General features: G+C 62.1%; 107 protein-coding genes and 1 pseudogene. 47 read left to right on the forward strand and 61 right to left on the reverse strand.

Translation table 11 applies throughout. The features are described from left to right. Positions 1-501: 501 nt before the first annotated feature. Complete coding sequence (locus NTD80_RS02205) at positions 502-942, reverse strand: GlcG/HbpS family heme-binding protein (protein ID WP_065901586.1); 441 nt, start codon at positions 940-942, stop codon at positions 502-504. 256 nt (positions 943-1,198) lie between these two features. Here NTD80_RS02205 and gcl point away from each other — a divergent pair, with 256 nt between their 5' ends. The 8 genes from gcl to NTD80_RS02245 all read left to right on the forward strand — a co-directional run bounded on the left by gcl (position 1,199) and on the right by NTD80_RS02245 (position 10,658). After that, on the forward strand, positions 1,199-2,974 hold the full coding sequence (gcl, locus tag NTD80_RS02210; RefSeq protein WP_065901588.1) for a glyoxylate carboligase: 1,776 nt from the start codon (positions 1,199-1,201) through the stop codon (positions 2,972-2,974). A 10-nt stretch (positions 2,975-2,984) separates the two neighbouring features. Then, positions 2,985-3,767 carry a hydroxypyruvate isomerase gene (hyi, locus tag NTD80_RS02215; RefSeq protein WP_262131972.1) on the forward strand — a complete coding sequence of 261 codons (783 nt, stop codon included), beginning with the start codon at positions 2,985-2,987 and terminating at the stop codon, positions 3,765-3,767. Positions 3,768-3,930: 163 nt separating this feature from the next. Then, on the forward strand, positions 3,931-4,821 hold the full coding sequence (locus tag NTD80_RS02220; protein ID WP_262131974.1) for a 2-hydroxy-3-oxopropionate reductase: 891 nt from the start codon (positions 3,931-3,933) through the stop codon (positions 4,819-4,821). A gap of 188 nt (positions 4,822-5,009) precedes the next feature. Then, positions 5,010-6,290 (forward strand): glycerate kinase, encoded by a 1,281-nt coding sequence (locus tag NTD80_RS02225; RefSeq protein WP_262131975.1) that lies wholly within the window; start codon positions 5,010-5,012, stop codon positions 6,288-6,290. Next, positions 6,280-7,695: a pyruvate kinase gene (gene pyk, locus NTD80_RS02230; protein WP_262131976.1), complete on the forward strand. Its 1,416-nt coding sequence runs from the start codon at positions 6,280-6,282 to the stop codon at positions 7,693-7,695. The genes NTD80_RS02225 and pyk overlap by 11 nt, the downstream gene beginning before the upstream one ends. 121 nt (positions 7,696-7,816) lie before the next feature. Continuing rightward, positions 7,817-8,692, forward strand: a complete 876-nt coding sequence (locus NTD80_RS02235; RefSeq protein ID WP_262131977.1) for an urea transporter — start codon at positions 7,817-7,819, stop codon at positions 8,690-8,692. Positions 8,693-8,723: 31 nt separating this feature from the next. After that, positions 8,724-9,548, forward strand: coding sequence for an ion transporter (locus NTD80_RS02240; RefSeq protein WP_065901600.1), 825 nt, complete (start codon positions 8,724-8,726; stop codon positions 9,546-9,548). Positions 9,549-9,653: 105 nt separating this feature from the next. Continuing rightward, complete coding sequence (locus tag NTD80_RS02245; RefSeq protein ID WP_065901602.1) at positions 9,654-10,658, forward strand: sulfate ABC transporter substrate-binding protein; 1,005 nt, start codon at positions 9,654-9,656, stop codon at positions 10,656-10,658. Positions 10,659-10,784: 126 nt separating this feature from the next. Here the strand turns inward: NTD80_RS02245 and NTD80_RS02250 are convergent, their stop codons facing one another. Further along, entirely contained in the window at positions 10,785-11,399 is a 615-nt protein-coding gene (locus tag NTD80_RS02250) for a DUF5666 domain-containing protein (RefSeq protein ID WP_262131979.1), read from the reverse strand. A 178-nt stretch (positions 11,400-11,577) separates the two neighbouring features. On the opposite strand from NTD80_RS02250, the gene NTD80_RS02255 reads away from it, so the two are divergent. After that, positions 11,578-12,774 (forward strand): MFS transporter, encoded by a 1,197-nt coding sequence (locus tag NTD80_RS02255; RefSeq protein WP_106804704.1) that lies wholly within the window; start codon positions 11,578-11,580, stop codon positions 12,772-12,774. A 6-nt stretch (positions 12,775-12,780) separates the two neighbouring features. On the opposite strand, the gene NTD80_RS02260 is transcribed toward NTD80_RS02255, so the two are convergent. After that, positions 12,781-13,185 (reverse strand): type II toxin-antitoxin system HicB family antitoxin, encoded by a 405-nt coding sequence (locus tag NTD80_RS02260; protein ID WP_016978509.1) that lies wholly within the window; start codon positions 13,183-13,185, stop codon positions 12,781-12,783. 11 nt (positions 13,186-13,196) lie between these two features. Beyond that, entirely contained in the window at positions 13,197-13,385 is a 189-nt protein-coding gene (locus NTD80_RS02265; protein ID WP_138816053.1) for a type II toxin-antitoxin system HicA family toxin, read from the reverse strand. 226 nt (positions 13,386-13,611) lie between these two features. Here NTD80_RS02265 and NTD80_RS02270 point away from each other — a divergent pair, with 226 nt between their 5' ends. Beyond that, complete coding sequence (locus NTD80_RS02270; protein WP_262131984.1) at positions 13,612-14,268, forward strand: peroxiredoxin-like family protein; 657 nt, start codon at positions 13,612-13,614, stop codon at positions 14,266-14,268. A 14-nt stretch (positions 14,269-14,282) separates the two neighbouring features. Continuing rightward, entirely contained in the window at positions 14,283-15,164 is an 882-nt protein-coding gene (locus NTD80_RS02275; protein WP_106804706.1) for a LysR family transcriptional regulator, read from the forward strand. On the opposite strand, the gene NTD80_RS02280 is transcribed toward NTD80_RS02275, so the two are convergent. The 24 genes from NTD80_RS02280 to ccmA all read right to left on the reverse strand — a co-directional run bounded on the left by NTD80_RS02280 (position 15,154) and on the right by ccmA (position 35,842). Beyond that, positions 15,154-16,644 carry a M10 family metallopeptidase C-terminal domain-containing protein gene (locus tag NTD80_RS02280; RefSeq protein WP_262131986.1) on the reverse strand — a complete coding sequence of 497 codons (1,491 nt, stop codon included), beginning with the start codon at positions 16,642-16,644 and terminating at the stop codon, positions 15,154-15,156. The genes NTD80_RS02275 and NTD80_RS02280 overlap by 11 nt on opposite strands. A gap of 348 nt (positions 16,645-16,992) precedes the next feature. After that, a complete protein-coding gene (gene phnP, locus NTD80_RS02285; protein WP_262131988.1) occupies positions 16,993-17,742 on the reverse strand; it encodes a phosphonate metabolism protein PhnP in 750 nt (249 codons plus the stop codon). Further along, positions 17,733-18,305: a phosphonate metabolism protein/1,5-bisphosphokinase (PRPP-forming) PhnN gene (phnN, locus tag NTD80_RS02290; protein ID WP_262131989.1), complete on the reverse strand. Its 573-nt coding sequence runs from the start codon at positions 18,303-18,305 to the stop codon at positions 17,733-17,735. Before phnN ends, phnP begins: the two co-directional genes overlap by 10 nt. Next, a complete protein-coding gene (locus tag NTD80_RS02295; protein ID WP_262131990.1) occupies positions 18,305-19,450 on the reverse strand; it encodes an alpha-D-ribose 1-methylphosphonate 5-triphosphate diphosphatase in 1,146 nt (381 codons plus the stop codon). The genes phnN and NTD80_RS02295 overlap by 1 nt, the downstream gene beginning before the upstream one ends. After that, the gene (gene phnL / locus NTD80_RS02300; RefSeq protein ID WP_262131991.1) at positions 19,440-20,162 is read right to left on the reverse strand and encodes a phosphonate C-P lyase system protein PhnL; all 723 of its coding nucleotides are present in this window, start codon (positions 20,160-20,162) and stop codon (positions 19,440-19,442) included. The genes NTD80_RS02295 and phnL overlap by 11 nt, the downstream gene beginning before the upstream one ends. Next, positions 20,159-20,968 carry a phosphonate C-P lyase system protein PhnK gene (gene phnK, locus NTD80_RS02305; protein ID WP_168167060.1) on the reverse strand — a complete coding sequence of 270 codons (810 nt, stop codon included), beginning with the start codon at positions 20,966-20,968 and terminating at the stop codon, positions 20,159-20,161. Before phnK ends, phnL begins: the two co-directional genes overlap by 4 nt. Then, positions 20,929-21,795 carry an alpha-D-ribose 1-methylphosphonate 5-phosphate C-P-lyase PhnJ gene (locus NTD80_RS02310; protein WP_106804712.1) on the reverse strand — a complete coding sequence of 289 codons (867 nt, stop codon included), beginning with the start codon at positions 21,793-21,795 and terminating at the stop codon, positions 20,929-20,931. Before NTD80_RS02310 ends, phnK begins: the two co-directional genes overlap by 40 nt. Further along, positions 21,788-22,864, reverse strand: coding sequence for a carbon-phosphorus lyase complex subunit PhnI (locus NTD80_RS02315; protein ID WP_262131993.1), 1,077 nt, complete (start codon positions 22,862-22,864; stop codon positions 21,788-21,790). Before NTD80_RS02315 ends, NTD80_RS02310 begins: the two co-directional genes overlap by 8 nt. Then, entirely contained in the window at positions 22,864-23,454 is a 591-nt protein-coding gene (phnH, locus tag NTD80_RS02320) for a phosphonate C-P lyase system protein PhnH (RefSeq protein ID WP_262131995.1), read from the reverse strand. The genes NTD80_RS02315 and phnH overlap by 1 nt, the downstream gene beginning before the upstream one ends. After that, positions 23,454-23,891: a phosphonate C-P lyase system protein PhnG gene (gene phnG, locus NTD80_RS02325; RefSeq protein WP_410017402.1), complete on the reverse strand. Its 438-nt coding sequence runs from the start codon at positions 23,889-23,891 to the stop codon at positions 23,454-23,456. The genes phnH and phnG overlap by 1 nt, the downstream gene beginning before the upstream one ends. 11 nt (positions 23,892-23,902) lie before the next feature. Further along, the gene (gene phnF / locus NTD80_RS02330; protein WP_162946071.1) at positions 23,903-24,607 is read right to left on the reverse strand and encodes a phosphonate metabolism transcriptional regulator PhnF; all 705 of its coding nucleotides are present in this window, start codon (positions 24,605-24,607) and stop codon (positions 23,903-23,905) included. Between the two features lie 36 nt (positions 24,608-24,643). Further along, positions 24,644-25,426, reverse strand: coding sequence for a phosphonate ABC transporter, permease protein PhnE (gene phnE / locus NTD80_RS02335; protein WP_262131999.1), 783 nt, complete (start codon positions 25,424-25,426; stop codon positions 24,644-24,646). Positions 25,427-25,574: 148 nt separating this feature from the next. Then, on the reverse strand, positions 25,575-26,576 hold the full coding sequence (gene phnD, locus NTD80_RS02340) for a phosphonate ABC transporter substrate-binding protein (RefSeq protein WP_065901633.1): 1,002 nt from the start codon (positions 26,574-26,576) through the stop codon (positions 25,575-25,577). 32 nt (positions 26,577-26,608) lie between these two features. Continuing rightward, positions 26,609-27,442 carry a phosphonate ABC transporter ATP-binding protein gene (gene phnC / locus NTD80_RS02345; RefSeq protein WP_065901634.1) on the reverse strand — a complete coding sequence of 278 codons (834 nt, stop codon included), beginning with the start codon at positions 27,440-27,442 and terminating at the stop codon, positions 26,609-26,611. A 1,049-nt stretch (positions 27,443-28,491) separates the two neighbouring features. Continuing rightward, on the reverse strand, positions 28,492-28,887 hold the full coding sequence (locus tag NTD80_RS02350) for a hypothetical protein (protein WP_065901637.1): 396 nt from the start codon (positions 28,885-28,887) through the stop codon (positions 28,492-28,494). A 15-nt stretch (positions 28,888-28,902) separates the two neighbouring features. After that, positions 28,903-30,087 (reverse strand): c-type cytochrome biogenesis protein CcmI, encoded by a 1,185-nt coding sequence (gene ccmI, locus NTD80_RS02355; protein ID WP_065901639.1) that lies wholly within the window; start codon positions 30,085-30,087, stop codon positions 28,903-28,905. Continuing rightward, positions 30,080-30,553 (reverse strand): cytochrome c-type biogenesis protein, encoded by a 474-nt coding sequence (locus tag NTD80_RS02360; protein ID WP_012723038.1) that lies wholly within the window; start codon positions 30,551-30,553, stop codon positions 30,080-30,082. Before NTD80_RS02360 ends, ccmI begins: the two co-directional genes overlap by 8 nt. Then, on the reverse strand, positions 30,550-31,086 hold the full coding sequence (locus NTD80_RS02365) for a DsbE family thiol:disulfide interchange protein (RefSeq protein WP_262132003.1): 537 nt from the start codon (positions 31,084-31,086) through the stop codon (positions 30,550-30,552). Before NTD80_RS02365 ends, NTD80_RS02360 begins: the two co-directional genes overlap by 4 nt. After that, positions 31,083-33,071 carry a heme lyase CcmF/NrfE family subunit gene (locus NTD80_RS02370; protein ID WP_262132004.1) on the reverse strand — a complete coding sequence of 663 codons (1,989 nt, stop codon included), beginning with the start codon at positions 33,069-33,071 and terminating at the stop codon, positions 31,083-31,085. The genes NTD80_RS02365 and NTD80_RS02370 overlap by 4 nt, the downstream gene beginning before the upstream one ends. Before the next feature lie 3 nt (positions 33,072-33,074). After that, entirely contained in the window at positions 33,075-33,530 is a 456-nt protein-coding gene (ccmE, locus tag NTD80_RS02375) for a cytochrome c maturation protein CcmE (protein ID WP_065901643.1), read from the reverse strand. After that, positions 33,527-33,703, reverse strand: coding sequence for a heme exporter protein CcmD (gene ccmD / locus NTD80_RS02380; protein ID WP_003172771.1), 177 nt, complete (start codon positions 33,701-33,703; stop codon positions 33,527-33,529). The genes ccmE and ccmD overlap by 4 nt, the downstream gene beginning before the upstream one ends. Further along, positions 33,700-34,455 (reverse strand): heme ABC transporter permease, encoded by a 756-nt coding sequence (locus NTD80_RS02385; RefSeq protein ID WP_106804719.1) that lies wholly within the window; start codon positions 34,453-34,455, stop codon positions 33,700-33,702. The genes ccmD and NTD80_RS02385 overlap by 4 nt, the downstream gene beginning before the upstream one ends. 86 nt (positions 34,456-34,541) lie before the next feature. Continuing rightward, positions 34,542-35,210, reverse strand: a complete 669-nt coding sequence (gene ccmB, locus NTD80_RS02390; protein WP_017734375.1) for a heme exporter protein CcmB — start codon at positions 35,208-35,210, stop codon at positions 34,542-34,544. After that, positions 35,207-35,842, reverse strand: coding sequence for a cytochrome c biogenesis heme-transporting ATPase CcmA (ccmA, locus tag NTD80_RS02395; protein ID WP_065901648.1), 636 nt, complete (start codon positions 35,840-35,842; stop codon positions 35,207-35,209). Before ccmA ends, ccmB begins: the two co-directional genes overlap by 4 nt. A gap of 200 nt (positions 35,843-36,042) precedes the next feature. Here ccmA and NTD80_RS02400 point away from each other — a divergent pair, with 200 nt between their 5' ends. Further along, complete coding sequence (locus NTD80_RS02400) at positions 36,043-37,620, forward strand: flagellar hook-length control protein FliK (RefSeq protein ID WP_262132006.1); 1,578 nt, start codon at positions 36,043-36,045, stop codon at positions 37,618-37,620. Next, a complete protein-coding gene (locus tag NTD80_RS02405) occupies positions 37,617-37,946 on the forward strand; it encodes an EscU/YscU/HrcU family type III secretion system export apparatus switch protein (protein ID WP_106804722.1) in 330 nt (109 codons plus the stop codon). Before NTD80_RS02400 ends, NTD80_RS02405 begins: the two co-directional genes overlap by 4 nt. Before the next feature lie 30 nt (positions 37,947-37,976). Here NTD80_RS02405 and glp read toward each other — a convergent pair whose 3' ends face one another. Continuing rightward, complete coding sequence (gene glp / locus NTD80_RS02410) at positions 37,977-39,203, reverse strand: gephyrin-like molybdotransferase Glp (RefSeq protein WP_262132009.1); 1,227 nt, start codon at positions 39,201-39,203, stop codon at positions 37,977-37,979. After that, positions 39,187-39,726, reverse strand: a complete 540-nt coding sequence (moaB, locus tag NTD80_RS02415; RefSeq protein ID WP_065901653.1) for a molybdenum cofactor biosynthesis protein B — start codon at positions 39,724-39,726, stop codon at positions 39,187-39,189. The genes glp and moaB overlap by 17 nt, the downstream gene beginning before the upstream one ends. Before the next feature lie 76 nt (positions 39,727-39,802). Here moaB and mobA point away from each other — a divergent pair, with 76 nt between their 5' ends. Further along, positions 39,803-40,405, forward strand: a complete 603-nt coding sequence (gene mobA, locus NTD80_RS02420) for a molybdenum cofactor guanylyltransferase MobA (RefSeq protein ID WP_262132010.1) — start codon at positions 39,803-39,805, stop codon at positions 40,403-40,405. A gap of 80 nt (positions 40,406-40,485) precedes the next feature. Next, the gene (locus NTD80_RS02425) at positions 40,486-40,707 is read left to right on the forward strand and encodes a YgdI/YgdR family lipoprotein (protein WP_065901933.1); all 222 of its coding nucleotides are present in this window, start codon (positions 40,486-40,488) and stop codon (positions 40,705-40,707) included. Between the two features lie 57 nt (positions 40,708-40,764). Here NTD80_RS02425 and NTD80_RS02430 read toward each other — a convergent pair whose 3' ends face one another. The 3 genes from NTD80_RS02430 to NTD80_RS02440 form a co-directional block, all read right to left on the reverse strand. Next, a complete protein-coding gene (locus NTD80_RS02430) occupies positions 40,765-41,655 on the reverse strand; it encodes a pseudouridine synthase (RefSeq protein WP_106804725.1) in 891 nt (296 codons plus the stop codon). Between the two features lie 71 nt (positions 41,656-41,726). Next, on the reverse strand, positions 41,727-42,062 hold the full coding sequence (locus tag NTD80_RS02435) for a transcriptional regulator (protein ID WP_065901657.1): 336 nt from the start codon (positions 42,060-42,062) through the stop codon (positions 41,727-41,729). A gap of 74 nt (positions 42,063-42,136) precedes the next feature. After that, positions 42,137-42,373: a glutaredoxin family protein gene (locus tag NTD80_RS02440; RefSeq protein ID WP_065901659.1), complete on the reverse strand. Its 237-nt coding sequence runs from the start codon at positions 42,371-42,373 to the stop codon at positions 42,137-42,139. 360 nt (positions 42,374-42,733) lie between these two features. Between NTD80_RS02440 and NTD80_RS02445 the strand changes: the two genes are divergently transcribed. Beyond that, positions 42,734-44,470 (forward strand): cation:proton antiporter, encoded by a 1,737-nt coding sequence (locus tag NTD80_RS02445; RefSeq protein ID WP_262132015.1) that lies wholly within the window; start codon positions 42,734-42,736, stop codon positions 44,468-44,470. Here NTD80_RS02445 and NTD80_RS02450 read toward each other — a convergent pair. Then, complete coding sequence (locus NTD80_RS02450; protein WP_065901935.1) at positions 44,457-45,665, reverse strand: ammonium transporter; 1,209 nt, start codon at positions 45,663-45,665, stop codon at positions 44,457-44,459. The genes NTD80_RS02445 and NTD80_RS02450 overlap by 14 nt on opposite strands. A 347-nt stretch (positions 45,666-46,012) precedes the next feature. Between NTD80_RS02450 and NTD80_RS02455 the strand changes: the two genes are divergently transcribed. From NTD80_RS02455 to NTD80_RS02490, 8 genes are all read left to right on the forward strand, one after another. Further along, entirely contained in the window at positions 46,013-46,327 is a 315-nt protein-coding gene (locus NTD80_RS02455; protein WP_065901661.1) for a YqjD family protein, read from the forward strand. Between the two features lie 3 nt (positions 46,328-46,330). Next, positions 46,331-46,714, forward strand: coding sequence for a phage holin family protein (locus NTD80_RS02460; protein WP_065901663.1), 384 nt, complete (start codon positions 46,331-46,333; stop codon positions 46,712-46,714). Continuing rightward, complete coding sequence (locus NTD80_RS02465; protein WP_065901665.1) at positions 46,711-47,049, forward strand: hypothetical protein; 339 nt, start codon at positions 46,711-46,713, stop codon at positions 47,047-47,049. The genes NTD80_RS02460 and NTD80_RS02465 overlap by 4 nt, the downstream gene beginning before the upstream one ends. Positions 47,050-47,140: 91 nt before the next feature. Beyond that, entirely contained in the window at positions 47,141-48,304 is a 1,164-nt protein-coding gene (locus NTD80_RS02470; RefSeq protein ID WP_262132018.1) for an EAL domain-containing protein, read from the forward strand. Between the two features lie 71 nt (positions 48,305-48,375). Further along, a complete protein-coding gene (locus NTD80_RS02475; RefSeq protein ID WP_065901669.1) occupies positions 48,376-49,707 on the forward strand; it encodes a deoxyguanosinetriphosphate triphosphohydrolase in 1,332 nt (443 codons plus the stop codon). Positions 49,708-49,879: 172 nt separating this feature from the next. Next, the gene (locus NTD80_RS02480) at positions 49,880-50,281 is read left to right on the forward strand and encodes a response regulator (protein WP_262132019.1); all 402 of its coding nucleotides are present in this window, start codon (positions 49,880-49,882) and stop codon (positions 50,279-50,281) included. Positions 50,282-50,530: 249 nt separating this feature from the next. After that, positions 50,531-51,157: a response regulator transcription factor gene (locus NTD80_RS02485; RefSeq protein ID WP_065901673.1), complete on the forward strand. Its 627-nt coding sequence runs from the start codon at positions 50,531-50,533 to the stop codon at positions 51,155-51,157. A gap of 8 nt (positions 51,158-51,165) precedes the next feature. After that, positions 51,166-54,801 (forward strand): transporter substrate-binding domain-containing protein, encoded by a 3,636-nt coding sequence (locus tag NTD80_RS02490; protein WP_262132021.1) that lies wholly within the window; start codon positions 51,166-51,168, stop codon positions 54,799-54,801. 26 nt (positions 54,802-54,827) lie between these two features. Here NTD80_RS02490 and NTD80_RS02495 read toward each other — a convergent pair whose 3' ends face one another. Together NTD80_RS02495 and NTD80_RS02500 are read right to left on the reverse strand one after the other, a co-directional pair. Next, positions 54,828-55,310, reverse strand: coding sequence for a GAF domain-containing protein (locus NTD80_RS02495; protein WP_106804729.1), 483 nt, complete (start codon positions 55,308-55,310; stop codon positions 54,828-54,830). Then, a complete protein-coding gene (locus NTD80_RS02500; RefSeq protein ID WP_065901679.1) occupies positions 55,307-56,197 on the reverse strand; it encodes an ATP-binding protein in 891 nt (296 codons plus the stop codon). The genes NTD80_RS02495 and NTD80_RS02500 overlap by 4 nt, the downstream gene beginning before the upstream one ends. Positions 56,198-56,359: 162 nt before the next feature. Between NTD80_RS02500 and NTD80_RS02505 the strand changes: the two genes are divergently transcribed. After that, positions 56,360-58,669, forward strand: coding sequence for a response regulator (locus NTD80_RS02505; protein ID WP_262132022.1), 2,310 nt, complete (start codon positions 56,360-56,362; stop codon positions 58,667-58,669). On the opposite strand, the gene NTD80_RS02510 is transcribed toward NTD80_RS02505, so the two are convergent. The 3 genes from NTD80_RS02510 to msrB form a co-directional block, all read right to left on the reverse strand. Next, entirely contained in the window at positions 58,623-59,114 is a 492-nt protein-coding gene (locus tag NTD80_RS02510) for a MarR family winged helix-turn-helix transcriptional regulator (protein WP_262132023.1), read from the reverse strand. The two genes, NTD80_RS02505 and NTD80_RS02510, sit on opposite strands and share 47 nt — an antisense overlap. Next, entirely contained in the window at positions 59,111-59,596 is a 486-nt protein-coding gene (locus NTD80_RS02515; protein WP_262132024.1) for a glutathione peroxidase, read from the reverse strand. The genes NTD80_RS02510 and NTD80_RS02515 overlap by 4 nt, the downstream gene beginning before the upstream one ends. Positions 59,597-59,788: 192 nt before the next feature. After that, the gene (gene msrB, locus NTD80_RS02520) at positions 59,789-60,181 is read right to left on the reverse strand and encodes a peptide-methionine (R)-S-oxide reductase MsrB (protein WP_065901686.1); all 393 of its coding nucleotides are present in this window, start codon (positions 60,179-60,181) and stop codon (positions 59,789-59,791) included. A 203-nt stretch (positions 60,182-60,384) separates the two neighbouring features. Between msrB and NTD80_RS02525 the strand changes: the two genes are divergently transcribed. Next, complete coding sequence (locus NTD80_RS02525; protein WP_016978462.1) at positions 60,385-61,596, forward strand: pyridoxal phosphate-dependent aminotransferase; 1,212 nt, start codon at positions 60,385-60,387, stop codon at positions 61,594-61,596. 304 nt (positions 61,597-61,900) lie between these two features. Beyond that, a complete protein-coding gene (htpX, locus tag NTD80_RS02530; protein WP_034102803.1) occupies positions 61,901-62,788 on the forward strand; it encodes a protease HtpX in 888 nt (295 codons plus the stop codon). Positions 62,789-62,958: 170 nt separating this feature from the next. On the opposite strand, the gene NTD80_RS02535 is transcribed toward htpX, so the two are convergent. Continuing rightward, complete coding sequence (locus NTD80_RS02535; protein WP_262132025.1) at positions 62,959-63,615, reverse strand: thiopurine S-methyltransferase; 657 nt, start codon at positions 63,613-63,615, stop codon at positions 62,959-62,961. 103 nt (positions 63,616-63,718) lie between these two features. Here NTD80_RS02535 and NTD80_RS02540 point away from each other — a divergent pair, with 103 nt between their 5' ends. After that, positions 63,719-64,486, forward strand: coding sequence for a DODA-type extradiol aromatic ring-opening family dioxygenase (locus tag NTD80_RS02540; protein ID WP_262132026.1), 768 nt, complete (start codon positions 63,719-63,721; stop codon positions 64,484-64,486). A 127-nt stretch (positions 64,487-64,613) separates the two neighbouring features. On the opposite strand, the gene NTD80_RS02545 is transcribed toward NTD80_RS02540, so the two are convergent. Next, positions 64,614-66,287 carry a DEAD/DEAH box helicase gene (locus tag NTD80_RS02545; RefSeq protein ID WP_065901692.1) on the reverse strand — a complete coding sequence of 558 codons (1,674 nt, stop codon included), beginning with the start codon at positions 66,285-66,287 and terminating at the stop codon, positions 64,614-64,616. Positions 66,288-66,709: 422 nt separating this feature from the next. On the opposite strand from NTD80_RS02545, the gene NTD80_RS02550 reads away from it, so the two are divergent. After that, a complete protein-coding gene (locus tag NTD80_RS02550; protein WP_262132027.1) occupies positions 66,710-67,501 on the forward strand; it encodes a crotonase/enoyl-CoA hydratase family protein in 792 nt (263 codons plus the stop codon). A 99-nt stretch (positions 67,502-67,600) separates the two neighbouring features. Here the strand turns inward: NTD80_RS02550 and NTD80_RS02555 are convergent, their stop codons facing one another. Beyond that, positions 67,601-68,356: a spermidine synthase gene (locus NTD80_RS02555; RefSeq protein ID WP_065901696.1), complete on the reverse strand. Its 756-nt coding sequence runs from the start codon at positions 68,354-68,356 to the stop codon at positions 67,601-67,603. Positions 68,357-68,480: 124 nt separating this feature from the next. Between NTD80_RS02555 and NTD80_RS02560 the strand changes: the two genes are divergently transcribed. Then, positions 68,481-69,827, forward strand: a complete 1,347-nt coding sequence (locus NTD80_RS02560; protein ID WP_262132029.1) for a class II 3-deoxy-7-phosphoheptulonate synthase — start codon at positions 68,481-68,483, stop codon at positions 69,825-69,827. Between the two features lie 69 nt (positions 69,828-69,896). Here the strand turns inward: NTD80_RS02560 and NTD80_RS02565 are convergent, their stop codons facing one another. Both NTD80_RS02565 and NTD80_RS02570 read right to left on the reverse strand, forming a co-directional pair. Beyond that, entirely contained in the window at positions 69,897-71,126 is a 1,230-nt protein-coding gene (locus NTD80_RS02565) for a winged helix-turn-helix domain-containing protein (protein WP_262132030.1), read from the reverse strand. A 45-nt stretch (positions 71,127-71,171) separates the two neighbouring features. After that, entirely contained in the window at positions 71,172-71,378 is a 207-nt protein-coding gene (locus NTD80_RS02570) for a DUF1127 domain-containing protein (protein ID WP_262132031.1), read from the reverse strand. Between the two features lie 70 nt (positions 71,379-71,448). On the opposite strand from NTD80_RS02570, the gene NTD80_RS02575 reads away from it, so the two are divergent. Further along, entirely contained in the window at positions 71,449-72,330 is an 882-nt protein-coding gene (locus tag NTD80_RS02575; protein WP_262132032.1) for a LysR family transcriptional regulator, read from the forward strand. On the opposite strand, the gene NTD80_RS02580 is transcribed toward NTD80_RS02575, so the two are convergent. Beyond that, positions 72,320-73,069 (reverse strand): sulfite exporter TauE/SafE family protein, encoded by a 750-nt coding sequence (locus tag NTD80_RS02580; RefSeq protein ID WP_065901703.1) that lies wholly within the window; start codon positions 73,067-73,069, stop codon positions 72,320-72,322. The two genes, NTD80_RS02575 and NTD80_RS02580, sit on opposite strands and share 11 nt — an antisense overlap. Positions 73,070-73,176: 107 nt before the next feature. Here NTD80_RS02580 and NTD80_RS02585 point away from each other — a divergent pair, with 107 nt between their 5' ends. From NTD80_RS02585 to NTD80_RS02595, 3 genes are all read left to right on the forward strand, one after another. Further along, on the forward strand, positions 73,177-74,127 hold the full coding sequence (locus NTD80_RS02585) for a LysR family transcriptional regulator (protein WP_120447962.1): 951 nt from the start codon (positions 73,177-73,179) through the stop codon (positions 74,125-74,127). 80 nt (positions 74,128-74,207) lie between these two features. After that, positions 74,208-74,660 carry a MarR family winged helix-turn-helix transcriptional regulator gene (locus NTD80_RS02590; RefSeq protein WP_065901707.1) on the forward strand — a complete coding sequence of 151 codons (453 nt, stop codon included), beginning with the start codon at positions 74,208-74,210 and terminating at the stop codon, positions 74,658-74,660. A gap of 175 nt (positions 74,661-74,835) precedes the next feature. Continuing rightward, entirely contained in the window at positions 74,836-75,255 is a 420-nt protein-coding gene (locus NTD80_RS02595) for an organic hydroperoxide resistance protein (protein ID WP_106804741.1), read from the forward strand. A gap of 60 nt (positions 75,256-75,315) precedes the next feature. Here NTD80_RS02595 and NTD80_RS02600 read toward each other — a convergent pair whose 3' ends face one another. Together NTD80_RS02600 and earP are read right to left on the reverse strand one after the other, a co-directional pair. Further along, entirely contained in the window at positions 75,316-75,888 is a 573-nt protein-coding gene (locus NTD80_RS02600) for an elongation factor P (protein ID WP_003172723.1), read from the reverse strand. A 49-nt stretch (positions 75,889-75,937) separates the two neighbouring features. Further along, positions 75,938-77,071, reverse strand: coding sequence for an elongation factor P maturation arginine rhamnosyltransferase EarP (gene earP / locus NTD80_RS02605; protein WP_262132035.1), 1,134 nt, complete (start codon positions 77,069-77,071; stop codon positions 75,938-75,940). A gap of 132 nt (positions 77,072-77,203) precedes the next feature. On the opposite strand from earP, the gene NTD80_RS02610 reads away from it, so the two are divergent. After that, the gene (locus NTD80_RS02610; RefSeq protein WP_262132036.1) at positions 77,204-77,572 is read left to right on the forward strand and encodes a hypothetical protein; all 369 of its coding nucleotides are present in this window, start codon (positions 77,204-77,206) and stop codon (positions 77,570-77,572) included. Positions 77,573-77,584: 12 nt separating this feature from the next. Next, positions 77,585-78,067 carry a transcription elongation factor GreAB gene (locus tag NTD80_RS02615; RefSeq protein ID WP_262132037.1) on the forward strand — a complete coding sequence of 161 codons (483 nt, stop codon included), beginning with the start codon at positions 77,585-77,587 and terminating at the stop codon, positions 78,065-78,067. Positions 78,068-78,139: 72 nt separating this feature from the next. Here the strand turns inward: NTD80_RS02615 and cysB are convergent, their stop codons facing one another. From cysB to NTD80_RS02640, 5 genes are all read right to left on the reverse strand, one after another. After that, a complete protein-coding gene (gene cysB, locus NTD80_RS02620; protein ID WP_003189876.1) occupies positions 78,140-79,114 on the reverse strand; it encodes an HTH-type transcriptional regulator CysB in 975 nt (324 codons plus the stop codon). 104 nt (positions 79,115-79,218) lie between these two features. Beyond that, positions 79,219-79,719: a universal stress protein gene (locus NTD80_RS02625; RefSeq protein ID WP_262132039.1), complete on the reverse strand. Its 501-nt coding sequence runs from the start codon at positions 79,717-79,719 to the stop codon at positions 79,219-79,221. A gap of 70 nt (positions 79,720-79,789) precedes the next feature. Beyond that, positions 79,790-80,695, reverse strand: a complete 906-nt coding sequence (locus NTD80_RS02630; RefSeq protein ID WP_201143802.1) for a 5'-nucleotidase — start codon at positions 80,693-80,695, stop codon at positions 79,790-79,792. A gap of 15 nt (positions 80,696-80,710) precedes the next feature. Beyond that, on the reverse strand, positions 80,711-81,664 hold the full coding sequence (locus NTD80_RS02635) for a putative 2-dehydropantoate 2-reductase (protein ID WP_065901720.1): 954 nt from the start codon (positions 81,662-81,664) through the stop codon (positions 80,711-80,713). Beyond that, complete coding sequence (locus tag NTD80_RS02640) at positions 81,661-82,047, reverse strand: thioredoxin (protein ID WP_262132041.1); 387 nt, start codon at positions 82,045-82,047, stop codon at positions 81,661-81,663. Before NTD80_RS02640 ends, NTD80_RS02635 begins: the two co-directional genes overlap by 4 nt. Between NTD80_RS02640 and NTD80_RS02645 the strand changes: the two genes are divergently transcribed. Together NTD80_RS02645 and NTD80_RS02650 are read left to right on the forward strand one after the other, a co-directional pair. After that, the gene (locus NTD80_RS02645) at positions 82,046-82,480 is read left to right on the forward strand and encodes a PilZ domain-containing protein (RefSeq protein WP_106804747.1); all 435 of its coding nucleotides are present in this window, start codon (positions 82,046-82,048) and stop codon (positions 82,478-82,480) included. The genes NTD80_RS02640 and NTD80_RS02645 overlap by 2 nt on opposite strands. Positions 82,481-82,611: 131 nt before the next feature. After that, a complete protein-coding gene (locus NTD80_RS02650; RefSeq protein ID WP_016975370.1) occupies positions 82,612-83,688 on the forward strand; it encodes a 3-deoxy-7-phosphoheptulonate synthase in 1,077 nt (358 codons plus the stop codon). Positions 83,689-83,760: 72 nt separating this feature from the next. Here the strand turns inward: NTD80_RS02650 and NTD80_RS02655 are convergent, their stop codons facing one another. Next, the gene (locus NTD80_RS02655; protein ID WP_003189869.1) at positions 83,761-84,042 is read right to left on the reverse strand and encodes a GNAT family N-acetyltransferase; all 282 of its coding nucleotides are present in this window, start codon (positions 84,040-84,042) and stop codon (positions 83,761-83,763) included. Positions 84,043-84,653: 611 nt separating this feature from the next. Here NTD80_RS02655 and oprI point away from each other — a divergent pair. Beyond that, positions 84,654-84,905: an outer membrane lipoprotei OprI gene (gene oprI / locus NTD80_RS02660; protein WP_003172710.1), complete on the forward strand. Its 252-nt coding sequence runs from the start codon at positions 84,654-84,656 to the stop codon at positions 84,903-84,905. A gap of 136 nt (positions 84,906-85,041) precedes the next feature. On the opposite strand, the gene NTD80_RS02665 is transcribed toward oprI, so the two are convergent. From NTD80_RS02665 to NTD80_RS02675, 3 genes are all read right to left on the reverse strand, one after another. Then, positions 85,042-86,010 carry a L,D-transpeptidase family protein gene (locus tag NTD80_RS02665; protein WP_106804748.1) on the reverse strand — a complete coding sequence of 323 codons (969 nt, stop codon included), beginning with the start codon at positions 86,008-86,010 and terminating at the stop codon, positions 85,042-85,044. Between the two features lie 104 nt (positions 86,011-86,114). Beyond that, a complete protein-coding gene (locus tag NTD80_RS02670) occupies positions 86,115-86,408 on the reverse strand; it encodes a hypothetical protein (protein WP_003172705.1) in 294 nt (97 codons plus the stop codon). A 58-nt stretch (positions 86,409-86,466) separates the two neighbouring features. Further along, positions 86,467-87,072: an arylesterase gene (locus tag NTD80_RS02675; protein ID WP_065901725.1), complete on the reverse strand. Its 606-nt coding sequence runs from the start codon at positions 87,070-87,072 to the stop codon at positions 86,467-86,469. A gap of 10 nt (positions 87,073-87,082) precedes the next feature. Between NTD80_RS02675 and NTD80_RS02680 the strand changes: the two genes are divergently transcribed. After that, positions 87,083-87,766 (forward strand): ABC transporter ATP-binding protein, encoded by a 684-nt coding sequence (locus NTD80_RS02680; RefSeq protein WP_065901727.1) that lies wholly within the window; start codon positions 87,083-87,085, stop codon positions 87,764-87,766. Beyond that, on the forward strand, positions 87,766-90,276 hold the full coding sequence (locus NTD80_RS02685; protein WP_262132045.1) for an ABC transporter permease: 2,511 nt from the start codon (positions 87,766-87,768) through the stop codon (positions 90,274-90,276). The genes NTD80_RS02680 and NTD80_RS02685 overlap by 1 nt, the downstream gene beginning before the upstream one ends. Before the next feature lie 45 nt (positions 90,277-90,321). On the opposite strand, the gene greB is transcribed toward NTD80_RS02685, so the two are convergent. Both greB and NTD80_RS02695 read right to left on the reverse strand, forming a co-directional pair. Then, positions 90,322-90,795, reverse strand: coding sequence for a transcription elongation factor GreB (greB, locus tag NTD80_RS02690; protein ID WP_016972352.1), 474 nt, complete (start codon positions 90,793-90,795; stop codon positions 90,322-90,324). Between the two features lie 113 nt (positions 90,796-90,908). Beyond that, positions 90,909-91,895 carry a hypothetical protein gene (locus tag NTD80_RS02695; RefSeq protein WP_262132046.1) on the reverse strand — a complete coding sequence of 329 codons (987 nt, stop codon included), beginning with the start codon at positions 91,893-91,895 and terminating at the stop codon, positions 90,909-90,911. A 222-nt stretch (positions 91,896-92,117) separates the two neighbouring features. Between NTD80_RS02695 and NTD80_RS02700 the strand changes: the two genes are divergently transcribed. Genes NTD80_RS02700 through NTD80_RS02710 form a run of 3 tightly spaced genes read left to right on the forward strand, consistent with a single transcriptional unit; the run spans position 92,118 to position 95,519 of the window. Continuing rightward, positions 92,118-93,038, forward strand: coding sequence for an ABC transporter ATP-binding protein (locus NTD80_RS02700; protein ID WP_262132047.1), 921 nt, complete (start codon positions 92,118-92,120; stop codon positions 93,036-93,038). Next, the gene (locus NTD80_RS02705; protein ID WP_262132048.1) at positions 93,035-93,760 is read left to right on the forward strand and encodes an ABC transporter permease; all 726 of its coding nucleotides are present in this window, start codon (positions 93,035-93,037) and stop codon (positions 93,758-93,760) included. Before NTD80_RS02700 ends, NTD80_RS02705 begins: the two co-directional genes overlap by 4 nt. Positions 93,761-93,773: 13 nt before the next feature. Next, the gene (locus NTD80_RS02710) at positions 93,774-95,519 is read left to right on the forward strand and encodes a Gldg family protein (RefSeq protein WP_262132050.1); all 1,746 of its coding nucleotides are present in this window, start codon (positions 93,774-93,776) and stop codon (positions 95,517-95,519) included. A 3-nt stretch (positions 95,520-95,522) separates the two neighbouring features. Here NTD80_RS02710 and NTD80_RS02715 read toward each other — a convergent pair whose 3' ends face one another. The 3 genes from NTD80_RS02715 to NTD80_RS02725 all read right to left on the reverse strand — a co-directional run bounded on the left by NTD80_RS02715 (position 95,523) and on the right by NTD80_RS02725 (position 98,052). Beyond that, entirely contained in the window at positions 95,523-95,831 is a 309-nt protein-coding gene (locus NTD80_RS02715; RefSeq protein ID WP_065901740.1) for a hypothetical protein, read from the reverse strand. A gap of 261 nt (positions 95,832-96,092) precedes the next feature. Then, the gene (locus NTD80_RS02720) at positions 96,093-96,527 is read right to left on the reverse strand and encodes a DoxX family protein (protein WP_065901747.1); all 435 of its coding nucleotides are present in this window, start codon (positions 96,525-96,527) and stop codon (positions 96,093-96,095) included. Between the two features lie 103 nt (positions 96,528-96,630). After that, a complete protein-coding gene (locus tag NTD80_RS02725; protein ID WP_262132052.1) occupies positions 96,631-98,052 on the reverse strand; it encodes a transglycosylase SLT domain-containing protein in 1,422 nt (473 codons plus the stop codon). A gap of 236 nt (positions 98,053-98,288) precedes the next feature. Between NTD80_RS02725 and NTD80_RS02730 the strand changes: the two genes are divergently transcribed. From NTD80_RS02730 to NTD80_RS02740, 3 genes and pseudogenes are all read left to right on the forward strand, one after another. Continuing rightward, entirely contained in the window at positions 98,289-99,095 is an 807-nt protein-coding gene (locus NTD80_RS02730) for a TatD family hydrolase (RefSeq protein ID WP_120447953.1), read from the forward strand. A gap of 96 nt (positions 99,096-99,191) precedes the next feature. Then, positions 99,192-100,673, forward strand: a complete 1,482-nt coding sequence (locus NTD80_RS02735; protein ID WP_262132054.1) for a methyl-accepting chemotaxis protein — start codon at positions 99,192-99,194, stop codon at positions 100,671-100,673. Positions 100,674-100,871: 198 nt separating this feature from the next. Further along, positions 100,872-102,050 (forward strand): annotated as a pseudogene (locus tag NTD80_RS02740) (type IV secretion protein Rhs); the annotation flags it as partial.

Genomic DNA, 102,050 nt, shown 5'->3' on the forward strand with positions numbered 1-102,050 from the left:
CCATCATAGCGCCCGATTGAGGTGTCCAAAATCATTAGGCCAGTTCAAGCCCGCTCCCACATTTGGACTGCATTCCGAATGTGGGAGCCGGGTTGTTGGGGGGATTGGCGTGATCCGTTGTGGGAGGTGATCTGGGTTTAGTGCCGAGACCGCGTCGCCGCTTTCGCGAGCAAGCCCGCTCCCACATTTGGACCGCATTCCGAATGTGGGAGCCGGGTTGTTGGGGGGATTGGGGTGATCCGTTGTGGGAGGTGATCTGGGTTTAGTGCCGGGACCGCGTCGCCGCCTTCGCGAGCAAGCCCGCTCCCACATTTGGACTGCATTCCGAATGTGGGAGCCGGGTTGTTGGGGGGATTGGGGTGATCCGTTGTGGGAGGTGATCTGGGTTTAGTGCCGAGACCGCGTCGCCGCTTTCGCGAGCAAGCCCGCTCCCACACTTGGAATGCATTCAAAATGTGGGAGCGGGCTTGCTCGCGAAGAGGCCCGCACCGTCACTTCAAATCACGCGGGCACCCCCGCATCCGCCAACAACCCCACGCCCTCGATTGCGGTGATCGCGCATTGCTCGTCGATGTCCGATGTGTCGCCACTGATCCCGATCGCCCCCAGTACCACCCCCTCTCGATCTCGAATCAATACCCCGCCCGGTGCCGGGACCACGCTGCCCTGCCCCAGGCTGTTCAATGCCGCGATAAACGCCGGGCGCTGCTGCGCGTCCAGTGCCAACAAGCGCGAGCCCTTGCCCAGCGCAATCGCGCCCCAGGCCTTGCCGATGGCGATCTGCGGGCGCAGCAGGCTGGCGCCGTCTTCGCGTTGCAGGGTGATCAAGTGGCCGCCACTGTCGAGGACCGCGATGGTCAGCGGCGCCGTCGACAGCGTGCGCCCTGCGTTGAGGGCCTGACTGGCGAGCTGGGTGGCGATTTTCAAGGTTAAAGCGCTCATGGTGCCGTCCTTCTTTTGTTATTGGGAAAGCGGTGGAGGTCTGTCTGATCAGATGCTCGATCAAACAAATAGAACACAATGACAATTAATTTTGTATACAATAATTTCGCACAAACACTCCATACGTCGAAAAAATGCCTTCCGCCGAACGCAAAGGGCCGCGAACAAAATGGATTGACCTGCGCCGCTCGCCGTGAATACACTTTATCCAGACACCACTTGTATACAATTACAAAACGCAAGAGGCACCAAAATCATGAGCAAAATGAGAGCAATCGAAGCCGCCGTCCTGGTGATGCGCCGTGAAGGCGTGGACACCGCCTTCGGTATCCCTGGCGCCGCGATCAACCCGCTGTATTCGGCCTTGCAGAAGGTCGGTGGCATCGATCACGTCCTTGCTCGCCACGTTGAAGGCGCCTCGCACATGGCCGAGGGTTACACCCGCACCAAGGCCGGTAATATCGGCGTGTGCATCGGCACTTCGGGCCCGGCGGGCACCGACATGGTCACCGGCCTCTACAGCGCTTCGGCGGACTCGATCCCGATCCTGTGCATCACCGGCCAAGCCCCGCGTGCACGGATGCACAAGGAAGACTTCCAGGCCGTCGACATCACCAGCATCGTCAAGCCCGTGACCAAGTGGGCGACCACCGTGCTCGAACCTGGCCAGGTGCCCTACGCGTTCCAGAAAGCCTTCTACGAAATGCGCTCCGGCCGCCCAGGCCCAGTGTTGATCGACCTGCCGTTCGACGTGCAGATGGCCGAGATCGAATTCGACATCGACGCCTACCAGCCGCTGCCCCTGGCCAAGCCGCTGGCAACCCGCATCCAGGTAGAAAAGGCCCTGGCCCTGCTCGATGCCGCTGAGCGGCCGTTGCTGGTCAGCGGCGGTGGCGTGATCAATGCCGACGCCAGCGAACTGCTGGTGGAGTTCGCCGAGCTCACTGGTATCCCGGTGATCCCGACCCTGATGGGCTGGGGCACCATCCCCGACGACCACCCGCTGATGGTCGGCATGGTCGGCCTGCAAACGTCCCACCGCTATGGCAACGCGACGATGCTCAAGTCGGACGTGGTGCTCGGCATCGGCAACCGCTGGGCCAACCGCCACACCGGTTCGGTGGAGGTCTACACCGAAGGCCGCAAGTTCATTCACGTCGACATCGAGCCGACGCAGATTGGCCGCGTGTTCACCCCGGACCTGGGCATCGTCTCCGACGCCGGTTCCGCGCTGACCCTGTTCATTGAGGTGGCGCGCGAGTGGAAAGCCGCCGGCAAGCTCAAGGACCGCAGCGCCTGGCTGCATGATTGCCAGCAGCGCAAGGCCACCCTGCAGCGCAAGACCCACTTCGACGCGGTGCCGGTCAAGCCGCAACGGGTGTACGAAGAGATGAACCAGGTGTTCGGCAAAGACACCTGCTACGTCAGCACCATCGGCCTGTCGCAGATTGCCGGCGCGCAATTCCTCCACGTGTACAAGCCGCGCCACTGGATCAACTGCGGCCAGGCCGGCCCGTTGGGCTGGACCATCCCCGCAGCGCTCGGCGTGGTCAAGGCCGACCCGAGCCGCAAGGTGGTGGCGTTGTCCGGCGACTATGACTTCCAGTTCATGATCGAAGAGCTGGCGGTGGGCGCGCAATTCAAGCTGCCGTACATCCACGTGGTGGTGAACAACTCCTACCTGGGGCTGATCCGCCAGGCCCAGCGCGGTTTTGAAATGGACTACTGCGTCCAGCTGTCCTTCGACAACCTCAACGCCCCGGAGCTCAACGGTTATGGCGTCGACCACGTCGCCGTCGCCGAAGGCCTGGGTTGCAAGGCCCTGCGCGTGTTCGAGCCGGGCCAGATCCAGCCGGCCCTGCGCAAGGCGCAGGAGATGATCGAGGAATTCAAGGTGCCGGTGATCGTCGAGATCATCCTGGAGCGCGTGACCAATATTTCCATGGGCACCGAGATCAACGCCGTCAACGAATTCGAAGATCTGGCCCTGGTCGGCAACGATGCGCCGACTGCCATTTCCCTGCTCGATTAAGGAGAACCCTATGCCGCGCTTTGCCGCCAACCTGTCCATGCTGTTTACCGAGCAGGACTTTCTCGCCCGCTTCAAAGCCGCCGCCGAGGCCGGTTTCGAAGGGGTCGAGTACCTGTTCCCGTATGAGTTCAGCTCCGCCGAAATCAAGGCACAACTCGATGCCCATGGCCTGACCCAAGTGCTGTTCAACCTGCCGGCCGGTGATTGGGCCAAGGGCGAGCGCGGCCTGGCGTGCCACCCGGATCGGGTCGAGGAGTTCCGCGCCGGGGTCAACCTGGCCATCGCCTACGCCGAGGTGCTGGGCAATACCCAGATCAACTGCCTGGCGGGGATCCGGCCTGCCGGTATCGATGACGCAACCCTGGAAAAGACGTTCGTCGCCAACCTCAAGTACGCGGCCGACAAGCTGCAAGCGGTGGGCATCAAGCTGGTGATGGAAGCCATCAACACCCGCGACATCCCCGGCTTCTACCTCAACAACACCGCGCAGGCCCTGTCGATTCGCGAGCAAGTGGGCAGCGCCAACCTGTTCCTGCAATACGACATCTATCACATGCAAATCATGGAAGGCGACCTGGCCCGCACAATGGCCGCGCACCTGGGCGAGATCAACCATATCCAGCTGGCGGACAACCCCGGGCGCAATGAGCCGGGTACTGGCGAGATCAACTATCGCTTCCTGTTCGAGCATCTGGACCGCATCGGTTACTCGGGCTGGGTCGGCTGTGAATACAAGCCGCTGACCACCACCGAAGCGGGTTTGGGCTGGCTCAAAACCCACAACGCGATCTGATTGAACAACACAAAACCAATGTGAAAGCAGGGCTTGTGTGGGAGCTGGCTTGCCTGCGATGCAGGCAACTCGGTCTCTCAGTTAAACCGAGGTAATGCCATCGCAGGCAAGCCAGCTCCCACAAAAAGCAGCTCTCACATCGAATAAAGAGAGGATTTTCGTCATGGCTAAAATCGGATTCATCGGCACCGGCATCATGGGCCAACCCATGGCCGCCAACCTGCAAAAAGCAGGCCACCAACTGTTTCTCTCCGAGCATCATGGCAAGGCGCCGGCCGAGCTGATCGGCGCGGGTGCCATCGCGTTGGCCAACCCGCAGCAAGTCGCCCAGGAAGCCGAGTTCATCATCGTCATGGTGCCCGACACCCCGCAGGTCGATGACGTGCTGTTCCGCGCCGACGGTGTCGCCGCCGGCCTGTCACCCAACAAGGTGGTGATCGACATGAGTTCGATCTCCCCCACCGCCACCAAGGCGTTCGCCGCCAAGATCAACCAGACCGGCGCGCAGTACCTGGATGCGCCAGTGTCCGGCGGTGAAGTCGGCGCCAAGGCCGGCACCCTGAGCATCATGGTCGGTGGCGAGCCGCAGACCTTCGAACGCGCCCTGGCCCTGTTCCAGAGCATGGGCAAGAACATCACCCTGGTGGGTGGCAATGGCGATGGCCAGACGGCCAAGGTGGCTAACCAGATCATCGTCGCGCTGAATATCCAGGCGGTGGCCGAAGCGCTGCTGTTCGCCTCGAAGAACGGCGCCGACCCGGCCAAGGTGCGTGAAGCGCTGATGGGCGGCTTTGCCTCCTCGAAGATCCTCGAAGTGCATGGCGAGCGCATGATCAAGGGCACCTTCGATCCGGGCTTCCGCATCAACCTGCACCAGAAGGACCTGAACCTGGCCCTTGCCGGTGCCAAGGAGCTGGGGATCAACCTGCCGAACACCGCTGGCACCCAACAGGTGTTCAGCACCTGCACGGCGATCGGCGGCGGCAACTGGGACCATTCGGCGCTGATCAAGGGGCTGGAGCATATGGCGAATTTTTCGATTCGCGATAAGTAACCCACCCCGCTTCCACCTTTGAGTGCGGTCGAATGTGGGAGCGGGCTTGCTCGCGAAAGCGGTGTATCAGTCAGCATGGATGTTGAATGTCAGAACGCATTCGCGAGCAAGCCCGCTCCCACATTTGATCGCATTCCAGCCTGGAATTGATGCCCCCCTAATAACAAGAATCCCCCGGGAGCCCGCTTATGTCGGTCGATCCGCAACACCTGCTTCGCGCGCTGTTTGCCACAGCCATCGACGCCGCCCACCCCCGGCAAGTCCTCGAACCTTATCTGCCCACCGACCGCAGCGGCCGAGTGATCGTGATCGGCGCCGGCAAAGCCGCCGCCGCCATGGCGCTGGTGGTGGAAAACGCCTGGCAGGGCGAAGTCTCCGGCCTGGTGGTCACGCGCTACGGCCACGGCGCGCCGTGCAAGAAAATCGAAGTGGTCGAGGCCGCCCACCCGGTCCCCGATGCCGCCGGCCTCGCCGTGGCCAAACGCGTGCTGGCATTGATCAGCAACCTGACTGAAGACGACCGCGTGATCTTCCTGCTGTCTGGCGGCGGCTCTGCACTGCTCGCCCTGCCCGCCGAGGGCGTCACCCTGGCCGACAAGCAAGCCATCAACAAAGCCCTGCTCAAATCCGGCGCCACCATTGGCGAGATGAATTGCGTGCGCAAGCACCTCTCGGCGATCAAGGGCGGCCGACTGGCCAAGGCGGCCTGGCCGGCGACGGTCTACACCTATGCGATTTCCGATGTGCCGGGTGACCAGGCCACGGTGATTGCTTCCGGCCCCACCGTTGGCGACCCGAGCACGTCGCAACAGGCGCTGGCGATCCTCAAGCGCTACGGCATCGACGCCCCCGCCTCGGTACGCAGCTGGTTGCAGAACCCGGCCTCGGAAACCGTCAAGCCCGGTGACCCGGCACTCGCGCGCAGCCACTTCCAATTGATCGCGCGCCCGCAGCAATCCCTCGAAGCGGTCGCGGTGAAAGTCCGCCAGGCCGGGTTCAGCCCGCTGATCCTCGGCGACCTTGAAGGCGAAGCGCGGGACGTGGCCAAGGTGCACGCCGGCATCGCCCGACAAATCGTGCAGCATGGCCAGCCACTGGCGGCGCCCTGCGTGATCCTCTCCGGTGGCGAAACCACCGTCACCGTGCGCGGCAATGGCCGTGGCGGGCGCAATGCCGAATTCCTGCTGAGCCTGACCGACAGCCTCAAGGGCTTGCCGGGCGTGTACGCCCTGGCCGGTGACACCGACGGCATCGACGGCTCCGAAGACAACGCCGGCGCCATCATGACCCCCTGCAGCTATGCCCGCGCCGAGGCCTTGGGCCTGTCGGCCAGCGACGAGCTGGATAACAACAACGGCTACGGCTATTTCGCCGCGCTCGAGGGCTTGATCGTCACCGAACCGACGCGCACCAACGTCAATGATTTCCGCGCCATCCTGATCCTTGAGACTGCCAAACATGACGCCTGACAAGAAGGTCAAAATCCTCGCCACCCTGGGCCCGGCCACCGACGGTATCGATGATATCCGCGAGCTGGTGGAGGCCGGCGTGAATATCTTCCGCCTCAACTTCAGCCACGGCGAGCACGCCGATCACGCCCAGCGCTACCAGTGGATTCGCCAGGTCGAGCGCCAGCTGAACTACCCGCTGGGCATCCTCATGGACCTGCAAGGACCGAAGCTGCGGGTCGGGCGCTTTGCCGAAGGCAAGGTGCAATTGGTGCGTGGCCAGGCCCTGCGCCTGGACCTGGACCCCACACCGGGCGACCAGCGTCGTATCAACCTGCCGCACCCGGAAATCATCGCGGCGCTGGAGCCCGGCATGGACCTGTTGCTGGATGACGGCAAATTGCGCCTGCGGGTCATCACCAAGCATGCGGATGCCATCGACACCACGGTGCTGAATGGCGGCGAATTGTCCGACCGCAAAGGTGTGAATGTCCCACAAGCGCTGCTGGAACTCAGCCCGCTCACCGCCAAGGATCGCCGCGACCTGAGCTTCGGCCTGGAGCTGGGTGTGGACTGGGTGGCGCTGTCGTTCGTGCAACGCCCGGAAGACATCCGCGAAGCCCGTGAGTTGATCGGCGACAAAGCGTTCCTGATGGCCAAGATCGAGAAGCCCTCGGCCGTGCAGCGCCTGCAGGAAATCGCCGAGCTGAGCGACGCGATCATGGTGGCCAGGGGCGACCTGGGTGTGGAAGTGCCCGCCGAGAGCGTGCCGCAGATCCAGAAAGACATCATCAGCACCTGCCGCCAGTTGGGTAAGCCGGTGGTGGTGGCCACGCAGATGCTCGAGTCCATGCGTTTCTCCCCGGCACCGACTCGCGCCGAAGTCACCGATGTCGCCAACGCCGTGGCCGAAGGCGCCGATGCGGTGATGCTGTCGGCGGAAACCGCGTCCGGCGAGTACCCCCTGGAAGCCGTGCAGATGATGAGCAAGATCATCCGCCAGGTCGAAAACGGCCCGGACTACCAGACGCAACTGGACGTCAGCCGGCCCAAGGCGGACGCCACGGTGTCGGACGCCATCAGCTGTGCGATCCGGCGGATCAGCAGCATCCTGCCGGTGGCGGTGCTGGTGAACTACAGCGAGTCCGGCAGCTCCAGCCTGCGCGCGGCGCGGGAACGGCCGGTGGCGCCGATCCTCAACCTCACGCCGAACCTCTCCACTGCGCGCCGCTTGAGCGTGGCGTGGGGCGTGCATTCGGTGGTCAATGATCGGCTGCGTCAGGTCGATGAAGTGTGTTCGACCGCACTGGAGATCGCCCAGGCCCAGGGGATGGCGCAGCGCGGGGATACGTTGGTGATTACCGCGGGAGTGCCGTTCGGGCAACCGGGGTCAACCAATTCGCTGCGTATCGAGACGTTGATCTAGCGTCTGTCCAGGCCTCATCGCGGGCAAGCCCGGCGCCCACATTTTGATTGGTGAACCGATTCAAATGTGAAGCTGGCTTGCCGGCGATTGGGGGCAACTCGGTCCCTCAGACTCACCCACCATGCCCAACCAATCCTGCCCCGACTGGGCCGAAGCCTTGCTCAACGGCTTCAGCCAGATCTTCCTGCAGCGCCATCCTCTATGTGGCCTGCTGTGCCTGCTGGCCATCCTGATCGGCGCCCCGGCCCTGCTCGGTGGGGCGTTGCTGGGAGGCGTCGCCGGTTTGCTCACGGCCCAGCGCCGGGGTTATCCCAAGGCCGAACGCCAGGCCGGCCTGTATAGCTACAACGGCGTATTGCTGGGCTTGCTGATCAGCCAGCACTTTGCCTGGTCAGCCGTGCTGCCACCGCTGATCCTCGCGTGCGGCGGCTTGAGCGCGATGCTCACGCGACAATGGCTCAAACACGCAACCCGCCCCGATGACCTGCCCGCCTACACCGCGCCGTTTGTCGGCCTGGGCTGGCTGTTACTGGGCAGCGTGCCGCCGAGCACGTTTGCACTCGGCGAAGCCGACACCCTGGCCATCCTGGCCGCGCCCTTTACCGGGCTCGCGCAAATCATGCTGCTCGACCAGCCCCTGGCCGGTGCGCTGATCGCGCTTGGCCTGTGGCTGGCCAACCGGCGCGCCGCCCTCTGGGCCTTGACCGGCGCCCTCTGCGGAGTGCTGATCGCGCTGCTGCTCGATGAGACCGCCAGCGCCCTGCTCGGCCTGCACAGCTACAACCCCGCGCTGGCGGCCCTGGCCCTGTGCCAGACGCGCCGCCAAGCCTGGCAACCGCTGCTCGGCATCCTGCTGGCAATCGTCCTCACCCCAGGCTTTGCCGCCCTGCACCTGCCGGCGTTGACCGCCCCGTTCATCCTCGCGTGCTGGCTGGTGCGTGCCGGTCGCCGGATGCTGGGTAAACCCCGCATGGACAGCCCCTTCGAATCCCCCTAGGCTTGCTCGATATTCGATTCAGGCGGGCTTTATGGACAGCAACAACGACTGGCGTCAGCGGCTCTACGTCATGGTTTTCCAAAGCGACACAGCGGCCGGCCGGCGCTTCGACAGCACCTTGCTGCTGATCATCCTCGCCAGCCTGGTGATTGTGATCCTCGACAGTATCCAGACCGTCCACGATAACTACGCCGACGTGCTGGCCTACATCGAGTGGGGCTTCACCATCATTTTCGCCATCGAGTACGGCCTGCGCCTGTACTGCTCGCCCAAGCCGCTGCGCTATGCCTTCAGCTTCTATGGGCTGGTGGATTTGCTCGCCATCGTCCCTGGCATCCTCGCGCTGTATTACAGCGACGCCCAGTACCTGCTGATCATCCGCATCATCCGGATGCTGCGGATCTTCCGCGTGCTCAAGCTCAGCCCTTACCTCAAGCAGGCCAATTACCTGATGGCCGCGCTGCGCGGCAGCAAGCAGAAGATCGTGGTGTTCCTGGTCAGCGTGTGCACCCTGGTCACCGTATTCGGCACCTTGATGTACGTGATCGAAGGCCCGGAACACGGGTTTACCAGCATTCCCAAGGGCATCTATTGGGCGATCGTGACCCTGACCACCGTGGGCTTTGGCGATATCGTGCCCAAGACTCCGCTGGGCCAGGTGATTTCGTCACTGGTGATGATCACCGGTTACTCGATCATCGCCGTGCCGACGGGGATTTTTACCGCCGAACTGGCCAGTGCCATGCGCGGTGAGCAACTGCAAACCGACTGCCCGGTGTGCAACAAGAACAGCCACGAGCCCAACGCGGCGTTCTGCTCGCGCTGTGGCAATGCGCTGTTTAAGAAAGTGGAATAAGCAAAGTGCGTTTTAATCTTTAAACGTCTATGCAGGCCCAGCTATAGTCGCTGGCAAAATGCCCTCACTCAATCGATAACCTTCTCGAACAACAAGGAATGAGCAGTGAAAAAACTCGTTAGCGCCTCTCTACTGGCCGCCGGCCTTGCCCTGGCGGGCGCCGTCCAGGCAGCCCCGGTCACTCTGCTCAACGTCTCGTATGACGTGATGCGCGACTTCTACAAGGACTACAACGCCGCCTTCCAGAAACACTGGGACGCCGAGCACCCGAACGACAAGCTGACCCTGCAGATGTCCTTCGGCGGCTCCAGTAAACAAGCGCGCTCGGTGATCGACGGCCTGCCGGCTGACGTGATCACCATGAACATGGCCACCGACATCAACGCCCTGGCCGACAATGGCAAGCTGGTGCCGGACAACTGGGTCACGCGCCTGCCGAACAACAGCGCGCCGTTCACCTCCGCCACGGTGTTTATCGTGCGCAAGGGCAATCCCAAAGCCCTGAAAGACTGGCCGGATCTGTTGAAAGACGGCGTGCAAGTGATCGTGCCCAACCCGAAGACTTCCGGTAACGGCCGCTACACCTACCTGTCGGCCTGGGGCTATGTGCTGAAAAACGGCGGCGACGAGAACAAGGCCAAGGCCTTTGTCGGCAAGCTGTTCAAGCAGGCACCTGTGCTGGACACCGGTGGCCGCGCCGCGACCACCACGTTCATGACCAACCAGATCGGCGACGTGCTGGTGACCTTTGAAAACGAAGCAGAAATGATCGCCCGCGAATTCGGCCGTGATCAGTTCGAAGTGATCTACCCAAGCGTCTCTGCCGAAGCCGAGCCGCCGGTGTCGGTGGTCGACAAAGTGGTCGAGAAGAAAGGCACCCGCGCGGCCGCCGAAGACTACCTGAAGTACCTGTGGTCGCCGGAAGGCCAGGAAATCGCCGCCAACAACTACCTGCGTCCACGCGACGCGAAGGTACTGGCCAAGTACACCGACCGCTTCCCGAAAGTCGAATTCCTCTCGGTAGAGAAGACCTTCGGCGACTGGCGCACCGTGCAGAAAACCCACTTCAATGATGGCGGTGTTTTCGACCAGATCTACAGCGGTCAATAACTGAACAAACGCAGCCCCGTGTGGGAGCTGGCTGGCCTGCGATGCAGACACCTCGACGTATCAGGCATACCGAGGTGATGCTATCGCAGGCCAGCCAGCGCCTGCATTGGGGGATGCGCCTGGCTCTTACATCGGCGGTGTCACGCCATCCTTGCCGGCCGAGATAGCCTGCGCCGTCACTGTCCCGTCCGCGTCCTTCGCCGCAAACATCACCACCTTCACCCCCGGCTTGAGCAAGCTGCGGTCGCCTGGCTCCAGGTTGACGATCGGCACATCATCCGGCACCACGATCTTCTGCTCGCCCCCTTTGTATTTGACGGTCAACGTCCGCCCGTTGCTGACCACCAGGTCGCCGACCGTGCCGTTGGTCATGCTGCTGCCTTCTTTGAGGTCGAACGCCCGGTGCCCGTCGCCCGTGCCGGCCATCGCCGGCGGGAACACATGCACTTCGAGGGCAGTCAGGGTGCCGTCGGCGTTGGGCATGGCGGCCGAGCCGATGTAGCTGCCGGGCTTGATCTCGTCGATCTTCGCCAGCGTTACGGCACGGACCTGGGTGTCTTTTGTCAGGTGCACGGTGACGTCTTCACCACTGTTGACCTTGACGTGCATCGCGTCGCCGTCGATCGCCGTGATGGCGCCACGCACACCCACGCGTGGGGTATCGGCCGCGTTCGCCAGGCCGACAGCCATGGCGGCGGCAAGGGTGGAAGCCAGGAGCATCTTGTTCAACGTGATCTTCATCGCAATGGATTTCCTGTTTCGGCAGTTGTGTCTGAATGTATCATTGCCGTTCGACGCGAAAGTTAACGTTTCAGTCATTAATTCCCGGCATGAGTGTTATCACCACCAGCGGCCTACTCGCCGTCGCACCTTGTCTCTACTCTCGCTCGCCTACTTCCTCCGCTTTTATGAGAACACCATGAACGCTACCTCACACCCTACAACCACCATGACCCGCGCGATGGTGATGCTGTTTGCGTTCTGCTGCGGCGCCATCGTCGCCAACATCTACTACGCGCAGCCGATCATCGAACTGATCGCGCCGGACATCGGCCTCACCCCGGCGATGGCCAGCCTGATCGTGTCCCTGACGCAAATCGGTTATGCCCTCGGCCTGTTTTTCCTGGTACCGCTGGGCGACCTGCTGGAAAACCGCAAGCTGATGATCACCACCACCGTGGTGGCCATTGCGAGCCTGCTGGGCGCGGCCTTCACCGAGCAGCCGAACCTGTTCCTGCTGGTGTCGTTACTGATCGGCTTCAGTTCGGTGTCGGTGCAAATCCTGATCCCGCTGGCCGCCCACCTGGCACCCGCCGAATCCCGTGGCCGGGTGGTGGGCAGCATCATGGGCGGGCTGCTGCTCGGCATTCTGCTGGCGCGGCCGGTGTCCAGCGTGGTCGCGGACCACTTCGGCTGGCGGGCGATGTTCATGGCGGCGGCCGCGTTGATGGCGTTCATCAGCGTGGTGCTGATGCTGACCATCCCCAAGCGCCAGCCTGACCACAGCGCCAGCTATGGCCAATTGCTCGGCTCGCTCGGCACCTTGTTGCGTGAACAACCCCTGCTGCGCCAACGTGCGTTCTACCAGGGCTGCATGTTTGCCACCTTCAGCCTGTTCTGGACCGCCGCACCGCTGGAGCTGGCGCGCAATCATGGCCTGAGCCAAAGTGAGATCGCGTTGTTCGCACTGGTCGGTGCCCTGGGTGCCATCGCTGCGCCCATCGCCGGCCGCCTGGCCGATGCCGGTCACACTCACCGCGCCTCACTGCTGGCCATGCTGTTTGCCGTGCTGAGCTTCCTGCCAGCCTTCGTGCACCCGCTGTATAGCGTGATCGGCCTGGCGGTGACCGGCGTGGTCCTGGACTTCTGCGTGCAGATGAACATGGTCCTCGGCCAACGCGCGATCTATGCCCTCGACGCCAACAGCCGCAGCCGCCTCAACGCGTTGTACATGACCAGCATCTTCATCGGCGGCGCCTTCGGCTCGGCGATTGCCAGCAGCGTCTACGAGCACGGTGGCTGGCTGGGCGTGATGCTGGTGGGCAGTGCGTTCCCGCTGGTGGCGCTGTTGCGCTTCCTGAGCGCTTCGCGCCAGGCCACGGTCGCCACGGCCTGATCGCCCCTAAGAGCGCACCAGCTTCTCCAAGGCCGCGTCCGCCAGGAATGACGAGCGGCTCTTGACCTTGTGCTCGCGCACATAACGGTCGATGCGCTGGATGACATAACCGGGCAAGGTCACGTTGACCTTCTCGGTCTTGCCCAGATAGGGCGAGATGTCCAGCTCGAGCATGCCCCAGCCCATCCCGGCGTAGTCTTCATGGGCGTGATGATTGGCCACCGACGTGGGCATCGGAATCGGCCCACCTTCGGCGGCGATTTCTTGCAGCATGATGTGCGCGACTTCCACGGCGGCGTTGTACGCCTCTTCGAAACTGTCCCCGGCGGTGACCGCGCCTGGAATATCGGGGATCTGAATACCGGTGGCGGTAAAGTCATCGCCCCATTCGATACAGATTGGGTATTGCATGAATGCTCTCCTTAAAACTGAAACAGCCCGGCGCGTTTCCTGATGCTTCTGACGGTGCCCTGCGGCAGGTCCTTCTTGGGGTGCGGCACCGGGATCGTGTACGGGTTATAGCGGTGAGTAAAAATGTGATGACTGCCCGTGACCCGATCCAGCACCCAACCCGCCTCTTGCAGCTCCTTGATCAATAGCCTGCTTTGCACCGCAGCCTCCTTGGCTTGGTCGGAATAAAAGTAACCCTAGAGTTACCTTTACTCAAGCACAGAATCGGGGATCCCGACTGGCGGCTGTTTTACCGAATGTTGGTATTACACGCATTCATTCCTTCGACGCATGAATCCTATGCCCGGCAGCCCGCTTCTACCCGCGCACCGCCGCGCCCATCATCCCCTCCAGCCAAGCCGGCTCATCTCCCGAGGGACTACCGCCATGACACTTCAAGCCACACTTGATGCCTTCCGCGCTGACTTCAAAGCGGGCAAGCCGCCCTATAACGCACCCGCGCATATCCATCCGATCATGGAGCGCGCCACCGCCGAGCTGATCGCCAGCGGTGCAGCACAACGTGCCCTCAAGGTGGGAGACAAAGCGCCCCTGTTCAGCCTCAAGGACGCCGACGGCAACGCGGTGTCCTCGGCCAGGCTGCTGGCCCAGGGGCCGCTGGTGCTGACGTTCTACCGAGGCGTGTGGTGCCCGTACTGCACGATGGAACTGCAGGCGTTGCAGGCGTTTCTGCCGACCCTGAAGGCGGCCGGCGCCCAGTTGCTGGCCCTGTCGCCGCAAACGGCCGCCAACAGCCGCAAATCCACGCGCATTGCCGCGCTGGGGTTCCCGATCCTCAGTGACACCCACAACGACGTCGCCGATGCGTTCGGGCTGCGCTTTCAATTGCCGGATTATTTGATCGAACTCTACAAGGCGCTGGGCAACAACCTGCCGCTGATCAACGACGATCCGGCCTGGACACTGCCCATGCCCGCCCGCTATGTGATCGGCCAGGACAGCGTGATTCGTTACGCCGAGGTCAACCCGGATTACACTCAACGCCCGGAACCCTCGGCGCTGCTCGACGCCCTCACCCGATAACCCAAGGACACCCGATGGACCGTCTTACCGCCATGGAAACTTTCGTTCACGTTGTCGAAACCGGTTCGTTCTCGGCCGCTGCCAAGCGCCTGGGCATCGGCCAGCCCGCCGTGTCCAAGAGCATCGCGCAATTGGAAGCACGCCTGGCGGTGCGCCTGGTGTTGCGTTCGACCCGTGGCCTTACGCCCACCGAGGCTGGCCTGGCGTTTTTCGAGAAAGCCCGGCGCGCCATCGACGAAGCCAACGAGGCCGACGACGCCGCCCGGGGAGCCGGCGCCGGGCTGTCGGGCAACCTGCGTATCAGCGCAGCGGTGACCTTCGCCCGCATGCATATCATTCCGCACCTGGGCGGTTTCCTGGAGCAGTACCCGGGGGTGAATGTCGACGTGGTGCTCGATGACCGCACGCTCAATCTGGTGGAAGAAGGCATCGACGTCGCCCTGCGCATGGGCAACCTGGATGACTCCAGCCTCACGGCGCGCAAGATCGGTGAATCACCCTGCGTGATCCTCGGCACGCCGGCCTACTTCGAACGCTTCGGCGAGCCCGCCACCCCGGCGGACTTGCTGCAGCACCAGGCGATCATCTACACCCGAGGCGAAGGCTCGCACTGGAACTTTACCCAAGGCGACACGCATTACCCGCTCGTTGCCCATGGCCGCGTGCGCGTGACGGCGGCGGAAGGCGTGCGCGCCGCCGTACTGAGCCATCTGGGCCTGACGCTCTCTTCCAGCTGGATGTTCGCGCCGGAGCTGGCCAGCGGCGAGGTCAAGCGCGTGCTGGCCGACTGGCACTTGCCGCCCCGGGATTTGTGGGCAGTGTTCCCCACCGGCCGGATGGCGAGCGCCAAGGCACGCGCGTTTGTGGAGTATGTCGAAGCGCTGATCAACGCCTGACAACGTTCAGCACCAACTGCAGCAAGGTCGATAGCGCCGTGGCGAGCATTTCGCTTAACACTGAGACCATGCCTGCCGTCGGATCAAGCGGTGCCGGTAGCGGTGGTGCGGGGACGGGTGCTGGCGACGGCGCCGGTACTGGTGCTGGCACGACCTTCGGCACCGTTTGCCCCTGCCACAGCACATCCCCCGGCTTGATCTGGCCGATGCTCTTGAGCATGAAGCCGGCATTGCCCGTGCCCTTCAGGTCGATCTCCAGGCTTGAACGACCCGTGGCAGCGTCATGCTTGAGCACAGCCTCCCCGGCCCGGCCACTGAACCGGTCAGTAAACACCAGGGCGCCGACCCCCGCCTCTCTCAAGGCGCCCGAGACATCGAGCCTGTCGACCCCGGTGGTGAAGTCCTCGATCACGTCCGGCTGCTGCGGTGTGGAGTCACTGGCCTTGTCGTAGATAAACGTATCCGCGCCCCCACCGCCGCGCAATGTGTCGGCCCCCGCACCGCCCTTGAGGCGATTTTTCGCGTCATTGCCCGTCAACACATCCCGTCCGGCACCGCCGATGGCGTTCTCAACCGTACAGCCTTTGGCGATGGAGACATTGCCCTTCAAGCCACCCACATCGGAAAACGACTCGGCCTTCAGGCTGATGTTCTGGTTCTGGGCAAACCCGGAAAAATCCAGGGTATCGTCCCCCCCGCCATCCCAGACGCAGAAGATGGGTTTGTCCGTGGCGCTCTTGAGGGTCATAGCTTCGCGCTCGGTATTGGAGTTGAAGCCATAGGTGGTGTCGGTCTTGCGGGTCTGGTGATTGGCCCCATACAGCCGCTGCACCGCGGCAATGTCATCCATCATCGGCGCGCTGGGGTTGGAGTGGCGAAAATCATGACCGGCCTGATGCTTTTCGGACCAGTAGCTCATGACACTGCGCGCCTTGGTGTCACCGGCATACACAGCGCCATTGTCATAATTGGAACCACCGCCATTGTAGTTACCCGGATGCTGCAGGCCGATGGCGTGTCCGATTTCATGCACGGCGGTGAGCGAAAAGTGGCTGTCCAGCCCCGGTGAACTGCCTGATTTCAGTGTGCCAATCGTTGCGGTGGTACTGCTGGTGGCGCGCGTGGGTGAGATGGCGACGCCACGGTCTCCACGTGGGTTGTTCTTGACGTGAACCGTGCAGTCCGCACCTGCTGCCTGCTCCCTGAAACTGATATTGGCCACGTCCTGCCAGGACTGGGCGGCCTGGCGCACACGTTGCTGCTGCACAGCAGAGAAAGTGGGATCGACGGTGTAGGAAAGATCTATCTTGTTGTCGTTATTGCGGTCGTGAAAGTGCAGGTTGTCGCGGGTGATGTGCTTGCCCGCCTGGTCGGTGGTGTAGGTCGGCTTGCCGCTGGCGCCCACGCCAAACGGCCCGGGATCGGCAAGCGGCAAGGTTTGCTGTGGGGGTGTACGCGATAAAGACTCAGAACTGATCATGGGAATTTGCGCTCTTTCTAGAGGATAAATGAGCCAGACACGTGAGCATCGGCCGATTGAATTTCCCTGCAAAAATGAGTGCGCAACAGCCTTTATTTAGTTCGTCTTGCAACAGCGCGGCGTGGGGCAACACCTGCTAAAACACGCGAAAAAACACTTGCACTTCAAAAAACCAGACACACATGGGCGAAGCTGAAAACCTGTTGATTCCACGCGATAAAAATATATACCCACACAATTGACCGGCGCCCACTGCTTCAAAGCCGCCCTGACACGGATACATTCGCTCAACTTTTTCATGGTGGTTTTCCCGTGGGTCAGGACCTTGCCGCTTGACCGGCGCCCGCGCTAAAGCACCCGGCCATCCCACCCCACGGTCACATGCCGTGGCAACTCGCGCCGATGTTCCAGCAGCCATGCATCCAGCGTATGCCCCACATGGGTCAGTACCCCCAACTGCGCACCGGTGTCGGCAATACTCTGCAACGCCAGCGTCAGGTCATTGTGATTGCGCGGAGCTTGCGGCTGCGGCGGCATGGAGCAATCCAGCACCAGCACATCCAGCGGCTCGCGTTGCAACCAGGCCAGCGTGGCAGGTGGCAGGCCGACGGTGTCGGTGAGGTAGGCGATGCGGCGCCCCTCGCCTTCCAGCAGGTAACCCAGGGTCAGCCTGGAATGTTGCAACGGCAACGCGGTAACGCTCAGCGCGCCGAACTGCCGGGTTTCGAACGCGGCAAACGGCTGGCTGAAATCGAGGATGCCGGGGTGCTTGTAGAGGTCGGACAAACCTTCCGGATCCGCCGGGCCGTGCACCGGTATCACCAGCCCCTGGCCCCAGCGCAAGTGCAGCAAGCCTTGCGCATGATCGGCGTGATAGTGGGTCTGGAAAATCCCGTTGAAACTGCGCGGCGGGAAACGTTCGGTGAGGTCGGGCAAGCCGCTGTCGATCAGCCAGCGCTGGTCGCCGCATTCGATCAGCGCGCTGCACGGTCGGCGGCGCAGGCTTGCATCGCTGCGCGCCATTGCGCAAGCCGCGCACTCGCAGCCATACACCGGGACTTGCCGCGCGTCACTAGTGCCGAGCAGGGTCAGGCGCATGCCGAGTGCCCGTGGTCGAGGCAGCACAGCAGGCGCTCGACGGTGTGTTCCAGCGGGCCGGAATTGTCCAGCACGAACAGCCCGGCGCCGTTGCCGCTGATCAGCTGCGCCGTGAAGCGTGCATTGCGTGCCAGGCGCTCCTCGATATCCGCCAGGGACTCGCGTCCTCGAGCGATCAGGCGCTGGCGCAACACGGCTTGATCCACCGTCAGCAACAGCACCAGCAGGTTCGGATAGCGCTCGCGGGTCTGCGCCAGGTGCGCACGCGAGCCGTTGACCAGCACGTCCTGCCCCGCCGCCAGCCAGTCGTCGATTTCCCGGGGAATCCCGTAGGACAACCCATTGGCCTGCCAACTGAGGGCAAATCCACCCTCGGCCTGCAGCGCCGCGAACTGTTGCGGGCTCACGCCCTGGGCCGCTTCACCCACCGCTTCCGCCGAGCGGGTGATCACGCGGCGCACGATGCGGCAGCCGCGCTCGGCCAAGCGCGGGCGTGCGGCATCCAGCAGGCTGTCCTTGCCCGAACCGGATGGCCCGATGAGATAGATCAACCTGCCCGCCATCAAAACACCCTCTTCGCCTGTCGCCAGACTTGTTGCACTACAGGAAGCCCTTCGCGGCTGCGGGCCTGTACCAGGTCCGCGCGCAGGCCAATGGCAATTTCACCGCGATCCGTCAGCCCGGCCGCTTGCGCCGGCGCCAGGCTGATCATCTTGACCGCCCGCGACAGGTCGCCGCCGTCCTGCTGGTCGGCCAGCACGAACGCAGCCTGCAACAGGCTGGCCGGGTAGTAATCACTGGAAAGTATATCCAGCAATCCCTCGGCAGCCAGGCCGGCGGCGGCCACATTACCCGAGTGCGACCCACCGCGCACCACGTTCGGCGCGCCCATCAAGACTTTCATGTTGAGTGCCTGACACCCCTTCGCCGCCTCCAGCGTGGTCGGGAATTCGGCGATGGTCATGCCGTAGCGCGCCGACTCCTCCACATGCGCCAGGGTCGCGTCGTCATGGCTGGCCACCGACAGGCCGCGCCCCAGGCAATGCTCGACGATGGCCGCGCGATAACGGTCGCTGTACTCCCGCGAGTTGGCCATCTGCAGCACGATAAAAGCGTCCATGGTTTCGTCGTTGAGGTGGTACTTGCCCATGTAGTACTCACGGTACTTGGATTCGAGCACGAACTGGCGCTGGCCCGGCGAGTGGTCCATCACGGAGACCAGGCGCACCAGCGGGTTTTCCACCAGGTCGCGGAACACGCTGAGGGTGTCGGGGTGGCACAGCTCGCAGCGCAGGTGGAGGTGATGCTCGGCGCGCGTCAGGCCGGCGCCTTCTGCCGCAGCGATCGCGTCGAGCATCGCCGGCAGCTTCTTCATGCGATTGCCCTTGGGGTTCACGTCGCCGATGGACACCGCATCGAACACCGTGGTGATGCCCGCCGCGATGATTTGCGCATCGTGGCTGAGCACCGCCGAGGTCGACGGCCAGTCCACGCCGGGGCGCGGGGTCATGTGTTTTTCCAGGTTGTCGGTGTGCAACTCCACCAGGCCGGGGAGCAGGCAATCCCCGCCCAGATCCTGGGCCTGGGGCAACTGGCTGCGACCTTCGGCGATGTCGACGATCTTGCCGTCGCGCAGCACCACGCTGCCGAGGAACATGCGATCAGCGGTGACCACCTGGGCATTACTGAGGATCTGTTCAGCGGGCATGTGCGTATTCCTCTTCGGCAACGGGCGTGGGGGTCATATCGAAATGGCGGTCGGCAACCGCTTCACGGGCAGCGCGGTCGTGGAAAATGCCGATCAGCGCGGCACCGCCGGCCTTGGCTTCGTTGATCAGCTCCAGCACCACCTGGCGGTTGCTGTCATCCAGCGACGCAGTGGGTTCGTCCAGCAGCATCACCGGCCACTCCACCATGAAGCCACGGGCGATGTTGACGCGCTGCTGCTCGCCACCGGAGAAGGTCCCGGGCGCCAGTTGCCACAGGCGCTGGGGGATGTTCAGGCGCGCCAGCAAGTGCTCGGCACGCGACTGCGCATCGACCTTGGACCAGCCACGCGCCAGCGCCGGCTCCATGACCACATCCAGGCACGCCACGCGCGGGATCACCCGCAGGAATTGGCTGACGTAACCGAGGGTCTGCTGGCGCACCTGCAGAATGTCGCGCGGCGCCGCGCCGACCAGCTCCAGCCACGCCTGCGCATGACGTACGCGGATGCTGCCGCCCGCAGGCAGATAGTTGCCATACAGGGTACGCAGCAAGGTGCTCTTACCCGCGCCGGACTGGCCATGCAGTACCAGGCATTCGCCCGCCTGCACGCTGAACCCCACGCCGCGCAGCACGTTGAGCACCACCCCATGCTGCTGGTGCAGGGTGAAGGTTTTCGAGAGGTCACGGACCTCGATCAAGGCATTCGTCATGGCTGCAGTACCGAAGACACCAGCAGTTGAGAGTAAGGGTGTTGTGGATCGTCGAGAATCTGGTCGGTCAACCCGGTTTCCACCACCCGCGAGCGACGCATCACCATCAGGCGATCAGCGAGCAGGCGTGCCACAGCCAGGTCGTGGGTGACGATCACCACCGCCAGGTCCAGCTCACGCACCAGGCCGCGCAGCAGGTCGAGCAGCCGCGCTTGCACCGACACATCGAGGCCGCCGGTTGGCTCATCCATGAACACCAGACGCGGGCTCGAAACCAGGTTGCGGGCGATTTGCAGGCGCTGCTGCATGCCGCCCGAGAAAGTGCGCGGCAGGTCATCGATACGCTGCGGATCGATTTCCACCTGGCCCAGCCAGTCCAGGCCGGCACCGCGCAGTTGCGCATAGTTGCGCACGCCCTGAGCCATCAGGCGCTCGCCGATATTCGCGCCGGCCGACACGCCCATGCGCAGGCCGTCGCGGGGGTTCTGCTCGACAAAGCCCCATTCGGTGCGCAGCAAGGTGCGGCGCTCGGCTTCGCTGGCGCTGTAGAGGTCAAGCCATTCGCCGTCCTTGCTGCGATAGCCGATGCTCCCCGCCTGCGGTGGCAAACGCCCGCTCAGCAGCGAGAGCAAGGTGGACTTGCCCGAGCCGGACTCGCCGACGATGCCCAGCACTTCGCCGGGGTACAGGTCAAAACTGACGCCCTGGCAACCCTTCTCCGGGCCGTACAACAGGGACAGGTCACGGACTTGCAATAACGGCTGGCTCACTGGTTGTTCTCCTTGACCCGCTGGGCGCAATACCAGGTGTCGGAACACACGAAACTCTGGGTCCCGGCGTCATCCAGAATCAGCTCATCGAGGAACGAATCATGGCTGCCGCAGATGGCGCAGTTGTGCTCCCACTGCTGCACTTCGAACGGGTGATCCTCGAAGTCCAGACTGGTGACCTGGGTGTAGGGCGGCACCGCGTACAGGCGCTTTTCGCGACCGGCGCCGAACAGCATCAAGGCCGGGCTCATGTCGAGCTTGGGGTTGTCGAATTTGGGGATCGGCGACGGGTCCATCACGTAGCGCTCATCGACCATCACCGGGTACGCATAGCTGGTGGCGATATGGCCAAAGGTGGCGATGTCTTCGTAGAGCTTCACGTGCATCACCCCGTAATCATTCAGGGCGTGCATGGTGCGCGTCTCGGTTTCCGACGGTTCGATAAAGCGCAGCGGTTCCGGGATCGGCACCTGGTAAACCATGACCTGGCCGGCCTGCAGCGGGGTCTCCGGTATGCGGTGGCGGGTCTGGATCACCGTTGCTTCAGGGGTCGCCTCGGTAGTGGCGACGCCCGCGGTGCGCGCGAAGAAGCGGCGAATCGAGACGGCGTTGGTGGTGTCGTCGGCGCCTTGGTCGATGACCTTGAGCACGTCATCGGCGCCGAGGATCGCGGCGGTCAGTTGCATGCCGCCGGTGCCCCAGCCATACGGCAACGGCATCTCGCGACCGCCAAACGGCACCTGGTAACCGGGGATCGCCACGGCCTTGAGCAAGGCGCGGCGGATCATGCGCTTGGTCTGCTCGTCGAGGTAGGCGAAGTTGTAGGCCGGGTCGCGTACCGGCGCTTGCGTCAGGTCATTCATGGTGGGTGCCCTCGGCCGGTTGGCGCAGCTTGCGGATCAGTTCCAGTTCGGACTGGAAGTCCACGTAGTGCGGTAATTTGAGGTGCGAAACAAAGCCCGCCGCCTCGACGTTGTCGCAATGCGCCAGCACAAATTCCTCGCGCTGGGCCGGCGAGACGATCTCTTCGTTGTATTCCCCGGCGCGCAGTGCGCGGTCGACCAGCGCCATGCCCATGGCCTTGCGCTCGGCATGCCCGAACGCCAGGCCATAACCGCGCGTGAACTGCGCAAGCTCGGTGGCCGAGCCGACGAACTGGTTGACCATCTCGCACTCGGTCACTTCGATGCTGCCCAGGCAGATCGGGAAGCCCAGCTCTTCGGGGTCGATCCACACCTCCACGTCGCCGATGCGAATCTCGCCGGCAAACGGGTGGTTACGGCCGTAGCCGCGCTGGGTCGAATACCCCAGCGCCAGCAGGAAACCTTCATCGCCACGGGCCAGGGCCTGCAGGCGCTCGGCGCGGCTGGCGGGGTACTCCAACGGGTCGCGGGTAATGTCGGCGACACGCGCGTTGTCGTCGGTTTCGTGCTTGATCAGGCCTTCCTTGGCGAGCAAACCGAGCACGCGTGGGCAGGCTTCCAGCGTCGCCTCGGGCGTGGTCTGCGGCCCCGGATACTCGCCCTCGGCCAGCAGTGCAAAATCCAGCAGCCGATGGGTGTAGTCGAAAGTCGGGCCGAGCAATTGGCCGCCGGGCACGTCCTTGAACGTGGCGGACAAGCGCCGGCTCAAGGACATTTGCGCGGTGTCGATCGGCAGGCTCGGGCTGAAGCGCGGCAACGTGGTGCGGTAGGCGCGCAACAGGAAGATCGCCTCCACCAGATCCCCCGCCGCTTGCTTGATCGCGAGCGCGGCGAGTTCGGCGTCGAACAGCGAGCCCTCGGTCATCACGCGGGCCACGGCCAGGGGCAGTTGCTGGCGAATCTGCTCGACACTGAGTTCAGGAATCGCGGTATCGCCCCGGCGTTTTTTTGCCAGCAGGCGGTGGGCATTGTCGATGGCCTGTTCGCCACCTTTGACGGCTACGTACATCAGGCGTCCTCCTCTGCGATGCGGCTGCTGCGCGGCAGGCCGATCAAGTGATGGCCGGCGGCGAACAGCACGTCCAGGCCACGGGGGAAGGCTTCGCGGCGCTGACGCTCGTGCCAGAAAGCTTGTGGCACCGGCACGTGCACCCGGCGCTGGGCCTGGATGCCCGGGCCGCGCCAGAGCAGGCCGCGACCGGCTTCCAGGTCGGTGAGCTGCACCAGCAACGTGCAGGACTGATCGGGATAGCGGTCATTGCCGTGGTCGAAGCCGCCGAGGTCGAGCAGGTCTTGCTCGCCCAGCAGTGCAAACACGGCGTCCTCGCGCTTATCCGTGAGCGGGCAACCGCAGTGGAAGGCCAGGTTGGCGCGGATCAGCGGCGTGTCGAAGCTCGGCGCCAGCCATAGCGGCGTGTCCAAATCCAGCAGCGCCAGGCACAAGGCGTAGGTCGCGGGCGCCAGCCCCTCGAGGCGCGGGGCCGAAGGCAGGTGCTGGATCAAACCCGGTTCGGCCAGGGCCTTGAGGGCGGCGCGAAAGCCGCGCTGGGCATCCAGGACCGGGTCGACAAACGCCGGTTGCAACAGGTGAGCACTCATCAGTTTTCTCCTCGCACCAGGGTGAAAAACTCGACCTTGGTGGCCGCCGTGTCGGCTTCTTTTTCCGCACGGCGTTGTGCCTGGGCACTGGCCAGCGCGGTGATCAGGTCGCTGAGCCAAATGCTCGGATGAGCGCCTTGCAGGTGGGCGTCGGCCAGGGCGGCCAGTTCGGCGTGGACCTTGTCGCGCCCGGCCAGGTAGCTGTAGCCGGTGCGTCCATCAGCCAGGCGCACCACGCAGCGGGTCACGCTCATTTCGCCGAGATTGAACGGCGCGCCATTGCCGCCCATGCGGCCGCGCACCAGGGTCATGCCGATTTCCGGAGCGCGAATGGTCTGGTATTCCACGTCTTTCAACGCGGCTTCATGCGGTTGCAGTTCACTGATTTGGGCGCGGGCAAGCACGCCAATCCAGTGTTGACGCGGGGACAGGTTCATCGTGGTCTCCATCAAGTCACCACTTGGTACTGGAAGCGATCCGAACGGCTGGTGGACTGCGCCAGCTCCACCGGGCGGCCGTCGCGATCGCAGGAAAGGGTAAACACGGTGAGGGCCGGCAAATGCCGGGGCATCAGCAGCAGCGCGGCTTCATCGCGGTTGGGCAAGCGCGCACCGATCAGGCTTTGGGTGCGCGTCAGCGGCAGGTCACGCTCACGCAGGTACTGGCGCAACGAGCCGCCGGTGTAGTCGGCCAGCAACGGCGCGCGGCTGGCGCAGTAGCGATGGCGGATCAGGCTGACGGGCTGGTGGTCGAGTTTGCGCAGGGTTTGCAGCTCGATCATCGGCGCCATTTCGGCGATGCCCAGGTGCCCGGCTTCCTCGCGGCTGGCGTAGCAGTAGCGGCGTTTGAGCAGCACCGCCTCGACACCGACACCCTGGGCCGACAAGGATTGGCTGTAGGAGGTCTCGGCGCCCATCGAGTAGATCAGCGGCCGGTCGAGCACCTGGGTGCCCTTGCCCTGGCGGCGCAACAGGCTGCCCTCGAACACCAGCTCATCGATGGCGCGGCGCAGGGTGTGGCGGTTGACGCCGAAGCGTTCCGCCATGTGCACCTCGCCGGGGAGGAAGTCGCCGGCTTGGTAGCTGCTCAGTTCACGGCGCAGGATGTCCGCGAGTTCGCGGTACACCGGCTCTTCTTGTCTAGACAACTGCATGCTTAAAAAAAGCGCCGCGCGGGCACCCCTCCAAGGTCAGATGAACTGCTTGCGCAGGCGTTGGGACAGCACGTCGATCAGGCTCACCACCACGATGATCACCAGCAGCACCGCGCAGGTTTGTACTAACTGGAAAGCGCGGATGTTTTCCCAGAGGATCACACCGATCCCGCCGGCACCGACCATGCCCACCACCGTGGCTGACCGCACGTTGGCTTCGAAGCGGTACAACGCGTAGCTCACCCACAGCGGCATGACCTGCGGGATCACGCCGTAGATGACTTCCTGCAAGGCACTCGCGCCCGTGGCTCGCACGCCTTCCACCGGGCCCGGGTCGATGGCCTCGACGGCTTCGGCAAACAGCTTGGCGAGTACGCCGGTGGTGCTGATCCACAGCGCCAGGACACCGGCGAAGGGGCCGAGGCCGACGGCAACCACGAACAACATCGCGAACACCATTTCATTGATCGAGCGGAAGGCATCCATGACCCGGCGCAGCGGCTGGTGGACCCACCAGGGGGTGATGTTGTCGGCACACAGGATGCCCAGCGGCACTGAGCAGACGATGGCCAACACCGTGCCCCAGAGGGCGATTTGCACGGTGACGATCATCTCCTTGAGGTAGGAGCGCCATTCGTGGAAGTCCGGCGGGAAGAAGTCCGCGGCGAAGGTCGCCATGTTTCCGGAGTCGCGGTACAGCGCCAGCGGGTTCATTTCCGCGCCGTGCCAGGCCCAGGCCAGCAGGACCAGGAACAGGCTCCAGCCGAGGTATTGCGGCCAGGTCCTTTTGCCAACCGCTTCAGCGTGCAAAGTCGTCATGGGTCACTCTCGGTATAAGGTTGGAACCTGCTTAATGTGGGAGCGGGCTTGCTCGCGAATGCGGTAAATCAGTCGCCGGATGCGTTGAATGACACACCGTATTCGCGGTCAAGCCCACTCCCACCTAGAGCCCGGTTCCTACAGGGGGTTAGCCGTTGGCTGCGGTTTTCTTGTCCAGCTCGCTGATGCGCTGCTGCAACTTGGCCAGGTCGGCGTCGATGTCCGCCAGCTTCTTGGCTTTGTCAGCGGCCTCGAGGTGATCGTCAGCGCTGATCGTGGTGCGCTGCTTGAACAGCTCCAGCTGGCGGATCGGCAACAGTTGGTCGTCGTTGGAGGCGAGGAACTTGCCCAGCTGCATGTTTTTCAGCACGGCCTTCTCTTCATCGGTGTCGCCGTAGTGGGCGAAGAAATCGCGGATCTTGGTTTTCTCGCTGTCGCTCAGCGCCTTGCTCCACACCATCGGGTCGGCCGGGATCAGCGGCGACTTCCAGATCACCTTGAGCATCGCGGCCTTGTCCGGCTGGGTGACTTCCAGACGGTCCCAGCTTTCGGTGTTGAAGGTGGCGACGTCCAACTGGCCCTTGGCCACGCTCAGCGCGTTGACTTCATGGCTGGAGTTCAGCGTGCGCTTGAAGGCGGTGGCGGCGTCGACGTGGTTCTTGGCGAACACGTAGTAGCCCGGCACCAGGTAGCCCGAGGTCGAGTTCGGATCACCGTTGCCGAAGGTCAGGTTCTTGGCGTTCTTGAGCATGTCGTCGACGTTGTTGATCGGGCTGTCCTTGCGCACGATCAGCACGCTCCAGTAACCGGCGGCGCCGTTGGCGGCGGCGGTCTGGGCGAAGATCTCGCCGTTGGAGCGGTCTACCGCTTCCATCGCGGCCTTGTTGCCGAGCCAGGCCACGTCGACCTTGTTGAACCGCATGCCCTGGATCAGGCCGGCGTAGTCGGAGGCGAAGGTGGCGTTGATGGTCAGGCCGGTCTTCTTGTGCATGTCATCCAGGAAGGGCTGCCAGATGCTCTTGAGGTTCTGCGAAGACTCGGTGGACATGATGCCGAAGTTGATGGCTTTGTCCGCCGCGTAGGCATTGCCCATCGCGGCACTCGCCAGTAACGCGGCAGACAGAAACACGTGGCCGATACGGTTCAACATGGACGGGATTCCTGTGGGTCGTGAGTAGGGTTTCAAGCGCGCGCCAGGGCCAGCCGAGGGGTCACCTCGGTGCGGCGGGTCTGGTCGGAAAACATCAGGCTGGTGTCGACGTCGGCACCGTACAAATCATTCAGGAACTGGCTGCTCATCGCGCTGCCCTGCCCGTCGAAGTGAATGCGCCCGCCTTTGAGCGCCACGGCGCGGGGGCAATAACGCATGGCGTAATCGACTTGATGCAGGGTCACGACGACGGTCTTGCCGTCGCGGCGGTTGATGTCGGCGAGGATCTCCATGACCTTGCGCGCCGACTCCGGGTCGAGCGAGGCGATCGGTTCATCGGCAAGAATCACCTCGGCACGCTGGGTCAATGCCCGGGCAATCGCCACGCGCTGCTGCTGGCCGCCGGACAAGGTGGACGCGCGTTGCGCAGCCAGGTCGGCCAGGCCCACTCGAGCCAGGGACTCGAGCGCAAAGGCCTTCTCCTCGGCATTGAACAACCCGAGGTTGCCGCGCCAGCGCGGCATGCGGCCCAGGCAACCGAGCAGCACGTTGTCGAGCACGCTCAGGCGATTGACCAGATTGAACTGCTGGAAGATGTAGCCGATGTCCGCGCGCAACCGCCGTACCTTGCCGTTCAACCGTCCACTGGCCTGCACCTCCCGGCCCAACACCTTGACGCTGCCGCCGTTGCTCTTGTCGCAACACGCCAGGCCCGCCAGGTGGCGCAACAAGGTGGACTTGCCGGAACCGGAAGCGCCAATCAGCGCGACCATCTCACCGGCGGCAATGGTGAGTTCGAGGTCGACCAATGCGGATTTCTTCGCAAAGGTCTTGTTCAAGTGATCGACATGGATAGCGTGAGTCATGGGCTTCTCTGTCTTGTTTGAACAGCCAATGGATGGCTGCGGTTGAGTTCAAACGACAGTAGGCCTGGGCTGTGTCAGCCCTATGACTTGCACATGACTGCAGGGGGTCGGTTGGATGAAGGTTTTGTGAAAGGTTGGATGCGACCCTGCGTGGTCTTATTGTGGCGAGCAGGCTTGCCCTGCGCAGCAGCCCCAATAAGACCACCGCGTTTATTCAGGCAGAACGCGTCGTCAGGTTTCAGGGCCGCTTCGCAGCCCAACGCAGGGCAAGCCTGCTCGCCACAACCTGTCCGCTGCTTCTAGGAACTGTCCTACAACCCGTGTGGGGTGCGGTTGCTATAACGCACCGTTAGCCTCTCGCAGTCGCTGCTCATCTCAGCGATCAGGCTTGGTCGCCTGGGTTAGAGGGGCGCACAGTGCCGCGCAAGCGGCATTATTGTGTTCGCGTTATGGCGAGCTGTGCGTGGGAGGGCTCAGGCCCTGCCGGGTTTCCATTCCCTGGTCGACCAACCTGCGTATAGCTCGCCCCCCGTCTGCTTGGTCGCGGATGGGGTGCAGATGGTTGAGATTGCGCAGTTGTTGGTAGATCAAGCGCTGAATCGGGAGCGCCCCGTGACCTGATGACTGAGGCGATCTATGTGGGAGCTGGCTTGCGATGGCGGTATAGCCGCAATTGATTCGTCACCTGACACACCGCCATCGCGGGCAAGCCCGCTCCCACAGGGGATCCGGGTATGGCTTGGGCTCCTGGGTGTACGCAGATCAAATGTGGGAGCTGGCTTGCCTGCGATGGCGGTATAGCTGCAATTGATTCGGCACCTGACACACCGCCATCGCGGGCAAGCCCGCTCCCACAGGGGATCCGGGTATGGCTTGGGCTCCTGGGTGTACGCAGATCAAATGTGGGAGCTGGCTTGCCTGCGATGGCGGTATAGCCGCAATTGATTCGTCACCTGACACACCGCCATCGCGGGCAAGCCCGGCTCCCACAGGCGACTGCATTTCAAGTCAGGCATAAAAAAGGCGACCTTTTAAAGGTCGCCTGTTTGTCACTGCGCGTACTGCTTGCTCAATCCCGGCGGCACGCCCTGGACATTGGTTTCTTCCCATGGCCCGTTCGGGCTGATGGAGCGGCTCCAGCCGTTGCTCCAGCGGTAATACGTGCGCTGGCGGTAGAAGGTATCGGGCTGCTCCTCCAGCACATACACCTGCATCTTGCCGTCCCAGTGACTGGCGGCGCCGGGCGGTGGGGCGAAGGTTGGCGATGAGGTGGGCACGGGTTTCGGCGGCGGGGTCACCGGGCCGGATGGTTTGGTGCTCGGCTGGGTCGACGGGCCCGACGGTGGGATGGTCGGGCCGGTCGGCGCGGGAGGTGGGCGGTGGACCGCACAAGCGCTCAGGCCCAATACCAGGCTGAGCAAGGTGATGCGTGCAAATGCGGTCATAGGCGTTTCCTCGATTTACTGGTCCGGACTGTCGATGGTCAGCTGCTGCAGGGCAGTGGTGGTGCTGGCCAAGGGTTGGCTGCGGCCGATCCACTCGCCAGCGGTTGGAAGACCTGCCCGGGATATGCGCGCAACCAGTTGGACTTCGGGGAAGTTGGACAGTTTCAACTGCGGCATCATCGCGTCCGCATCGCCCAGTTCGACGGTGATCGGCAGGTCGGCGACGGTGACGCGCTTGGCGGCCAACGGCGCCGGCGGGCCACTGACGGCGCGAGCAAAAATGAACACGGTGTCGGTTGGCAGGGCTTTGGCTTTCACCTCGGCCGCCAGGTCCACGCGGACTTTCATCCCGGTTTTCTGCGCGACGGTACCGCCGCTTTCCTTGAGTTTCTCCGCAGCCCGATCAATACCGCCTTGCAACGCCGCACGGGAATTGTCTTGCGGTGGCAGTTGCGCCAACAGACGATTCCAGTAGTCGATTGCCTCTTGATAACGCTGGCCTTCAAAGGCCGCGATCCCGAGCAGGCCAAGGCTGGTGACTTCCTTCGGGTCGAGCTTCAAGGCTTCGTCCGTCAGCGCCTGGACCTTGGGCGACCACTGTTTGTTGTCGGCGAAGTACTGCGCCTGGGCCCACTGGCCGAGCAGTTCCGGCTGGCGCCCGGCCAAGGCCACGGTGCGCTCGAAGACCTTCGCGGCATCGGCGGCGCGATCCTGGGCCATGTAGGCGCGACCGAGGAAGTACAGGCCTTCCGGCGAGTCCGGCTGGGCAGCGGCGGCACGTTCCAGGCGGCGGGTCATGTCTTCCATGGACACCGGCGGCTGGGAGAATTCGCGGGTCAGCTCAACCTTGTCGCTGGCGCCATAATGCAGGTACAGCGCAACGCCGAGGACAGGCACCAAAAATGCCGCCAACAATGGCAGCGGCTTGCCCAGGCGCGATTCACGCGGTTTTTCCACGCCTTCGGTGTCGGCCAGCAACTCGCGGGCGGCTTCGGCGCGGCCGGTGTCGAGTTGCGCGGCGTTGAGCACGCCTTCGTCCTGCTGCACCTGCAGCTCGGCGACGCGTTCCTGGTACAGCGCCACATTCAGCGCGGTGCGATCCTCTTCACGTTGGGCGCGGCGGCCGCGCAGTACCGGAATCAACAGAAAACTCAGGGCAATCAGAAGCAGCAAGCCGGCTGCGAGCCAGAAATCAATCATCAGTCTTGGTGTCCAGCAATTGGTCGAGACGTTTACGCTCTTCAGGGGACAGCGCATCAGAGCCATCGGTCGGCGCAGCGCGGCGGCGGCGCACGATCACGGCCATCACCACCACGCCAGCCAGCAGCAGCCCGGCGGGGCCGAACCACAGCAACGCGGTCTTGCCGGTAAGGGCCGGTTTGTAGCGCACGAAATCACCGTAGCGGTCGACCATGAAGTCGATGATCTGCTGGTTGTCCTTGCCCTCCCCCAGCATGCGGAAGATCTCCTTGCGCAAGTCGGCGGCGATCGGTGCGTTGGAGTCGGCGATGTCCTGGTTCTGGCACTTGGGGCAGCGCAGTTCCTTGGTCAGCTCGCGAAAACGTTCGCGGTCACCGTCCTTGGCGAATTCATAAGTATCGATGGCCGCGTGGGCCACGCCGACCAAGCCCAGCGCCAGGACGGCAGCCGCTAACAGGCGCTTCATGGCTTGGCCTCATCGACCAGCGCCTGGTACTTGGCCGCGAGTTGTTCACGCCAGACCACCTCGTCGATCACGCCGACGTACTTGTCGCGGATCACGCCCTTGGCATCGATGAAAAAGGTTTCCGGAGCGCCGTACACGCCAAGGTTCAAACCGAGGTTACCGTCTTCATCGCGGATATCCAGCTGGTACGGGTTGTGAAACTCCGCCAGCCACTTCAAGGCCGCCGCATTGTCGTCCTTGTAGTTGATGCCGTAGATCACCACGCCTTTCTCGGCCAGCTTGTTCAGCACCGGGTGTTCGACACGGCACGAGATGCACCAGGTGCCCCACACGTTGACCAGCGCCGGTTTGCCCAGCAGGTCAGCCTGGGTCAGGGTCTTTTCGCCCTGCACCGTCGGCAGGCTGAAGGCCGGGAACTGTTTGCCGATCATCGCCGAGGGCAGCTCGGCCGGGTCCAGGTACAAGCCGCGATACAGGAACACGGCCACCACCAGGAAGGCCGCCAGCGGTAAAACCATCAACCAACGCTTCATGCCGCCGCTCCCTGCAGGCCGAGGGCTTCACGCACCCGGCTCTTGACCTTGACCCGATAACGCCGATCCAACGCGGCCAGCAAACCACCAAAACCGGTGAGCAAACCGCCGAACCAGATCCAGCGTACAAAGGGTTTCACGTGCACTCGCACCGCCCAGGCGCCATCACCCAGCGATTCACCCAACGCCACGTAGAGATCGCGGGTGAAACCGGCGTCGATGCCGGCTTCAGTCATCATCGAACTCTGCACGGTGTACAGGCGTTTTTCCGGATGCAGCACCGCCACTTCCTTGCCGTTACGGACGACGCGCACCGTGCCTTTGTCCGACGTGAAGTTCGGCCCTTCGAAGTGCTTGGCGCCTTCGAAGATGAAGTGGTAACCGGCCAGGTCCATGGACTCGCCCGGCGCCAGGCGCAGGTCGCGCTCGGCGCTGTTCTGGCTGGACAGCACCACGCCGAGCGCGCACACGGCGATGCCGATGTGCGCGACCTGCATGCCCCAGTAGCTGCGGGTCAATGTCGGCAAGCCTTTGATCAAGCCTTTGTGGCGGGTCTTGTCGACGATGTCGCGCGCACCGGCGAGCAATACCCAGGCGGCGAGCAGGAAGGTCGCAAGTACCGCCCAGTTGAAGTCGCCATAGGCAATACCGGCGATCACTGCCAGGGCCACACTGCCGAGCAGCACCGGCATCAGCATGCCCGCCAGCCATTTCACCGGAGTGTCTTTCCAGCGCACCAGCACGCCGACGGCCATCACCACCATCAACAGGCCCATCAACGGAATGAACAACGCGTTGAAGTACGGCGGGCCCACGGACAACTTGGCACCGCTCAACGCATCCAGCACCAGCGGATACAAGGTGCCGAGCAGGATCATCGACGCGGCCACCACCAGTACCAGGTTATTGCCCAGCAACAGGGTTTCGCGCGACCACAGGTTGAAGCCGACCTGGCTCTTGACCACCGGGGCACGCAAAGCAAACAGCGTCAGCGAGCCGCCGACCACGAACAGCAGGAAGATCAGGATGAATACGCCGCGCTCAGGGTCGGACGCAAACGCGTGCACCGACGTCAGCACGCCCGAACGCACGAGGAAAGTGCCAAGCAGGCTGAGGGAAAATGCCGCGATGGCCAGCAGTACGGTCCAGCTCTTGAACACGCCGCGTTTTTCGGTGACCGCCAGCGAGTGAATCAGCGCGGTGCCGACCAGCCATGGCATGAACGAGGCGTTTTCCACCGGGTCCCAGAACCACCAGCCACCCCAGCCGAGTTCGTAGTAGGCCCACCATGAGCCCAAGGTGATGCCAATCCCGAGGAAGGCCCAGGCGACGATGGTCCACGGCCGCGACCAGCGCGCCCAGGCGGCATCGAGGCGCCCACCGAGCAAGGCGGCGATGGCGAACGCGAAGGCCACCGAAAAACCCACGTACCCCATGTAGAGCATCGGCGGGTGCACGATCAGGCCAATGTCCTGCAGCAATGGGTTGAGGTCATGCCCGTCCACCGGGATCTGCGGCAGGATGCGGCTGAATGGGTTGGACGTCATGATCAGGAACAGCAGGAAGCCGATGCTGATCATGCCCATCACTGCCAGTACGCGCGCCAGCATGACTTGCGGCAGTTGGCGCGAGAACACCGACACCGCGAAGGTCCAGCCGCCGAGGATCAGCGCCCACAACAGCAACGAGCCTTCGTGGGCACCCCACACGGCGCTGAACTTGTAGTACCAAGGCAGCGCGCTGTTGGAGTTGTTCGCCACATAGGCGACGGAAAAATCGTCGGTCATGAACGCATAGGTCAGGCAACCGAACGCGAACAGCAAAAAGGCAAACTGCCCCCAGGCCGCCGGTTGCGCCAGGCTCATCCACAGGCGGTCGCCGCGCCAGGCGCCGAGCAACGGCACCACGGCCTGGACGATGGCAAAGCACAGGGCGAGGATCATCGCCAGTTGGCCCAGCTCCGGAATAAACAGTGCGGACGTCATCACTTAGCCCTCCTTGGCGGGGGTTGGCGCGGGTTGACCGCTGTCCTTGAGGGCCTTGGTGACCTCGGGCGGCATGTATTTCTCATCGTGCTTGGCCAGCACTTCATCGGCCACCACCACGCCCTCGGCGTTGAGCTTGCCCAGGGCGACGATGCCCTGGCCTTCGCGGAACAGGTCCGGGAGGATGCCGCGGTAGGTGATGGTCACGGCCTTGTTGAAGTCGGTGACCACGAAGGTCACGTCGAGGGAGTCTCCGGAACGCTTGAGCGAGCCCTTCTCCACCATGCCGCCGGCGCGAATGCGCGTATCCACCGGCGCTTCGCCATTGGCGATCTGGGTCGGGGTATAGAACAGGTTGATGTTCTGCTGCAGGGCGCTCAGGGCCAGGGTCACGGCAATGCCGACGCCGGCCAGGATGGCAAGGATGATCAACAGACGCTTTCTACGCAGCGGATTCACTTTTCGGTCTCCCGGCGCAGACGACGCGCCTCTTGTTGCAGGTAACGCTTGCGGGCCAGGATCGGCGCGGCGACGTTGAGGGCCAGCACCGCCAGGCAGATGCCATAGGCCGTCCAGACATACAGGCCGTGATGGCCCATGGCGAGAAAATCACTGAAAGATGCAAAGCTCATCCACGCGCTCCCAGGCTGGTTTGCACTTCGGCCTTGACCCAACTGGTGCGGGCTTCACGCTTGAGCACTTCAAGGCGCATGCGCAGCAACAGCACGGCGCCGAAGAAACAGTAGAACCCCAGCACCATCAGCAGCAGCGGCGCCCACATCTCCACCGGCATGGCCGGTTTTTCGGTGAGGGTGAAGGTGGCGCCCTGGTGCAGGGTGTTCCACCACTCCACCGAGTACTTGATGATCGGGATGTTGATCACGCCGACAATCGCCAGCACCGCGCAGGCCTTGGCGGCGCTGTCACGATTGCTGATCGCGTTGCCCAGGGCAATCAGACCGAAGTACAGGAACAGCAGGATCAACATCGACGTTAGTCGCGCATCCCACACCCACCACGAGCCCCAGGTGGGTTTGCCCCAGATCGCGCCGGTCACCAGCGCCACGGCGGTCATCCACGCGCCGATGGGCGCAGCGCATTGCAGGGCCACATCCGCAAGTTTCATCTTCCACACCAGGCCGACGACGCCGCACACGGCCAGCATCACGTAGCAGGACTGGGCAAGCATCGCGGCGGGCACGTGGATATATATGATGCGAAAGCTGTTGCCTTGCTGGTAGTCCGGCGGCGCGAAGGCCAGGCCCCAGACCAGGCCGATGCCGATCAGCAATACGGCGAAGACGCTCAACCACGGCAGCAGCTTGCCGCTGATGCCGTAGAACCATTTGGGCGAGCCGAGCTTGTGAAACCAGGTCCAGTTCATTGCTGTTTCCATCACGGTGGCCTCCCGTCATTGCGGGAGGCTCAGGGTCTTTACTGGCCAAGGCTAAAACGCTTGGCCAGACCTCATTATTCGCCGACGCTGATCTTCAGGCCAGCCGCTATAGCAAAGGGTGTCAGGGTTACCGCCAGGGCGGTCAGGCTGCCAAGCCACAGGAGGTAACCGGTCGCCGGCATGCCCATGAGCGCGGCCTGCAAGGCGCCGCTACCGAGGATCAACACCGGGATGTACAAAGGCAGAATCAACAGGGCGAGCAACAGGCCACCCCGTTTCAAACCGACGGTCAACGCTGCACCCACGGCCCCCAACAGGCTGAGTACCGGCGTGCCGAGCAACAGGCTCAGGAGCAGGATCGGCAGGCACTCGGTGGGCAACCCGAGCATCATCGCCAGCAGCGGCGAGAGCAAGACTAGCGCCAAGCCGGAAAAAGCCCAGTGTGCCAGTACCTTCGCCAGTACCAGAAGTGGCAGGGGGTGCGACGAAAGGACCCACTGTTCGAGGGAGCCGTCTTCGAAATCACTGCGAAACAGCCCGTCCAGCGAGAGCAGGACCGACAATAGCGCTGCCACCCACACCAGTCCCGGGGACAAGGTTTGCAACAGTTTAGTCTCGGGGCCGACCGCCAGCGGGAACAAGGCGATCACGATGGCAAAGAACACCAACGGGTTGGCCAACTCCGCCGGGCGACGGCACAACAGCCGCGCTTCGCGGGCGACCAACAGGGCAAACACGCTCATGCCGACCACCGGCCCAGGTCCAGGTCGCGGTAACCGGCGGGCATGCGCGTGAGGTTATGGTGGGTGGTGAGTACGACCAGGCCGCCCTGCTCGCAATGTCGCGCCAGGTGCTCTTCCAACTGGGCAACGCCTTGTTTGTCGAGGGCGGTGAAGGGTTCGTCGAGAATCCACAGCGGCGGGCCGGGCAGATACAGGCGCGCCAGGGCCACGCGGCGCTGCTGGCCGGCGGACAGGGTGTGACAGGGAACGTCTTCAAAGCCCTTGAGGCCGACAGCCGCCAGGGCCTGCCAGATGGCGTCGCGCGCGGCCGGATGATGCAGGGCGCTGAGCCAGCTGAGGTTTTCTTCAGGCGTCAGCACATCCTTGATGCCGGCGGCGTGGCCGATCCAGACAAGATTGCGGGCAAGCTCGGTGCGTTGTTCATTGAGGGGTTTGCCGTTGAGGCGTACAACGCCGGCCGTCGGCTGCATCAACCCGGCCAGCAGGCGAAGCAGACTGGTCTTGCCGCTGCCGTTGGGGCCGCTGATCTGCACCATGTCGCCGCCCGTCAGCCGCAGTTCGAGGTGTTCGAACAGCAGGCGCAGGTCGCGTTCACAGGCAAGCGCTACGGCTTCAAGAAGAGGGCTGGTCAAGAGATCGCGGGCCTTTACGGTTCAAGTCGGCGGTGCAGCGGCCGTTAAAGAGAAATGCACAATAACGGCTTTGGCGACCGATTTTAGAGAGCTGGATCAAATAGTTGTGAGGTTTTTACCGCTCTCTTTGCAGACGGGCGGCATTATACATGTGATGCCCTACTCTAAAGAGGGCAATTTCCCCAGAGACGACGCGCGCGATGACCGGTGAGATCAACCTTCCTACGCTAGCACCTGCTCCGGCAACCGGGCCTGCCCTGGCACCCGCGACCGGTGAGTTGCTGAAACTGCTGGAGCCGCAGATCGGCCTGATCGACCCCGGGAAAACCGCGAATGCCGAGGTCATCGCCCTGAAACAAGGCGGTGAAGCCTTTCAGCTGTTGCTCAAGTTGACCCTCGAGGGTGGCCGCCAGACCCTGGTCCAGGCGAGCAGCGCGCAGCCCTTGCCGCTGGGCAGTAACGTGGCCGTCAGCCAGACGCCCGCCGGCAACCTTACGCTCAGCCTGCAGCAGGCCTTGAGCGCGAACGTGGCCGCACTGACGCGCATCGACACCACGCAAATGCCGGTGGGCACGCTGCTGCAAGCCAAGGTGCTGACCACCCAGATGTTGCCCCAGGGCCCCACGCAACCGGCCATCTACCGTTCGCTGGTGACCGTGCTCAATAACGCCCTGGTCGGGGCCACCCTGACCGTGGAAAGCCCGCAACCCTTGCGCGTGGGCAGCTTGCTCAGCGCCGTGGTGCAGAACGCACAGACCTTGAATTTTGTGCCGTTGAGCGGGCTCAAGGATCAATTGGCGGTGACCCAGCAACTCGCCACCCAGCAAAGTCGCCAGGGCTCGCTGGATGCGGTCTTCACTGCGCTCCAGAACCTGCCACGTGGCGACAGCACCTCCGCCGACCTGCGCGCCGCAGCCGAGCGGTTACTGGCGGCCTTGCCGGACCTGGCGCAGGTCAGCAATCCCAAGGTGCTGGCCCAGGTGATTCAGAACAGCGGCGCCTTCCTCGAAGCCAAGCTGCTCGCCGGGCAGAACCCGCAGATCCCGCCGCTGGACATGAAAGGCGCCCTGCTGCGCCTGGTCGCGGATCTGCTGCCCGCCCTCCCCGCCAGTACCAATATGAATGCCATCCTCGCCGCCAATACGCTGGCCCAGGTGTTGCCGAACTTCGTGCGCAGCCCGTTGAACACCCTCGGCCAGGTCAGCGCCCGGCAGACACCCGCAGGCTTCCCGCTGCCCGAGCGGCTGATGGCCAAACTGGAAGGCGAAGGCGACCTGGAAAACCTGCTGCGCCTCGCCGCCGGAGCGATCTCGCGGTTGCAGAGCCACCAGTTGTCGAGCCTGGAACAGACCGGCACCACCGCCGATGGCCGCCTGCAAACCACCTGGCAACTGGAAATCCCGCTGCGCACCTTGCAGGACATCTTGCCGCTGCAGGTCAAGTTCCAGCGCGAAGAGCCGGCGCCGGACAAGGACCAGCCCGAGCGCAAAGACAAGAAAGATCCCAAGCAGATGCTCTGGCGCGTCGAACTGGCCTTCGATATGGAGCCACTGGGGCCGTTGCAGGTGCAGGCGCAATTGACCCAGGGCAAGCTGTCCAGCCAGTTATGGGCAACCCGGCCGTTTACCGCCAGCCTGATCGAAAGCCACTTGGGCAACCTGCGCGAGCGCCTGGTGACGTCGGGCCTCAACGTCGGCGACCTCGACTGCCACCTCGGCACCCCGCCGCGCGGGCCGAAAACCGGACTGGAACAACGCTGGGTGGATGAGACCGCATGAAAAACCCGACACCACCGCGTCAGGCGATTGCCCTCAAATACGACGGCCAACAAGCCCCGACCCTGACTGCCAAGGGCGACGACGCCCTCGCCGAGGCGATCCTGAAGTTGGCACGGGAAAACGAAGTCCCGATCTATGAAAACGCCGAGCTGGTAAAGCTGCTGGCGAGGATGGAATTGGGCGACAGCATTCCCGAGGAGTTGTACCGCACCATTGCCGAAATCATCGCGTTCGCCTGGACGTTGAAGGGCAAGTTCCCAGTGGGCTATGACCCCAACGCCCAGCCGGCGGAACGCGATGTGACCGCACGCGGCGAAGACTACTAACGACTCGCTCCCCCACTCAGCTCGCTCCTGTCAGTTCAGGACTTCACTCAGCGGGATGAAATTGACGCTGTCGCCCACCTCCAGCGTGGTGCCTTCCCGCACTTCCACAAAGCCTTCCGCCCAGGCCGCGCTGCGCAGCACGCCGGAGCTCTGGTTGCGGTAGATGATCGCCTTGCCCTGCTCGATGCGCCCGCGCAAATACTCACGACGGTTGCCCGGCTTGGGCCAGGTGAAGCCCACCGGCACTTCGAAACGCAGTGGTTCCACGTCTTGCACACCCTGGCGGCGCAACAGGTAAGGCCGGGCCAACAGGGCAAAGGTCACCAGGGTCGACGCCGGGTTGCCAGGCAGGCCGATCACCGGCACGCCACGGAAGTGCCCGAAGGTCAGCGGCTTGCCCGGCTTGATCGCGAGCTTCCACAAGGCCAGCTCGCCCTCTTCGCGCAGGGCGATGCCGAGGAAGTCCGCCTCGCCCACCGATACGCCGCCGGTGGACAGGATCAGGTCAACCGCGCCCAGGCTCCCCAGGCAGGTGCGAGTCTGCTCCAGGTCATCCGGCAGGATGCCGGCATCGATCACTTCACAGCCCATGCGCTCAAGCCAACTGCACAGCACACGGCGGTTGCTGTTGTAGATCTGCCCAGGCCCCAACGGCAAACCGGGCTCGATCAGCTCATCACCGGTGGACAGCACGGCCACGCGCACACGGCGGATCACGTCAAGACGAGCGTGCCCCAGCGAAGCGGCGAGACCCAATTCGATCGGGCCCAGGCGCGTGCCGGCGCTCAAGACCAATTCGCCGACAGTGGTTTCCTGACCTTGGGGGCGGATGTTCTGGTCGACCTGCAAGGGCTCGGTAAAGCTCACGCGCTCATCGGCGTGGACCAGCGCATTTTCCTGCATCTCCACGCAGTCCGCGCCTGGCGGCACCGGTGCGCCGGTGAAGATGCGCGCGCAGGTGCCAGCGGCAAGGGGCTGCGGCGCGTTGCCGGCGAAGATGCGTTGGCTGACCACCAGCGGCTCGCCGGTCCAGTCCGCCAGGCGCAAGGCGTAGCCGTCCATGGCACTGTTGGGCCACGGCGGCAGGTCGAGGGTGGAGATCAGGTCCTGCGCCAGGACACGGCCATCGCACTCGGCAAGGAGCAACGATTCCTGCTCACGAATCGGCGCGGCGGCGGCCATGTCGAGCAATTGCTGGAGCGCGTCTTCCACCGGCATCAGGGCGCCGGTCTTGCCAGGCTTACCCACGGGATTCACAGGGTTCAGCCTGTTTGAGGTGCGGTACGAAGTTGCACGGGCGATGGCGGTTATCCAGCTGTTCGGCGAGGATGCCGTCCCAACCGGTGCGCACAGCGTTGGTGGAACCCGGCAGGCAGCACACCAGCGTGCCGTTGGCCAGGCCGGCCAAGGCACGGGATTGCACGGTGGAGGTGCCGATATCGGCCACGGAAATCTGGCGGAACAATTCGCCGAAGCCGTCGACCTGCTTGTCCAAGAGGCAACTGACGGCTTCCGGGGTGCTGTCGCGGCCGGTGAAACCGGTGCCGCCGGTGATCAGCACCACTTGCACCACATCTTCGGCGATCCAGTGCGCGACCTGGGCGCGGATTTTATACAGGTCGTCCTTGAGCAGCACGCGCTCGGCCAAGGCGTGGCCGGCGGCGGTCAGGCGGTCGACGAACACCTGGCCCGAGGTGTCGGTGTCCAGGGTGCGGGTGTCGCTGACGGTCAATACAGCAATATTCAGGGGTACGAAGGGCGCATCAGCCTTGGCTTTCATGGCTCGGTCCGGTTGTCGAAGGAACAGCCCGATGTTATATCACAGGGCCCTCTTTACCTGCCGCAGCGGAACCGCCATGTCTCTCGATTCTTCGCCCCTGCCCTGCTCGATCCTGCTACTGGCCGGTGGCCGTGGCCAACGCATGGGTGGCCAGGACAAAGGCCTGCTGGCGTGGCGCGGCGAGCCGTTGATTGCACATTTGCAACGCCTGACCCGGCCATTGACCGATGACTTGGTCATCTCCTGCAACCGCAATCAGGACCGCTACGCCCCCTACGCCGACCACCTGGTGAGCGACGACAGCCCGGACTTCCCCGGCCCGCTCGCCGGCATCCGCGCAGGGCTGGCAGCCGCGCGCCATACACACCTGTTGGTATTGCCGTGTGACGTGCCAAACCTCGACGCGCAATTACTGCGCGCCCTGCGTGACACCGCGCAACGCCAACCGCAGGTGCCCGTGATGGTGCGTCATGGTGAATTCTGGGAACCCTTGATCTGCATCATCCCCACCCACCTGCGAACCGAGGTAGAACAGGCGTGGCGCGCCGGTGAGCGCAGCCCGCGCAAGATCTTCCTGCAACTGGGGGGCGTGGGCCTGGAATGCCCGGCGGATGATCCACGCTTGGCCAACCTGAATACGCCAGAGCTGTTGCACCCAAGGACTGACGTGTCAGAATGAACTTTAGCACAAGGAACTTTGGCGGCGTCTCACACGTCACAAGGTCAGCATTTAAAAAGTATTCTCTCGGAGACACACTCATGACTCAACGGACCATCGCCGCTCTCATGCTTGCACTGGGCCTCGCCACTCTCGCCGGTTGCGCCTCGCCAACAGTGATCACCCTGAATGACGGTCGCGAAATCCAGGCCGTCGACACCCCTAAATTCGACAAGGCTTCGGGCTTCTACGAGTTCGAGCAGTTGGACGGCAAACAGACCCGTATCAACAAGGACCAGGTCCGTACCGTTAAAGACCTGTAAGCCTCAAACGCTTGCCCACAAGGCCCGCCTCGCGCGGGCCTTTTCGTTTCCGGGGGGTTACCAGTCGAGGGTGATGCGGCTGTTGAAGTGGCGTGCTTCGCCGGTGACCGGGTCAATGAAGCGCACGCCCTGAGCCAGTAGCTTCAACGGGTTGGCGTAGTCGTCCACGGCATCCTTGATCACCTCGGGGTAGAACGGGTCGTTGCAGATACTCGCGCCCAGCGCGGTCATGTGCACGCGCAACTGGTGCTTCTTGCCGGTCACCGGGAACAGGCCGTAGCGCCATAGATCGGCATTTTTCTCACGCACTTCCACGGCCGTTTCAGTGTTGCTGGCGCCGGCGCCTTCCTGCATGCGAAAGAACGGTTCGCCCTCCACCAGGCGGCTTTTGTGCACCAGGGGGAACGTCAACGCGGGCAGTGCCGGGGCGATGGCCTCGTAGAATTTATCGATACGTCGCGTGGGAAAGAGCTGCTGGTAAGCCGAGCGGCTCGCCGGATTGGCCGAGAACAGCACCAGCCCCGCCGTATGCCGGTCGATGCGATGCAGCGGCACCAGCGCGGGGTTGTCGAGGCGGCGAATCAAGCGGCGCAGCAGGGTTTGCTCGACGTACTCGCCGGCCGGGGTCACCGGCAGGAAATGCGGTTTATCGGCGACCACCAGGTGTTCGTCGGCGTACAGGATGGTTTCCTGCACCGGGATGACCTTTTCGTTCGGCACTTCGCGAAAGTAATAGATGCACAGGCCTTCCTTGTAGGCCAGGTCCAGACGGATCGGGCTGCCGTTGATGTCGAGCACGCGGCCACGGGCGATGCGGTCCAGCCAGTGTTCGCGGCTGATGGCCGGGAAGTGTTCGCACAGGCAGTCCAGCACCGTCGCCCAGGGGCCCGGTGGCAGGTACAAGGTGCTGGCTTGATGCTGGGAGGCGGAGAAACCGGTAGAGGACATGAAATGCTCGAAGCCTGGAAAAACACGCGGGCATTATCCCGCATGCAGCGGGATTGAGCCTAGGGCGGATCTCAGGCCTTGACCAACTCGGCGCGCAGGATCGGCGAAGCACTCGCGGCCTCGGTGAACTCCTTGAGCCAGCGCAGCACGTCCACCGCTTCCCAGCGGCCCGGATCATACAGCGCGTACAGCAAGCCCTGGTAACCCACCACGTCCAGCTGCTTGTGGTAACCGGCGCGCTGGAACAGGGCCTCGATCTCGGCGAAGCAGGTATTGAAATGCACTTTGTTAAACGGCGTCTTGCCTTCCGTGACCAGGCCGTCCAGGCGCAGCTCGTTCACCGCGTTGCGCACGACGTCGGCGGACATGCGATTGACGCTGCTCTTCAATTGTTCAACATTCACCACGGGCGTTCCCTCTATTCAATCGCTGTACAAACATACAGTAACGCAATATTTGGAAACCTGCCATCGCAGAAACCTCAACGAAGGAAGGCCACGACCTGTTGTGTGTCGAATGGCCAATCCAGTTCCGCCCCGGTGTCGACCCGGCGAAGCACCGGAATTCGCAGGCCGTAGGCCTCGGTCAGGTCGACCGGGTCGGTGATATCCACCAACTCCACCAGCAGCCCGTGTTCGACGAGCGGCATGATTTCGGCTTCGGCGAACTCACACAGGTGGCAACCCAGGGTGCCGAACAATTGGCATTCAGGCAGCATGACGAATAGACCCTGTCAGAAGTAGGTGATCATTCTAAGCGCACCCAATACCTGTGGCGAGCGGGCTTGCCCCGCGTTGGGCTGCGAAGCAGCCCCGAAACGGATCGCCCCAGTTGTGTCTGGATGAGTGTGGTGGCCTTAGTGGGGCCGCTGCGCGCCCCAACGCGGGGCAAGCCCGCTCACCACAGGAAGCCAGATCACCAACAATAAGCACGCTCTCCACACTAAGCCCACTCGCCACAACAGCCCTCGCTTGCCACTTGAAATCCAATCGGCCACAGAAACCCCTGACCCAGGTCAGCATGGCCTATAACTGATTCAGCGATTCTCGCGGCTTTTTGTCCGCCACCTGCAACGGAGATGCGTGTGTTTGCCAACCTGCTGATCATTCTGGCCTCATCCCTGGTGGTGATTGCGCTGTTTCGCCGCCTGCAGTTGCCGCCGGTGCTGGGCTACCTGTGTGTGGGCCTGGCCGTGGGGCCCACTGCGCTGGATTGGGTCAACGACAGCGAAGAGTTGCCCGACCTCGCCGAATTGGGGGTGGTGTTCCTGCTGTTTTCCCTGGGCCTGGAATTTTCCCTGACCAGGATGCTCGCCCTGCGCCGCGCGGTGTTTGGCCTGGGCAGCTTGCAGGTGCTGGGCTGCGGGGCGCTGCTGGGTGGTTTGTTGATGGTCCTGGGGGTGGCGCCGGGCATTGCGCTGTTGCTCGGTGCCGGGCTGGCGTTGTCGTCCACCGCTATCGTCAGCAAGGAACTGACCAGCCTCGGGGAAATCTTCAGCAGCCACGGCCAGAACGCGATTGGTGTGCTGCTGTTCCAGGACGTGGTGGCAGTGTTGCTGCTGACCCTGGTGCCGGTGTTTGCCGGCAGCAGCGAGCAAGCCTGGTACTGGGCGCTGCCGCTGACCCTGGGCAAGACCGTGGTGCTGTTCGTCGGCCTGCTGTTTGCCAGCCGCTGGCTCTTGCCGCGCCTGTTTCGTGAGGTGGCCGCGTCCCATTCGGCCGAGCTTTTTGTGCTGCTGGCGCTGGTGATCGTGCTGCTCACCGCCTGGCTCACGCACCTGTTGGGGCTGTCCCCGGCCCTCGGTGCGTTTCTCGCCGGGATGCTGCTGGGCGAAAGCCATTACCGCCATCAGATCGAAGCGGATATCCGCCCGTTTCGCGACATTTTACTCGGGCTGTTTTTTGTCAGCATCGGCATGCTGATCGACCTGCAACTGTTCGTCAGCCATAGCCTGCTGATCCTCGGTTTCACCCTCACACTCATGCTGGTCAAGGCGTGCGTGGTCGCCGCCCTGGTCAAATGGCGCGGCAGTGACGGTGAGACCGCCTGGCGCAGCGGCCTGGCCCTGGCCCAGGGCGGCGAGTTCTGTTTTGCATTGATGGCGCAGATGCAGCAGAGCCGATTGATCCCGGATGAATTCAACGGCCTGCTGCTTGCCGCCACGTTCTGCTCGATGCTGCTCACTCCGCTGCTGTTGCGCGCCGCGCCGGCCCTCGCGCTGCGCCTGCACCGCAAGCCCAACCAACAAGTGCAACTGGAGGCGATCACCGCCCTCAACGCCCAATTGCGCGGGCACGCGGTGATCTGTGGCTATGGCCGGGTCGGGCAATCCATCGGGAGGTTTCTGCGGCACGAACAGCAAGCCTTTATCGCCCTGGATGACGACCCGGAACGCGTACAGGAAGCGGCCACCGAAGACAGCAGCGTGCACTATGGCGACTGTCGGCGTGGCGCCCTGCTCAGCGCAGTCGGCCTGGAGCGCGCACGCCTGGTGGTGATTGCGGTGGACAACAGCGATGTGGCCCTGGTGGTGCTCAAAGAGGCAAGGCGGATCAACCCCGACGTGCCGATCCTGGTGCGCACCCGCGATGACAGCCAGTTGGCCGCATTGAAAGCCGCGGGCGCCAGCGAGGTGGTGCCCGAGCTATTGGAGTCGAGCCTGATGCTCGCCTCCCACGCCCTGGTGATGCTCGGCTTGCCCGACCAACAGGTACAGGCGCGGGTCGACGAGGTCCGGCACAACCGCTATCGCCTGCTGCACGGGTTTTACTCGCAGGCGCCCAGCGATGACGCGGCGCCGATCAATCCTGACTGACCGCGCCGATCTTGTGGATCGACAGGTCGGCGCCGTAATACTCCTCTTCCTGGCTCAGGCGCAGCCCGTGCAGGCGCTTGATCACGCCGTACACCAACAGGCCGCCGCCCAGCGCAACCACAACGCCGAGGGCGGTGCCGATCAACTGGCTGATCAGGCTGACCCCACCCAGCCCACCCAGTGCGGTCTGCCCGAAAATGCCACAGGCAATGCCGCCCCACACGCCGCACAGGCCGTGCAACGGCCACACACCCAACACGTCATCGATCTTCCAGCGGTCCTGGGCCGCGATGAAGCACCACACAAACAGGCCACCGGCGACGACACCGGTGACGAGCGCGCCCACCGGGTGCATCAGGTCGGAGCCAGCACAGATCGCCACCAACCCGGCCAGCGGGCCGTTGTGCAGGAAGCCTGGGTCATTGCGACCGATCACCAGCGCGGCCACGGTGCCGCCGACCATGGCCATCAGCGAGTTGACCGCCACCAGGCCACTGACGCCATTGAGGGTTTGCGCGCTCATCACGTTGAAGCCGAACCAGCCGACGATCAGGATCCAGGAGCCCAACGCCAGGAACGGAATGCTCGACGGTGCAAACGCCACCAGCCGCCCGTCACGATAACGGCCGTTGCGCGGGCCCAGCAGCAACACCGCCGCCAGCGCCAGCCAGCCGCCCATGGCGTGCACCACCACGGAACCGGCGAAGTCATGGAAGCTGGCGCCGAAAGTCGCCAGCAGCCAGGCCTGCAAACCGAAATTGCCGTTCCAGACCATGCCTTCGAAAAACGGGTAGATGAACGCGACGATCAGCGCGGTGGCGCACAGTTGCGGAACAAACCGTGCACGTTCGGCGATGCCACCGGAGATGATCGCCGGGATCGCCGCGGCGAAGGTCAGCAGGAAGAAGAACTTCACCAGGCCATAGCCGTGGTCGGCACTGATTACCGCCGCCGGTTGCATGAAGCTCACACCGTAGGAGATCCAATAGCCTATAAAGAAATAGGCCAGGGTCGAGATGGCGAAGTCGCTGAGGATCTTCGACAAGGCGTTGACCTGGTTCTTCTGGCGCACGGTGCCGACTTCCAGGAACGCGAAGCCGGCGTGCATGGCCAGGACCATGACCGCACCGATCAGGATGAAGAGGGTGTTGGAACTGTGGACAAGGGTATCCACCGCGCTTTGCAAATTTTCCATGGAGGTGGGCAGGCCTGCATTAAAGGCAAAAAGCACCAAAGCGGTTCAAGCCAGGGTTTCGCGCACTAAATTGGCACCACCGGTCCCACCCCTCTTCAGAGGGCATGAACCGCTTTAGCGCAGCGATTAACACAACAGGCCGTTGCCGACAGGGTTTTTCCGCGGGTTTGAGTGATTTAGGGTAAGGTTTTTCAAGGCATTGGCCTCAGGCCGCCCAGATTCAGCGCAGGCCCCGGGGCGTGCGCACCAAGGCAAAGCAAAAGCTGTACCACACAATTGAACTGAACCTTCACCGATGCCGGTGACTCGAAAACACACGTACCGATCAGCCAATCACGGAGATAACCATGGCCAGAAGAACTGCAAAGACTGCTCAAGAAATACTGATGGCGGATTTCCAAACCCTGGTCAGTGACACCGAACGGTTGCTGGACGACACCAAGGTCCTGGCCGGCGACCAGGCCGATGAGCTGCGGAGCAAGATCCACGAGAGCCTGCTCAAGGCCCGTGAAACCCTGCAACTGACCGAAGAATCCCTGCGCGAACGCGGCCAGGCGGCGGTCACGGCCACCGAAGATTACGTCCAGGCCAACCCATGGCAGTCCGTCGGTATCGCTGCCGGTGTGGGCTTCTTGATCGGTCTGCTGGCTACAAGGCGCTAAATCATGTCTATCGGCGAAAGCAGCTCGTCCACGGGCACAACCTCTCGACGTCTGGGCGCGGCCGTGCTGGGCTTGCTGCACAGCCATGTCGAACTGTTTGGCATCGAATTGCAGGAGCAGAAGGCGCGCACTGTCAGCCTGCTGCTGTTTGCCGGCCTGGCGCTGGTGTTTGCTCTGCTGTTGCTGGTGGGGCTGTCGACATTGGTGATGATCCTCGTGTGGGACACCGGTTACCGCCTCACCGGGATCATCTGCCTGTGCGTCTTCTACAGCCTGGCCGCCGCCTTCTGCGGGGTGCGCTTGAAAGCGGCAGTGTTCGATGAGTCCACGCCCTTCCACGCCACCCTCGAAGAGTTGGCCAATGATCGGGAGCGCCTGCTGCCATGAGCTCGAATGAAATCCAGCAAACCTCGCGCCGGGAAATGCGCAAGGCGTTGATTCGCCTGCGCATGGAGATGCACCGCCAGGAGATCCGCCATGAGTCCCAGCAACTGATGGTGCCTCTGAACAAGGTGCGCAACATGGGCCAGAGCTTCCAGGGCGGCTTGGGCATCAAGCACGCGCCGCTGTGGGGCGTGGCCGCCGTCACGCTGATGGGCTTCTTTACCGGCAAAGGCGCCAAGGGCGGCGGGATCAGCAGCTTGACGCGCCTGGTGCGCCTCGGTGCCGGCCTGATCCCGCTGATCAAATTGGCCATGCAGGGCAGTTCGCGCAAAAGCTGAGCCAGCTGGCTGCATTCTTGCTAACAGAAACGGCCCGGTCCTCGTTTTCGAGGGCCGGGCCTTTTTTCGGCAACGCATCTAAGGAGGCCCCGTGATCGACGGGCAACCGCTCGCCTGCTTCCAACCGTTCATCGACACCGCCACGGGCCGTATCGCCGGCGTCGAAGCCCTCGGCCGCCTGCGCCAGGCGGATGGGCGCTTGCAGTCCGTCGGCCCGTTGTTTGCCGATCCGCGCACACCGGGCGTGAGCTTGCGCCGCCTCGACCGGCAGATTCGCGACAATGCGCTGAGCCGTTTGCATGAGGCCCCCGAAGACTGGTTCCTGAGCCTGAACATCTCGCCGCGCTGGATCAACCGCCTGCGCCCGGGCCAGGCCCTGCCGAGCCTGAAGCAGATCCACCTGCATGGCGTCGACCCACGGCGCATCGTGTTCGAGATCACTGAGCTGGGCGGCGATATCCAGCGCTTGGCCCAGGTGGTGGCGCGCTATCGCGAGGCGGGCGCGCGCATCGCCATCGACGACTTTGGTGCCGGCTATTCCCAACTCGACCGGGTGCTGGCGTTGCAGCCGGATATTCTCAAGCTCGACATGCGTCTGTTCCAGGAAGCTGCCAAGGGTGGACCGAGCAGTGAAGTGGTGCGCGCATTGGCGCAGATGGCGGAAAAAACCGGCTGCTGGATCATTGCCGAAGGCGTGGAAACCGAAGCCCAATTGAATTTCGCCCTGGAGTGCGGTTCGCGCTATGTGCAGGGCTACCTGTTCGCGCAGGCGCAGCTGGACTGGTTTGCCACCGATGCCTTCGTGGCGCATTTTGCGCAGCTGCGCGCGGCGTATGTGCAACAGAAACTCGCGGAACGCGGGCGCGTCATGCAACTGCGCCAGCAATTGGCCGAGCTGATGAAGATCCTGCAGGCCTGGGCCCAGGGTCAGGCGCCGCTGAGCGAGCTGCCGCAATTGCCGGACTTTCCCTGGCTGTTGCGTTTTTATCAGTGCGACCGCCATGGCACCCAGCTGACACCGAACTTCGAGTGGCGCCAGGACGCCTGGCAAGCCGACAGCCGCTACCTGGGCCATAACTGGTCCTGGCGCCCGTATTTTTATCACTTGCTGGCCGAAGGCTGGGAAGAACGCCGCCTGACCTTGTCCTCGACCTACCGCGACGCCACCACCAACCAGTATTGCCTCACCGCCGGACAATTCTTCGATAACGGTCAGCGCTTGCTGTTAATCGATATCGACGCGGCCGGGTTGTAGATTTTCGCTTGCCCAGGCCTCGCTGAACCGGGAAGCTGGGAGGGACATTCACCGTACGGAGAGTACCCGCCTTGGATTGGCCCACCCTGCTTACCCGCGAACGTCTTGGAAAGCCCCTGCACAGCCCGGAAGAATTGGGCCGCAGCCCGTTTCACAAAGACCACGACCGAATTATATTTTCCGGCGCGTTTCGCCGCCTCGGCCGCAAGACCCAGGTTCACCCGGTGTCCAGCAACGACCACATCCACACGCGCCTGACCCATTCCCTGGAAGTCAGCTGCGTGGGTCGCTCCCTCGGCATGCGCGTCGGTGAAACCCTGCGCAGCGCCCTGCCCGACTGGTGTGATCCGAGCGACCTGGGCATGGTCGTGCAATCGGCCTGCCTGGCACATGACATCGGCAACCCGCCGTTCGGGCATTCCGGCGAAGACGCCATCCGCCACTGGTTCCAGCAAGCTGCCGGACGCGGCTGGCTGGATGACATGAGCACCGCCGAGCGCAATGACTTCCTTAATTTCGAGGGCAACGCCCAAGGCTTTCGCGTGCTCACCCAGCTTGAATACCACCAGTTCGACGGCGGTACGCGGCTGACCTACGCGACCCTGGGCACCTACCTCAAATACCCCTGGACCGCCCGCCACGCCGACTCCCTGGGCTACAAGAAGCACAAGTTCGGCTGCTACCAGAGCGAACTGCCGATCCTCGAACAGATCGCCCACAAGCTTGGCCTGCCGCAACTCGAAGAACAGCGCTGGGCGCGTCACCCGCTGGTTTACCTGATGGAAGCGGCGGACGACATCTGCTACGCCTTGATCGACCTGGAAGACGGCCTGGAAATGGAGTTGCTGGAATACGCCGAGGTCGAGTCGCTGCTGCTCGACCTGGTGGGCGACGACCTGCCGCAGACCTATCGGCAACTGGGCTCCCAGGACTCGCGTCGGCGCAAGCTGGCGATTCTGCGCGGCAAGGCTATCGAGCATTTGACCAATGCCGCGGCGCGAGCCTTCGTCGAACAGCAGGACGCCCTGTTGGCCGGCACCTTGCCCGGCGACCTCGTCGAGCACATGCACGGCCCGGCCAAGCGCTGCGTACTGGATGCCAAGGACATGGCGCGCAAGAAAATCTTCCAGGACAAACGCAAGACCCTGCATGAGATCGGCGCCTACACCACCCTGGAGATCCTCCTGAACGCCTTTTGCGGCGCAGCCCTGGAGCAGCATGGCGGGCGGACCCCGTCCTTCAAGAACCGGCGCATTCTCGACCTGCTGGGCAACAACGCGCCGAACCCTGCGTGGCCGTTGCACGCTTCGTTCCTGCGCATGATCGACTTTATCGCCGGCATGACCGACAGCTATGCCACCGAAATGGCGCGGGAGATGACGGGACGCTCCAGCCCCCAATAACCCCGCCGATCACGCCGCCTGTTGCCTGAACAGAATCTGCCTACGACGGTAACAGAGCGGCCTGATCGAATTCGCACAACCACATGAGGAATAATCGCGCGCACTCCGGGCCAACCTGGCGAATCGTTCCTACGTGCCCCCTCATCGACGCTTGACTCACTGTGTGCCTTCTATGCCCAGTTACCCCCTACGCATCCTGGTGGTGGAGGACCATCCGTTCCAGCTGCTCGCCACCCAGTGCCTGCTCAAGAGTTTCGGTTTCGAGCAACTGACCCCGGCGGAAAACGCCGAACAGGCGATCCGCCTGATGACGCTGGCCGACAACCCTTTTGATATCCTCCTCTGCGACCAGTGCCTGCCGGATCTGCCGGGGCTCGAGTTGATCGAAATCGCCAGCCGCCGGCGTTTTATCAGCGCCGCCATCCTGCTCAGCGGGTTACCTGAAGCTGAATTATCCGCCCTGCACGAGCAAGCCCGGGAGCGTGGGCTGCCCTTACTCGGCTACTTATCAAAGCCGTTGAACAAAGATGAGTTTTCACGTTTGACCCACTCATTGCCCCGCTTAAACGTGTAGGACTTAAAACATATAAACCGTCGAAAAGCACACGTATAAGGGCCGTTAAATCCCCGGCATCACGATTCGGGCAGCGCGCCGCTGAAACGCTGACCACCCGATTCCCGAAGCCTTAGCGACCAGTAGGCTATTACCTTTTTTAATGTAGGAACTTTCCTGTTTTATATCTATGCCCCCTCGACTTCATGCTCCCCCCTCAACTTCTGAGCTAATGTGCCCGCTTTATTTGCACTTGCATGGAATGTGATTATGAACACCGTTTTTATTATCGATGACCACCCGGTTATAAGGCTGGCCATCAGGATGTTGCTGGAACACGAAGGTTACGAAGTCGTCGGCGAAACGGACAACGGGTGCGACGCCATACAAATGGTCCGCGAATGCCTGCCGGACCTGATCATCCTGGACATCAGCATTCCGAAACTCGATGGGCTCGAGGTGCTGTGCCGATTCAACGCCATGAATACCTCGATGAAAACCCTGGTTTTGACCGCCCAATCCCCCACCCTGTTCGCTACGCGCTGCATGCGCTCGGGTGCCGACGGCTACGTGTGCAAGGAAGGCGACCTGAGCGAACTGCTGAGCGCCATTCGCGCCGTATTGTCCGGCTACAACTACTTTCCCAGCCAGGCCTTGAACTCCCACGGTGCAGACGGCGTGGATACCCAGGAGCTTGAACTGTTCAAGGCAGTCAACGATCGCGAGTTGATGGTATTGCAACTTTTTGCACAAGGCCGCACCAATAAGGAAATAGCCAAGGGTATGTTCCTGAGCAATAAAACTGTAAGTACTTATAAAAAGAGGCTGATGCAGAAACTTCAAGCCAAGTCCTTGGTAGAACTTATCGAGATGGCAAAACGAAACGCGCTAGTGTGAGAAAACGGATGCCCAGGTGTATAAAGGACTATCTGATTATATTGAGTGCCGGCTTGTGCTTCAGCGCCGCCGTGCCCGCAACCCCTCAAACTGGCCCGGAACATTTCAACCTGCTGAGCCGCGCGAGCTACGTACCACTGGAAAACCGCCTGAACAAAGTCCAACGCCAATGGCTACAGAACAAACGCGAGTTGGTGCTGGGCACCGCTTTCCCTGACTACCCGCCCTTCGATCTCACGTCCAGTGGGCGCGACTATGAGGGACTCACCGCCGACTACGCCGGCCTGCTCGCCAAGGCGCTGGCCCTGCCGGTCAAGGTCCTGCGCTATCCCTCCCGAGAGGCCGCGATCAGCGCCCTTGAAACCGGGGAGATCGACTTGCTGGGCTCCTCCAACAGCTTTGAGGCGGCAAACCCCCACCTGACATTGTCAGAGCCATATGCCGTGGACCGGCCGGTGCTGGTAACCCGCGAAAGCGAAACCCGTAGCCTCAGCGAGGGCCTGGCCGGAATGCGCCTGGCACTGGTCTACCACTACCTGCCCCTGGGTGAGGTGGAAAAGCTGTACCCCAAGGCGATCATCCGTGCCTACCCCTCGTATCAGAATGCGTTGAACGCGGTAGCCTTCGAACAGGCCGACGTTTTTCTCGGCGATACCATTTCCACGCATTACATGATCAACAAGGGCTACCTGAAGAACGTGCGCATGGCGAACTTCGGCAAGCATGAAGCCTATGGGTTCAGCTTCGCGATGCCCCAGCACCAGGACACCCTGTTGAGCATCGTCGACGAAGTCTTGCGCGCCGTGCCCACCAGCGAACGCGAAACAATCGCCAAGCGCTGGAGCGCCGGCAGCGACATCCTGCTGACCGACCAGAAACTGCAACTGACCTTGCGCGAAGAACGCTGGCTGCGGGACAACCCGGTGGTCAAGGTGATCGTGAACGAAACTTTTGCACCGCTGACGTTTTTTGACACCGACGGGAATTTTCGCGGCATCGCCGCCGACTTGCTGGAACTGATTCGCCTGCGCACCGGCTTGCGCTTCGACGTCCAGCGCGAGCGTGATGTGAACGTGATGATCAATAAGGTCGAGGCGGGCAAGGCCGATATCATCGGGGCGGTCATCCCCAGCGTCGAGCGCGAAGCCCAGTTGAACTTCAGTCGCCCCTACCTGGAAAACTCCTACGTCATGTTGACGCGCAAGGATGACCAGGCCCCCAACGGTCTTGAGGAAATGCAAGGCAAGCGGCTGTCGGTGACCCAGGGCAGCCCGTTGATAGCTTTCCTGCGCGACAACTTTCCCAGGATCCAGCTGGTAGAAACCGGCGACACCTTCAAGTCGACCGAATTGCTGGTACAGGGCAACGTGGACGGTGCAGTGAATACCTTGGTGGTCGCCAATTACTTCCTGTCTTCGCCGATGTTCCAGGACAAGCTTCAAATCAGTTCCAGCATCGGCACCACCCCCGCCACTTATGCGCTGGCGACAGCACGCAGGGCTACCGAACTCACCTCGATTCTCGACAAGGCCCTGCTGAGCATCGCCCCGGATGAGCTGGGGGTGATCAACAGTCGCTGGCGCGGCTATACCGCGGCCTCCGACAGTTACTGGCGCGACTACCATCAACTGATTGCCCGCATCATCTTCGGCACCGGCCTGCTATTGCTGATTTCCCTGGGCTGGAACGCCTATATGCGCCGCCAGATCAAGCACCGCAGGATGGCGGAGCGCGCGCTCAATGATCAGTTCGAGTTCATGCGTGCGCTGGTCAACGAGACCCCGCACCCGATCTACGTCCGCGACCGCAAGGGCCTGCTGCAGACCTGCAACGATAGTTACCTGCAGGTGTTCGACGTCAAGCGCGAGGAGGTGATCGGCAAAAGCGCGCTGCAGATCAGCACGGCCATGGCGGCGGAGGCGGCGCAATACCATGCCGACTACAAACGCGTGGTGTCCGAAGGCAACCCGCTGATCCTCGACCGCGCCCTGCACATTCGCGGGAAAAAACTGACGATCTACCACTGGATCCTGCCGTACCGCGACTCCGTCGGCGAGGTCCAAGGCATCATCGGCGGCTGGATCGACATCAGCGAACGACGCCAGTTGTTCGACGAACTGCGCGCCGCCAAGGAGCGTGCCGACGAAGCCAACCGGGCCAAGAGCACCTTCCTCGCGACCATGAGCCACGAAATCCGCACGCCGATGAACGCTGTGATCGGCATGCTCGAACTGACCCTCAAGCGAGCCGACCAGGGTCATCTCGATCGCCCGGCCATCGAAGTGGCGTACAACTCGGCCAAGGACCTGCTGGAGCTGATCGGCGATATCCTCGATATCGCCCGTATCGAATCCGGCCGCCTGAGCCTGGCGCCCGAACGCGTCAACCTGCGGGAAGTGATCGAGTCGGTGGTACGCGTGTTTGATGGCCTCGCCCGGCAGAAAACCCTCAGCCTGTTGCTGGAGTTCAAGCCCGAGCTGGACGCCACCGAAGTCTTGATCGACCCGTTACGCTTCAAGCAGGTGCTGTCCAACCTGGTCAGCAACGCGATCAAGTTCACCGAGCAAGGCCAGGTAAAGATCAAGGTCGAGGTGTTACCCACCCAACTGCCGCAGCAGATCGAGATGAAACTGGTGGTCGAAGACACCGGCATCGGCATCAGCCGTGACGATCAGATGCGCCTGTTCGAACCCTTTGCCCAGGCCGACAACTCCGGGCACCTGGCCAGGAGCGGCGCGGGCCTGGGGTTGGTAATCTGCCGCAGCCTGTGCGCGATGATGGGCGGCCAACTGAGCCTGAGCAGCGTGCCGATGGTCGGCACCCAGGTGTACGTCAACCTGAAGATGACGCGCCTGCAGCCGGTGCTGGCGGTGGACGAATTCAAGCCCGAGGCCCCCGCGACGGCGCCTGTGCTGAATGTCCTGGTGGTGGACGATCACCCGGCGAACCGGCTGTTGATGTGCCAGCAGCTCGGCTACCTGGGCCACCAGTTCACCGCCGCCCACAACGGCTCGGCCGGTTTCCAGGCCTGGCGCCAGGAGCACTTCGACCTGGTGATAGCCGACTGCAACATGCCCATCATGAATGGCTACGAGTTGAGCCGCTCGATCCGCGAGTACGAGCAGCGCGAGCAACTGACGCCCTGTGTCGTACTGGGCTTTACCGCCAACGCCCAACCCGAGGAGAAGCAGCGCTGCGCCCAGGCAGGCATGAACGATTGCCTGTTCAAACCCATCAGCCTTACCGCGCTGGAGCGGCAACTGGCGCAGATCAGTCCGCGCTCGGCCGGCCTGATCCTGGACCTGGGTAATTTCGAGGCCTTGACCGGCGGCGATCCGCAGATGAGTCGACGCCTGCTGGAGGAGTTGCTGAGCAGCAGTCGTCGCGATCGCCAGGAATTGCTCGCCTTGATAGCCGCCCAGGCTTCCTCCCGGGACATCAGCGAACAGGCACACAAGATCAAGGGCGCTGCCCGCATCGTTCAAGCCCGAACGCTGGCTTCGCAGTGCGAAAGCCTCGAACAGGTGTGCGCGCGGGATGCTGACCGGCCCCTGATCGACACGCAGGTGAAAACCCTGGAAAAACTGATGCTGGAGCTGGAACGGCTGCTGCAGGTGCAGTTGCAAGAGCTGGAGAGTCAATAAGGGGGCGGCATCCGCCCCCTCGTTGATCAGCAGTCGGTCAAGCGCAGGAAGATCGCCGCCAGCTGTTCGATACCCGCCTGGTCCTGCTCGGTAAAGCGTGCCAGGGACGGGCTGTCGAGGTCGAGGACGCCAATCAGCCTGTCGTCCTTGACCAGCGGCACCACCAACTCGCTGTTGGAGGCGCTGTCACAGGCAATATGCCCGGGAAACGCGTGTACATCCTCGACGCGCTGGGTCTGGCGCGACGCCGCCGCCGCCCCGCACACCCCACGACCGAACGGAATACGCACACACGCGATCTGCCCCTGGAACGGCCCCAGCACCAGCTCTTCATTGCGGTTGAGGTAAAAGCCGGCCCAGTTCAAGTCGTCCAGCTGGTTAAACAGAAACGCCGAAAACTGCGCACTGTTGGCGATGAAATCGCGCTCATCGGCGAGCAGCGATTCCAGCTGCGCACACAGCATCGCGTAGCCGTCGAGGCCGGTGCCGGCGTGTTGTAGATCGATCATGGCTGACGCTCCAGCAGTTTGAGGCCTACCCAGTAACGGGCAAATTGGTACGCGCAGCGGCCATTGCGGTTGCCGCGCCCGGTTGCCCAGCGAACGGCGAGGATGTCGAGCGCCTCATCGCGCTGCCACTGCAAACCGGCTTTGTTCGCCAGCTCGCCGATCCAGTGCTCGACCACATCCAGGAAATGCTCTTGCGTGAACGGGTAGAACGACAGCCACAGACCAAAACGGTCGGACAAGGCAATCTTGTCTTCCACCGCCTCGCTCGGATGCAGCTCACCGTCCACGCGTTTCCAGTTGTCGTTGTCACTCTGGTTTTCCGGTACCAGGTGGCGACGGTTGGACGTGGCATACAGCAGCACGTTTTCCGGTGCCTGTTCCAGCGAGCCGTCCAGCACACTCTTGAGTACGCGATAATCGCCCTCGCCGGCCTCGAACGACAGGTCGTCACAGAACAGGATAAAGCGCTGCGGCAGCTTGACCAGTTGCTCGACCACCCGTGGCAGGTCGGCCAGGTGATCGCGCTCAATTTCGATCAGGCGCAGGCCGGCCTTGGCATGCTGGGCCAGCAAGGCACGCACCATCGACGATTTGCCGGTGCCGCGCGAACCCCACAGCAGCGCGTGGTTGGCTGGCAGGCCATCAATGAATTGCTGGGTGTTGCGGGCCAGTTGTTCGCGTTGCTTGTCCACGCCGATCAGGTCGGACAGGCGCATGTCCAGGCTCACCTCCAGCGGCAACAGGAAACCGGTGCGACCTTCACGCTGCCAACGGGCGGCAAGGCATTGGTTCCAGTCGATGGCTTGGCGTGGCGCGGGCAACAAGGGTTCAAGGCGGGCGAGCACTGCGTCGGCCCGCTCAAGAAAAGCATTCAGTCGAGAATCCACGATTATTCCTCTGGCAAGTTCTTGCAAAAGATGGCGTATTGGCAACCCTGCGGCGGATCGCACGAGGCCGCGTAAAAAACGATTCATGCCGGCAAGCCAGAGCCTGTGGATGTTCAGCTATGCTTGCCGGGCGAAGGGAAACGTGAAGTGGTTCAACACTCGATGGATATCAAGTTCGCCCACCGCTTGTCTTATAAACAAGCCAGATTGACTGTGCTGGTCGGTTTCGTCTTGGGAACCTTGCTCAGCCTGATCCAAATCGGCATTGATTATGCCAGCGAAGACGCATCCATCAACCGTGAAATACGCTCGCTGATCGAAATCAGCCATAACCCCGCGTCGCGTATCGCCTACAACATCGATGCCGAACTGGCCCAGGAACTGACCCTGGGCCTCTTGCACTCCCCCGCGATCATTCACGCGCAGTTGATCGACAACAACGGCGTGGTACTGGCCGATGTCGAGCGGCCGCGCAAGGAAAGCCCCTACCGCCCCATCAGCGATTTCCTGTTTGGCGCCAACCGTCAGTTCGAAGACCGGCTGTACCTGAGCCATATGCCCAACGAATCCCTCGGCGTGCTGCGCCTGGACGTGGACACCTACGCTTTCGGCAGCCGTTTCCTGCACCGGGCCGAGATCACCCTGCTCAACGGGTTTGCCCGTAGCCTGCTGCTGACCGGCATTCTCCTGGCCCTCTTCTACGTGATGCTGACCCAGCCACTGGTACGCGTCATTCGCGAGCTGAGCAACCGCCGGCACGCCCGCCTGGACTGCCCAGCCGGGCATGAACACGACGAGATCGGTGTGCTGGTCAGCGTGGCCAACCAGCAATTTGAAAACATGGAGACGGAGATCCAGCAACGCCGGCATGCCGAAGACCGGCTGACCGAATACTTGGGGCAACTGGAAAACATCGTCTCCGCGCGCACCCTTGAACTCAAGGCGAGCAACCAGCGCCTGAGCCAGTCCAACGAAGAATTGGAAGCGGCGAAGATGACCGCCCTGGGCATGGCCCAGGCCCGCGCGGCGTTTCTGGCGAACATGAGCCATGAAATCCGCACCCCGCTCAATGGGCTGCTGGGGATGATCGCGCTGTCACTGGACAGCTCGCTGAACGCCGAGCAGCGCCAGCAACTGTCGATCGCCCATGACTCGGGCAAGGTGCTGGTGGAGTTGCTCAACGATATCCTCGACCTGTCCAAGTTCGACGCCGGCCAGTTGGAGCTGGAGGTGATCCCGTTCGACCTCGGCTCGCTGGTCGAAGACACGGCCAACCTGCTGTCGCAGAACGCCGCGCCCAGCGTCGAGCTGACCTGCCTGATCGACCCGCAGTTTCCCGCCCAGGTGCTGGGCGACCCGACGCGCGTGCGGCAGATCGTCAGCAACTTGCTGTCGAATGCGTTGAAGTTCACCCGTTTCGGTCGCGTGGATGTGCGCCTCAGCGCCCTGAATGGCCGGGTGCGCATCGAAGTGTGTGATACCGGTATCGGCATTGCGCAGGAAGCCCAGGTGAAAATCTTCCAGCCCTTCACCCAAGCCGGCGCGGGCATCACCCGCCAGTTTGGCGGCACGGGGCTGGGCCTGGCGTTGACGCACAACCTGTGCGAAGCCATGAAAGGCCGTCTGAGCATCAGTTCGGAGGTCGGCTTTGGCAGCCAGTTCTGCGCCGAACTGCCGCTGCCGCTGCATTTGCCCGCCGTGCAACAGGCGCCGCTGGCGGGTGAGGTCATCGCCATAACCAGCGCCGGCAGTGGCCTGACGGAACTGCTCAGCACCTTGCTGCCGCATTGGGGGCTGACACCCCGCTGCTACTCGCAGGACGAGGATTTGAGTGGCCTCTCCCCGGACCTGCTGATCACCGATTGTCCGGAATGCCTGTTCCGCCTGCGGCCTGCCATTACCGCACCGATCCTGCTGGTGACCGCCTATGGCAATTTCATGCCCAGCGAAGAAGTGGCGGCGCTGGCGCCCTTGCAGCAACAGGCGCGCCCCTTGAGCCGCAATGCGTTGTACCAGATCCTGCAGCGCAATTTACGCAGCGACCCGCAACTGATCCTCGACCCCCTCCAATTGGAAGCGGCGCCCCTGGCACACCGGGCGCGCATCCTGCTGGTGGAGGACAACCCGGTCAACCAACTGGTCGCCAAGGGCATGTTGAGCAAGCTGGGGTGCGAAGTAGTCGTGGCCGCCCATGGTGGCGAAGCGCTCAAGTTCCTCGAGGAGCAACGCTTCGACCTGGTGCTGATGGACTGCAACATGCCGGTTATGGATGGCTATGAGGCCAGCCGGCAGATCCGCCAAAGCGGACGCTGGCCGGACCTGCCGATTGTCGCGCTGACCGCCAACGCCCTCTCCGAAGAGCGCGAGCGTTGCCGGGCAGCGGGCATGAATGACTACCTGGCCAAGCCGTTTCGCCGCGAAGAACTCAAGGGCCTGCTGGACCTGTGGGTGCCGACGACGACAAGTCTCTGATCTGCCCAAGCAACTGGTCCAGGCCGTGGCGCAAGGCATCGGCCTGGTTCAGGTCGATGCCGCTGTCACATAACAATCGGGTCTTGAGGCCATGGGCCTGGTCGCGCAGGTGCACACCGTCATCACTGAGGCTGAGGTGCACTTCGCGCTCGTCCCTGGCGCTGCGCTGGCGCCTGACCCACTTGAGCTGCTCAAGGCGCTTGAGCAGCGGCGTCAGCGTGCCCGAGTCGAGCATCAGGCGCTCACCCAGGGCCTTGACCGTCGGTTGCGCCGGAGCCACTTCGTGCCATTCCCACAGCACCAGCATCACCACATATTGCGGGTAGGTCAGGCCAAGCTGATCCAGCATCGGCTTATAAGCGCGGGTCACGGCCCGGGAGGCGGCATACAGCTTGAAACACAACTGATCGTCCAGGGCCAGGGACACGGTAGGCAGGTCGGTCATTTGAGCAGGGCTTCAATCTCTTGGGTGAGGTCCTGCGGCTTGGTCGTCGGGGCAAAGCGCTTGACCACCTGGCCGTCGCGGCCAATCAGGAACTTGGTGAAGTTCCACTTGATCCCCTTGGACCCCAGCAGGCCCGGCGCCTGTTTTTTCAGTTGCACGAACAGAGGATGGGCCTCAGTACCGTTCACGTCGATTTTCTTGAACAGTGGGAAGCTGACGCCGTAGTTCAGCTCGCAGAATTCGGAAATCGCGCCTTCGTTGCCCGGCTCCTGCTTGCCGAACTGGTTGCAGGGAAAGCCCAGCACCACCAGGCCCTGGTCCTTGTACTGCTGCCAGAGCTGCTCCAGGCCCTTGTACTGCGGGGTGAAGCCACACTTGCTGGCGGTGTTGACCACCAGGATGGCCTTGCCGGAGAAATCGGCCAAGGTCTTTTGCTCCCCCTTGATGGTGGTGCACGGAATGCTCAGCAGGTTGTCGCTCATGGCAGTGCCTCGATCGGGAGAAAAGAAGGTAAACATAGTAGGCAATTAAATTGCGTGCAATTTAATTGGCGGCATTGATACCCCACTATCACCTTTTCCCTGCAGGAGCCCGGCTTGCGGCGATAGCGATCTGAAGGATGCCATCGCCGGCAAGCCGTACGACTACAGGGAGTTTACGTTGGCCTATATCGCTCAGCGCGGGACCAGGTCCAGGCACACCGAGTTGATGCAGTAACGCAAGCCGGTCGGCGGCGGGCCGTCCGGGAACACGTGGCCCAGGTGCGCATCGCACTTGGCGCAGGTAACTTCCGTGCGGATCATGCCGTGGCTGACATCGCGAATCTCGACCATCGCGCTCTCGGCGATCGGCGCGTAGAAGCTCGGCCAGCCGCAGCCGGAATCGAACTTGGTGGTGGAATCGAACAGGGGCTCGTTGCAGCAGATACAGTGGTACACGCCATCTGTCTTGGTTTCGTTGTACTTGCCGCTGAAAGGACGCTCGGTGCCCTTGAGACGGCAAACCTGGTACTGCGCGGGATCGAGCATGTCCCGCCACTCTTCAAGGGTTTTCTGCAACTTATCCATCGGTACACCTCGGCAACTGAAAAAGCCTGATCTGTGTCTTTTCCATGGATCAGGCGGCACGTATGATTGCGCCTCTTCAAAAACGCCAGTCTGGCACCCGCGCAACCGGCATTCAAACGTATTTATGGGTGCGGGCCCCGCAGGATTCGCAGTACGGTAGTGTCCACACCGTCTGGATCGTTCATTTTCAGGATCACATCGCCATGCAGGTCAGCAAATCGAACAAGCTCGCCAACGTCTGCTACGACATTCGCGGCCCAGTGCTCAAGCACGCCAAACGCCTGGAAGAGGAAGGCCATCGCATCCTCAAGCTGAACATTGGCAACCCGGCGCCATTTGGTTTCGAAGCGCCGGACGAAATCCTCCAGGACGTGATCCGCAACCTGCCCACCGCCCAGGGCTACAGCGACTCCAAGGGCTTGTTCAGCGCGCGCAAGGCGGTGATGCAGTACTACCAGCAGAAGCAGGTCGAAGGCGTCGGTATTGAAGACATCTACCTGGGCAATGGCGTGTCCGAGCTGATCGTGATGTCCATGCAGGCGCTGCTCAACAACGGTGATGAAGTGCTGGTGCCGGCACCCGACTACCCGCTGTGGACGGCAGCGGTGACCCTGGCCGGCGGCCACCCGGTGCATTACCTGTGCGATGAAGGCGCCGACTGGTTCCCGGACCTGGCCGACATCAAGGCCAAGATCACCCCCAACACCAAGGCCCTGGTGATCATCAACCCGAACAACCCCACCGGCGCCGTGTACTCCAAGGAAGTGCTGCTGGGCATGCTCGAGTTGGCGCGCCAGCACAACCTGGTGGTGTTCTCCGACGAGATCTACGACAAGATCCTCTACGATGACGCCGTCCACGTGTGCACCGCGTCGCTGGCACCTGACCTGCTGTGCCTGACCTTCAACGGCCTGTCCAAGTCGTATCGCGTGGCGGGCTTCCGTTCTGGCTGGATCGCCATTTCCGGGCCCAAGCACAACGCCCAGAGCTATATCGAAGGCATCGACATGCTGGCCAACATGCGCCTGTGTGCCAACGTGCCGAGCCAGCACGCCATCCAGACCGCCCTCGGCGGCTACCAGAGCATCAACGACCTGGTACTGCCCCAGGGCCGCCTGCTGGAACAGCGCAACCGCACCTGGGAACTGCTCAACGCGATCCCGGGCGTGAGCTGCGTGAAGCCCATGGGGGCGCTGTACGCTTTCCCACGCATCGACCCGAAGGTCTGCCCGATCCTCAACGACGAGAAGTTCGTGCTCGACCTGCTGCTGTCGGAAAAGCTGCTGGTGGTGCAAGGCACTGCGTTCAACTGGCCGTGGCCGGATCACTTCCGTGTGGTGACCCTGCCGCGTGTGGATGACCTGGACATGGCCATTGGTCGCATCGGCAACTTCCTCAAGTCCTATCGCCAGTAGGGTAGATGTCGCCGTACGACCGACATGCGGTCGTACGGCGAGTATCTGGCAACACTTCTCCACCCGCGCCCTAAGCCTTGGCACCTGTGGCGCCCGTTCTCGCACTTGCACCCTATAATTACAGGGCTGCAAGGCAACGGCGAAGTGATCCAACCGCGGCTAGCGAGCCGGAAAATCCCTTCAAGACTCTACATTCAGGCTGTAGGACACAGTTTGAAATAGTCGCTCGGTTGAATCACCCCATGCCGCACCTTATATACCCCGCAGTACGCGACATATTAAGCATGAGGAGAACTCTACAACCATGATGCGCATCCTGCTGTTCTTGGCCACTAACCTGGCGGTCGTGCTGATTGCCAGCATCACCCTGAGCCTTTTCGGCTTCAACGGGTTCATGGCGGCCAACGGGGTTGACCTGAACCTCAATCAGCTGCTGGTTTTCTGTGCCGTCTTTGGTTTTGCCGGCTCGCTGTTCTCGCTGTTCATCTCCAAGTGGATGGCGAAAATGAGCACCAGCACCCAGGTCATCACCCAGCCACGCACCCGGCATGAGCAATGGTTGCTGCAAACCGTCGAGCAGCTGTCCCGCGAGGCGGGGATCAAGATGCCCGAGGTCGGGATTTTCCCGGCATATGAAGCCAACGCCTTTGCCACCGGCTGGAACAAGAACGACGCACTCGTTGCTGTGAGCCAGGGCATGCTCGAACGCTTCTCCTACGATGAAGTGAAAGCCGTGCTGGCCCACGAGATCGGCCACGTCGCCAACGGTGACATGGTCACCCTGGCGCTGGTTCAGGGCGTGGTGAACACCTTCGTGATGTTCTTCGCGCGGATCATCGGCAACTTTGTCGACAAGGTGATCTTCAAGAACGAAGAAGGCCGCGGTATTGCCTACTTCGTGGCGACGATCTTCGCTGAAGTGGTGCTGGGCTTCCTGGCCAGCGCGATCACCATGTGGTTCTCGCGCAAACGCGAGTTCCGTGCAGACGAAGCCGGTGCACGCCTGGCCGGTACCGGGGCGATGATTGCAGCACTGCAACACCTGCGCTCCGAACAAGGCCTGCCGGTGCATATGCCGGACAGCCTGACTGCCTTCGGCATCAACGGTGGCATCAAACAGGGCATGGCTCGCCTGTTCATGAGCCACCCACCGCTGGAAGAGCGTATCGACGCACTGCGTCGTCGCGGCTGACAGCCGGCGCAAGACAAGAAGGGGCGATCTGATCGCCCCTTTTTTGTGGGTGCTTATATGGTCATCGCGGGCAAGCCCGGCTCCCACATTTGGATCGCTTAGCCGGTGGCAATCCCCCCCCGCCACAGGTCTGGCGCCGTACCCGAAGCGGCGTAAATACCCAGGCCTGGTCAACGCATCGTTATCTGATAGACACGCTCATCCAGCTGCGTAACGCCGTCCTGAACGAACTTCCAGCTCTCGCCGAGGATGTCCTGCTCTTCCAGCACGCGCAGCGTCCATTGCGAGCCGAACAGCACCTTGACCTCATCATCCGTCACCGCAAACGGCGGGCCGGCCTTTTGCGTCTGATCGTAATCGAGGGTGATCAGCAGCCCCTGGCAACCTGGACACAGCAACTGGTGCAGATGCTCGGCATACTGCGCGCGCATCAACGGCGGCAAGGCGATCAGTGCGGCGCGGTCATAAAGCGCGGTGCAATCGGCCACGGCCTCGGCGTCCAGGGCGAAGAAATCGCCGCACCACACCTCGATCAGATCAGCCTGGTACACGCTGAAGACGCCGCGCCGTGTGATGCGCGGCACCAGGTTCTGCTCGCTGAAAAACGCCTTCACCGCCTGTTCCGACAGCTCCACGCCGAGTACCCGCAGTCCATGGCTGGCCAGCCACATCAAGTCCAGGCTCTTGCCACACAAGGGGACCAACACCTGGGCGCCCTGCGCGAGGGCCAACTGCGGCCAGTGCCGTTGCAGGTAAGGGTTGACCTCAGGCAAGTGAAAACCGATCTGATTGCGCGCCCAGCGCTCCTGCCAAAACTTAGGCTCCATGGATCACCCCGAAAATTCGATCAAATGGTGCTAAAACTTATATTAGATTTAGATCAATGATCTGATTGAAGATGGGCCCATGTTAACGCTCAGGACCCTCCCCATGCTCCCCAGCCTGTTTATTTCCCACGGTTCGCCCATGCTCGCCCTGCAACCCGGTGCCAGCGGCCCTGCCCTCCAGCGTCTGGCTGCCGAACTGCCACGACCGCGGGCGATTGTAGTGGTGTCGGCGCACTGGGAAAGCCAGGAGCTGCTGGTCACCGGCAGCTCCGCACCCGAAACCTGGCACGACTTTGGCGGCTTTCCCCCCGAGCTGTTTGCCGTGCAGTACCCGGCGCCGGGCAACCCGCAATTGGCCGGAGAAATTGTCGAACTGCTGCATGCCGACGGCCTGAACGCACGCATTGATGAGCGCCGGCCCTTTGACCACGGCAGCTGGGTGCCGCTGTCGCTGATGTACCCGGCGGCAGATATTCCGGTAGTGCAGGTGTCCCTGCCCAGCCGCATGGGCCCTGCCCTGCAGACCCGCGTCGGGCACGCCGTGGCCAGCCTGCGCGAGCAAGGCGTGTTATTGATCGGCTCGGGCAGCATCACCCATAACCTCGGTGAGCTTGACTGGCGCGCCGGGCCCGAGACCATCACGCCATGGGCGCTGGAGTTTCGCGACTGGGTCGTCGACAAGCTGGCAGCCAACGATGAAAACGCCTTGCACGACTATCGCCGCCAGGCACCGAATGCCGTGCGCAGCCATCCCAGTGATGAGCATCTGCTGCCGCTGTATTTTGCGCGCGGCGCCGGTGGCGCTTTCAGCGTGGCGCATCAGGGTTTCACCCTTGGGGCGCTGGGCATGGACATCTACCGCTTCGGCTAAAGCAACCCTTTGTAGGAGCCGGCAAACCGGCTCCTACGGGCGCGCAGACCGCCCAAAAATAACAGGCAAAAAAATCCCCGAACCAGTCGGGGATTTTTTATGTGCGATCAATCAGCCCAGGGGCGGATCAATCTTCGCGGTAGCGACGCAGCTTCAGCTGCTTACCGGCAACGCGTGTGTCTTTCAGCTTGGCCAGCAGTTTCTCCAGACCGTCTTCCGGCAGCTCCACCAGGGAGAAGCTGTCACGGACCTGGATGCGACCGATAGCTTCACGTGCCAGGCCACCCTCGTTGAGGATAGCGCCCAGCAGGTTCTTGGCCGCGATACCATCACGCGCGCCCAGCGCGGTACGGCAACGGGCACGACCTTCAGCCAATGGAACCGGAGCACGACGCTCACGATCACCACGCTCTGGACGGTCGCCGGAACGCTCTGGACGATCACCACGTGGCGCGCTGTTCGGAACCAGTGGACGTTCTTTCTCGATCGCTGCCAGGGTCAGGGCCTGACCGTTGGTAGCCTTGCGCAGCAGCGCAGCAGCCAAGGCACGCGGGGTGCAACCGATATCGGCGGTCAGGCGGTCCAGCAGGTCGCCGTGGGTCGATTCAGCGTCAGCCACCAGCGGCGACAGGCTGTTGGTCAGTTTCTTGATGCGGGCATCGAGAACGGCCTGGGCATCCGGCAGGCGGACTTCGGCGACTTTCTGACCGGTTACACGCTCGATCACTTGCAGCATGCGGCGCTCACGCGGAGTCACCAGCAGCAGTGCACGGCCTTCGCGACCAGCACGGCCGGTACGGCCGATACGGTGAACGTAGGACTCTGGATCGTATGGCATGTCCACGTTGAACACGTGGGTGATACGTGGAACGTCGAGACCACGAGCGGCTACGTCGGTTGCCACAACGATGTCCAGGCGGCCATCCTTGAGGGAGTCGATTACTCGCTCACGCTGGTTCTGGGCGATGTCACCATTCAGCGCAGCGGCCTTGTAGCCTTTGGCTTCCAGGGCACTGGCCAGGTCCAGGGTCGCTTGCTTGGTGCGCACGAACATGATCAGGGCGTCGAAGTCTTCGACTTCCAGCAGGCTCAATACAGCCGAGGTCTTCTGGTCAGCGTGAACCAACAGGTGAGCCTGTTCGATCGCGGTAACGGTCTGAGTCTTGGTCTGGATCTTCACGTGTTGCGGATCGCGCAGGTGGCGCTCGGCAATGGCACGGATCGACTGTGGCAGGGTGGCCGAGAACAGTACGGTCTGACGGGTCGGTGGCAGTGCCTTGAAGATGACTTCCAGGTCATCCATGAAGCCCAGCTTCAACATTTCGTCGGCTTCGTCCAGAACCAGGTGGTTCACGGTCGACAGGACTTTCTCGTCACGACGCAAGTGGTCGCACAGACGGCCCGGGGTGGCAACGACGATCTGTGCGCCGTTACGGATAGCTTTCAGTTGCGGGCCCATCGGCGCGCCGCCGTAGACAGCCACAACGGTAACGCCTGGCATTTGCTTGGCGTAGGTTTCAAAAGCGGTTGCTACTTGCAGCGCCAACTCACGAGTTGGCGCGAGGATCAGGGCTTGCGGTTCGCGCTTGGCAGGATCGATGCAGTGCAGGATAGGCAGGGCGAACGCGGCGGTTTTACCGGTACCGGTTTGCGCCTGGCCAATCATGTCCTGGCCGGCCATGATGATCGGGATCGATTGCTGCTGAATCGCCGAAGGCTCTTCGTAGCCGGTCGCTGCGACGGCTGCAAGAATATTCGGGTTAAGATTAAAAGCGGCGAAGCCGCCGGTTTCCTGGGTCATGGGTCTGCCTCTAAGTGCATCCGCAAAGACCCATGCTCCAAAGCTGCGCATGCCGTGTTGAGACTCAAGAGTCGCCCTGGCTGCTTTGTCGGCGGGGATTTGCGAAAACGAATGAATGAAAAAGATTCGTCAAGGGAGAGTCCGCTGTGCGGACGTGCAGCCGAAGCTGACTTCGGGGAATTGCGCTACCTAAACGCGGCCCGGTTAAAGGCCGGCGCGCACTATACCGGAAATAGCTGAAAAAGGGAGCTTTTTTTATCGCAAAGTGCCGATAAACCGCGCTGCGTCACAGTCTTTGCGCAGCGGCCCGCGAGGGTCTATTTTTCAAAGGCCCGGCCCCGTTGGTCGTAACGCTTAAACGGTTCACCTGGCGATCAACACCTTTGGTCCGAAACCTTCCATTGCGCCCGAGGGCACCCCCGATGAATCAACCCAGCAGCAGCCGCGTCAGCCGTGAACTCCAGGGTCATGTCCTGCTGTTGGGCCTGGATCGAGTCGCCAAGCGCAACGCGTTCGACCTGGATCTGCTCAATGAGCTGAGCCTGGCGTATGGCGAATTTGATCGAAATGCAGACGCGCGCGTGGCGGTGGTATTCGCCCACGGCGACCACTTCACCGCCGGGCTGGACCTGGCCAACGTCAGCGGCGTGATGGCGGGAGGCTGGCAACCGCCGCTGGGCGGCTGCGATCCGTGGGGCGTGTTCGCCGGCCCCAGGGTGAGCAAACCGGTGATCGTGGCGGCCCAGGGTTACTGCCTGACCATCGGCATCGAATTGATGCTGGCGGCGGATATCAACCTGTGCGCGAGCAATACCCGCTTCGCGCAGATGGAAGTGCAACGTGGGATCTTTCCTTTTGGCGGTGCGACATTGCGCTTTCATCAGGTCGCCGGCTGGGGCAACGCCATGCGCTGGTTGCTCACCGGCGATGAGTTCGACGCCCATGATGCCCTGCGCCTGGGCCTGGTGCAGGAGGTGATGGCGAGTGAAGACCTGCTGCCGCGCGCCATCGAGCTCGCCAGCCGCATCGCCCGCCAGGCACCGCTTGGGGTGCAGGCGACCTTGATGTCGGCACGCCTGGCGCGCATCGAAGGCGAAACCGTCGCGGCCGCCGCCTTGCCACCGATGGTGGCTAAGTTGCTCAACAGCGAGGATGCCAAGGAAGGCGTGCGGGCGATGATCGAGAAGCGTCCCGGGGTGTTCAAGGGTATCTGAACCGGCTGATGGCGCTATCGCAGGCAAGCCCGCTCTCACAGGGTGTGCATTTCAACCTGGGGGAGCCGGGCTTGCCCGCGATAGCGTTGAAACAGGCGACTAAGTTGCCGGCCGAATCGCCTTGATCAACGGCTGCAACGAATAACCCAATCGCGGTGCCAGCGCTTCGGCACGCGCCGACAGCGCGTCCAGGTCCAGCGCCTGATCGAGTTCCGAAGGCACCAGCAGAATCACATTGCCCTCCTTCACCGGCAGTTCCCAGTAATGCCGGTGGTACAACCCGCGCAACAACGCCGCCCCCAGGGGCTTGCCGTCGTCGGTGGCCCACTGGTTGATCACCAGCCAGCCGCCGGGGTTGAGTTTTTTCTGGCAGTTTTCCAGGAAGGTCCAGGCCAGGTGCCCGACGCCTGGGCCGACATCGGTATAAAGGTCGACAAAAATCAGGTCGGCCGACTCGGCTGTATCGAGCAATTGCAGGGCGTCGCCGATGCGGATGTACAGGCGCGGATCGTCGTCCAGCCCCAGGTACTCGATGGCCAGGCGCGGCACATCGGGGCGCAGTTCGATGGCTTCGACGTCTTCCAGCGGCAAAAACTTGAGGCATGCCTGGGTCAGCGTGCCGGCGCCCAGACCGAGGAACAGCGCACTCTCCGGCAGCTCATGGCACAACGCGCCGATCAGCATCGCGCGGGTGTAGTCGTACTCCAGCCAGCTGGGGTCGGCGGTGAACACGCAGCTTTGCTCGATGGCGTCGCCAAATTCGAGAAAGCGGTAATCGGCCACTTCGAGCACACGGATCATGCCGAAATCATCATGGACTTCGGCCAGCAGGCGCTCGACACGCTCCTCGGTCATCACTACTCCTAAAGGGTTTACCGCACGGCAAAGGCGCGATTGTCGGCCAACCGGCGGCAACAGGTCACGCACTAATTGCTGATAACATTGACGCCCGACCGTCAACCACCCTATCGAGTTCATGATGAGCCAACCCTGGAGCCCCGACAGCTGGCGCGCCCTGCCGATCCAGCAACAACCCCAGTACCCGGACGCTGCGCACTTGCTGCAAGTGGAGCAGAACCTGGCCAGCTACCCGCCGCTGGTATTTGCCGGGGAAGCCCGTGAGTTGCGCCGTCAGTTTGCCGAAGTGACCCAGGGCCGGGCGTTCCTGCTGCAAGGCGGTGACTGCGCCGAGAGCTTTGCCGAGTTCTCCGCCGCGAAGATCCGCGACACCTTCAAGGTGCTCTTGCAGATGGCGATTGTGATGACCTTCGCCGCCGGCTGCCCGGTGGTCAAAGTCGGACGCATGGCCGGTCAGTTCGCCAAGCCGCGTTCGGCCAATGACGAGACCATCGACGGCATCACCCTGCCCGCCTACCGCGGCGATATCGTCAACGGGATCGGCTTCGACGAAAAAAGCCGAGTGCCGGACCCGGAGCGCCTGCTGCAGTCCTATCACCAGTCCACCGCGACCCTCAATCTGCTGCGCGCCTTTGCCCAGGGTGGCTTTGCCGACCTGCACCAGGTTCACAAGTGGAACCTGGACTTCATCGCCAACTCCGCGCTGGCGGAAAAATACAGCCAACTGGCCGACCGCATCGACGAAACCCTGGCGTTCATGCGCGCCTGCGGCATGGACAGCTCACCGCAACTGCGCGAAACCAGCTTCTTCACCGCCCACGAAGCGCTGCTGCTCAACTACGAGCAAGCCTTCGTGCGCCGGGACAGCCTGACCAACGACTACTACGACTGCTCGGCGCACATGCTCTGGATCGGCGACCGCACCCGCCAATTGGACGGCGCCCACGTCAAGTTCCTGCGTGGGGTGAACAACCCGATCGGGGTCAAGGTTGGCCCAAGCATGAACCCCGACGACCTGATCCGCCTGATCGACATCCTCAACCCGGATAACGACCCCGGCCGCCTGAACCTGATCGCGCGCATGGGCGCAGGCAAGGTCGGCGAACATCTGCCCAAGCTGATTCGCGCCGTGCAGCGCGAAGGCAAGCAGGTGCTATGGAGCTCGGACCCGATGCACGGCAACACCATCAAGGCCAGCAGCGGCTACAAGACCCGCGACTTCGCACAGATCCTCGGCGAAGTGAAGGAGTTCTTCCAGGTGCACCAGGCCGAGGGCAGCTATGCCGGCGGGATTCATATCGAGATGACCGGGCAGAACGTCACCGAGTGCATCGGCGGCGCGCGACCGATCACCGAGGATGGCTTGTCGGATCGTTACCACACCCACTGCGACCCACGGATGAATGCCGATCAGTCGCTGGAACTGGCGTTCCTGATTGCGGAGACGCTCAAACAGGTCAAGCGTTGAGAGGCTGAATCGCCCGGGCTGACGCCATCGCGGGCAAACCCGGCGCCCACAAGTGCCCGCGATGGGGCTCTAAACAAGCCTGTCCCGACTGATCATCGCCGCCCGCAACCTGTCGGCACTTGGCCGCTGGCAATTGAGCTGGATCTGTTCCAGCCCCAGCCAGTCGGCCATCTGTCGAAGGTTCGCGGCCAGCGCCAGCATCCCCTCTTCATCCAGCCCCGGTTCTTCTTCGTGCACCGCATGTACAGCCAGCCGCCCGTTGGCGCGCTCGGCACGCAAGTCGATGCGCGCGGCGATGCGTTCGTTGTGCAGGAACGGCAACACGTAGTAGCCATAGACCCGCTTGTCTTGCGGGGTATAGATCTCCAGCCGGTAGCGAAAATCGAACAGGCGCTCGGTACGCGCGCGCTCCCAGACCAGCGAATCAAACGGCGAGAGCAACGCGCTGGCCGGCACCTTGCGTGGCACTTTCGGCGCGGGCAGACAGTACGCCGGTTGTTTCCAACCTTGCACCTGGCACACCTGCAACTGCCCGTCCTCCACGAGTTCGGCCAGGCGATTGCGACTGTCGGCAGGGTCGAGGCGGAAGTAATCGCGCAGGTCTTTTTCGGTAGCGACGCCAAGTGCAGTCGCGCTGTGCAACAACAAGCCGCGCTGAGCCTCGGCTTCGCCCACCGTTGTCAGCAGGATCTCGCCTGGGATCACCCGTTCCGGCAAATCGTAGAGCCGCTCGAACCCACGTCGACCGGCCACGGTGACCAACCCCGCAGCAAACAGCCATTCGAGCGCGTGTTTTTCATCGCTCCAGTCCCACCAGGGGCCGGCGCGCTCCTCGCGAGTCGACAGACTCCCCGCGCCCAGCGCACCCTGCTGCTCCACGGTCTTCAGGACACGTTGAATGACTGCCTGCTGCTCACGGCCAAAACGCGCCATTTGCGAATAAATACCCTGCCCTTGCTGCGCCCGCTGCATGCGCCAGCGCATCAACGGGTACAACGCCATCGGCAGCAGCGAGGCCTCATGCCCCCAATATTCGAACAGCGAACGCCGGCGCCCCTGGCTCCAGGCCGCCTGTTCGAGGATCAACGGGGAGTAAGTGCCCAAGCGGGAAAACAGCGGCAGGTAGTGAGAACGCACCACGGCATTCACCGAATCGATCTGCAACACACCCAGGCGTTCGACCAGGCGGTTGATGTGAGCGGCCTTGATCAGTGCAGGCGCCTGGCGCCCGGAAAAACCTTGGGCGGCCAGCGCCAGGCGTCGAGCTTGCTTGAGTGAAAAAGACAGGTCGGCGGGCATGCGAATCTCCATATGGTCGCGCCGACTACCCTACTGCATCCCGCGTCATTTTCGCAGCGGGTCTTGCCAGAAATGCAGGTGGCGATCCTGCTCGACGTCGCCGCGGCTAAGCCCGATATCCTTGAGCGCATCATCACTCAAGGCTGCCAGTGTCTGGCGCTCCGCATGCAGCGCCTGCCACCGCACAACCTTATGGAACAGCCCGGAAAACGGACGTTTCGCCAGTAACACAAAGCCTCTTTGACCTTTCATCTTCTCGCCCTCCAGTGGGGATGACGCGAGTGTGTGCTTGGCCTTATGATCAATCCAACGAATGTTTCTTATGCAATACATCTCAGGGATTGATCAATTGTCCGGCTACCCGAGCATCGACACCGAAGTGCTGCGTACCTTCGTCGCCATCGCCGACCAGGGCGGTTTTACCCGCGCCGGCGAATTGGTCAACCGCACCCAATCAGCGGTGAGCATGCAGATGAAACGCCTGGAAGAAGACGTGCTGCAACGCAAGCTGTTTGAGCGCGACGGGCGTCAGGTGCGGCTGACGCCCGAGGGTCAGGTGCTGTTGGGCTACGCGCGACGCATCCTCAAGCTGCACAGCGAGGTGTTCAATACGTTGCGCGAGCCCCACATGGTCGGCTTGGTGCGCATCGGCACGCCGGATGACTACGTGATGCGCTTCCTGCCGGGCATTCTCAAACAGTTTTCCAAGGCCTACCCGCTGATCCAGATCGAGATGCACTGCGAGGGATCAAGCGTGTTGATGCAGCGACGGGACCTGGCGCTGACCGTTATCAGCCGCGAGCCGGGCAATGATGTCGGTGAACTGTTGCGCACTGAACGCATGGTATGGGCGGCAGCGCCGTGCTTTTGCGTGGACGAGCACGATGCCCTGCCACTGGCGATTCCCGGTGGCGACTGCCTCTACACGCAATGGGCCCTGGCGGCACTCGATTCGGCCGAGCGCAATTATCGCCTGGCCTACCACAGCTCCAACGGGGCGGCGATCCAGGCCGTTGTCAGCGCGGGCCTGGCGGCCATGGTCAGCATGGAAAGCCTGGTGACCCCGGACCTGTGCATACTCGGCAGCGAGGACGGCTTCCCCCCATTGCCCTCGATGAATCTGCGCCTGCTGCGCAACCCATTGCTGACTTCGCCGATCACCGATTGCCTGGCCGACTACATCATCGAAGGCTTCAAACTTTAAACGTCAGCATCACCGCGCACACCACCAGGAAGCCGCAAAACAGGCCGCGCAGTACACGCTCCGGCAGCGCATGGGCCACTTTCACGCCCCAACTGATACTGAGCATTCCGCCAACGGCCAGCGGCACGCCGATCATCCAGTCCACTTCGTGGTGCCAGGCGTAGGTGACCAGCGTCACGCTGGTGCTGGGCAGCGCCAGGGCCAGGGACAGGCCTTGGGCGACCACTTGGGTAGTGCCGAACAGGCTGGTCAGCACCGGGGTAGCAACCACCGCGCCCCCGACGCCAAACAGCCCGCCCATGGAGCCGGAAGCTGCGCCCAAGACGCCAAGCCACGGCCAGGAATAACGCATTTGCGCGGTGGGCGGCGCGTTGCGTGTGAACATGCGCAGCAGGTTGTAGGCCGACAGCGTCAGCAGGAATGCGATAAAGCCGATGCGCATGGCGCCTGCGTCCAGCCCCACCGCCCAGATCGAGCCGAGCCAGGCGAAGCTGAAGCCCATCACGCCCAAGGGCAGCGCATGCCTCAATTCGATGCGGTTGCGCTGGTGATAACGCCACAGCGCCAGCATCACGTTGGGCACCACCATCACCAGCGCCGTGCCCTGGGCAAGTTGCTGATCGAGGCCGAACAACACGCCAAGTACCGGGATAGCGATCAAGCCACCCCCAATCCCGAACAGGCCGCCCACCGTGCCGAGGGCCGCGCCCAATATCAGGTACATCGCTAGATCCAACACCGTTCGCTACTCCCCATTCCAGGCCTTGCATGCTACGCAGTCGCCTCTGGCACGGAAACGCACAGCAACGCACAATGGCTGTGCCAATTTCGCATAAGCGTACGCCTATGAACCCCAACACTCTCACCGATCAGCTCGGCCTGTTCCTGGATGTCCTGGAAACCGGCAGCTTCTCCGCCGCCGCCCGCCGTCATCCGCTGACACCCTCGGCGGTGGCTCGGCGCATCGACAGCCTGGAAAACTCGGTGGGCAGTCGCCTGTTCCAGCGCAGCACCCACGCCGTGGTGCCGACGCCCGCCGGCCTGGCGTTTGCCGAGCGGGCGCGGCGGATTGTCAGCGAGTTGCAACTGGCGCGCGCCGAGGCGGTGTCCCTGAGCCATGCGCCAGAAGGCCTGATTCGCGTGGATGCGCCCGCAGCATTTGGCCGACGGCACCTGGCGCCGGTGATTGCGGATTTCCTCAACGTGTACCCGGGGCTCGATGTGCACCTGCATTTGATCGACAGCTTTGTCGACATGCAGGGTGCCCACTTGGGCAAGGTCGACCTGGTATTGCGCGCCGGGCATATCGTCGATACCCGCCTGATCGCCACGCCGCTGGCCAGCATCGTGCGCATCGCCTGTGCCAGCCCGGCCTACCTGAAGAGCCGCGGCACGCCCACTCATCCGCGCGAACTGAGCGAGCATGACGGCCTGGATTGGGACGGTCTGGCCCCCATGTTCGCATGGCGCTTCGAGCTGGACGGGCGCCGCGCCACCTATCGTCCGCAGCGCATCCGCATGAGCGCCAACAACGCCGAAGCGCTGCTGTCCGGCGCCCTCGCCGGGCTGGGGATCGCCCACTTGCCCACCTGGCTGGCCAGTGAATACCTGGTACGCGGCGAACTGTTGCCACTGTTTTGCGAGGATGGCCTGCCCAGCCCGGAAACCACCGGGATTTACGCTTTGCGCCTGGAACAGCAGGCGAATGCCCGCAGCCGGTTGTTGCTGGAATACCTGAAATCGCGCTTCAGCCCGGTGCCGCCCTGGGATCTGGCGCTGCAGAGCGGGCTTGTCTGACCACCCGGACAGAATTATCTGGCGCATTAAAGATTTGCCCGCTAGATTCCAGGCCAGATACGCTTTTTTGAGGCACCGCCATGAGCAAAAATCCTGATCCCTGCGAGTCCCTGATGCTGGATAACCAGCTGTGCTTCGCCCTGCACTCGACCTCGCTGCTGATGACCAAGGTCTACAAACCCCTGCTGCAAGCCCTCGGCCTGACCTACCCGCAGTACCTGGCCATGATGGTGCTGTGGGAAGAAGATGGCTTGACCGTCGGCGAAATCAGCAGCCGCCTGCTGACAGATCCAGGCTCGCTCACGCCCCTGCTCAAGCGCCTGGAGGCTGAAGGCCTGCTCAGCCGGACCCGTAGCCGCGAAGATGAACGGGTCGTCGTCGTCGAGTTGACCGCCGCCGGCCGTGCCCTGCAGGACAAGGCCATGGGCATTCCGCAGTGCATCCTGGGCGCCAGCGGTCTGGAGCTGGAACAGTTGCTCAAGCTGCAGGCTGACCTGATTGCCCTGCGCAGTCATTTGCAAGCCAGCGTCTAACCCCCCTTCCCCCTTGTAGGAGCCGGCTTGCCGGCAAGCCGGCTCCTAGCGTTTGTGCATCGAGGCGAAGATTTTTAAAATTTATCTTGCGCACTAAACATTAGCGCTATACATTCGCCTCACCAACTACTTAGCGCGCAAACATTTAGCGCTAAAAAACCAAGAGGACGACACCATGCAAACGCTCTATACCGCAGTAGCCACCGCCACCGGCGGCCGTGATGGTCGCGCTGTTTCCAGCGACAACATCCTCGACGTCAAACTCTCCACCCCCAAGGAATTGGGCGGTGCCGGTGGCCAGGCCACCAACCCTGAGCAACTGTTCGCCGCCGGCTACTCGGCCTGCTTCATCGGCGCACTGAAATTCGTCGCCAGCCAGACTAAACGCAAAATCCCGGATGACGCCTCGATCACTGCCCACGTCGGCATCGGCCAGATCCCCGGTGGTTTCGGCCTGGATATCGACCTGCACATCAGCCTGCCGGGCCTGGCCCAGGACGAGGCGCAAAGCCTGGTCGATGCCGCCCACCAGGTGTGCCCGTACTCCAACGCCACCCGTGGCAATGTCGAAGTACGCCTGCACGTTGCCGTCTGATAAACAGCCGCGCATAAAAAAACCCGACGCTAAGTCGGGTTTTTTGTTGGCGAGCCAGAATTACTTCTTGGCGCGGCCTTTGTACGAACCACCTTCGCGGGTGTCGATCTCGATCAGGTCGTCGATTTCGATGAAATCGGCTACTTGCAGTTCGGTACCGTTGCTCAGCTTGGCTGGCTTCATTACCTTGCCCGAAGTGTCGCCGCGAGCGGAACCTTCGGTGTAGGCAACCTTACGCACGATAGTGGTCGGCAGCTCTACGGAAACCAGGCGCTCTTCGAAGAAAATAGCTTCGCAGACGTCTTCCATGCCTTCTTCGATGAACGGCAGAACGGCTTCGATATCTTCAGCGTTCAGCTCGTACATGGTGTAGTCGGTGGTGTCCATGAACGTGTAGGTGTCGCCGCTGATGAAGGACAGGGTCGCTTCTTTGCGGTCGAGGATCACGTCGTCCAGTTTGTCATCGGCGCTGTAGACGATCTCGGTCTTGTAACCGGTCAGCAGGTTCTTCAGCTTGGTCTTCATGATTGCGCTGTTACGACCAGACTTGGTGAACTCAGCTTTCTGAACCAGCCAAGGGTCGTTTTCGAGACGGATCACTGTACCGGGTTTCAGTTCTTTACCAGTTTTCATTGCGTATATCCGAAATTTGGATGGGATTTACAAAAATCAAGGTCGCGTATCATATCCAACTTTCATAAAACTGTACCAGCGCCGTCGCAAGATCGGCCTGCAAGCCTTGTTCCAGACACCACGTCTGCGCATGCTGGTTCACCTCCGGCCAGTGCTCCAGCAGCATTTTCCACGCTTGTGCCATATCGCCATCAGTGTTCCAGGCCTGCCAGAGGGCGATCAATGCAGCGCTGGCAGCCGGTGATAAAGCCGCGGTGTACAGCGCGAGGAAGGCATCGAGCTTGTCGAGGTGGATGTCTTCGTCCTGCCGATAGATGTGCCACAACAGCGGCCGCCCGGCCCACTGGGCACGCACGAACGAGTCTTCGCCGCGCACAGCGTTGAAGTCGCAGCACCAGAGCAGGCGGTCATATTGCTCCTGGCGCACGAACGGCAGCACCTGCACGGTCAGGGCGTCGCGCTGATGCACGTCCCCTGCCACCAGGGCTTCCACGCCAAGCCAGCGCTGCACATCACCGAGGATGCGCCCCTCCGGGACCAACAGGTGCGTGGGCCGCTCGTCGCTCGACAACACATCCAGCCAACGGCCGAGCCCGGCATTTTCGTAGGCGAACAATGAAATCAGGCGTGCTCCCTCTGTCGCCAATACGCCCAGGGCCTGCAGGAACTGGCGCTGTGCAGCTGCGTCCTGCTGAAACGCCTGGCGCTGCTCCAGCAATCCAGCCTCGCGCAGCAGCCCACCGGTGCCCGGTCGGAAACCCGGGAAAAAGAAGTACTTCTGCACCCCCTTGAACTTCACTGACGGCAGGCGATGACAACCCACCACCCACTCTTCGGCGCTGAGGTAGTCCAGGTTCATCCACAAGGGCGCACGCGCGCCTGCGGCCATGGCTTCCATGTACTCGGGCGGCAACTGGCAGGCGAACGCGGCGATGACTACATCGGCGGAGGCCGTGTCCCGCCATTCGGTCGGCCAAAAGCGCACTTCCACGCCCTCTTGCCATTGCTCGTCCAGGTGCACATCGATTTCCGGGCACATGCGCTCGAAGGCCCGCAGGTCGTCGACCCACAAACGCACGGTACAGGCGTGCTCCACCACCAATTGCCGGGCCAGGCGCCAGGTCACGCCGATGTCGCCGTAGTTATCGACGACGCTGCAAAAAATATCCCAGCGGGCTCTCATTCCGGGCTCCTACGATCAAAGGCCCGATTGTCCGCATAAATGCCCTGATGCAGAAGGCTTGATCGCGATTATTCTGCACAGCGGCTGTGCGACAATCGCCGCCACGCCGCAATTGCCTGCCAGGAGGCCATCATGTCGGATCAATCGTTGTCGCTGCCCAAGCTTACGTTCGCCATCGCCCTGGGGGTGTGGCTGGGGTTTATCGCCATTGTGCTGACCAGTTGGCTGGCATCGCGCTACCTCTTCCCGCAAACCCTGGCGCCCGTGGCCCAAGCCGTCCAGCAACTGGGTAAACCGGCAGTGGTTGCGCCGGAGCCGCCGAACCGAATGTTCGAGCAGTATCAACAGAACCTGCAAAAGCAGGAGCAACAGCAGAGCCTGGATCAGGCCCGCACCAACGCGCGCAACCTGTCCAACCCCAAGTGCCAGTTCTGGCTGCAACAGGACCAGAACGCGCCCAATGAAAAGAGCCGGGCAAATGTCCTGCAATTTTGCGAATGATCAAGCACAGCCATGAATAAACACGCCGTCCACCAGCTTGTGCTGGAGAAGCTCAGCGTCGATCTCGACATTGCCCAACGCGCCGCGCAGACCGCCTACGAAACCGCGACCCACGAAGAAAACATCGCCGAAAACAAATACGACACCCTGGGCCTCGAGGCGTCCTACCTCGCGGCGGGCCAAGCCAAGCGGGTCGAGGAAATCAAGCAAGCGCTGACGCTGTGCCAGAGTATGCCGTTGCGTGCTTATGATGATCAGCGCGGTATAGAAATCGGCGCGCTACTCGGGCTGGAAGACGAGCACGGTCGCCAGCAGTGGCTGTTCCTGGCGCCGGACGCGGCGGGTTTGAAAGTGGATGTGGTCGGGCAACCGGTGACCGTCATCACCCCGCGCTCGCCGCTGGGCAAGAGCCTGCTGCACAAATTCGAAGGGGATGAGGTGGAGATTCTGGTGGCGGGCGCGCGGCAGCACTTTACGGTGACCGAGGCCAAATAAACGCCTGCAGGAACCAGCTTGGTGTGGCGAGGGAGCACGCTCCCTCGCCACACCAAGCCAGCCCGTGCAATGTCAGTGAACCGGCAATTCGACACCGTCGAACAGTTCTTCCAGTTCCTGCTTGTTGTGGCACTGGATCGCCTTGGCCATGACTTCACGGGTCAGGTGTGGCGCGAATTTTTCGATGAAGTCGCACATGAAGCCGCGCAGGAACGTGCCGCGACGGAAGCCGATCTTGGTCACGCTGGACTCGAACAACTCGCTGGCATCGAGTACCACCAGGTCTTTGTCGAGGTTGGTATCGACGGCCATCTTGGCCACGATGCCCACGCCCAGGCCCAGGCGCACGTAAGTCTTGATCACGTCGGCATCGGCGGCGGTGAACACCACTTTCGGCGTGAGGCCGCGATGGCTGAAAGCCTCGTCGAGCTTGGAACGGCCGGTGAAGCCAAACACGTAGGTCACGATCGGGTATTCGGCCAGGGCTTCCAGGGTCAGCTTCGGCAGCTTGGCCAACGGGTGACCTTGAGGCACGACCACGCAACGGTTCCAGCGGTAGCACGGCATCATCACCAGGTCACCGAACAGCTCCAGGGCTTCGGTGGCAATGGCGAAATCGACGGTGCCGTCAGCTGCCATTTCGGCGATCTGCATCGGCGAGCCCTGGTGCATGTGCAACGCGACGTCAGGGTATTGCTTGATGAAATCGCGGATCACCGGCGGCAAGGCATAACGCGCCTGGGTGTGGGTGGTAGCGATGGACAGGGTGCCCTTCTTCTCGTTGGAGAATTCCTGGGCGATCTGCTTGATGCTTTCGACTTTGCGCAGGATCTCGCCGGCGGTGGTGATGATGCGCTCACCCGCCGGGGTGACACGGGTCAGGTGCTTGCCGCTGCGCGCGAACACTTCGACGCCCAGCTCGTCTTCGAGCAGGCGGATCTGCTTGCTGATACCGGGTTGCGAGGTGTAGAGGCTTTGAGCGGTAGCGGAAACGTTGAGGTCGTGGTGCGCCACTTCCCAGATGTAGCGCAGTTGTTGAAGCTTCATATGTGTCCCTCAAAGCAAATAGACGCCACGGGTATCAGCGACGGTATATAACTATATTAAAGGTTTGACGGATAAATCTAGAACTTTTTATCGTTATTTACCCGTCACACGTCATCACTGCGTCGACGTTGTAACGAAGGCACCAGGTAAACCGGCACGGTAGACAGCTGCAACACCCGAGCTGCGGTACGCCCCAGCGGAGTGGCAGCCGAAGTAGCGTGGCTGTGGCTGCCGACGATCAGCAGGTCTACGGAGAGTTTGCGCAATTGATCGAGTATGACCTCGCACGGATCCCCCTGGATCACCCGTACCGAGTGAATCACCTTCAGGTCCTGCTCCCCTTCCCCCAACTCCTCGCGAAAACTGTCCAGCACCCGCTGCTCGATCGTCGCCATCACCGTGGTCAGCCCCTGGCTCTGCCATTCACTCAGGGCCTTCTCATCAAGGTAGCTCTGCAACACCGATTCGGCGAACAACCCGATCGGCTCGACCACGTGGATCACGTACAGATCTGCCTTGAACGTCCGCGCCAGCGCCAACGCATGCTGCATCACATAAGGCGCGTACAGACCAAGGTCCGTGGCAAAGAGCATCGAGCGAATCATAGAACCTCCTGGACTGCCAGGACGGCGGAGATTGAATCAGCTTAGCAGCGCCCGGACGACTTGGATTGACTTAGCTCTTCACTTCATTACTGATGCCATGGGGCACATGCCCGGTGGCCACCACCTCCCTGGCTTTCTCGCAATGACCGGCCTGGTCATCGAAAAAAACATCGGCGGCGAACGCTTCCAGGAACGCGGATTTTTCCAGCCCACCCAGGAACAGCGACTCGTCCAGGCGAATATCCCACTCGCGCAAAGTACGGATCACCCGCTCATGGGACGGCGCCGAACGCGCAGTGACCAACGCGGTGCGAATCGGACAGTCCTCGTCCGCAAACTCGCGCTGCAACAGGTTCAGCGCGGCCAGGAATCCCTTGAACGGACCGCCATGCAACGGCTGGCGCGCCGACTCGCGCTCGCTGGCCTGGAACGCTTCCAACCCGCCGGACTGGTACACCCGCTCCGACTCATCGGAGAACAACACCGCGTCGCCGTCAAAGGCAATCCGCAATTCCTCACTGGAGGCACGGCGTGGACCGCCGGACAAAATCGTCGCTGCCGCAAACCCCGCATCGAGGGCACTGCGTACATCCTCAGCATGGGTGGAAAGAAACAGATGGCAACCGAACGCTGCCAAATAAGGATAAGGACTACGCCCTCCGACGAAGGCGGCGCGGGAAATATCCAGGCCGTAATGCTGGATGGAATTGAACACACGCAAGCCGGTGTCGGCACTGTTGCGCGACACCAGCACCACCTCGACCCGGGCACGGCCAAGGCTGGCATTCAGGCTCAGCAGCTTCTTGACCAGCGGGAAGGCATCGCCCGGCTCGAGGATTTCTTCCTCGTGTTCGATCTGGTACTGGCGGTAGGTCTCGACCCCCTCGGCCAGATAGACCTTGTGGCTTTCACTCAAGTCGAAGAGTGCCCGCGAGGAAATCGCCAGCACCAACTTGTCACCCAAACCCTTGGCCATGATGTGTTTCCTCACTCAGCGGTTATGCCGATCAATAAAACTCAAGGCCTGATACAGCGCCTGCATCCGTGGCAATTCGCAACCTGCGGCTTTGGCCGCGGCGAGTGGCCGCGCATAGATCGCCGCCAGTTCCAGCGGGCGTTTATGCACGTGGTCGTGATACATGCTCGGCAGGTAGTCGTCCATGGTTTCAGTCATGGCGAACATCTGCTCGGCGTAACTGGCGGGGATTTCATGCCCGCAAGCATGGGCGCCCTGCACCACTTCGGCCATCAATGCCTGGATCAACTCGCGGCTGGATTCGTCCGCCATCATCGCCGTGGTGCCGGTCCCCAGCAGGACGGACAGGCCGTTGTAGGGCACGTTCCACACCAACTTGTGCCAGCGCGCCTGATGCACATTGGCCATGGCCTGGGAGTCGATGCCGGCCTGGTGGAACAACGCGGCGCCGGCTTCGACAATCGCCTGCCGACGGGCGTCGTCGTTGGCCGCGGTGCCACTGTGATACCCCAGGTTGACCCGCCCCAGCGCCTGATGCTCGACCACGCCAGGCGCGGAGCGGTGTACGCCGATGTAGCAGAGCCCACCCAGCAGATGCAGCGACGCCGGCAAGTGTTCACGCAGGCTGTCTTCCACATCCAGGCCGTTTTGCAGCAACACCACCTTGGCATCCGGCGCCGCGACCTGGGCGATAGTCGGGGCCAGCTCAACGTTACCCGTGGACTTGGTGCCCACCAGCAGCCAGTCGCACGGCGGCATGTCGGCAGCCCGTGCGTAGGCCTGCACCGGATGCAGGTGCAAGTGACCATGCACGCTGCTGTTCAGGTGCAAGCCATGCTCACTGACCGCCGCGTATTCGCTGCGCAACAGGAAGTGCACATCGAAGCCGGCGCGCGCCAGCATCAGGCCGTAGAAACCACCGATGGCGCCGGTGCCAATAATGCCAATGCGGGGCGACTGTGCTGTCATGGCAGATCCTCTGGAGTACGGGTAAGCGCTTGATTGATCGCGTCGGTAAGGTCAGTGAGTGTAAGACGTGTCTGTAACTGCCCGAGGAATTGACCCTCGCACACCACGAACAACGCGGGCAAATGAAAGATCTGGTAGCGTTCGACCGCGCCGCCGTTGTGCCCGGCATCCACCCAGCACACGCGGTCAATCGGCAGGGACCAGCCCGGTAGCTGCTGGCGCGCCCAACGGCAACTCGAACACCCGATGCTGGTGAACACCACCAGCGAAATACCTGGCAATCCCAGCAATTGCTGGTCAATATCCAGGTCGGTCAATTCCAGTTCCTTCACTATACTGCTGCCACCGCCGTCAACTGGACGGTGCTCGGAGTCCGTGTACATGGGTCGTTTTTTACCTCACCCTGATGATGTCGCTGTCGAGTTAATCCAACGTCCCTCTCCTGCCCTCCCCCGCCAGCGCCTGCACACGGTCGGCCTGGGCGGCATCGCCTGCCATTGGCCACGCGCCTGGCGCCAGGGCACAGCCGTTGACCTGCACATCCCGTCCCTGGGCGCCAACGCCCGGTATCCGGGGTATGTAGCCTGGTGCCGCAAGGTCGAAAACGGCTATCGCATCGGCATCTCGTTTACCGATGAGCATGCGTTGTTCGGCGCGCGCATGGGCGAACAAGCATGCCGGATGGAGCGCTACTGCCGCCAGCACGAAGATGCCGAACCGACACCTGCACAACTCGAAGCCCTGGCCCGCGAGTGGGTGGCGCGCCATGCCAGCGAGTTCTCCCATGAGGCATTTGTGCGGCCAGCACGGGATTAAAGCGGGCTTTGCCCATTGTCGCGGGCCCGTGTTACGCGCTAAGGTTCCTCCCCCCTGTATTCAAAATCATGCTGTGCCCGCCGCACGGGGATGGCTGGCGGCCGGCACCCGTGACCCTGGCGAGTAACACGATGGCTGATTTACCGATCAATGACCTTAACGTCGAATCCAACGAGACGCTGATCACACCCGATCAGCTCAAGCGCGAAATCCCCCTGAGCGACGCTGCCCTGCAGACCGTCACCAAGGGCCGCGAAGTCATCCGTGACATTCTCGACGGCACCGACCACCGCCTCTTCGTGGTGATCGGGCCCTGCTCGATCCACGACCTCAAGGCTGCCCACGAGTACGCCGAGCGCCTCAAGGTGTTGGCAGCGGAAGTGTCCGACACCTTGTACCTGGTGATGCGCGTCTATTTCGAGAAACCACGGACCACCGTGGGCTGGAAAGGCTTGATCAACGACCCGTACCTGGACGACTCGTTCAAGATCCAGGACGGCTTGCACATCGGTCGCCAGCTGCTGCTGGACCTGGCGGAAATGGGCCTGCCCACCGCCACCGAAGCCCTCGACCCGATCTCCCCGCAGTACCTGCAGGACCTGATCAGCTGGTCGGCCATCGGCGCCCGCACCACCGAATCCCAGACCCACCGCGAAATGGCGTCCGGCCTGTCGTCGGCTGTCGGATTCAAGAACGGCACCGACGGCGGCCTGACCGTGGCGATCAACGCGCTGCAATCGGTCTCCAGCCCTCACCGCTTCCTGGGCATCAACCAGGAAGGCGGCGTCTCCATCGTCACCACCAAGGGCAACGCCTACGGTCACGTGGTGTTGCGCGGTGGCAACGGCAAGCCCAACTATGACTCGGTCAGCGTCGCGCTATGCGAGCAGGCCCTGAACAAGGCCAAGATCAAGCCGAACATCATGGTCGACTGCAGCCACGCCAACTCCAACAAGGATCCGGCCCTGCAGCCGCTGGTCATGGAAAACGTCGCCAACCAGATCCTCGAAGGCAACCAGTCGATTATCGGCCTGATGGTCGAGAGTCACCTGAACTGGGGCTGCCAGGCGATTCCAAAGGACCTCGCCGACTTGCAGTACGGCGTGTCGATCACCGATGCCTGCATCGACTGGGCTGCTACCGAGAACACCCTGCGCAGCATGCACGCCAAGCTCAAGGACGTCTTGCCCAAGCGCAAACGCACCTGACAGCGCGGTTGAATCGAGCGCACACAAAAACGCCGGGCTAAGCCCGGCGTTTTTCATGCTGCAGCGTGTGGCTTACAGCTTCGCGGCATGGCGCTGGTGGCGCTCCATGTAGCGTTCGACATAGGAGCAGGACGGGATCACCGTGTAGCCGGCCTCTTCGGCGAACTTCAGCGCTTCTTCGGTCAATGCCGCCGCAATGCCACGGCCGCGCAGCGCGTTGGGCACGAAGGTCCGATAGATGTCCAGGGTCTGCTTCCCGAGGTCCATATAGGTCAGATAGGCACGATGACCGTCCACATTGGTCTCGAACTGATGACCAGCCTGGTCATGGTGGATGGACAACGCCTCGCTCATCACTACTCCTCGCGGGTCTAAGATTGCGACCCCTACCTTACCGATGTTTTTCCGGCGAAGGAACATCTACGCCACCCCGTGCCGGTTTCGACAACGAGAAAACCTTTAGCGCTCACAACCAGCACGTAGAGAATAGTAGGCACCAATCCTGCCATTGCTCAAGCCGCACTCGTCATCCTTGCCATGGGTGGATATAGAAAGGGCCTCGATCAACCGGTGACCGATAGCCTGAACATTTGCCGGCCGTTGAACCTTGAGACGAACTGCCGCTCTTAAAGTCACTCTACATGCGTAAAAGATGCCAGGCGTGGTAAAGGCAAGCAGCGCGAAAGTGTCGGCCTCGATATATAAATTTTCATCTGTTTACAAGGCTTAACACATGCGGGCCGGCCCTTTCAGCCTGGATCCAATTTTCGCCCGACTGCAAAAAATTGGACGGTTTTTATACAAACCTCCAAAAGATTAGCCAAAATAGATTCGGCACAAGAATTTTTTTTGCTTCTTGCGCTACGTCAGTTTACTTACTACAAGTAATGAGTAGTATGTACGCCGGCTATGAACTCACTCTGAGGAAATAGCCATTTAATAGAAAGTCCTTGAAGGGGAACACGATGAACAACGTTCTGAAATTCTCTGCTCTGGCTCTGGCCGCAGTTCTGGCTACCGGTTGCAGCAGCGTCTCCAAAGAAACCGAAGCTCGTCTGACTGCAACTGAAGACGCAGCAGCTCGCTCCCAGGCTCGTGCAGACGAAGCCTACCGTAAAGCTGATGAAGCTCTGGCTGCTGCTCAAAAAGCACAACAGACTGCTGACGAAGCTAACGAGCGCGCTCTGCGCATGCTTGAAAAAGCAAGCCGCAAGTAATAATCCCTCGGGGTTGTTATCAAGCCGATCCATTCTTGGGTCGGCTTTTTTATTGCCCGCGATTCGTGCCTCGATTGCCGCGCAATAAAAAGCCCGCCGCAGCGCAAGGCCGTGGCGGGCTCAGGGTCGAGCAGGCTTATTGCTGCAGATCGATCGGCGCGCTGGACGCTATCGGCGCTGCACCCGGCACGCCGATTTCGGTGGGCAGGCCGTCTTCGGCCGCGACCACATCACGCACCTGATCCCAGTTCACCCGCAGGTTATTGGCCAGGTCTTCACGCTTGAGCAAGGCGTTGATGACCGCCGTGTGCTTGTCGACCACCGAAGGCGTGCCGTCGTCGTTCAGCGGCGTATGCGCCTCGAGGTAGACCTTGCCGCCGCTGCTGCCGAACTTGTAGGCATCGTTGATGATGCGCACCGAGGTACCCACCGGCACCATGCTGGCCATCTCCAGCACGTTGTTGTTGAACATGCGGAAGCACCCGTGGCTTGTACGCGTGCCGATACCAAATTTCATGTTCGAACCGTGGATCAGGTAGCCCGGGGTGCCCAGGGTGAACTTGAACGGCCCCAAAGGATTGTCCGGACCCGCCGGCACCACGTTGGGCAGCGGATCGCCATTGGCGGCGTGCTCGGCCTTGATCGAGGCGGGCGGGGTCCAGGTCGGGTTGGGGATCTTGCCGGTAATCGTGGTGTGGGCGACCGGCGAGCCCCAGCCCTCACGACCGATCCCCAGCGGGAAGGTGTAGACCACGTCCTGGCCCTTGGGGAAGTAATAGAGCCGGTACTCCGCCAGGTTGATCACGATGCCTTCCCGAGGACCGGGCGGCAGGATGAAACGCGTCGGCAGCACGATGTCAGTGCCCGCCCCCGGCAACCAGGCATCCACGCCCGGGTTGGCCGCGACCATCTCCGAATAGCCAAGATCATAGGTCGTGCCCAGGTCGGCAAAGGTGTCTTCGTACTTGGCCTTGATCACCTGGACCTGACCGACGATGTCCTCGCCCGGCGGAGGCAGGGGCAACTGCAAGGCTGACGCAGAACCGGCCGCACAAAGCGCAGCAAGAGACAGGCAGCAGGTGACGACGGAAAGGCGCGACAACATCCGGAAAATCCTTCGCAGAACGACGGGTAGGTTAAAAGCGAGCTGCAAGCTACAAGCTTTCAGCCGCTAGCTTACAGCTTATAGCGTGAAGCTTGCAGCTGCATCTAGAGCTCGAAACGCAGCTCCGGCCAGATTGGCGGCGTGCCGCGCTTCTGGGACTCCAGAATTGCCCGGCACAACGGGCACAGGCGCTGGTCCTGGAAAATCGAACGATCGACCAGCGACCACCGCGGTTGCGCCGGCAGTAACGTACCGCACAGGGTACGATCGATGGAGCCGCCCAGTTCCAATTGCCGCGTGACCAGATGCACCCGCACTTCCTGGCAGGCGAACAGATCCAGCTGCTCGTCCGGCTCGATCAGTTGGTAGTTAAACAGGGACCAGGCAGGACGCGACATCAAGGGCTCCAAATCGGGGGGGCGCCACCTTAGCCGAAAGCCTGCCGGTAGAAAAGCGTCAAAGCAGCGGTTTTAGCGTCGGCCAGACATTTTCCAGCAACTTGCCCTGGGCGCCGACCGCCGGGTGCAGTTGATCCGCCTGCATCAGCTCGGGATGACCACCGACGCCCTCGAGGAAAAACGGCACCAGCGGGACGTTTTTTTCCTTCGCCAGCGCCCCATACACTTCAGCAAATGCCGTGGTGTAGCGCGGGCCGTAGTTGGGTGGCAACTGCATGCCCAGCAACAGCACCTTCGCGCCGCCGGCCTTGGACTGATCGATCATCGACGCAAGATTTTGTTTCAATTGCGCAGGCGGTTGGCCGCGCAGGCCGTCATTGCCACCAAGCTCGATCACCACGACATCCGGCTTATGCTCTGCAAGCGCCGCCGGCAGCCGCGCCAAGCCTCCGGCACTGGTGTCGCCGCTGATGGAAGCGTTGACCACTTTATCGTCGAAACCTTCCTTCTTGAGCCGTTGTCCCAGCAACGCTACCCACCCTTTGCTGGTATCCAGGCCGAAACCGGCACTGATACTATCGCCAACGATCAGGACTGTACCCGCCGCTGCGTTCTGGGCCATGCACATCAAGGCCAGGCCAGCACTCAAAAACCACATTCGCATCGGATTCTCCATGGGCGCAAGCATTCTCACCGCGCGGAACCTTAGCAAAGTGGTTCCCAGCGCGGAAGGTGAACTGACTATCCTGCACGAACTGAGCCTGGAACTGAACAAGGGCGATAGCCTGGCTATCGTCGGTGCTTCCGGCTCCGGTAAATCCACCCTCCTGGGCCTGCTGGCCGGCCTTGACCTGCCCAGCAGCGGCGAAGTCACGCTCGCCGGGCAAGCCCTCAGCACCCTCGACGAAGACCAGCGTGCGCGCATCCGCGCCGAGCACGTGGGCTTCGTGTTCCAGTCCTTCCAGTTGCTCGACAGCCTCAACGCCCTGGAAAACGTCATGCTGCCGCTGGAGCTGGACGGCCGCAAAGACGCCCGCGAGCGCGCCACCCATTTGCTGGAGCGAGTCGGCCTGGGCCAACGCCTGACCCACTCGCCGCGCCAGTTGTCCGGCGGTGAACAGCAACGAGTGGCGATCGCCCGCGCGTTCGCTGCCGAACCGGACGTGCTGTTTGCCGATGAACCCACCGGGAACCTCGACAGCCACACCGGCGAGCGCATCAGCGACCTGCTGTTCGAGCTCAACAAAGAAAGCGGCACGACCCTGGTGCTGGTCACCCACGACGAGCGCCTGGCCCACCGTTGCCGACGCCTGATCCGCCTTGAAGCCGGCCTGATGGTCGCGCCCCTGGAGCCTTGATGGCACGTTTGCCGCTGTTGCGCCTGTTCAGCCTTGCCATGCGCCAATTGCTGCGCGATGCCCGCGCCGGCGAATTGCGCGTGTTGTTCTTCGCCCTGCTGGTGGCGGTAGCTGCCAGCACTGCCATTGGCTACTTCGGTGCCCGCCTCAATGGCGCCATGATGCTGCGCGCCACCGAGTTCCTCGGCGCCGACCTGGTACTTGAAGGCAGCTCGCCGGCGCGGCCCGAACAAATCCGGTCGGGGACCGAGCTGGGCCTGGATCACGCCCGGGTGGTCGAATTCTCCAGCGTGATTGCCACCGACAACGGCATCCAGCTCTCCAGCATCAAGGCCGTCAACGAGCAGTACCCGCTGCGCGGTGAGCTGAAAAGCGCGGCTGCGCCGTTTGGCGATGAAACCCCGGGAGGTGGCCCGAAGCCCGGTGAAGCCTGGGTGGAGGCGCGGCTGCTGACTGCACTCGACCTCAAGGTCGGCGACAGTATCGATGTCGGCATGAAGACCCTGCGCCTGGCCCGCATCCTCACCTACGAACCCGACCGCGCCGGTAACTTCTACAGCCTCACGCCCCGGGTGATGATCAACCTGGCGGACCTGGATGCCACCGGTGTGGTCCAGCCCGGCAGCCGCGTCAGCTACCGCGAACTGTGGCGCGGGCCACAAGGCAGCACAGCGCTGCAAACCTATCGCGACCTGGTCAAGCCCGGCCTCGCCGCCAACCAGCGCCTGCAGGACTCGCGAGACGGCAACCAGCAGATTGGCGGCGCCCTGGGCAAGGCCGAGCGCTACCTGAACATGGCAAGCCTGGTGGCAGTGCTGCTGGCCGGCGTCGCCGTGGCCTTGTCGGCCAACCGTTTCGCCACCCGCCGCTTCGACGCCAGTGCATTGTTACGCTGCCTGGGGTTATCGCGCCGTGAAGCGATGTTGCTGTTCAGCCTGCAATTGAGCGTACTGGGCCTGCTGGCGAGCCTGACCGGCGCCCTGCTCGGCTGGCTCGCGCAGTTTGGCCTGTTCTACTTCCTGCACGATCTGCTGCCGGCGGACGTACCGCCTGGCGGCCTGCTGCCGGCCATCGCCGGGATCGGCACCGGGCTGGTCGCCCTCGCCGGCTTCGCCCTGCCGCCACTGGCGGCATTGGGTCGGGTGCCGCCGCTGCGGGTACTGCGTCGCGACCTGCTGCCGATTCCTTCCAGCACCTGGATGGTCTACGGCGCAGCCCTGTTCGCCCTGGGCCTGATCATGTGGCGCCTGAGCCTCGACCTGGTGCTGACCTTCGCCCTGCTCGGCGGTGGCGTGGTGGCAGCGCTGGTACTCGGTGGCCTGCTCCTGTTGCTGTTGCAAAGCCTGCGACGCCTGCTGGCTCGCGCCTCCCTGCCCTGGCGCCTGGGCCTGGGACAATTGCTGCGTCACCCGCTGGCGGCGGCTGGCCAGTCCCTGGCCTTTGGCCTGATCCTGCTGTCGATGGGCTTGATTGCCCTGCTGCGCGGCGAGTTGCTCGACACCTGGCAAAACCAGTTGCCCAAGGATGCGCCCAACTATTTCGCCCTCAACATCCTGCCGGCCGACAAAGACGCGTTCGGCGCTCGCCTGCTGGTGCTGCAGGCGCAGTCAGCACCGCTGTACCCCGTGGTGCCGGGCCGGCTGATCAGCATCAACGGCGAACCGGTGCAGGAGATTGTCAGCAAGGACTCCAGCGGCGACCGCGCGGTGCAACGTGACTTGAGCCTCACCTGGGCCGCCGACCTGCCACCGGGCAACGCCCTGACAGCGGGCACCTGGTGGTCGCAGCAACCCACCGATGAAATCCCCGGGGTCTCGGTAGAAGCCAAGGTCGCGGAAAGCCTCAAGCTCAAACTCAACGACCACCTGGTGTTTACCGTGGGCGGGGAAAACCGTGAAGCGCGGGTCACCAGCCTGCGCACCATCAACTGGGACAACTTCCAGCCGAACTTCTTCATGATTTTCCAGCCAGGCACGCTGAAGGATCTGCCCGCTACCTACTTGACCAGCTTTTACCTGGCGCCTGGGCACGACCAGCAGATTGTTGATCTGTCGCGTGCCTTCCCGGCCGTGACCATCCTGCAGGTCGAGGCACTGCTGGAGCAGTTGCGCAGCATCCTGGCGCAGGTGACCCTGGCGGTGGAGTACGTGCTGCTGTTTGTGCTGGCGGCCGGAATGGCGGTGTTGTTCTCCGGCCTGCAGGCCACCCTTGATGAGCGGATTCGCCAAGGTGCACTGCTGCGCGCCCTGGGCGCCGAGCGCAAGCTGCTGGTCAAGGCCAGGCGCATCGAGTTCGGCTTGCTGGGTGCCGTCAGCGGGTTGCTGGCGGCGCTGGGAACCGAGCTGGTGACCTGGGTGCTGTACCGCTATGCCTTTGACCTGGCCTGGCACCCGCACCCGTGGTTGTTGGTGCTGCCGGTGATCGGTGCGGTGTTGATCGGCGGGGCCGGGGTCTTCGGTACGCGCCGCGCACTGAATGCCAGCCCTCTGACCGTATTGCGCGAAGGCTGAAAACACAATGGCCCGCGTCCTTCAAGGGACGCGGGCCAACGGCGCTCACTTCACATACTCGATCCCGGTGATCCACCAGCACACTTCGCCGCCGGGCGTCTGCACGATGGCCTCATCATCGACTTCCTTGCGCAACAACGCGCGGGCCATCGGTGAGTCGATGGAGATATAGTCCATCCGGTCATAAATCTCGTCATAGCCGACAATCCGAAAACGCTTGGTCTCGCCCTGCTCGTTTTCGATATCGACCCAGGCGCCGAAAAACACCTTCCCTTCCTGCTCGGGCATGTACTCCACCACGCGCATGTCTTCCAGGCGCTTGCGCAGGTAACGGACCCGACGATCGATCTCGCGCAGCAATTTCTTGTTGTACTGGTAGTCGGCGTTTTCGCTGCGGTCGCCCAGCGAGGCAGCCCATGTCACTTTGCGCGTGGTGTCCGGGCGCTTTTCGCGCCACAGGTAGTCCAGCTCTTTCTTCAGCGCTTCATGACCTTCTTTGGTAATCAGCTTGGTACTCAAACGCATGCATCCCCAGGCAATGTCCATAGGTGCCGATCGGCCAGGCAATCATGCCCTGGCGTCGGCTGGCTGGCGTTGATGATAAATGAACCCGGGAAAGTAGCCAGGCCGGTCTAGCCATCCAGGACCTGGTCCAGGTCCAGCAGCATCGCGCGCAAGCTTTGCCGCAGGTTCGACACCTGAGACGTCATGACCTTCAGCGCTTCGGTTCTCTGGCTGACCGCCAGCGACTGGTCATGCAACTGGGCAATGCGCTGCTCCAGCTCTCGAGCCCTCTCATCGGACTGGCTTTGTTCCTGCTGCAGTCGAGCCTGCCATTGATCAAGCGCCGCCTGCTGTTCGATGACGGCGAGCTTTTGTTGGGTCAACTCCTGTGCGACACGCGCCAGGTTGGTCAGTGTACTGTCCACCTCGAACATGGCGTTTTGGTCCATGGCCGCGGGCAATCCAGGTTGCCCCCGCGGCTCCGGCGCGGGCGGTATCACAGGTGCAGCCTGCACGCGGTTTGCCGGCATTTCGATCGCCACCGGGCGCGGCTCTTCGACAGGCTGTTCATGCTCAGGTACACCGGCAGGGTCGGCCGTGATCGCTGCCCTGGGGGACGAGCTTAATTTCGATGAAAAGCGAATGGAGGGCACGATCAATGACGCGCTTTCGATTGCCGGCAACGCGGGCGCGGAAATGCCCAAGGTAATCACCTTCATCACCAGCGCTTTCTTGATGATCACCGAGTGGTGATCCTCGGGCCTGGCAGGCGGCAGCTTGCAACCTTTCAAATCGACAAAATGATAGGGCAACTGGGTTTCCGTGACGCCAGCGGCTTTTGCACCCGACGCGGCCAACGTCAGAATTTGCTTAAACACATGCATGGCAACTTGCAAGTCGTCCCTGGACTCGACACCACCGAGAAAATACCGTTCGGCTTTTTTACGCAACGCCGCGATGTAAACCCTGGAACTCCCCGGTTCAACTTCTTCATCGAGGCTGTAAACGAGGAAGTTGGAGGCAATCTGACCAACAGCAAACCCACAGAGCAGTGCGCCGTTGACCGGTGCATCCTGACCATCGCGTTCAAGAACTAGGGTACGTAGCAGCATCATGATTATCAGTCCTCGTTACACAGCGCAGAACGTCTATACAAACATCCAATAAACATTCGAAATTTAAAAGTCAACACACACTCCAATTGTTTCAGCGATGTACCGGGCACACACGTAGGACTTCTCTTATTAATGCTGATCGTCGTTCCCAAAAGCGATGATTATCCGTACCCTTTTTAAAATCTACCCCTTAACGTCATACCAAACTTATTCGGTAAACACATGATCGAAATAAGCAACGTGACAAAATACATCGACAAGAAAAACATTATCAGTGATCTCTCATTCAGCGCCAATCAACACGAATGCCTGGGGCTTTTTGGAGAAGACCCTGCTGCTAAAACGCTACTATTGAATATACTTTCCGGTACAACTTCGCCTTCCAGTGGCCATGTCACTGTCCAGGGTATCAACCCGCAAGTTCTCAAGATAAAGAAAGCGATCGGCTATCAACTGGACCGGGATCTCGGTCATCCAACGATGTCGGCAAACGCGTTCCTGCATTTCATTGCCAGCATTCGTGGTTTCCACGGCGCAGAAAAACGCGCGCGCGTGGAACACGCCGCCATGCGACTGGAGTTATGGCCCATTCTCAACGCGCCCCTCGACACACTTTGTACTGGATGGAAACGTAAAGTCGCGATTGCCCAAGCCATCCTGCATGGGCCGGCCTTGTTGTTACTGGATGAACCGACCGAAGGGCTGGCACCCGATCAAAAACACACCTTCAGGGCGCTTATCAGGTCGTTGACGCAGGAGATGACGGTGATCATCGCGTCCCGGCACTGCGATGAGTTGTCCGAACTCTGCACACGGGCGCTGGTGCTTGCGGGCGGGCGTCTGGTGGCCGATACGCCACTGCCTGATCTGCAACGCGATTCCCGTCATTTCCAGGCAGTTACCCTGACCGCGCACGCGCCTCTGGACCTGCTGGCGCTCGCCGTCCTGCCAGGCGTGGCGGGCATCGAAGAGCATCGCCATGCCCCCGGCACGGTGACCGTGCTGGCCATGCCGGGACATAACATCTCCTCACACATTCACACACTCATCGCCAGTCGTCGGTGGCAAATCAGCTCGCTGCACCAGGAGTCAGGCCGCCTGAACGATGTGGTCCACCACCTGAGCCGAGAGGCCACTCTTTGAAATTGCTGCCCGTCATTTTCAAGCGCCAACTCGCCAGTTATGCCTGCACACCAGGCACCTACCTGAGCGTGGCGATTTTTTTAGTACTGTCCGTGGCCTTGGGTTTTCACCTCAGCCCGTGGCTGGAGCAAGACAGCAGCACGTTGCAGGTTTTTTTCCAACTGCATCCCTGGCTTTACTTACTCTTGATCCCCGCCCTGGCGGCGCAACTCTGGTCGGATGAAGCGAATGCCGGTTTTCTCGAGTTGATGAAGACATTACCCGTCACGCCCTTTGAGTGGGTGATCGGCAAGTTCCTGGCTGCCTGGGTTGTAGTCGGCGTGGCTCTGCTGTTGACGTTTCCCCTGGTCATCATCGCCAATTATCTGGGCAGGGCGGACAACGCCGTTATAGCCTCGCAATTTTTGGCGAGTTGGCTGCTGGCGGGCAGTTATCTATCTGTCGGTTGTTTCATCTTCACTTGCGTCCGTCAGCGTACCGTCGTCGTCATACTGACGATGGGCTTACTGCTCACCGTCAGTGGACTTTCATCTTTACTCGATGCACTGGAACATCAAGCGCCCATTTGGTTTATCGACAGTTTGAGTTCCCTCAATCCGCTGTCAAGATTCAGCAGCCTGGACGATGGAAAATTTGCACTTCGCGACATTCTTTACTTCATCAGCATGATCCTGGCCTTCCTCACTGCGGCGACCATCACCCTTAATTACAAGCATCGCTGAGAAGGAAAGCCCCATGCGATCCACTCTGCGTACCGGCATGACACTTATGGTCTTGCTTTTACTATTCCTCGCGTTCAACCTGGTCTGGATAGTTAAACTTCCCGACATTCGCTGGGACTATTCCCGTTCACAGATCCACACTTTATCCCCCACCGTACGGCACTTCCTGAATTCCCTGGAAAGCCCGGTAGACTTGTATTACTTCAACGCCAACAACGCCCCAGCAAGAAGTCCCGCGATGAAACGCTATGGCAAGCGTATCGAGGACCGGCTCAAGGAATATGAAAAAGCCGCCCGAGGCATGCTCAACCTGCACCTTATCGAACCTGCACGTTTTTCAGAGGATGCCTACAAAGCGGAGCTATTTGGCCTCGACGATGAGGCCGGTTTTCTGGGCCTCATCGGTACCCGTGCCGGTCACGGTGCGCAACGCATCGAATCATTCAGCCTTGATCGTGAGCCCTTGCTCGACTACGAAATCAGCCACTTGATCTATAAGTTGCAACACCCTGAGCGCCCCATTGTCGGTCTGATCTCAGGGCAAGCGATGGAGGAATCCGCAGGGCGGCTGCTCAAGACCGTGCAGCAGCACTTTAACCTCGCGCTGCTGGAGTCGACGACCGTACGCATCCCGGAATATGTCCAGGCACTGATGGTGGTGCAGCCCGCCGCGTTGTCCGAGCAGACCCTGTATGGCATTGAACAATTTGTATTGAAGGGCGGCAGGTTGATGATGTTTATCGACCCCCTGGGCGAGCAACGCTCAGGCCGTGCGCCAGCCAATACTCGATTGCACGAACTACTGGCCGCCTGGGGTATCCAGATGCCAGCGGATAAGCTGCTGGTCGACGGTCTCTATTCTTCGTGGACTGAGCCGGGCCCCGGAAGAAACGCGGAGCGATACCCAGCCCGGTTAAACCTACCAAGGCAGGCGATGAACACGCAGGATGTGAGCACCTGGAAATTGAACACCGTGATCGTATCCAGCAGCGGCGCCGTCTCTCGCCTGGCTAAAAGTCGCACGACATTTACCCCCCTGCTCTACAGCTCCGAGCACGCCGAGCTGATGGATACCGAGCGTTTCGTGGACGACACCGCGCGCGACGCGTTGGCTGACGCGCTGCCCAAGCAAGGCAAACGCCATGTAATTGCGGCCCGTATCGAGGGGCCGGCTTATTCGGCATTTCCGGAAGGCATCAAGGGTCAACCGCCGGGCGTGCAAAAAGCGACACAGATCCATGTCGTGGTGGTCGCCGACACCGACATGCTCACCGATCAGCTCAGCCCCGCGACGCCTGACAGCAACGCACTGTTTATCATGAATACACTGGATAACCTGTCCGCCCTTGAAGCACTGGCCAACGTTCGGCCGCGTACACCCGCGAGCAACTCACCGACCCTGCTGGAGGCCATGCGCAACGCCGCCGAACAGGTCTATCGCGGCAAGGCCTATGAGGTGGAACAACGCTTGCAGCGAACGGAACAGGAATGGCGGCAGTTGACGCCACAAGTGATCCACCTGGGCACTCAGGCAGTGGACACCAGGACGCAGTTGCAGGCCCTCAATAAGGAGCGCCTGCGTTTGCCCATGGAGTTGCACGCCTTGAAGGTCGAGGCATACGCACAGGTCAATCGCCTGGAGCTGGCGATAAAGCTGGGCGTGACCTTCGCGATCCCGCTGATGTTGTGCCTGATCGCCTGGCTGGTGTTTCTCGGCCATCGTCGACGACGCTTGAACGGCGAGGCCACACGTCGCTGAACCTCAACGCCTGGCAATCAGCCCTTGCCGGGCAATGCGGGTCAGATGGCCGATCACTTCAGCTGCATTGACGGCGCTCGGAGCCTGGATGACCGCGAGGTCAAAGCTGTTGTTGGCAAAACGGGCAAGAGAGTCGCCGTCTTCCACAAACTGGATCAGGAACGCCGATGGCCGCCCGGTACGACGCGGCCAGCCATCCAGGTAACGCAACAGCGTCGGCTGGTGCTTGCCGCCCAGGAGAATTTTCGGATTGCGTTGAGTCAGGTCCGCGGTGATCGGGGCCAGGCGTATCAGGGGGCGTAGTGCATTCATCGTGTCGTGTCTCTGCCTCAAAAGTCTGCGGGCAGGTGAGAGGCAACACCGAACCAGCGCTTTAGCGGAATTTCAAAGCTGTCTCGGCATGGGAGAACCAGCTTCTGTCGGGCTGCATAGAGTCCCGGTGGCGCCCCGCAATTAGCTGTTTAAATCGGCGCATGAGCGGCATCCTAGAGAAGCCGCAGGGGCGGTGTCAAGAATGGCGGGCAACGAAAAGGCCCGCACATGGGCGGGCCTTGTCGATTTTCCAGACGTGGATCAGCGGGCGATGGCGCGGTCTGCAGACAATTTGCCGGCACCTTCCAGCAGCACTGCCAGCGCACCACCGAGCAGCGCCAATGCGAACTCATACCCGTTATTGGCCATGAACAGACCGTTATGGATATGCACCGAGAAGATCGCCACCAGCGACAGGATGGTCAAGCCCAATGCCGCCGGACGAGCGAGCAAACCGATGATCAGTGCCAGGCCGGCGAAGAACTCGGTCCCGCCCGACAACAGTGCCATCAGGGTACCCGGTGCGAGGCCGATGCTTTCCATCCACTGCGCCGTGCCGGCCAGGCCGTAGCCACCGAACCAGCCAAAGAGTTTTTGCGAGCCGTGGGCCGCGAAGATAATGCCGACAACAATGCGCAGGACAGTCAGGCCGTAACCGGCACGGGTGGTCAGAAGGCTTTTGATCAGTGGGCTCATGCGTGTAATCCTTTTCGAAACTGGGGTTGGTTGGCCGCCATATTAATCAGTTTAAAGAATGTTAAAAGCGCAAAAACTGCCTTATCAATATCGAATTAATCGATTACTTCCGGGAGGCAATTTTCGGCGCTGGCGGCTCCAGGGACTCCCGCTCCCGATCGAACGCCAAGTAATACTTGTTAACGCTATTAACATAGCTGACGCCGCTCATGCCCACCTGTTCCATGGCAATGCGTTCAACCTGGAAGAACCACTGGTTGGGGTTGAGGCCCCGGCGCCTGGCCTCGGTGCGCATGCCCTGGACGCGCTCCGGGCCCATGTTGTAGGCCGCCAGTACAAAGGCCATGCGCTCGCGCTCATTGAGCTTGGGGCTGGCGAAAAACTTGCGGCGGATCATCGCCAGGTAGCGCGCGCCGGCCTGCACATTGCTGTCGAGGTTCTCGATATTGTTGACCCCCACCCGCTGCGCCGCCGACGGCGTGATCTGCATCAGGCCGGTCGGCCCACCGCTGTTGCGCGCGCCCGGGTCGAGTGCCGACTCCTTGAAGGCTAATGCCGCAAGGTTCAGCCAGTCCATGCCCTGCTCGCGCGCATGTTTTTGCAGGACCGGGCGCAGCTTCTCCAGGCGCTGGCGGTCGATCCGGGCCAGCGGATTGCGCACTTGGTACAGGCGCCGATAGATACGCTGGAACGCGACATCCTGGTCGGAGGGCGTCCGATAAGTCTTGAGAAATCGATCGATGCTGGCACGCAGCATCGACGCGTCCTGGCGCACGAACCAGTACTCGTCACCCGGTTCGCTGATCGCCACCTGCTTATCGAAGCGCAATTTGGGCAGGATCTTCGACCAGCGCTCGGCAATCGGCTTCTCGACGATTGTCAGGTGAAAAATCCCCGCCTGGACCATCTCCAGCACGTCCTCCACCGCGAGCGTCGGGTCGACCCATTCCACCTTGATCGACGGCTGCTTGTGCAGCGCCAGCTTCTGATTGACCTGACTGATGGCATCCGCCGCCGCGCTGCCAGTGGTCAGCGCCACCGTCCGGCCAGACAGTTGCTCCAACTTGGTAAACCGCCGCTCGCCCTTGACCCCCACCAGCCACAACGGCACACCGCTGGCGATCGGGTCACTGGTGCTGATCTTGTGTGCGGCCTTCACATCCAGCAGTTCACCAGGGGCCACCAGGTCGCCTTCGCCACGGGCCAGCGCGCCAAGGAGTTGGTCCTTGGCCTTGGGAATGATCTTGAGGTTGATTTCCTGGCCATCACGGGCGTGGCCATTGAGGTACTGCTCGAAGGCGCGCAGGCGGTGATATTCCACCCCGATAGCCTGGCCCTGCACTTCACCAGAGCTATTGCGGCTTTGGTTGACCAATACGCGCAAGGTGCGGCTGGAGCGGATCTCCGCCAGGTCGCGCACCTTGCTGGGCTTGGTCACTTCCAGCGGCCCGTCCAGACGCGCAACCGCCGCCATGGGCAGCAATAACGTCAGGCACAACATAAGCAACGCCGAGGGTCGGATCATCCGCTCTCCGGAAAGAATACTGGCCAACGCTCTCGCGAAAAACGAGGCGGTGGGCGTCAGAAACAGAGCGCTTTATGCGCTGGCAAGGTACGCAACGGCGACACTGGGTCAGGCGGTCAGCCGACCACAATGTCACTTGCGACGTTCAAAGACAGCTATAACTCGTTGTAGTTCTTCGATTTTCTTATAAATCTACAGCTCTGATATGCTTTCCGGCCGCAGGCGGAGATAGCACCATGCAACTCATTGATATCGGCGTCAACCTGACCAACCCCAGTTTCGACGAGAAGCACCTGGCCGTTCTCGAGCGAGCCTATGCCGCTGGCGTACAGCAATTGGTACTCACCGGCACCAGCGTCGACGGCAGTGAGCAGGCCCTGGAACTGTGTTTGAAACTCGATGAAAGCGGCCAGCGCCTGTTCAGTACGGCCGGCATCCACCCGCATTCCGCCAGTGACTGGAACGGCGACAGCGCCCAGCGTTTGCGCGGCCTGCTCAGTGAAAGCCGCGTGCGTGCCGTGGGCGAATGCGGGCTGGATTTCAATCGTGATTTTTCGCCACGCCCGCAGCAGGAGAAAGTCCTGGAAGAGCACTTGGCCCTGGCCGTCGAGTTGAAACTCCCGGTATTTCTGCATGAACGCGACGCCAACCAGCGCCTGCTGGAAATCCTCAAGGACTACCGCGACCACCTCACCGCCGCCGTGGTGCACTGCTTCACCGGCGAACAGTCGGCATTGTTCAGCTACCTCGACCTCGACTTGCACATCGGCATCACCGGTTGGATCTGCGACGAACGCCGTGGGACACACTTGCACCCGCTTGTGAGGGAAATTCCCCGTGGCCGTCTGATGCTGGAAAGCGACGCCCCCTACCTGCTGCCGCGTACCCTGCGGCCCAAACCAAAAAACGGCCGCAACGAACCGGCCTACTTGCCGGAAGTACTGCGCGAAGTCGCGCTGCACCGCAACGAAAGCGTGGAAGACCTGGCCGCGCACAGCACCGCCAGCGCGCGCGCGTTTTTTGGCTTGCCTGCCGTGGATTGATGCGGCGCATTGACCCATGTCAAAACCGGCTTCCTGAGTAGCGGCACAATAATGGCACCTTGCCAATGCTGTTTCCGCTATCAGAGAAAACCTTCCATGGGTGCCTGGCTTAGCAATATCTCGCTGAAGTACAAATTCTGGGCCGTCAACGCGGTCGCTTTCATCACCACCCTGCTGCTGGTGCTGTACGCCGTGCAGCTTGAACAACAGGCGCGCAGCGATGCGTCCCAGGCCTCGGCGCAGGCCCAGGCGCGTCTGCTCAGTGCCTGGCCGGCGGAAAAGGCCCTGCCCACAGATGAGCACTGGCTGACGTATGCACAAGGCCAAATCCCACAACGAGCGGACCAGGATCTTTCAGCCCTGAGCGGCGCCAACGGCTGGGTCGACCTCAACCGTATGCCGCTGTTTGGCGAGAACCCGCTGATGGGCGCCGAAGTGATCGCGCGACCCGACGGCCAACAGGTCGCCGTGCTGGCCTATGCCCCCAGCCTGAGCCGGGTGTTCGGCGAACGCTTCGCCAACTATGCGGTGGCCGTATTGATTCTGATGCTGGCGATGCTCGGCGCTTCGCAGCTATTGATCCGCTTCCTGCTCAGCCAGCTCAATACCCTCAAGGACGTGATGCTGCACGTGGAGAAAACCGGCGACCTGTCGGCCCGTGTGCCCTTGGCCTGCAAGGACGAGGTCGGCCAGATGGCCAGCGCCTTCAACGCCATGCAAGCCGGCTACCAACGGGTGGTCAATACGGTGGCACGCACCGCCCGGCAACTCGACGAGGGTGCCGCACGGCTGGCCAGCAGCATGAACGAAGTGCAGCACGGCATGCTCGGCCAGCAAAGCGAGACCGACCAGGCCGCCACTGCTATCAACGAGATGACCGCCACCGTCTACCACATTGCTCAACATGCCGGTGCCACGCGCGACCTGTCCCAGACCGCCGACACCCTCGCCGGCAGCGGCCAGGAAGTGGTCACCCGCGTGCAGCGCTCAATCGCCGGGCTGTCCACCGGCGTGCAACAGACCGCCGAAATGATCCAGAAACTGGCCGAGGACAGCCAGAAAATCAACGGTGTGGTCGGCGTGATCCACAGCATCGCCGAACAGACCAACCTGCTCGCGCTCAACGCCGCCATCGAAGCCGCGCGCGCCGGCGAAATGGGCCGGGGGTTCGCCGTGGTTGCCGACGAAGTGCGCAACCTGGCCAAGCGCGTGCAGAGCTCCACCGACGAAATCACCCGCATGGTCTCGGCGCTGCAAGCCGGCACGCGCGACGCAGTGGACTTCATGCAGGAAAGCTCGTTCAAGGCTGACGACTGCGTGCAACAAGCCCAGGAGGCCGGCGCCGCACTCGCCGAAATCACCGGCGCCGTGGCGCAAATGCGCGAAAGCAACACCCAGATCGCCGTCGCCGCCGAACAGCAAAGCCACGTCGCCGAAGAGATGAACCGCGCGGTGGTAAGCATCCGTGATGTGACCGAGAACACCGTGCAACAGACCGTGGACTCCGCGACGACCAGTAATGAACTGGCGACGCTGGCTGGGGAACTGAGTAAGGCGATCGGGCAGTTGAAGCTGTAGGACTGTTCAACCTGTAGTCCCCCTCCTATAACAAGGCCTCGGTGAACCTGAGGTTTTGCCGAAACCTCCTACCTACCCTGGCGAATAAAGCCGACTTCTTTCCCCTACCAACCTCTCCAAAGTCTCTCGCCTGATCAATCAGCGCGAGGGACCGCCGATGCACCTCTCACTTCGTGCCCCACTCAAGGGGCCCGCCTCATGAATCCGGTTATCGCCAACTTCGTCCTGTCGCCCATGAATGGCAACAAGCCGGACGTCGACAGCGTTTTGCATGATTTGCGACATTGCCTGAACACTTTTGACGAGTGGGCCGAGCACTTCTGGAGTGGTTCTGCACTGGAAGTGGAGCAGGTATTCAAGGTCGGGGAAGAGGTTTCCCTTGTCGCTCCCGCGTCGTCCAAAAAGCCCAGTCGCACGGTTGTCACCTGCAAGGCCCAGGGCGCGTTGACCCTAGTGCATATGTTCGAGAGCACGCGGTTTGTGCCTATTGGCAATACACCGGTGATGCTGCAGGCGATTGCTGCGGACGGCAGCCACTTGGGCCCGCCCATCCATCGAACTATTGGCCCCAGCGGCATTCTTGAAATCGAGGACTGCACCCGCGATCAACGCTACCAAATCACCTTCTACCCCAATGTTTCCAAGGATCATGTCAAGGCGCTGTATGCGTCTTATCAGTCGGTCATCAAGATGCTGGAAGCCAGCCTGCGTCATGAATGGAAGAAGACCTTCAAGCCGCAATGGAGCGACTTCGCCAACGCCACGCCGTTCAAGCGCAGCGCGATGCAAGGCCTGGCGTTTTCAACCGGGATTGCCAAGGGGCTCTTCAACCTTTGGGACAACTTCCCGCAACTGTACGAACTGTTGGCGGATATCAAGACCAATAGCCAGAAGTTGTTGCATTACATCTCGCAGGCCGAACTCAACGAACTGCTGAAACTGGGCAAAGACACCATTGCCCATGGCCTGCTTTTGCTCAGCGATGAGCCGCTGTTGTTTATCTATCTGTCGGCCATGGTCGCCTGGATACGCATGCTGCCACCGCCGCAGATGTATGAATTGCTCGGCGAGATTACCGGCGAGGTGCTGATCAACCTATTCCTGATCTGGGCGACGCGGGGCATGGGGGTTCAGGTGCGCCTGGGTATGCAGGTGTTGGGGACCATCAAGTCTGGCCAAGCACGCAAATGGCTGGAGAGGCTGGCCGATCATCTGGTCGGGCCTCAGTTGGAAGCGCATGTCGAAGCGGCCAAACCGTTGTTGCTGGGAAGCGCGGCGACGCCGATCAAGGTGATTCCGGATGTGCCGTTGAAGGCTGGGGATCAGCTGATTTCCAACCCGGTGCCGGCGGTTCACGGCAAGACGCAGAGGACCGCG

Source organism: Pseudomonas sp. 13B_2.1_Bac1, assembly GCF_025466155.1.
Lineage (GTDB): Bacteria > Pseudomonadota > Gammaproteobacteria > Pseudomonadales > Pseudomonadaceae > Aquipseudomonas > Aquipseudomonas aylmerensis.

What these genes read in the sequence shown, in the direction of transcription:
- phnE (WP_262131999.1), bottom strand. Translation starts at nt 25,426, where the DNA reads ATGACGACTTTGCACGCTGAAGCGGTTGGCAAAAGGACCTGGCCGCAA.
- NTD80_RS02510 (WP_262132023.1), bottom strand. Translation starts at nt 59,114, where the DNA reads ATGACCGACCTGCCTACCGTGTCCCTGGCCCTGGACGATCAGTTGTGT.
- NTD80_RS02540 (WP_262132026.1), top strand. Translation starts at nt 63,719, where the DNA reads ATGCTCCCCAGCCTGTTTATTTCCCACGGTTCGCCCATGCTCGCCCTG.
- NTD80_RS02505 (WP_262132022.1), top strand. Translation starts at nt 56,360, where the DNA reads ATGGATATCAAGTTCGCCCACCGCTTGTCTTATAAACAAGCCAGATTG.
- NTD80_RS02275 (WP_106804706.1), top strand. Translation starts at nt 14,283, where the DNA reads ATGGACCGTCTTACCGCCATGGAAACTTTCGTTCACGTTGTCGAAACC.
- NTD80_RS02315 (WP_262131993.1), bottom strand. Translation starts at nt 22,864, where the DNA reads ATGTACGTAGCCGTCAAAGGTGGCGAACAGGCCATCGACAATGCCCAC.
- NTD80_RS02695 (WP_262132046.1), bottom strand. Translation starts at nt 91,895, where the DNA reads ATGATGCTGCTACGTACCCTAGTTCTTGAACGCGATGGTCAGGATGCA.
- NTD80_RS02640 (WP_262132041.1), bottom strand. Translation starts at nt 82,047, where the DNA reads ATGTACACGGACTCCGAGCACCGTCCAGTTGACGGCGGTGGCAGCAGT.
- NTD80_RS02550 (WP_262132027.1), top strand. Translation starts at nt 66,710, where the DNA reads ATGAATCAACCCAGCAGCAGCCGCGTCAGCCGTGAACTCCAGGGTCAT.
- NTD80_RS02680 (WP_065901727.1), top strand. Translation starts at nt 87,083, where the DNA reads ATGGGCGCAAGCATTCTCACCGCGCGGAACCTTAGCAAAGTGGTTCCC.
- NTD80_RS02585 (WP_120447962.1), top strand. Translation starts at nt 73,177, where the DNA reads ATGAACCCCAACACTCTCACCGATCAGCTCGGCCTGTTCCTGGATGTC.
- NTD80_RS02450 (WP_065901935.1), bottom strand. Translation starts at nt 45,665, where the DNA reads ATGGAAAATTTGCAAAGCGCGGTGGATACCCTTGTCCACAGTTCCAAC.
- NTD80_RS02610 (WP_262132036.1), top strand. Translation starts at nt 77,204, where the DNA reads ATGTCGGATCAATCGTTGTCGCTGCCCAAGCTTACGTTCGCCATCGCC.
- phnD (WP_065901633.1), bottom strand. Translation starts at nt 26,576, where the DNA reads ATGTTGAACCGTATCGGCCACGTGTTTCTGTCTGCCGCGTTACTGGCG.
- NTD80_RS02685 (WP_262132045.1), top strand. Translation starts at nt 87,766, where the DNA reads ATGGCACGTTTGCCGCTGTTGCGCCTGTTCAGCCTTGCCATGCGCCAA.
- NTD80_RS02495 (WP_106804729.1), bottom strand. Translation starts at nt 55,310, where the DNA reads ATGATCGATCTACAACACGCCGGCACCGGCCTCGACGGCTACGCGATG.
- NTD80_RS02625 (WP_262132039.1), bottom strand. Translation starts at nt 79,719, where the DNA reads ATGATTCGCTCGATGCTCTTTGCCACGGACCTTGGTCTGTACGCGCCT.
- NTD80_RS02250 (WP_262131979.1), bottom strand. Translation starts at nt 11,399, where the DNA reads ATGAAGATCACGTTGAACAAGATGCTCCTGGCTTCCACCCTTGCCGCC.
- NTD80_RS02720 (WP_065901747.1), bottom strand. Translation starts at nt 96,527, where the DNA reads ATGAGCCCACTGATCAAAAGCCTTCTGACCACCCGTGCCGGTTACGGC.
- phnP (WP_262131988.1), bottom strand. Translation starts at nt 17,742, where the DNA reads ATGCGCCTGACCCTGCTCGGCACTAGTGACGCGCGGCAAGTCCCGGTG.
- phnF (WP_162946071.1), bottom strand. Translation starts at nt 24,607, where the DNA reads ATGCAGTTGTCTAGACAAGAAGAGCCGGTGTACCGCGAACTCGCGGAC.
- NTD80_RS02220 (WP_262131974.1), top strand. Translation starts at nt 3,931, where the DNA reads ATGGCTAAAATCGGATTCATCGGCACCGGCATCATGGGCCAACCCATG.
- NTD80_RS02595 (WP_106804741.1), top strand. Translation starts at nt 74,836, where the DNA reads ATGCAAACGCTCTATACCGCAGTAGCCACCGCCACCGGCGGCCGTGAT.
- ccmD (WP_003172771.1), bottom strand. Translation starts at nt 33,703, where the DNA reads ATGAGCTTTGCATCTTTCAGTGATTTTCTCGCCATGGGCCATCACGGC.
- NTD80_RS02630 (WP_201143802.1), bottom strand. Translation starts at nt 80,695, where the DNA reads ATGGCCAAGGGTTTGGGTGACAAGTTGGTGCTGGCGATTTCCTCGCGG.
- NTD80_RS02240 (WP_065901600.1), top strand. Translation starts at nt 8,724, where the DNA reads ATGGACAGCAACAACGACTGGCGTCAGCGGCTCTACGTCATGGTTTTC.
- NTD80_RS02350 (WP_065901637.1), bottom strand. Translation starts at nt 28,887, where the DNA reads ATGACCGCATTTGCACGCATCACCTTGCTCAGCCTGGTATTGGGCCTG.
- NTD80_RS02445 (WP_262132015.1), top strand. Translation starts at nt 42,734, where the DNA reads ATGCGTGTGTTTGCCAACCTGCTGATCATTCTGGCCTCATCCCTGGTG.
- phnL (WP_262131991.1), bottom strand. Translation starts at nt 20,162, where the DNA reads ATGACGAATGCCTTGATCGAGGTCCGTGACCTCTCGAAAACCTTCACC.
- NTD80_RS02310 (WP_106804712.1), bottom strand. Translation starts at nt 21,795, where the DNA reads ATGAATGACCTGACGCAAGCGCCGGTACGCGACCCGGCCTACAACTTC.
- NTD80_RS02710 (WP_262132050.1), top strand. Translation starts at nt 93,774, where the DNA reads ATGCGATCCACTCTGCGTACCGGCATGACACTTATGGTCTTGCTTTTA.
- NTD80_RS02635 (WP_065901720.1), bottom strand. Translation starts at nt 81,664, where the DNA reads ATGACAGCACAGTCGCCCCGCATTGGCATTATTGGCACCGGCGCCATC.
- ccmI (WP_065901639.1), bottom strand. Translation starts at nt 30,087, where the DNA reads ATGATTGATTTCTGGCTCGCAGCCGGCTTGCTGCTTCTGATTGCCCTG.
- NTD80_RS02655 (WP_003189869.1), bottom strand. Translation starts at nt 84,042, where the DNA reads ATGAGCGAGGCGTTGTCCATCCACCATGACCAGGCTGGTCATCAGTTC.
- htpX (WP_034102803.1), top strand. Translation starts at nt 61,901, where the DNA reads ATGATGCGCATCCTGCTGTTCTTGGCCACTAACCTGGCGGTCGTGCTG.
- NTD80_RS02205 (WP_065901586.1), bottom strand. Translation starts at nt 942, where the DNA reads ATGAGCGCTTTAACCTTGAAAATCGCCACCCAGCTCGCCAGTCAGGCC.
- NTD80_RS02480 (WP_262132019.1), top strand. Translation starts at nt 49,880, where the DNA reads ATGCCCAGTTACCCCCTACGCATCCTGGTGGTGGAGGACCATCCGTTC.
- NTD80_RS02370 (WP_262132004.1), bottom strand. Translation starts at nt 33,071, where the DNA reads ATGACGTCCGCACTGTTTATTCCGGAGCTGGGCCAACTGGCGATGATC.
- NTD80_RS02280 (WP_262131986.1), bottom strand. Translation starts at nt 16,644, where the DNA reads ATGATCAGTTCTGAGTCTTTATCGCGTACACCCCCACAGCAAACCTTG.
- NTD80_RS02270 (WP_262131984.1), top strand. Translation starts at nt 13,612, where the DNA reads ATGACACTTCAAGCCACACTTGATGCCTTCCGCGCTGACTTCAAAGCG.
- phnG (WP_410017402.1), bottom strand. Translation starts at nt 23,891, where the DNA reads ATGAACCTGTCCCCGCGTCAACACTGGATTGGCGTGCTTGCCCGCGCC.
- NTD80_RS02725 (WP_262132052.1), bottom strand. Translation starts at nt 98,052, where the DNA reads ATGATCCGACCCTCGGCGTTGCTTATGTTGTGCCTGACGTTATTGCTG.
- NTD80_RS02440 (WP_065901659.1), bottom strand. Translation starts at nt 42,373, where the DNA reads ATGCTGCCTGAATGCCAATTGTTCGGCACCCTGGGTTGCCACCTGTGT.
- NTD80_RS02455 (WP_065901661.1), top strand. Translation starts at nt 46,013, where the DNA reads ATGGCCAGAAGAACTGCAAAGACTGCTCAAGAAATACTGATGGCGGAT.
- NTD80_RS02565 (WP_262132030.1), bottom strand. Translation starts at nt 71,126, where the DNA reads ATGCCCGCCGACCTGTCTTTTTCACTCAAGCAAGCTCGACGCCTGGCG.
- NTD80_RS02235 (WP_262131977.1), top strand. Translation starts at nt 7,817, where the DNA reads ATGCCCAACCAATCCTGCCCCGACTGGGCCGAAGCCTTGCTCAACGGC.
- NTD80_RS02675 (WP_065901725.1), bottom strand. Translation starts at nt 87,072, where the DNA reads ATGCGAATGTGGTTTTTGAGTGCTGGCCTGGCCTTGATGTGCATGGCC.
- gcl (WP_065901588.1), top strand. Translation starts at nt 1,199, where the DNA reads ATGAGCAAAATGAGAGCAATCGAAGCCGCCGTCCTGGTGATGCGCCGT.
- NTD80_RS02730 (WP_120447953.1), top strand. Translation starts at nt 98,289, where the DNA reads ATGCAACTCATTGATATCGGCGTCAACCTGACCAACCCCAGTTTCGAC.
- NTD80_RS02525 (WP_016978462.1), top strand. Translation starts at nt 60,385, where the DNA reads ATGCAGGTCAGCAAATCGAACAAGCTCGCCAACGTCTGCTACGACATT.
- NTD80_RS02465 (WP_065901665.1), top strand. Translation starts at nt 46,711, where the DNA reads ATGAGCTCGAATGAAATCCAGCAAACCTCGCGCCGGGAAATGCGCAAG.
- earP (WP_262132035.1), bottom strand. Translation starts at nt 77,071, where the DNA reads ATGAGAGCCCGCTGGGATATTTTTTGCAGCGTCGTCGATAACTACGGC.
- NTD80_RS02430 (WP_106804725.1), bottom strand. Translation starts at nt 41,655, where the DNA reads ATGTCCTCTACCGGTTTCTCCGCCTCCCAGCATCAAGCCAGCACCTTG.
- NTD80_RS02360 (WP_012723038.1), bottom strand. Translation starts at nt 30,553, where the DNA reads ATGAAGCGCCTGTTAGCGGCTGCCGTCCTGGCGCTGGGCTTGGTCGGC.
- NTD80_RS02490 (WP_262132021.1), top strand. Translation starts at nt 51,166, where the DNA reads ATGCCCAGGTGTATAAAGGACTATCTGATTATATTGAGTGCCGGCTTG.
- NTD80_RS02260 (WP_016978509.1), bottom strand. Translation starts at nt 13,185, where the DNA reads ATGCAATACCCAATCTGTATCGAATGGGGCGATGACTTTACCGCCACC.
- NTD80_RS02570 (WP_262132031.1), bottom strand. Translation starts at nt 71,378, where the DNA reads ATGAAAGGTCAAAGAGGCTTTGTGTTACTGGCGAAACGTCCGTTTTCC.
- NTD80_RS02400 (WP_262132006.1), top strand. Translation starts at nt 36,043, where the DNA reads ATGACCGGTGAGATCAACCTTCCTACGCTAGCACCTGCTCCGGCAACC.
- NTD80_RS02515 (WP_262132024.1), bottom strand. Translation starts at nt 59,596, where the DNA reads ATGAGCGACAACCTGCTGAGCATTCCGTGCACCACCATCAAGGGGGAG.
- NTD80_RS02545 (WP_065901692.1), bottom strand. Translation starts at nt 66,287, where the DNA reads ATGACCCAGGAAACCGGCGGCTTCGCCGCTTTTAATCTTAACCCGAAT.
- phnH (WP_262131995.1), bottom strand. Translation starts at nt 23,454, where the DNA reads ATGAGTGCTCACCTGTTGCAACCGGCGTTTGTCGACCCGGTCCTGGAT.
- NTD80_RS02600 (WP_003172723.1), bottom strand. Translation starts at nt 75,888, where the DNA reads ATGAAAACTGGTAAAGAACTGAAACCCGGTACAGTGATCCGTCTCGAA.
- NTD80_RS02560 (WP_262132029.1), top strand. Translation starts at nt 68,481, where the DNA reads ATGAGCCAACCCTGGAGCCCCGACAGCTGGCGCGCCCTGCCGATCCAG.
- NTD80_RS02255 (WP_106804704.1), top strand. Translation starts at nt 11,578, where the DNA reads ATGAACGCTACCTCACACCCTACAACCACCATGACCCGCGCGATGGTG.
- NTD80_RS02555 (WP_065901696.1), bottom strand. Translation starts at nt 68,356, where the DNA reads ATGACCGAGGAGCGTGTCGAGCGCCTGCTGGCCGAAGTCCATGATGAT.
- ccmB (WP_017734375.1), bottom strand. Translation starts at nt 35,210, where the DNA reads ATGAGCGTGTTTGCCCTGTTGGTCGCCCGCGAAGCGCGGCTGTTGTGC.
- NTD80_RS02225 (WP_262131975.1), top strand. Translation starts at nt 5,010, where the DNA reads ATGTCGGTCGATCCGCAACACCTGCTTCGCGCGCTGTTTGCCACAGCC.
- pyk (WP_262131976.1), top strand. Translation starts at nt 6,280, where the DNA reads ATGACGCCTGACAAGAAGGTCAAAATCCTCGCCACCCTGGGCCCGGCC.
- NTD80_RS02645 (WP_106804747.1), top strand. Translation starts at nt 82,046, where the DNA reads ATGGGTCGTTTTTTACCTCACCCTGATGATGTCGCTGTCGAGTTAATC.
- NTD80_RS02650 (WP_016975370.1), top strand. Translation starts at nt 82,612, where the DNA reads ATGGCTGATTTACCGATCAATGACCTTAACGTCGAATCCAACGAGACG.
- NTD80_RS02700 (WP_262132047.1), top strand. Translation starts at nt 92,118, where the DNA reads ATGATCGAAATAAGCAACGTGACAAAATACATCGACAAGAAAAACATT.
- NTD80_RS02365 (WP_262132003.1), bottom strand. Translation starts at nt 31,086, where the DNA reads ATGAAGCGTTGGTTGATGGTTTTACCGCTGGCGGCCTTCCTGGTGGTG.
- NTD80_RS02485 (WP_065901673.1), top strand. Translation starts at nt 50,531, where the DNA reads ATGAACACCGTTTTTATTATCGATGACCACCCGGTTATAAGGCTGGCC.
- NTD80_RS02295 (WP_262131990.1), bottom strand. Translation starts at nt 19,450, where the DNA reads ATGCCCGCTGAACAGATCCTCAGTAATGCCCAGGTGGTCACCGCTGAT.
- msrB (WP_065901686.1), bottom strand. Translation starts at nt 60,181, where the DNA reads ATGGATAAGTTGCAGAAAACCCTTGAAGAGTGGCGGGACATGCTCGAT.
- cysB (WP_003189876.1), bottom strand. Translation starts at nt 79,114, where the DNA reads ATGAAGCTTCAACAACTGCGCTACATCTGGGAAGTGGCGCACCACGAC.
- hyi (WP_262131972.1), top strand. Translation starts at nt 2,985, where the DNA reads ATGCCGCGCTTTGCCGCCAACCTGTCCATGCTGTTTACCGAGCAGGAC.
- NTD80_RS02425 (WP_065901933.1), top strand. Translation starts at nt 40,486, where the DNA reads ATGACTCAACGGACCATCGCCGCTCTCATGCTTGCACTGGGCCTCGCC.
- phnN (WP_262131989.1), bottom strand. Translation starts at nt 18,305, where the DNA reads ATGGCGGGCAGGTTGATCTATCTCATCGGGCCATCCGGTTCGGGCAAG.
- NTD80_RS02575 (WP_262132032.1), top strand. Translation starts at nt 71,449, where the DNA reads ATGCAATACATCTCAGGGATTGATCAATTGTCCGGCTACCCGAGCATC.
- NTD80_RS02715 (WP_065901740.1), bottom strand. Translation starts at nt 95,831, where the DNA reads ATGAATGCACTACGCCCCCTGATACGCCTGGCCCCGATCACCGCGGAC.
- NTD80_RS02735 (WP_262132054.1), top strand. Translation starts at nt 99,192, where the DNA reads ATGGGTGCCTGGCTTAGCAATATCTCGCTGAAGTACAAATTCTGGGCC.
- NTD80_RS02535 (WP_262132025.1), bottom strand. Translation starts at nt 63,615, where the DNA reads ATGGAGCCTAAGTTTTGGCAGGAGCGCTGGGCGCGCAATCAGATCGGT.
- NTD80_RS02665 (WP_106804748.1), bottom strand. Translation starts at nt 86,010, where the DNA reads ATGTTGTCGCGCCTTTCCGTCGTCACCTGCTGCCTGTCTCTTGCTGCG.
- NTD80_RS02385 (WP_106804719.1), bottom strand. Translation starts at nt 34,455, where the DNA reads ATGAACTGGACCTGGTTTCACAAGCTCGGCTCGCCCAAATGGTTCTAC.
- NTD80_RS02670 (WP_003172705.1), bottom strand. Translation starts at nt 86,408, where the DNA reads ATGTCGCGTCCTGCCTGGTCCCTGTTTAACTACCAACTGATCGAGCCG.
- oprI (WP_003172710.1), top strand. Translation starts at nt 84,654, where the DNA reads ATGAACAACGTTCTGAAATTCTCTGCTCTGGCTCTGGCCGCAGTTCTG.
- moaB (WP_065901653.1), bottom strand. Translation starts at nt 39,726, where the DNA reads ATGAAAGCCAAGGCTGATGCGCCCTTCGTACCCCTGAATATTGCTGTA.
- mobA (WP_262132010.1), top strand. Translation starts at nt 39,803, where the DNA reads ATGTCTCTCGATTCTTCGCCCCTGCCCTGCTCGATCCTGCTACTGGCC.
- phnC (WP_065901634.1), bottom strand. Translation starts at nt 27,442, where the DNA reads ATGACTCACGCTATCCATGTCGATCACTTGAACAAGACCTTTGCGAAG.
- NTD80_RS02405 (WP_106804722.1), top strand. Translation starts at nt 37,617, where the DNA reads ATGAAAAACCCGACACCACCGCGTCAGGCGATTGCCCTCAAATACGAC.
- NTD80_RS02615 (WP_262132037.1), top strand. Translation starts at nt 77,585, where the DNA reads ATGAATAAACACGCCGTCCACCAGCTTGTGCTGGAGAAGCTCAGCGTC.
- NTD80_RS02590 (WP_065901707.1), top strand. Translation starts at nt 74,208, where the DNA reads ATGAGCAAAAATCCTGATCCCTGCGAGTCCCTGATGCTGGATAACCAG.
- NTD80_RS02460 (WP_065901663.1), top strand. Translation starts at nt 46,331, where the DNA reads ATGTCTATCGGCGAAAGCAGCTCGTCCACGGGCACAACCTCTCGACGT.